The 111,568-nt window shown below is 65.4% G+C and carries 113 protein-coding genes and 2 tRNA genes (1 of these 115 cut by a window edge); 47 read left to right on the top strand and 68 right to left on the bottom strand.

Annotated features, from left to right (window positions below; all coding sequences use genetic code 11):
* Positions 1-387, top strand: the end of a protein-coding gene (locus Q0897_RS06370; protein ID WP_299308337.1) for an efflux transporter outer membrane subunit. 1,050 nt of this gene lie to the left of the window's left edge; only the last 387 of its 1,437 coding nucleotides appear in the window; its start codon lies beyond the left edge, outside the window; it ends in the stop codon at positions 385-387.
* 48 nt (positions 388-435) lie between these two features.
* On the opposite strand, the gene Q0897_RS06365 is transcribed toward Q0897_RS06370, so the two are convergent.
* The 3 genes from Q0897_RS06365 to Q0897_RS06355 all read right to left on the bottom strand — a co-directional run bounded on the left by Q0897_RS06365 (position 436) and on the right by Q0897_RS06355 (position 3,245).
* On the bottom strand, positions 436-1,161 hold the full coding sequence (locus Q0897_RS06365) for a SapC family protein (protein ID WP_299308335.1): 726 nt from the start codon (positions 1,159-1,161) through the stop codon (positions 436-438).
* 300 nt (positions 1,162-1,461) lie between these two features.
* Complete coding sequence (locus Q0897_RS06360) at positions 1,462-1,626, bottom strand: hypothetical protein (RefSeq protein ID WP_202083160.1); 165 nt, start codon at positions 1,624-1,626, stop codon at positions 1,462-1,464.
* 23 nt (positions 1,627-1,649) lie between these two features.
* Positions 1,650-3,245, bottom strand: a complete 1,596-nt coding sequence (locus Q0897_RS06355; protein ID WP_299308334.1) for an isocitrate lyase — start codon at positions 3,243-3,245, stop codon at positions 1,650-1,652.
* A gap of 184 nt (positions 3,246-3,429) precedes the next feature.
* Between Q0897_RS06355 and Q0897_RS06350 the strand changes: the two genes are divergently transcribed.
* On the top strand, positions 3,430-4,809 hold the full coding sequence (locus Q0897_RS06350; protein ID WP_299308633.1) for a helix-turn-helix transcriptional regulator: 1,380 nt from the start codon (positions 3,430-3,432) through the stop codon (positions 4,807-4,809).
* 7 nt (positions 4,810-4,816) lie between these two features.
* Here Q0897_RS06350 and Q0897_RS06345 read toward each other — a convergent pair whose 3' ends face one another.
* Complete coding sequence (locus Q0897_RS06345; protein WP_299308333.1) at positions 4,817-6,055, bottom strand: multidrug effflux MFS transporter; 1,239 nt, start codon at positions 6,053-6,055, stop codon at positions 4,817-4,819.
* A 101-nt stretch (positions 6,056-6,156) separates the two neighbouring features.
* Here Q0897_RS06345 and dinB point away from each other — a divergent pair, with 101 nt between their 5' ends.
* Positions 6,157-7,296, top strand: coding sequence for a DNA polymerase IV (dinB, locus tag Q0897_RS06340; RefSeq protein ID WP_299308332.1), 1,140 nt, complete (start codon positions 6,157-6,159; stop codon positions 7,294-7,296).
* A gap of 9 nt (positions 7,297-7,305) precedes the next feature.
* Here dinB and Q0897_RS06335 read toward each other — a convergent pair whose 3' ends face one another.
* Together Q0897_RS06335 and Q0897_RS06330 are read right to left on the bottom strand one after the other, a co-directional pair.
* Entirely contained in the window at positions 7,306-7,776 is a 471-nt protein-coding gene (locus tag Q0897_RS06335; protein ID WP_299308331.1) for an NUDIX hydrolase, read from the bottom strand.
* Between the two features lies 1 nt (position 7,777).
* Positions 7,778-8,401 carry a 6-phosphogluconolactonase gene (locus tag Q0897_RS06330; RefSeq protein ID WP_299308330.1) on the bottom strand — a complete coding sequence of 208 codons (624 nt, stop codon included), beginning with the start codon at positions 8,399-8,401 and terminating at the stop codon, positions 7,778-7,780.
* A 105-nt stretch (positions 8,402-8,506) separates the two neighbouring features.
* On the opposite strand from Q0897_RS06330, the gene Q0897_RS06325 reads away from it, so the two are divergent.
* Positions 8,507-9,262: a hypothetical protein gene (locus Q0897_RS06325; protein ID WP_299308328.1), complete on the top strand. Its 756-nt coding sequence runs from the start codon at positions 8,507-8,509 to the stop codon at positions 9,260-9,262.
* Here the strand turns inward: Q0897_RS06325 and putP are convergent.
* Entirely contained in the window at positions 9,259-10,749 is a 1,491-nt protein-coding gene (putP, locus tag Q0897_RS06320) for a sodium/proline symporter PutP (RefSeq protein ID WP_299308327.1), read from the bottom strand. The genes Q0897_RS06325 and putP overlap by 4 nt on opposite strands.
* Positions 10,750-10,892: 143 nt before the next feature.
* Positions 10,893-12,719, bottom strand: a complete 1,827-nt coding sequence (gene typA / locus Q0897_RS06315) for a translational GTPase TypA (RefSeq protein ID WP_299308325.1) — start codon at positions 12,717-12,719, stop codon at positions 10,893-10,895.
* 296 nt (positions 12,720-13,015) lie between these two features.
* Here typA and Q0897_RS06310 point away from each other — a divergent pair, with 296 nt between their 5' ends.
* Complete coding sequence (locus Q0897_RS06310) at positions 13,016-15,706, top strand: TonB-dependent receptor (protein WP_299308324.1); 2,691 nt, start codon at positions 13,016-13,018, stop codon at positions 15,704-15,706.
* A gap of 143 nt (positions 15,707-15,849) precedes the next feature.
* Complete coding sequence (locus Q0897_RS06305; RefSeq protein WP_299308322.1) at positions 15,850-16,257, top strand: DUF805 domain-containing protein; 408 nt, start codon at positions 15,850-15,852, stop codon at positions 16,255-16,257.
* On the opposite strand, the gene Q0897_RS06300 is transcribed toward Q0897_RS06305, so the two are convergent.
* A complete protein-coding gene (locus Q0897_RS06300; protein ID WP_366519905.1) occupies positions 16,254-18,896 on the bottom strand; it encodes an FtsX-like permease family protein in 2,643 nt (880 codons plus the stop codon). The genes Q0897_RS06305 and Q0897_RS06300 overlap by 4 nt on opposite strands.
* Entirely contained in the window at positions 18,817-19,536 is a 720-nt protein-coding gene (locus Q0897_RS06295; protein WP_299308320.1) for an ATP-binding cassette domain-containing protein, read from the bottom strand. Before Q0897_RS06295 ends, Q0897_RS06300 begins: the two co-directional genes overlap by 80 nt.
* A gap of 131 nt (positions 19,537-19,667) precedes the next feature.
* On the opposite strand from Q0897_RS06295, the gene Q0897_RS06290 reads away from it, so the two are divergent.
* Together Q0897_RS06290 and Q0897_RS06285 are read left to right on the top strand one after the other, a co-directional pair.
* Complete coding sequence (locus tag Q0897_RS06290; RefSeq protein ID WP_299308318.1) at positions 19,668-20,324, top strand: arylesterase; 657 nt, start codon at positions 19,668-19,670, stop codon at positions 20,322-20,324.
* 370 nt (positions 20,325-20,694) lie between these two features.
* A complete protein-coding gene (locus tag Q0897_RS06285) occupies positions 20,695-20,970 on the top strand; it encodes a hypothetical protein (protein ID WP_299308317.1) in 276 nt (91 codons plus the stop codon).
* An 11-nt stretch (positions 20,971-20,981) separates the two neighbouring features.
* Here Q0897_RS06285 and recF read toward each other — a convergent pair whose 3' ends face one another.
* Positions 20,982-22,067, bottom strand: a complete 1,086-nt coding sequence (gene recF, locus Q0897_RS06280; protein ID WP_299308315.1) for a DNA replication/repair protein RecF — start codon at positions 22,065-22,067, stop codon at positions 20,982-20,984.
* Between the two features lie 224 nt (positions 22,068-22,291).
* On the opposite strand from recF, the gene Q0897_RS06275 reads away from it, so the two are divergent.
* The 4 genes from Q0897_RS06275 to Q0897_RS06260 all read left to right on the top strand — a co-directional run bounded on the left by Q0897_RS06275 (position 22,292) and on the right by Q0897_RS06260 (position 23,149).
* Positions 22,292-22,429 carry a hypothetical protein gene (locus tag Q0897_RS06275; protein ID WP_299308314.1) on the top strand — a complete coding sequence of 46 codons (138 nt, stop codon included), beginning with the start codon at positions 22,292-22,294 and terminating at the stop codon, positions 22,427-22,429.
* Positions 22,426-22,635, top strand: coding sequence for a PspC domain-containing protein (locus Q0897_RS06270; protein ID WP_299308312.1), 210 nt, complete (start codon positions 22,426-22,428; stop codon positions 22,633-22,635). The genes Q0897_RS06275 and Q0897_RS06270 overlap by 4 nt, the downstream gene beginning before the upstream one ends.
* 50 nt (positions 22,636-22,685) lie before the next feature.
* Positions 22,686-22,762 (top strand) — tRNA-Arg (locus Q0897_RS06265).
* Between the two features lie 30 nt (positions 22,763-22,792).
* The gene (locus Q0897_RS06260) at positions 22,793-23,149 is read left to right on the top strand and encodes a hypothetical protein (protein WP_299308311.1); all 357 of its coding nucleotides are present in this window, start codon (positions 22,793-22,795) and stop codon (positions 23,147-23,149) included.
* A gap of 7 nt (positions 23,150-23,156) precedes the next feature.
* On the opposite strand, the gene Q0897_RS06255 is transcribed toward Q0897_RS06260, so the two are convergent.
* Positions 23,157-23,822 (bottom strand): spermidine synthase, encoded by a 666-nt coding sequence (locus Q0897_RS06255; RefSeq protein ID WP_299308310.1) that lies wholly within the window; start codon positions 23,820-23,822, stop codon positions 23,157-23,159.
* A gap of 267 nt (positions 23,823-24,089) precedes the next feature.
* Here Q0897_RS06255 and Q0897_RS06250 point away from each other — a divergent pair, with 267 nt between their 5' ends.
* Complete coding sequence (locus Q0897_RS06250; protein WP_202083191.1) at positions 24,090-24,239, top strand: hypothetical protein; 150 nt, start codon at positions 24,090-24,092, stop codon at positions 24,237-24,239.
* An 80-nt stretch (positions 24,240-24,319) separates the two neighbouring features.
* On the opposite strand, the gene Q0897_RS06245 is transcribed toward Q0897_RS06250, so the two are convergent.
* The 10 genes from Q0897_RS06245 to leuC form a co-directional block, all read right to left on the bottom strand.
* Positions 24,320-25,348 (bottom strand): phytase, encoded by a 1,029-nt coding sequence (locus Q0897_RS06245; protein WP_299308308.1) that lies wholly within the window; start codon positions 25,346-25,348, stop codon positions 24,320-24,322.
* A complete protein-coding gene (locus Q0897_RS06240) occupies positions 25,348-28,185 on the bottom strand; it encodes a TonB-dependent receptor (RefSeq protein ID WP_299308305.1) in 2,838 nt (945 codons plus the stop codon). Before Q0897_RS06240 ends, Q0897_RS06245 begins: the two co-directional genes overlap by 1 nt.
* A gap of 168 nt (positions 28,186-28,353) precedes the next feature.
* A complete protein-coding gene (locus Q0897_RS06235) occupies positions 28,354-29,148 on the bottom strand; it encodes an NUDIX domain-containing protein (protein WP_299308304.1) in 795 nt (264 codons plus the stop codon).
* A gap of 67 nt (positions 29,149-29,215) precedes the next feature.
* Positions 29,216-29,545 carry a Grx4 family monothiol glutaredoxin gene (grxD, locus tag Q0897_RS06230; RefSeq protein ID WP_299308303.1) on the bottom strand — a complete coding sequence of 110 codons (330 nt, stop codon included), beginning with the start codon at positions 29,543-29,545 and terminating at the stop codon, positions 29,216-29,218.
* Between the two features lie 42 nt (positions 29,546-29,587).
* Positions 29,588-29,821, bottom strand: coding sequence for a BolA family protein (locus Q0897_RS06225; protein ID WP_202083197.1), 234 nt, complete (start codon positions 29,819-29,821; stop codon positions 29,588-29,590).
* Between the two features lie 24 nt (positions 29,822-29,845).
* Positions 29,846-30,169, bottom strand: coding sequence for a DUF1476 domain-containing protein (locus tag Q0897_RS06220; RefSeq protein WP_299308301.1), 324 nt, complete (start codon positions 30,167-30,169; stop codon positions 29,846-29,848).
* A gap of 29 nt (positions 30,170-30,198) precedes the next feature.
* Positions 30,199-30,795, bottom strand: coding sequence for a 3-isopropylmalate dehydratase small subunit (gene leuD, locus Q0897_RS06215; protein ID WP_299308300.1), 597 nt, complete (start codon positions 30,793-30,795; stop codon positions 30,199-30,201).
* Between the two features lie 49 nt (positions 30,796-30,844).
* Complete coding sequence (locus Q0897_RS06210; RefSeq protein WP_299308299.1) at positions 30,845-31,009, bottom strand: LPXTG cell wall anchor domain-containing protein; 165 nt, start codon at positions 31,007-31,009, stop codon at positions 30,845-30,847.
* The gene (locus Q0897_RS06205) at positions 31,006-31,605 is read right to left on the bottom strand and encodes a DNA-deoxyinosine glycosylase (protein WP_299308298.1); all 600 of its coding nucleotides are present in this window, start codon (positions 31,603-31,605) and stop codon (positions 31,006-31,008) included. The genes Q0897_RS06210 and Q0897_RS06205 overlap by 4 nt, the downstream gene beginning before the upstream one ends.
* Before the next feature lie 17 nt (positions 31,606-31,622).
* Positions 31,623-33,077 (bottom strand): 3-isopropylmalate dehydratase large subunit, encoded by a 1,455-nt coding sequence (leuC, locus tag Q0897_RS06200; protein ID WP_299308297.1) that lies wholly within the window; start codon positions 33,075-33,077, stop codon positions 31,623-31,625.
* A gap of 102 nt (positions 33,078-33,179) precedes the next feature.
* On the opposite strand from leuC, the gene Q0897_RS06195 reads away from it, so the two are divergent.
* Positions 33,180-33,785, top strand: a complete 606-nt coding sequence (locus Q0897_RS06195) for a sterol desaturase family protein (protein WP_299308296.1) — start codon at positions 33,180-33,182, stop codon at positions 33,783-33,785.
* Between the two features lie 9 nt (positions 33,786-33,794).
* On the opposite strand, the gene Q0897_RS06190 is transcribed toward Q0897_RS06195, so the two are convergent.
* The 9 genes from Q0897_RS06190 to Q0897_RS06150 are packed head-to-tail and all read right to left on the bottom strand — an operon-like array spanning position 33,795 to position 37,233.
* Complete coding sequence (locus tag Q0897_RS06190; RefSeq protein ID WP_202083206.1) at positions 33,795-34,208, bottom strand: SufE family protein; 414 nt, start codon at positions 34,206-34,208, stop codon at positions 33,795-33,797.
* A 48-nt stretch (positions 34,209-34,256) separates the two neighbouring features.
* The gene (locus Q0897_RS06185; RefSeq protein ID WP_202083207.1) at positions 34,257-34,484 is read right to left on the bottom strand and encodes a hypothetical protein; all 228 of its coding nucleotides are present in this window, start codon (positions 34,482-34,484) and stop codon (positions 34,257-34,259) included.
* 30 nt (positions 34,485-34,514) lie between these two features.
* Entirely contained in the window at positions 34,515-34,784 is a 270-nt protein-coding gene (locus Q0897_RS06180; RefSeq protein WP_299308294.1) for a hypothetical protein, read from the bottom strand.
* Positions 34,781-35,119 carry a hypothetical protein gene (locus tag Q0897_RS06175; RefSeq protein ID WP_299308292.1) on the bottom strand — a complete coding sequence of 113 codons (339 nt, stop codon included), beginning with the start codon at positions 35,117-35,119 and terminating at the stop codon, positions 34,781-34,783. Before Q0897_RS06175 ends, Q0897_RS06180 begins: the two co-directional genes overlap by 4 nt.
* A gap of 3 nt (positions 35,120-35,122) precedes the next feature.
* Complete coding sequence (locus tag Q0897_RS06170; protein WP_299308290.1) at positions 35,123-35,419, bottom strand: hypothetical protein; 297 nt, start codon at positions 35,417-35,419, stop codon at positions 35,123-35,125.
* 28 nt (positions 35,420-35,447) lie between these two features.
* Positions 35,448-35,822: an envelope stress response membrane protein PspC gene (pspC, locus tag Q0897_RS06165; protein ID WP_299308288.1), complete on the bottom strand. Its 375-nt coding sequence runs from the start codon at positions 35,820-35,822 to the stop codon at positions 35,448-35,450.
* Positions 35,819-36,115, bottom strand: coding sequence for an envelope stress response membrane protein PspB (gene pspB / locus Q0897_RS06160; RefSeq protein ID WP_366519912.1), 297 nt, complete (start codon positions 36,113-36,115; stop codon positions 35,819-35,821). Before pspB ends, pspC begins: the two co-directional genes overlap by 4 nt.
* A 12-nt stretch (positions 36,116-36,127) precedes the next feature.
* Complete coding sequence (gene pspA, locus Q0897_RS06155; protein ID WP_299308286.1) at positions 36,128-37,081, bottom strand: phage shock protein PspA; 954 nt, start codon at positions 37,079-37,081, stop codon at positions 36,128-36,130.
* The gene (locus tag Q0897_RS06150; RefSeq protein WP_202083214.1) at positions 37,078-37,233 is read right to left on the bottom strand and encodes a hypothetical protein; all 156 of its coding nucleotides are present in this window, start codon (positions 37,231-37,233) and stop codon (positions 37,078-37,080) included. Before Q0897_RS06150 ends, pspA begins: the two co-directional genes overlap by 4 nt.
* A gap of 157 nt (positions 37,234-37,390) precedes the next feature.
* Here Q0897_RS06150 and pspF point away from each other — a divergent pair, with 157 nt between their 5' ends.
* From pspF to Q0897_RS06090, 12 genes are all read left to right on the top strand, one after another.
* Positions 37,391-38,434: a phage shock protein operon transcriptional activator gene (gene pspF, locus Q0897_RS06145; protein WP_299308280.1), complete on the top strand. Its 1,044-nt coding sequence runs from the start codon at positions 37,391-37,393 to the stop codon at positions 38,432-38,434.
* A 36-nt stretch (positions 38,435-38,470) separates the two neighbouring features.
* The gene (locus tag Q0897_RS06140; RefSeq protein ID WP_299308278.1) at positions 38,471-39,319 is read left to right on the top strand and encodes a hypothetical protein; all 849 of its coding nucleotides are present in this window, start codon (positions 38,471-38,473) and stop codon (positions 39,317-39,319) included.
* A 170-nt stretch (positions 39,320-39,489) separates the two neighbouring features.
* On the top strand, positions 39,490-40,059 hold the full coding sequence (gene rimP, locus Q0897_RS06135) for a ribosome maturation protein RimP (RefSeq protein WP_299308276.1): 570 nt from the start codon (positions 39,490-39,492) through the stop codon (positions 40,057-40,059).
* A gap of 2 nt (positions 40,060-40,061) precedes the next feature.
* On the top strand, positions 40,062-41,738 hold the full coding sequence (nusA, locus tag Q0897_RS06130; protein ID WP_299308274.1) for a transcription termination factor NusA: 1,677 nt from the start codon (positions 40,062-40,064) through the stop codon (positions 41,736-41,738).
* Positions 41,719-42,456 (top strand): DUF448 domain-containing protein, encoded by a 738-nt coding sequence (locus Q0897_RS06125; protein WP_202083225.1) that lies wholly within the window; start codon positions 41,719-41,721, stop codon positions 42,454-42,456. The genes nusA and Q0897_RS06125 overlap by 20 nt, the downstream gene beginning before the upstream one ends.
* 112 nt (positions 42,457-42,568) lie before the next feature.
* Entirely contained in the window at positions 42,569-45,199 is a 2,631-nt protein-coding gene (gene infB / locus Q0897_RS06120; protein WP_299308269.1) for a translation initiation factor IF-2, read from the top strand.
* Positions 45,200-45,211: 12 nt separating this feature from the next.
* Positions 45,212-45,751 carry a DUF1697 domain-containing protein gene (locus tag Q0897_RS06115; protein ID WP_299308267.1) on the top strand — a complete coding sequence of 180 codons (540 nt, stop codon included), beginning with the start codon at positions 45,212-45,214 and terminating at the stop codon, positions 45,749-45,751.
* Between the two features lie 61 nt (positions 45,752-45,812).
* The gene (rbfA, locus tag Q0897_RS06110; RefSeq protein WP_236672050.1) at positions 45,813-46,220 is read left to right on the top strand and encodes a 30S ribosome-binding factor RbfA; all 408 of its coding nucleotides are present in this window, start codon (positions 45,813-45,815) and stop codon (positions 46,218-46,220) included.
* A gap of 17 nt (positions 46,221-46,237) precedes the next feature.
* Complete coding sequence (locus tag Q0897_RS06105) at positions 46,238-46,849, top strand: thymidine kinase (protein ID WP_299308263.1); 612 nt, start codon at positions 46,238-46,240, stop codon at positions 46,847-46,849.
* 51 nt (positions 46,850-46,900) lie between these two features.
* Entirely contained in the window at positions 46,901-47,995 is a 1,095-nt protein-coding gene (gene obgE / locus Q0897_RS06100; protein WP_299308261.1) for a GTPase ObgE, read from the top strand.
* 36 nt (positions 47,996-48,031) lie between these two features.
* Positions 48,032-49,180 (top strand): glutamate 5-kinase, encoded by a 1,149-nt coding sequence (gene proB, locus Q0897_RS06095; protein WP_299308260.1) that lies wholly within the window; start codon positions 48,032-48,034, stop codon positions 49,178-49,180.
* Positions 49,181-49,204: 24 nt separating this feature from the next.
* On the top strand, positions 49,205-50,110 hold the full coding sequence (locus tag Q0897_RS06090) for an NAD-dependent epimerase/dehydratase family protein (RefSeq protein ID WP_299308259.1): 906 nt from the start codon (positions 49,205-49,207) through the stop codon (positions 50,108-50,110).
* 33 nt (positions 50,111-50,143) lie between these two features.
* Here the strand turns inward: Q0897_RS06090 and Q0897_RS06085 are convergent, their stop codons facing one another.
* From Q0897_RS06085 to sseA, 8 genes are all read right to left on the bottom strand, one after another.
* On the bottom strand, positions 50,144-50,935 hold the full coding sequence (locus tag Q0897_RS06085) for a phosphoadenylyl-sulfate reductase (protein ID WP_299308257.1): 792 nt from the start codon (positions 50,933-50,935) through the stop codon (positions 50,144-50,146).
* Positions 50,928-51,404 carry a DUF934 domain-containing protein gene (locus Q0897_RS06080; RefSeq protein WP_299308630.1) on the bottom strand — a complete coding sequence of 159 codons (477 nt, stop codon included), beginning with the start codon at positions 51,402-51,404 and terminating at the stop codon, positions 50,928-50,930. Before Q0897_RS06080 ends, Q0897_RS06085 begins: the two co-directional genes overlap by 8 nt.
* A gap of 10 nt (positions 51,405-51,414) precedes the next feature.
* Complete coding sequence (locus Q0897_RS06075) at positions 51,415-53,049, bottom strand: nitrite/sulfite reductase (RefSeq protein WP_299308256.1); 1,635 nt, start codon at positions 53,047-53,049, stop codon at positions 51,415-51,417.
* 1 nt (position 53,050) lies between these two features.
* Positions 53,051-53,347, bottom strand: coding sequence for a DUF2849 domain-containing protein (locus tag Q0897_RS06070; RefSeq protein WP_299308255.1), 297 nt, complete (start codon positions 53,345-53,347; stop codon positions 53,051-53,053).
* The gene (cobA, locus tag Q0897_RS06065; protein WP_299308254.1) at positions 53,344-54,114 is read right to left on the bottom strand and encodes a uroporphyrinogen-III C-methyltransferase; all 771 of its coding nucleotides are present in this window, start codon (positions 54,112-54,114) and stop codon (positions 53,344-53,346) included. Before cobA ends, Q0897_RS06070 begins: the two co-directional genes overlap by 4 nt.
* A 69-nt stretch (positions 54,115-54,183) precedes the next feature.
* Positions 54,184-55,212, bottom strand: a complete 1,029-nt coding sequence (locus Q0897_RS06060) for a mechanosensitive ion channel domain-containing protein (RefSeq protein ID WP_299308629.1) — start codon at positions 55,210-55,212, stop codon at positions 54,184-54,186.
* 161 nt (positions 55,213-55,373) lie between these two features.
* Positions 55,374-56,597: a cystathionine beta-lyase gene (gene metC, locus Q0897_RS06055; RefSeq protein ID WP_299308253.1), complete on the bottom strand. Its 1,224-nt coding sequence runs from the start codon at positions 56,595-56,597 to the stop codon at positions 55,374-55,376.
* A gap of 2 nt (positions 56,598-56,599) precedes the next feature.
* Positions 56,600-57,445 (bottom strand): 3-mercaptopyruvate sulfurtransferase, encoded by an 846-nt coding sequence (sseA, locus tag Q0897_RS06050; protein ID WP_299308251.1) that lies wholly within the window; start codon positions 57,443-57,445, stop codon positions 56,600-56,602.
* Positions 57,446-57,595: 150 nt separating this feature from the next.
* On the opposite strand from sseA, the gene queF reads away from it, so the two are divergent.
* Positions 57,596-58,072, top strand: coding sequence for a preQ(1) synthase (gene queF, locus Q0897_RS06045; RefSeq protein ID WP_299308250.1), 477 nt, complete (start codon positions 57,596-57,598; stop codon positions 58,070-58,072).
* 38 nt (positions 58,073-58,110) lie between these two features.
* On the opposite strand, the gene Q0897_RS06040 is transcribed toward queF, so the two are convergent.
* Genes Q0897_RS06040 through Q0897_RS06025 form a run of 4 tightly spaced genes read right to left on the bottom strand, consistent with a single transcriptional unit; the run spans position 58,111 to position 63,244 of the window.
* Positions 58,111-58,560 carry a MaoC family dehydratase gene (locus tag Q0897_RS06040; protein WP_299308249.1) on the bottom strand — a complete coding sequence of 150 codons (450 nt, stop codon included), beginning with the start codon at positions 58,558-58,560 and terminating at the stop codon, positions 58,111-58,113.
* Positions 58,560-60,485: an acetyl/propionyl/methylcrotonyl-CoA carboxylase subunit alpha gene (locus Q0897_RS06035; protein WP_299308247.1), complete on the bottom strand. Its 1,926-nt coding sequence runs from the start codon at positions 60,483-60,485 to the stop codon at positions 58,560-58,562. The genes Q0897_RS06040 and Q0897_RS06035 overlap by 1 nt, the downstream gene beginning before the upstream one ends.
* A gap of 6 nt (positions 60,486-60,491) precedes the next feature.
* Entirely contained in the window at positions 60,492-62,093 is a 1,602-nt protein-coding gene (locus Q0897_RS06030; protein ID WP_299308246.1) for a carboxyl transferase domain-containing protein, read from the bottom strand.
* Complete coding sequence (locus Q0897_RS06025; RefSeq protein WP_299308244.1) at positions 62,090-63,244, bottom strand: isovaleryl-CoA dehydrogenase; 1,155 nt, start codon at positions 63,242-63,244, stop codon at positions 62,090-62,092. The genes Q0897_RS06030 and Q0897_RS06025 overlap by 4 nt, the downstream gene beginning before the upstream one ends.
* Before the next feature lie 95 nt (positions 63,245-63,339).
* On the opposite strand from Q0897_RS06025, the gene Q0897_RS06020 reads away from it, so the two are divergent.
* The 4 genes from Q0897_RS06020 (at position 63,340) to Q0897_RS06005 (ending at position 67,344) form a co-directional block, all read left to right on the top strand.
* The gene (locus Q0897_RS06020) at positions 63,340-64,287 is read left to right on the top strand and encodes a LysR family transcriptional regulator (protein ID WP_299308243.1); all 948 of its coding nucleotides are present in this window, start codon (positions 63,340-63,342) and stop codon (positions 64,285-64,287) included.
* An 11-nt stretch (positions 64,288-64,298) separates the two neighbouring features.
* Positions 64,299-65,291, top strand: coding sequence for a rhodanese-related sulfurtransferase (locus tag Q0897_RS06015; RefSeq protein ID WP_299308242.1), 993 nt, complete (start codon positions 64,299-64,301; stop codon positions 65,289-65,291).
* Positions 65,288-65,938 (top strand): glutathione S-transferase, encoded by a 651-nt coding sequence (locus Q0897_RS06010; RefSeq protein WP_299308241.1) that lies wholly within the window; start codon positions 65,288-65,290, stop codon positions 65,936-65,938. Before Q0897_RS06015 ends, Q0897_RS06010 begins: the two co-directional genes overlap by 4 nt.
* Before the next feature lie 161 nt (positions 65,939-66,099).
* Positions 66,100-67,344, top strand: a complete 1,245-nt coding sequence (locus tag Q0897_RS06005; protein ID WP_299308239.1) for an MFS transporter — start codon at positions 66,100-66,102, stop codon at positions 67,342-67,344.
* On the opposite strand, the gene Q0897_RS06000 is transcribed toward Q0897_RS06005, so the two are convergent.
* Both Q0897_RS06000 and Q0897_RS05995 read right to left on the bottom strand, forming a co-directional pair.
* Entirely contained in the window at positions 67,331-69,289 is a 1,959-nt protein-coding gene (locus tag Q0897_RS06000) for a tetratricopeptide repeat-containing sulfotransferase family protein (protein ID WP_299308238.1), read from the bottom strand. The two genes, Q0897_RS06005 and Q0897_RS06000, sit on opposite strands and share 14 nt — an antisense overlap.
* A 99-nt stretch (positions 69,290-69,388) precedes the next feature.
* A complete protein-coding gene (locus Q0897_RS05995; RefSeq protein ID WP_299308237.1) occupies positions 69,389-72,073 on the bottom strand; it encodes a TonB-dependent receptor in 2,685 nt (894 codons plus the stop codon).
* A 348-nt stretch (positions 72,074-72,421) separates the two neighbouring features.
* Here Q0897_RS05995 and Q0897_RS05990 point away from each other — a divergent pair, with 348 nt between their 5' ends.
* A complete protein-coding gene (locus Q0897_RS05990) occupies positions 72,422-73,993 on the top strand; it encodes a BCCT family transporter (protein WP_299308235.1) in 1,572 nt (523 codons plus the stop codon).
* Positions 73,994-74,079: 86 nt separating this feature from the next.
* Here the strand turns inward: Q0897_RS05990 and Q0897_RS05985 are convergent, their stop codons facing one another.
* The 5 genes from Q0897_RS05985 to Q0897_RS05965 form a co-directional block, all read right to left on the bottom strand.
* Positions 74,080-75,138, bottom strand: a complete 1,059-nt coding sequence (locus Q0897_RS05985; protein WP_299308233.1) for a glutathione synthase — start codon at positions 75,136-75,138, stop codon at positions 74,080-74,082.
* The gene (locus tag Q0897_RS05980; RefSeq protein WP_299308232.1) at positions 75,135-76,340 is read right to left on the bottom strand and encodes a tyrosine/phenylalanine carboxypeptidase domain-containing protein; all 1,206 of its coding nucleotides are present in this window, start codon (positions 76,338-76,340) and stop codon (positions 75,135-75,137) included. The genes Q0897_RS05985 and Q0897_RS05980 overlap by 4 nt, the downstream gene beginning before the upstream one ends.
* Positions 76,337-77,179, bottom strand: a complete 843-nt coding sequence (locus Q0897_RS05975) for an N-formylglutamate amidohydrolase (RefSeq protein WP_299308230.1) — start codon at positions 77,177-77,179, stop codon at positions 76,337-76,339. The genes Q0897_RS05980 and Q0897_RS05975 overlap by 4 nt, the downstream gene beginning before the upstream one ends.
* A 99-nt stretch (positions 77,180-77,278) precedes the next feature.
* Entirely contained in the window at positions 77,279-78,661 is a 1,383-nt protein-coding gene (locus Q0897_RS05970; protein ID WP_299308229.1) for an amidohydrolase family protein, read from the bottom strand.
* Positions 78,658-80,028 (bottom strand): amidohydrolase, encoded by a 1,371-nt coding sequence (locus tag Q0897_RS05965; protein WP_299308227.1) that lies wholly within the window; start codon positions 80,026-80,028, stop codon positions 78,658-78,660. Before Q0897_RS05965 ends, Q0897_RS05970 begins: the two co-directional genes overlap by 4 nt.
* Before the next feature lie 218 nt (positions 80,029-80,246).
* Here Q0897_RS05965 and Q0897_RS05960 point away from each other — a divergent pair, with 218 nt between their 5' ends.
* Positions 80,247-82,646: an EAL domain-containing protein gene (locus Q0897_RS05960; protein WP_299308226.1), complete on the top strand. Its 2,400-nt coding sequence runs from the start codon at positions 80,247-80,249 to the stop codon at positions 82,644-82,646.
* A gap of 18 nt (positions 82,647-82,664) precedes the next feature.
* On the opposite strand, the gene purQ is transcribed toward Q0897_RS05960, so the two are convergent.
* The 7 genes from purQ to Q0897_RS05925 form a co-directional block, all read right to left on the bottom strand.
* Entirely contained in the window at positions 82,665-83,342 is a 678-nt protein-coding gene (gene purQ / locus Q0897_RS05955; protein WP_299308224.1) for a phosphoribosylformylglycinamidine synthase subunit PurQ, read from the bottom strand.
* Positions 83,342-83,572 carry a phosphoribosylformylglycinamidine synthase subunit PurS gene (purS, locus tag Q0897_RS05950; protein ID WP_202083285.1) on the bottom strand — a complete coding sequence of 77 codons (231 nt, stop codon included), beginning with the start codon at positions 83,570-83,572 and terminating at the stop codon, positions 83,342-83,344. Before purS ends, purQ begins: the two co-directional genes overlap by 1 nt.
* Positions 83,573-83,646: 74 nt before the next feature.
* The gene (gene purC / locus Q0897_RS05945) at positions 83,647-84,429 is read right to left on the bottom strand and encodes a phosphoribosylaminoimidazolesuccinocarboxamide synthase (protein ID WP_299308223.1); all 783 of its coding nucleotides are present in this window, start codon (positions 84,427-84,429) and stop codon (positions 83,647-83,649) included.
* A gap of 120 nt (positions 84,430-84,549) precedes the next feature.
* Positions 84,550-85,857, bottom strand: a complete 1,308-nt coding sequence (locus tag Q0897_RS05940) for a sodium:proton antiporter (protein WP_299308221.1) — start codon at positions 85,855-85,857, stop codon at positions 84,550-84,552.
* 69 nt (positions 85,858-85,926) lie between these two features.
* A complete protein-coding gene (gene nhaA, locus Q0897_RS05935) occupies positions 85,927-87,117 on the bottom strand; it encodes a Na+/H+ antiporter NhaA (protein ID WP_299308219.1) in 1,191 nt (396 codons plus the stop codon).
* A 66-nt stretch (positions 87,118-87,183) separates the two neighbouring features.
* Positions 87,184-89,388 (bottom strand): TonB-dependent receptor, encoded by a 2,205-nt coding sequence (locus tag Q0897_RS05930; protein ID WP_299308218.1) that lies wholly within the window; start codon positions 89,386-89,388, stop codon positions 87,184-87,186.
* A gap of 131 nt (positions 89,389-89,519) precedes the next feature.
* Positions 89,520-90,839 (bottom strand): alkaline phosphatase PhoX, encoded by a 1,320-nt coding sequence (locus tag Q0897_RS05925; protein WP_299308216.1) that lies wholly within the window; start codon positions 90,837-90,839, stop codon positions 89,520-89,522.
* Between the two features lie 144 nt (positions 90,840-90,983).
* Between Q0897_RS05925 and Q0897_RS05920 the strand changes: the two genes are divergently transcribed.
* The 3 genes from Q0897_RS05920 to Q0897_RS05910 are packed head-to-tail and all read left to right on the top strand — an operon-like array spanning position 90,984 to position 94,728.
* Positions 90,984-91,547, top strand: coding sequence for a 2Fe-2S iron-sulfur cluster-binding protein (locus Q0897_RS05920; protein WP_299308214.1), 564 nt, complete (start codon positions 90,984-90,986; stop codon positions 91,545-91,547).
* Positions 91,544-92,542: a xanthine dehydrogenase family protein subunit M gene (locus Q0897_RS05915; protein WP_299308213.1), complete on the top strand. Its 999-nt coding sequence runs from the start codon at positions 91,544-91,546 to the stop codon at positions 92,540-92,542. The genes Q0897_RS05920 and Q0897_RS05915 overlap by 4 nt, the downstream gene beginning before the upstream one ends.
* Positions 92,539-94,728: a xanthine dehydrogenase family protein molybdopterin-binding subunit gene (locus tag Q0897_RS05910; protein WP_299308212.1), complete on the top strand. Its 2,190-nt coding sequence runs from the start codon at positions 92,539-92,541 to the stop codon at positions 94,726-94,728. The genes Q0897_RS05915 and Q0897_RS05910 overlap by 4 nt, the downstream gene beginning before the upstream one ends.
* Here the strand turns inward: Q0897_RS05910 and Q0897_RS05905 are convergent.
* Both Q0897_RS05905 and Q0897_RS05900 read right to left on the bottom strand, forming a co-directional pair.
* Positions 94,725-95,327 carry a nucleotidyltransferase family protein gene (locus tag Q0897_RS05905; RefSeq protein WP_299308211.1) on the bottom strand — a complete coding sequence of 201 codons (603 nt, stop codon included), beginning with the start codon at positions 95,325-95,327 and terminating at the stop codon, positions 94,725-94,727. The genes Q0897_RS05910 and Q0897_RS05905 overlap by 4 nt on opposite strands.
* A complete protein-coding gene (locus Q0897_RS05900) occupies positions 95,324-96,217 on the bottom strand; it encodes an XdhC family protein (protein ID WP_299308210.1) in 894 nt (297 codons plus the stop codon). The genes Q0897_RS05905 and Q0897_RS05900 overlap by 4 nt, the downstream gene beginning before the upstream one ends.
* A gap of 67 nt (positions 96,218-96,284) precedes the next feature.
* Here Q0897_RS05900 and yghU point away from each other — a divergent pair, with 67 nt between their 5' ends.
* Positions 96,285-97,127, top strand: a complete 843-nt coding sequence (gene yghU / locus Q0897_RS05895) for a glutathione-dependent disulfide-bond oxidoreductase (protein WP_299308209.1) — start codon at positions 96,285-96,287, stop codon at positions 97,125-97,127.
* A 274-nt stretch (positions 97,128-97,401) separates the two neighbouring features.
* Entirely contained in the window at positions 97,402-98,727 is a 1,326-nt protein-coding gene (locus tag Q0897_RS05890) for a GntP family permease (protein WP_299308208.1), read from the top strand.
* 21 nt (positions 98,728-98,748) lie between these two features.
* Here Q0897_RS05890 and dcd read toward each other — a convergent pair whose 3' ends face one another.
* From dcd to Q0897_RS05870, 4 genes are all read right to left on the bottom strand, one after another.
* The gene (gene dcd / locus Q0897_RS05885) at positions 98,749-99,303 is read right to left on the bottom strand and encodes a dCTP deaminase (RefSeq protein ID WP_299308206.1); all 555 of its coding nucleotides are present in this window, start codon (positions 99,301-99,303) and stop codon (positions 98,749-98,751) included.
* A gap of 79 nt (positions 99,304-99,382) precedes the next feature.
* Positions 99,383-100,078: a glycoside hydrolase family 25 protein gene (locus Q0897_RS05880; RefSeq protein WP_299308205.1), complete on the bottom strand. Its 696-nt coding sequence runs from the start codon at positions 100,076-100,078 to the stop codon at positions 99,383-99,385.
* 7 nt (positions 100,079-100,085) lie between these two features.
* Positions 100,086-100,568 carry a UPF0262 family protein gene (locus Q0897_RS05875; RefSeq protein ID WP_299308204.1) on the bottom strand — a complete coding sequence of 161 codons (483 nt, stop codon included), beginning with the start codon at positions 100,566-100,568 and terminating at the stop codon, positions 100,086-100,088.
* A gap of 50 nt (positions 100,569-100,618) precedes the next feature.
* The gene (locus Q0897_RS05870; protein ID WP_299308203.1) at positions 100,619-101,155 is read right to left on the bottom strand and encodes a molybdenum cofactor guanylyltransferase; all 537 of its coding nucleotides are present in this window, start codon (positions 101,153-101,155) and stop codon (positions 100,619-100,621) included.
* A 152-nt stretch (positions 101,156-101,307) separates the two neighbouring features.
* Here Q0897_RS05870 and Q0897_RS05865 point away from each other — a divergent pair, with 152 nt between their 5' ends.
* Positions 101,308-101,979, top strand: a complete 672-nt coding sequence (locus Q0897_RS05865) for a glutathione S-transferase family protein (protein ID WP_202083318.1) — start codon at positions 101,308-101,310, stop codon at positions 101,977-101,979.
* Between the two features lie 26 nt (positions 101,980-102,005).
* On the opposite strand, the gene Q0897_RS05860 is transcribed toward Q0897_RS05865, so the two are convergent.
* On the bottom strand, positions 102,006-102,998 hold the full coding sequence (locus Q0897_RS05860; protein WP_299308202.1) for a complex I NDUFA9 subunit family protein: 993 nt from the start codon (positions 102,996-102,998) through the stop codon (positions 102,006-102,008).
* A 236-nt stretch (positions 102,999-103,234) separates the two neighbouring features.
* Between Q0897_RS05860 and Q0897_RS05855 the strand changes: the two genes are divergently transcribed.
* Positions 103,235-103,321 (top strand) — tRNA-Leu (locus tag Q0897_RS05855).
* Between the two features lie 165 nt (positions 103,322-103,486).
* Positions 103,487-104,710: an integrase arm-type DNA-binding domain-containing protein gene (locus Q0897_RS05850; RefSeq protein ID WP_299308201.1), complete on the top strand. Its 1,224-nt coding sequence runs from the start codon at positions 103,487-103,489 to the stop codon at positions 104,708-104,710.
* A gap of 136 nt (positions 104,711-104,846) precedes the next feature.
* On the opposite strand, the gene Q0897_RS05845 is transcribed toward Q0897_RS05850, so the two are convergent.
* The 3 genes from Q0897_RS05845 to Q0897_RS05835 form a co-directional block, all read right to left on the bottom strand.
* A complete protein-coding gene (locus Q0897_RS05845) occupies positions 104,847-105,041 on the bottom strand; it encodes a hypothetical protein (RefSeq protein ID WP_299308199.1) in 195 nt (64 codons plus the stop codon).
* Positions 105,032-105,541, bottom strand: a complete 510-nt coding sequence (locus Q0897_RS05840; RefSeq protein WP_299308197.1) for a thermonuclease family protein — start codon at positions 105,539-105,541, stop codon at positions 105,032-105,034. The genes Q0897_RS05845 and Q0897_RS05840 overlap by 10 nt, the downstream gene beginning before the upstream one ends.
* Positions 105,542-105,646: 105 nt before the next feature.
* Entirely contained in the window at positions 105,647-106,231 is a 585-nt protein-coding gene (locus Q0897_RS05835; protein WP_299308627.1) for a lytic transglycosylase domain-containing protein, read from the bottom strand.
* Positions 106,232-106,577: 346 nt separating this feature from the next.
* Here Q0897_RS05835 and Q0897_RS05830 point away from each other — a divergent pair, with 346 nt between their 5' ends.
* The 3 genes from Q0897_RS05830 (at position 106,578) to Q0897_RS05820 (ending at position 107,707) form a co-directional block, all read left to right on the top strand.
* Entirely contained in the window at positions 106,578-107,069 is a 492-nt protein-coding gene (locus Q0897_RS05830; protein WP_299308195.1) for a hypothetical protein, read from the top strand.
* Positions 107,062-107,277 (top strand): AlpA family transcriptional regulator, encoded by a 216-nt coding sequence (locus tag Q0897_RS05825; protein WP_299308193.1) that lies wholly within the window; start codon positions 107,062-107,064, stop codon positions 107,275-107,277. The genes Q0897_RS05830 and Q0897_RS05825 overlap by 8 nt, the downstream gene beginning before the upstream one ends.
* A 106-nt stretch (positions 107,278-107,383) precedes the next feature.
* Entirely contained in the window at positions 107,384-107,707 is a 324-nt protein-coding gene (locus Q0897_RS05820) for a YnfA family protein (RefSeq protein WP_299308192.1), read from the top strand.
* Here Q0897_RS05820 and Q0897_RS05815 read toward each other — a convergent pair.
* A complete protein-coding gene (locus Q0897_RS05815; protein WP_299308190.1) occupies positions 107,679-108,104 on the bottom strand; it encodes a helix-turn-helix domain-containing protein in 426 nt (141 codons plus the stop codon). The two genes, Q0897_RS05820 and Q0897_RS05815, sit on opposite strands and share 29 nt — an antisense overlap.
* Before the next feature lie 80 nt (positions 108,105-108,184).
* Between Q0897_RS05815 and Q0897_RS05810 the strand changes: the two genes are divergently transcribed.
* Genes Q0897_RS05810 through Q0897_RS05800 form a run of 3 tightly spaced genes read left to right on the top strand, consistent with a single transcriptional unit; the run spans position 108,185 to position 111,179 of the window.
* The gene (locus Q0897_RS05810; protein ID WP_299308188.1) at positions 108,185-108,805 is read left to right on the top strand and encodes a cation transporter; all 621 of its coding nucleotides are present in this window, start codon (positions 108,185-108,187) and stop codon (positions 108,803-108,805) included.
* Positions 108,798-109,157 (top strand): DUF3703 domain-containing protein, encoded by a 360-nt coding sequence (locus Q0897_RS05805; protein WP_299308187.1) that lies wholly within the window; start codon positions 108,798-108,800, stop codon positions 109,155-109,157. Before Q0897_RS05810 ends, Q0897_RS05805 begins: the two co-directional genes overlap by 8 nt.
* A gap of 45 nt (positions 109,158-109,202) precedes the next feature.
* Positions 109,203-111,179, top strand: coding sequence for a TonB-dependent receptor (locus Q0897_RS05800; protein ID WP_299308186.1), 1,977 nt, complete (start codon positions 109,203-109,205; stop codon positions 111,177-111,179).
* Positions 111,180-111,568 lie beyond the last annotated feature (389 nt).

Genomic DNA, 111,568 nt, shown 5'->3' with positions numbered 1-111,568 from the left:
AGCCTGCCGATCTTCGACAACGGACAGCGCGATGCCAATCTCGCGCTTGCCCGCGCAACGGAGGCGGAACTGCTCGCCACCTACGACCGCACGGTGCAGACCGCGTTCCGCGAGGTGTCGGACGGACTTGCCGGGCGCCGCTATCTCGCCGAGCAGGTCGAGACGTTGCAGCGCGGCGTCGCAGCGCAGCAGCGGATCGCGCGCATCGCCCGGCTGCGCTATCGCGAAGGGGTGGCCGATTATCTCGAAGTGCTGGACGCGGAACGCAGCCTGTTTTCGGCGCAGCAGCAATTGCTGTCCACCCGGCGCGCGCTTTACCAGAACGACGTGAACCTGTTCGTCGCGCTGGGTGGCGGGTTCGGCGCGGTCGAAACGCCCGCGCCGTAACGGGGTAAACGGGGCGCGCGATTTCCGCGTGCCCCGCCCGCCACGGCCTCAGCCAGCCGCGATCCGCGCATTGCGCCGGTCGATCAGCGCCCCGATCCGCGACAGCGACGCCAGCGCCATGAACAGCGGTTCGAGATGGCCGTCGATGTGAAGCCCGCCAAGCCCCGCCCCGTCGAGCAGGCGCAGCCGTTCCTCGTTAATGGCGTGATAGCCGTCGAGCTGCTGCACGCTGCCGTCGGCGAAGGTGATGTCGAGCGTGAACGGTTCGAGCAGGTCGTGTCGACGCAGCGCATCGAAGAACCCCGACGAATCGCGATAGCCCGCGTCGAGCGCGGCAAGCTTTTCACGCACCGATTCCAGGAACGGGGTTGCCGCGCCGTCGTCCTCGAACACGCGCACGCCCTGCGCCTCCTCCGCGCCGGCGATGCGCGGATGGGCGGGGTCGACCTGCAATTCGTCGCGATCCTCGCCATCGCCCGACCGCCCGATCAGGAACGGCTGCACATCCATGGCGAGCGGTTTGTACGATGCGTCCCATTCGCCGTTTACGACGAACAGGTTCTCGCCCGCCTCGAACCCGAACAAGGCGATCGCATCGAAGCTGTCGCGTTCCACGTCGAGGCGGAACAGGATGGGGAAGCAATCCTGCACCCGGCGAAACTCGCTCGGCACGGCGAGGCACGCCATGATGCCATCGCCAAGATCGTCCGATGCGCCGGTGCGCACGCGCAGATCGCGATGGGTCGCGGGGTCGAGGGGGGAGGGGCTGGTCATGTCGGGCTCTTTCGAATCTGGGCGCCGCGATGCCGGTGTGCGGCGGGCGCGGGAAACGGGCGGTCGAACAGCGAACGGGCGCGGTGGCCATTCGTGCCCGAACCGGGTGCGCCCCTGCGTAAAGCATATCCGGCCCGCCTTCGTCAGCGATGAATTCATGCCGGGGCGAAATTTTCCGCCGCACGCCGGTCGACGGCCCCAATGAAACAGCGCGCGAACCGGGTGGTTCGCGCGCTGTCGTGCAACGGTGGGGCATCCTCTCCCCAAGGATCCAGCCTGTGCGGTGGGGGTTTTCCCCTCTTATCCCGCGCGGCCGAGCCGGTGCAGCAGGTTGGCGTATTTCTGCGATTCCGCCGGATCCTCGCAATTGCGCGCATAGGCCGCAACCGCTGTCTTCAGCAAGGGAAAATCGGAGTTCGAGAAAATCGCGCGGGGGCGTTCGGCGGTTTTGGTGTCTTCGGTCATGATATTTTCTCCTTCGCTGTGCCTTATGCGGCGAATTGATTCATGGTGTTGTTGGCACCGCCGGCCTTCAGCGCGGCTTCGCCTGCGAAATAGTCCTTGTGATCGTCGCCGATGTCGCTGCCCGACATGTTCTGATGCTTCACGCAGGCGATACCCTCGCGGATTTCCTTGCGCTGCACGCCCTTGACGTAACCCAGCATGCCCGCCTCTCCGAAATATTTCTTCGCCAGATTGTCGGTCGACAGCGCAGCGGTGTGATAGGTCGGCAGGGTGATGAGATGGTGGAAAATCCCGGCCCGTGCCGCCGCGTCGCGTTGGAACGTGCGGATCTTCTCGTCCGCTTCGGCGGCAAGCTCGGTCGCGTCGTAATCGGCGCTCATCAACCGGGCGCGGTCGTATGGCGTCACATCACGGCCGTCGGCTTCCCATGCATCGAACACCTGCTGACGGAAGTTCAGCGTCCAGTTGAAGCTGGGCGAATTGTTGTAGACCAGCTTTGCATCGGGCACGACCTCGCGGATGCGGTCGACCATGCCGGCGATCTGTTCGACATGCGGCTTCTCCGTTTCGATCCAGAGCAGGTCGGCGCCGTTCTGAAGGCTGGTGATGCAGTCGAGCACGACCCGGTCCTCGCCCGATCCGGCGCGGAACTGATACAGGTTCGACGGCAGGCGGCGCGGGCGCAGCAGCTTGCCCTCGCGGCTGAGGAAGACATCGCCGTTACGGATGCTGGCGGGGTCGACCTCCTCGCAATCGAGGAAGCTGTTGTACTGATCGCCGAGGTCGCCTTCCTCCTGCGTATAGGCGATCTGCTTCGTCAGCCCGGCACCCAGCGAATCGGTGCGCGCGACGATGATGCCGTCATCCACGCCCATTTCGAGGAAGGCGTAACGGATCGCGCGGATCTTCTGCAGGAAATCCTCGTGCGGAACGGTGACCTTGCCATCCTGGTGGCCGCATTGCTTCTCGTCCGAAACCTGGTTCTCGATCTGCAGCGCGCAGGCGCCCGCCTCGATCATCTGCTTGGCGAGCAGATAGGTCGCCTCCGCATTGCCGAAGCCTGCGTCGATGTCGGCGATGATCGGCACGACATGGCTCTCGTAATTGTCGATGGCATGTTCGAGCCGCTTCGCCTCGACCGTGTCACCGGCCTCGCGCGCGGTGTCGAGATCGCGGAACATCATGCCGAGCTCGCGCGCATCGGCCTGCTTCAGGAAGGTGTAGATCTCCTCGATCAGCGCGGGAACGCTGGTCTTTTCATGCATCGACTGATCCGGGAGCGGGCCGAATTCGCTGCGCAAGGCGGCGACCATCCAGCCTGAGAGGTAGAGGTAGCGCCCCTTCATGCTGCCGAAATGCTTCTTGATGCTGATCATCTTCTGCTGCGCGATGAACCCGTGCCAGCAGCCAAGCGACTGCGTATATTGCGCCGGGTCGGCATCGTAGGCGGCCATGTCGCGGCGCATGATCGCGGCGGTATGCTTTGCAATGTCGAGCCCGGTACGGAACCGGTTCTGCAGGCGCATGCGGGCCGCGCTCTGCGCATCGATGGCGGCCCATGGCGCGCCATTGCCCGCGATGGTGTCCTGCATTCCGGCGATTGTGTTCTGGTAACCCATGATCGATCCCTCGGTGAATTTGGTGTCTGTCCACAGTGATGCCGACATGGGGCGGACGGCGACATTGCGCGCGGTGTCACCATGTCAAACTTTACAAACGGCGCGTGTATTGTTGTAAGGTTGTGGACAGGGCGAACCGCCATCGCCGCCAGGGAGAACCGTCGTGACACGCAAGGCATTGTTCATGGGCCCGCGCCTGAAACGGGTGCGGCGCGACCTTGGGCTGACGCAGGCGAACATGGCCGCCGACCTCGAGATCAGCGCATCCTATGTCGCGTTGATGGAACGCAATCAGCGTCCGGTGACGGCCGAACTGCTGCTCCGCCTTGCCGCAACCTACAAGATCGACATCGCCAGCCTCGCCGACGACGGGAGCGAGGAGCTGGGCAAGCGGCTCAAGGGTATCCTTCGCGAGCCGATGTTCACCGACATCGACCTGCCCGCACTCGACATCGCGGATATCGCGACGAGCTATCCCGGCTTTGCCGAGGCGTTCCTGCGGCTCCACACCGCGTTCAGCGAGGAGCAGATGACCCTTGCGCAGCGGCAGGCCCACGGGATCGATGAAACCCTGCCCGACCCCGTGGGCGAGGCGCGCGCGTTCCTCGCCGCACGGCGCAATTGCTTCCCCCTGCTGGACGAGGCGGCGGAGGCGGCGGCGCGCGAGATGGGCAAGGGCGCGCCCGATCTTGCCGCGCTGGTGGACAGGCTCGGCAGCAAGCACGGGCGCAAGGTGCGTTTCGTCGATCCGGCGGTGATGCTGGGCGCGCTGCGCTGGCACGACCGGCACCGGGAACAGGTGCTGATTTCCGACAGGCTCGACGTGTCGGGGCGGCGCTATCAACTCGCGCTGCAACTCGCCCTGCTGGAGGCGCGGCAGGCGATTTCCGCGCAATTGTCCGAGGGGCGCTTTACCGGCGAAAATGCGCAGCGCATGGCCCGGCGCGCGCTCGCCAATTACTGGGCCGCGGCGGTGCTGATGCCGTATCGCGCGTTCCTGCGGGCGTCGCGCGAACATCTGCACGATATCGAGATTCTCTCGCGCCTGTTCGGATGCAGTTTCGAACAGATCGCCCATCGGCTGACCACCATGGGCCGCAGCGGGGAGGAAGGCGTGCCGTTCTTCTTCCTCCGCGTGGACGAGGCGGGCAATGTGTCCAAACGGCTCGACGGGGCGGGGTTTCCGTTTGCGCGGGCGGGGGGATCGTGCCCGCTATGGAACGTGCATTCGGCCTTTCGCACGCCGGGGCAGGTGGTGACGCAATCGCTCGAACTGCCGGATGGGCAGCGGTTCTTTTCCATCGCGCGGACCGTGGCGGCGGGCGGCGGGGCGCATGATGCGCCGCGTGCGCTGCGGGCCGTGGCGCTGACCTGCGCGGCGGAACATGCCGAGCGGCTCGTCTATGCGCGAGGGCTGGACATGGCGCCGACGCCCATTGGCGTTGCCTGTCACCTGTGTCACCGGCCGCATTGCATCGCCCGCGCCGCGCCGCCGATCGGCCGCGAAATGCGCCCCGACGAAAATCGCGAGACCGGCGTGCCCTTCGCCTTCGCCACCGATTGAAGCGGGGTCAGACCAACTCGATCTTCGCGCTGCGCCGGCGGAAAAGACGGAAATTCTCGCTGATCAGCACGAGCAGGAGGCCCGATGCGCTGAGGAGGAAGAGCGCCGCGCCCAGCGGCTGCGCCGTGCCATTATAGGCCGCGCCGATGATTCCGCCCAGAAGCGCGCCGCCGCCCACCCGGATCGACGTCTGTAGCGAGGAGGCCGAGCCCGCGATCCGGGCGAAAGGCTGCAGCGCGATCGAGCTGAAATTCGCGCCGAGAAAACCGATCAGCGCCATGTTCACCATCATGAACGGCAGGAACAGCGCCAGCGAATCGGGATAGAACGTCGCTGCCGCCCATTGCCCGCCGCCCGACGCCACGAAGATCAGCAGCGCGACATGGCTGACCGGGCGGGCGCCGAACCGTTCGACGATGCGCGAGTTGATGAAATTGGTCGCCGCCATCGACACCGCCAGCAGCCCGAAGATCAGCGGGAAACGCCGCCCCTGCCCGAAATGCCCGCCGATCAGCTGTTCGCTCATGTTGATGAAGCCATAGAGCCCGCCGAACACCAGCATCGCGCCAAAGACATAGCCAAGCGCATCCCGGTTGGTGAGTACGAGGCGGAAATTATGCGCGATACGGCGGGGCTGCAATTGCTGCCTGTCTTCGGGCGCCAGCGTTTCCGACAGGCGCAGCCCGGTCCACACGAACATCAGCCCCGACAATCCCGCCAGAAGACCGAAGATCCAGCGCCAGTCGGCGATGAGCAGGATCCCCTGCCCAACCGTGGGGGCCAGGATAGGGACGATCATGAACACCATCGCGATGAGCGACACGGTGCGCGCCATGCGGTCGCCTTCGAACCGGTCGCGCACGACCGCATTGGCCACCACGCCGCCCGCCGACGAAACCACCCCGTGAAAGAAACGCAGGACCAGCATCACGCCGAAATCCTCCGCCAGCACACAGGCGAAGCTGAGCGCGCAATAGCACGCGATCCCGGCCAGCAGCACGGGTTTGCGCCCGAACCGATCGGCGAGAAAGCCGAACGCCAGCGCCCCGATACCCATGCCCAGAAGATAGGTCGAAACGACAAGCTGCCGGTCATTGGGGTCGCGCGTGCCCAGGTCCGATGCAATCTGGCCGAGCGCGGGCAGCATCGTGTCGATGCCCAGCGCCTGCAACGCCATCATCATCGCGAGCATCGCGACGAATTCGACATCGCCCAACACGATCGGTTTCTTCTTGAAAAGGGTCACACCCTGCCTTTGCGCCCGTTTGATCCTTTCGCACAAGCCCCATTATCGCATAGTCGCCGGTCGGTTTTTGCAAGCGCGAGCCGCTATGATTAAAACGCGACATGACCGCGGACCGCGACGATATTCCCGATTCGCCGGATGCGGAGGACGAAAGCGAAGCCGCAGGGCTGCACAAGATCATCCATATTGACATGGACGCATTCTTTGCCAGCGTGGAACAGCGCGACCATCCCGAATTGCGCGGACGCCCCGTCGCCGTCGGCGGGTCGAGCGGGCGCGGCGTGGTCGCGGCGGCGAGTTACGAAGCGCGCAGGTTCGGCGTGCGGTCCGCCATGCCGTCGGTTACGGCGCAGCGGCTGTGCCCCGATCTCATCTTCTGCAAATCGCGGTTCGACGTCTATCGCGAGGTGTCGCGGCAAATCCGCGCGGTGTTCCACGACTATACCCCGCTGGTGGAACCGCTCTCCCTCGACGAGGCGTATCTCGACGTGACGGAGGATCGCCATGCGCTGGGCAGTGCGACCCGCATCGCGCTGGCGATCCGCCGCCGCATCGCCGAGGATACGCAGCTCACCGCGAGCGCCGGCGTGTCCTATAACAAGTTCCTGGCAAAGCTCGCCTCGGATCAGAACAAGCCCGACGGCATCTGCGTCATCCGGCCGGGGGAGGGGGCGGCCTTCGTCGCGCAATTGCCGGTGACGCGCTTTCACGGGATCGGCCCGGTGGGCGCGAAGAAGATGGCGGGGCTCGGCATCGTGACCGGGGCCGACCTGGCGGCAAAGGATCTTCCGTTCCTGCGCGCGCATTTCGGCAGTTTCGCCGATTATCTCTATCGTGCGGCGCGCGGCATCGACCTCAGGCAGGTGCGCGCCCATCGCACGCGCAAATCGGTCGGCGGCGAACGCACCTTTCACGAGGATTTGTTCGCCCCGCGCGAATTGACAGAGGCGGTGGACCGGATCGTCGATATCGTGTGGGACCGGATCACCCATAACAAGGCGCGCGGGCGGACCGTGACGATCAAGCTGAAATACAATGATTTCACGCTTCAGAGCCGGGCTCGCTCGCTCTCCCGCCCGGTGGCGGACAAGGCGGAGTTCGCGAAAATCGGCCACGCGCTGCTTGCCGAGCTGCTGCCCTTGCCGCGGCCGATCCGGCTGATGGGGCTGACGCTGTCGAAGCTCGAAGGGGTCGCGCCGAAGAAGAAGGGCGACGCGCTGGCGCAGCTCGACCTGCTTTGACGGCCTTCTTCAACCGGCCGCCTGTTCGATATAGCCGCGCGCCCATTGCGGCACGGATGGCGGAAGCGCGGCCGGGTCGACCCAGCGGATTTCGCGGATTTCGCGACCATCGGCCTGCGCCTCTCCCTGCGCCCGGATGGCGAGGATGGTCACGTTGTTGGTCGCGCCATGGAGGTTGAAACAATCGGTGCCGACCTCGCGCACATCGCGAGCGCGAAGGCCGGTTTCCTCGGCCAGTTCGCGCAAGGCCGCCTCCATCGGTTCCTCGCCGCGCCGGCATCCACCCGTCGGAAGATGCCATTCGTCGCGCATGCGATAGGAATGACGCACGAGCAGCACGCGCCCGCGATCGTCGAACGCCGCGATGGCGACGCCGCGCAGGGTCGGCTTGCGCAGCCGCCACCAGCGCCGCCGGACCTGTTCCGCCACGCGCAGCACCGCCCGGTGCACGCCCGCCGGCAACAGGCCGATCAGCGGCACATCAGGCAAAGCACGTCACCGAAGCGCGCGCATTCTGCAACAATCGCGCAATGGGAAGGTCGTTTTCGCCCTTGGCCGCAGCCTCGAAAACGCGGCGCTTCTCCTCGCCCCGAATGACGAAGACGAGATGTTCGGCGGTCAGCAGTTTCGGCAGCGTCAGCGTGACCCGGTCGAACGGCGCTTCGGGCGGAAGCGGGTCCGGGGTGAGCCGGCGGACGGTTTCGGAATCGTCGATGCGCGGGTCGGTATTGGGAAAGAGCGAGGCGATATGCCCGTCGTCGCCCATGCCGAGCCAGGCGAGCGCGAAATGCGGCGGCGCGCTGTCTTCGGCAAGCGGCACGACCTTCGCGTCGGTGCCCGACAGCGTTTCGCGGAGGCGGCCGAAATTGCTCGCCTCGTGATCGGGGTCTACCATCCGGTCGTCGCCGGGCCAGAACGCGAGCCGCGCCCAGTCGAGATCCTTCTTCGCCATGGCGGCGAGGATGGGAAACGGGGTCGAGCCGCCCGGCACGGTGACCGCCACCTCTCCCTCACGCTGTGTCAGGTCGGCGGAGAGCGTTTCCACCATCCAGTCCGCGATTTGGCTATCGCTCCAGTCGTGATGATAGGTGATTTCGGTCAGCATGGTTGATCCTTCCTTCGTTGCCCACGCGAAATGGTCATCGCAGGGCCGCTTCGCAAGCCGGGTGGCGGGCTTGTTTCCGGGGCCCGGACCGGGCAGTCAGGGCCGATGCACGGTCCCAATATCCTCGTGACCGCCGCGATGGTGGCGGTCTTTGCCCTCGTTCACCTGTTCATCGGGCGGTTGAAATTCCTGTCCGCCGCGCCGCGCAGCCGCTGGCTTTCCTTTTCCGGCGGGATCGCGGTGTCCTATGTGTTCTTGCACGTGCTGCCCGATCTGGGCGTGCACGAACGGGCCTTTGCCACGGCGCTGGCGATGGGGGATTCGCTCGCCGAAAGCCTGGTCTATTCGCTGGCGCTGGTCGGGCTGGCGGCGTTTTACGGGCTGGAACGCGCGGTGAAACGGTCGCGCGCCCGTTCGCGCAAGGCGGGCGATGGCGACCGGATCGAGGATCACCTCGAATGGGTGCACGTGGGAAGCTATGCGCTGCTCAACCTGCTCATCGGCTATCTGCTGATGCACCGGGAGGAATATGGCACGTGGTCGCTGCTGCTCTATTTCGTGGCGATGAGCCTGCATTTCATGACGAGCGATTTCGGCATGCGGGAGGATCACACCGCCGCCTATGATGCGCGGGGGCGGTGGGTCATATCCGCCGCAGTGGTCGCCGGCTGGCTCATCGGGCTGGCCGTGACCTTGCCGGCGGTGGTGGTGGGTTTTCTCTTCGCGTTCCTGGCGGGCGGGATCACTTTGAACGTGCTCAAGGAGGAACTCCCCGAGGATCGCGAAAGCCGGTTCGTGCCCTTCCTCACCGGGGCGGCGATCTATGCCGCGCTGATGCTGGGCGAGCGTGCGATGGTCTAGGCGATCTCGGCGCGATAGGGGTTCGCAGGGCCAACGGATGTCGCCTTGCTCACGCCCCAGATCGCCAGCCATGCCGCGATGAAGCCGGGGATGATTTCGTACACCCCTTCGCCGCCCAGGAAACTCGCGTTCCAGCCCAGCGCGATCCACGCGATGACCACCGCCGCGCCGGTGACGAGGCCCGCCACCGCGCCCGCGCCCGTCATGCGCTTCCACGTGAGCGAGAGGACGATCAACGGGCCGAACGCCGCGCCGAACCCGGCCCATGCGTTGGAGACGAGGCCGAGCACCTCGCTGTCGGGGTCGCGCGCGATCAGGATCGCGGCCAGCGCCACGAGCAGGACACACACGCGGCCGACATTCACCGTCTCGCGCTCGCTCGCGTTCTTGCGGAGGAAAAGACGGTAGAAATCCTCGGTCAACGAACTTGAAGAAACCAGCAATTGCGAGCTGATCGTCGACATGATCGCGGCGAGCAGCGCAGCCAGCAGGAACCCGGTGATGAGCGGGTGGAACAAGGTGTCGGCCAGCATGATGAAGATCGTTTCGGGATCTTCGAGCGGAATGCCGTTGCGCTGCGCATAGGCGCGCCCCGCCAGCCCGACGCCGAGCGCCCCGATGAGCGACACGAACATCCAGCTCATCCCGATATTGCGCGCGGTGGCCACCGCCGCCACGCTGCGCACCGCCATGAAGCGCACGATGATATGCGGCTGCCCGAAATAGCCGAGACCCCAGGTAATCGCCGACAGGAAACCGATGATGGACAGCCCGTTCGTCAGGCTCAGGAATTCAGGGTCGATCCCGCGCAGCGTTTCGGCGACCGCGGACGGCCCGCCATCGCCCGTCATCACGACGATCGGCATCAGGATCAGCGCCACGACCATGATGCAGCCCTGCACGAAATCGGTCAGCGACACGGCAAGGAACCCGCCGACCATCGTATAGGCCAGCACGACCCCGGCGGTCAGCCAGATGCCGAACATGTAATCGCTCATCCCCACATCGCCGAACAGGCCGGCAAAGCTGGTCACGAACAGCTTGCCCCCGCCGACGAGGCCGGCGGCGGTGTAGACGGTGAAGAACAATACGATGATGATCGCCGAAATCACGCGCAGGGCGATCGCCTTGTCCGGGAAGCGATTGGCGAGAAATTCGGGAATGGTGAGCGCATTGCCATATTCCACCGTCTGCGCGCGCAAACGCGGCGCCACGATGATCCAGTTGGCAAAGGCACCGATGAACAGACCGATGCCGATCCACGCCTCCACCAGCCCGGCGGCATAAAGAGCCCCCGGCAGGCCGAGCAGGAGCCAGCCGGACATGTCCGACGCCCCCGCCGAAAGGGCGGCCACCGCCGGATGCAGGTCGCGCCCGCCCAGCAGATAGCCTTCCGAACTGTCCGTCGATTTGCGCCAGGCATAAAGGCCGATGGCGATCATCAGGATGAAATACAGTGCGAGTGAGATCAGGGTTCCGGTCTGCATGAGGGTTGTTCATACAAATTCGGAACCAAATGTCACGTTTTGTAAACGCGGGCGCCCGGCAGCATGAAACCGGGCCGCACGAAAAAGGGCGGCCCCGTGTTCGGGACCGCCCTTCGCTCGTTTATGCGCTGTCGGTAAAGGCGTCAGGCCTCGACCTTGCGGCTCGCCTTCTTGCGCTCGTTCGGGTCGAGGATCGCCTTGCGCAGGCGGATGGTTTCGGGGGTGACCTCCACCATCTCGTCATTGTCGATATAGGCGATCGCCTGCTCCAGCGTCATCGCGCGCGGCGGGGTCAGGCGGATGGCGTCGTCCTTGCCGGTCGAACGGAAGTTCGTCAGCTGCTTCGACTTCATCGGGTTGACCTCGAGATCCTGCGGCTTCGCATTCTCGCCGATGATCATGCCTTCGTAGATCTTCTGCTGCGGCACGATGAACAGTTCGCCACGCTCTTCCAGCGCGTTGAGCGCGTATCCGACCGCCTCACCCGTGCCGTTGGAGATCAGCACGCCATTGGCGCGCCCCTCGATCGGACCCTTGTACGGGCCGTATTTCTCGAACAGGCGGTTCATGATGCCGGTGCCGCGCGTGTCGGACAGAAATTCGCCGTGATAGCCGATGAGGCCGCGCGACGGGGCGGAGAAGGTGATGCGGGTCTTGCCGCCGCCGCTGGGGCGCATGTCGGTCATCTCGCCCTTGCGTGCCGCCATCTTCTCCACGACGGTGCCCGAATGTTCCTCGTCCACGTCGATGACGACGGTTTCATACGGTTCGGTGCGGTTGCCGTCCTCGTCCTTGTCGAAGAGCACGCGCGGGCGGCTGATGCCGAGTTCGAAGCCTTCGCGGCGCATCGTCTCGATCAGGACGCCCAATTGCAATTCGCCGCGGCCCGCCACTTCGAAGCTGTCCTTGTCGGCGGATTCGGTGACGCGGATGGCGACGTTGGATTCCGCCTCGCGGTTGAGCCGGTCGCGAATCATGCGGCTCGTGACCTTGCTGCCCTCGCGGCCCGCCATCGGCGAATCGTTCACGGCAAAGCGCATGGAGAGCGTCGGCGGGTCGATCGGCTGCGCCTGAAGCGGTTCGGTGACCGACGGGTCGCAGATGGTGTTGGCAACCGTCGCCTCGGTCAGGCCGGCCAGCGAAATGATGTCGCCGGCGCGCGCTTCCTCGACCGGCACGCGTTCGAGCCCGTGAAACGCCATCAGCTTCGATGCGCGGCCCGTTTCGATGACCTTGCCATCGGCGTCGAGCGCGTGGATCGGCGCGTTGAGCTTCACCGTGCCGCTGAACACCAGGCCGGTCAGGATACGGCCAAGGAAATTGTCGCGGTCGAGCAGGGTCACGAGGAACTTGAACGGGCCGTCGGGATCGGCCGACGGGGCGGGCACGTGGTCGACGATCTTCTGGAACAGCGGGGTCAGGTCGCCCTCGCGCGCGTCGATGTCGTCGCTGGCATAGCCGTTGCGGCCCGATGCGTAGAGCACGGGGAAGTCGAGCTGCTCGTCATTGGCATCGAGGGACACGAACAGGTCGAACACCTCGTCGAGCACCTCGTCCGGGCGGCCGTCGGGACGGTCGATCTTGTTCACCACGACGATCGGTTTCAGCCCGAGGGCAAGCGCCTTGCCGGTGACGAATTTCGTCTGCGGCATCGCGCCTTCGGAACTGTCGACGAGCAGGATCACGCCATCGACCATCGACAGGATCCGCTCCACCTCGCCGCCGAAATCGGCGTGGCCGGGGGTATCGACGATGTTGATGCGGGTGCCGTTCCACTCGACGCTGGTGCATTTCGCGAGAATCGTGATCCCGCGTTCCTTTTCCAGGTCGTTGGAATCCATCGCGCGTTCGTCGACGCGCTGATTCTCGCGGAAGGTGCCGGACTGGCGGAACAGCTGGTCGACCAGCGTGGTCTTGCCGTGGTCGACGTGTGCGATGATCGCGATATTACGCTGCTTTTGAGCGGACATACAGAAAGGGCCTTCGATCGGGCGAACAGGAAATGCGGGGACGCTTCGCGGGTTGTCGCATAGTCGTGACCCGACGCGCGTGGCGCCCCTACATGTTGTGGTGCGATGCAGCAAGGGGGGAATACGTATCGGGTGCTGTGATGAATATGCAACAAACAGGGATAGCCCCGCATTTTGCCATGGCATTTCGGTTGCTTGCGCATGGTTGTGCCTGTAGTTGACCTATAGGAGAACCAGGCCGGCCCGCGCGATGCCGTCGGACAGAATGACTGGCCCTGTTGAGAGGATTAGATCGCATGAAATCGATTCGTACCGAGCGTTTGCGCTGCCGTGATGCCCTGATGATCGGGACCGGCATGGCCGCCGCCCTTGGTGTTGCCGCCCCCGCCGCCGCTCAGGACGCCGCCGACGGCGAGGTGCAATACGCACAGCCCGCCGAAGCCTATGACGAAACCGAAGCGACGCGGGGCAACGCCATCATCGTCACCGCGACAAAGCGGGAGCAGACGTTGCAGGACGTGCCCGTCGCCGTGACCGTCACCGACGAAAACACCATCGAGCGTGCCGAGATTCGCGACCTGCGCGACCTCACCAGCGTGCAGCCCTCGCTCCGCGTGACGCAATTGCAGTCGAGCGCGAACACCAATTTCATCATTCGCGGCTTTGGCAATGGCGCGAACAATGCCGGGATCGAACCGTCGGTCGGCGTGTTCGTCGACGGCGTCTATCGCTCCCGCTCCGCCGCGCAGATCGGCGATCTCCCCGATCTTCAGCGGATCGAGGTGCTGCACGGCCCGCAATCGACGCTCTTCGGTAAAAATGCGAGCGCGGGCGTCATCTCCATCGTCACCGCCGAACCGCAGTTCACCTTCGGCGGGCAGGTCGAGGCATCGTACGGCAATTTCGACAGCAAGGTCGCCAAGGCGCTGCTGACTGCGCCGCTCACCGATAATATCGCGGCGTCTATCGCCGGCGGCATCAACAAGCGCGACGGCTATATCGACGACCTGGGCACCGGCGGGCGCACCAACGGGCGGGATCGCTGGTTCACGCGCGGGCAATTGCTGTTCGAACCGAGCAGCCTGTTCAAGGTCCGCATCATCGGCGATTACAGCAATATCGACGAGGATTGCTGCGGCGTGGTCACGCTTCGCCGCGGGCCGACGGCGGGGATCGTCGATGCGCTGGGCGGCAATACCACCGATCCCAGCGATCCGTTCGCCGATGTCGTCTACAACAATTTCGCATCGTCGAACGACATCGACAATTACGGCGTGTCCGGCCATGTCGAATTCGGCTTCGGCCCGTTCGAGCTGACCTCGATCACCGCCTATCGCGGCACCAACGTGCTCACCAATCAGGATTCCGATTTCACGAGCGCGGACCTGCTCGGCCGCAATTCGCAGGACCTGAAGATCCGCACCTTCACGCAGGAGTTCCGCGCCACGGCGGAGCTGGCCGAATCGGTCGACCTGCTGCTCGGTGCGTTCTACTTCAACGAGGATATCGAGCAGGACGCGCAGCTTCTCTACGGCACGCAGTTCCGCCCCTATGCCAATGCCATCATCCAGTCGCAGACCGGCGGGGCGCTGAATGTCGGCGGGCTGGAGCAGACCATCGGCGCGCTGACCGGGCGGCCGGGTGCCTTCGACGGGCAGTTCTTCGCCAATGGGCAGGGCCTGATCGAGGCCTATGCGCTGCAGAACGATTCGATTTCGCTGTTCGGTCAGGTGGATGTCTACGTCACCGACCGGCTCACGCTGACGGGCGGTCTGAACTACACGAAGGACAAGAAGGACTTCCAGACCAACGTCACCTCCACCGACGTGTTCGCGGGCGTCGATCTGGTGCAGGTGGGCAGCACCGCGATCTATCAGCAGGCCTTGTCGACCACCATCGGCAATGCGCTGATGCTGGGCCGCCCCGCGTCGCAGGCCGAGATCCAGGCCTTTGCCGGCGGCAACCCCGCCGCGTTTCAGCAGATCAACGCCGGTTCGCAAGCCTTTGCGCAGGCGAACGCCGCCAATCCGCAGGTCAATCCGCTGCTCGCGCTGCAGGCGCTGCAATTCTCGCGCCCGTTCCTCAACGTGCCGAACGCGGTGGAGCCGGGCGAGACGGATGCCGACAACCTCACCTACACGTTGCGCGCTGCCTATGACGTGACGGACGATCTCAATGTCTACGTCTCCTACGCGACCGGGTTCAAGGCGCCGTCGGTCAACCTGTCGCGCGACAGCCGCCCGACGCCCGGCGACCGCGCCGCGTTGCAGCAGGCGGGGCTGTTGCAGGTGAACCAGACCTTCGGCAGCCGTTTCGCGGACGAGGAGGAATCCGAAGTCTACGAACTCGGCATCAAGGGCGATTTCGGCCCCGCCGCCTTCAGCTTCGCCGCGTTCAAGCAGACCATCACCGGGTTCCAGTCGAACATCTTCACCGGCACCGGCTTCTTCCTCGGCAATGCGGGCAAGCAGGAGGTCGTGGGCTTCGAATTCGACGGCACCGTCCGCCCGGTCGAGCCTTTGTCGCTGCGCATGGCGGTCACCTATCTCGATCCCGAGTACAAGGATTTCCAGCAATCGGCGTTCGGCGATATTTCGGGCACGACGCCGGCGGGCATTCCGTCGATCTCGGCCACCTGGGCGGCGGATTACGTGCATGAGCTGGCGAGCGGCGATGCCGTGATCCTGCACGGCGACTATAATTACCAGTCGCGCACGCAGATCGTGGAAGGCCTGCCCGGCTTCAATTCGCAGGGGATCGATGCCGCGCTGGCCGCCGCACGCCCGTTCACGCGGCAGGTGGACGAACTCGCCGCGTCGATCACCTATGCGATGCAGAGCGGGCTTGAGCTGACCGCATGGGGGCGCAACCTGCTCGACGACCGTTACCTGCAATCGATCTTCGATTCGCCGGTGCAGCAGTTCGGTATCTCTGGCTACCCGAATCAGCCGCGCACCTATGGCGTGACGGCACGCTACAAGTTCTGATCCGGGAGCCATCGTCACGAGGGGAGGGGGCCGTTCACCGGCCCCCTTTTCGTTTGCGCCGCCGCCGGGGCTGGCAAAGCGGGCGCCGGATGTTACAGTTTCAACCGGTTGGCCCGATCCGGGCCGGCAGGGGGGACTTGTCCATGTATTACATGCTGCTGCCGTATCGGCGCTATTTCGAATTCGACGGGCGTTCGCGGCGCCGGGAATACTGGATGTTCATGCTGTTTCAGCTCATCGTCAATGTCGCGCTGCTCGCCGTCATGCTGATCGGGGCGGCGACGTTCGAGGCGGGCATGGGCGCGACGCCCGGGCCGTTCGCATGGCTGGCGATCATCGGCTGGTTCGTGTTTGCCGCCATATCCTTCGTGCCCTCGATCGCGGTGCAGGTCCGCCGCTTTCACGATCAGGAGAAGACCGGCCTGCTGGTCCTGCTCAACCTGATCCCGTTCGGCAGTCTCGTCGTGCTGGTGATGATGCTGTTCGAAGGGACGCGCGGGCCCAATCATTACGGACCGGATCCGAAGGCAGGCTGGACAGGCCGGGATTAAAGGCTGCGCAGCGCCTGCGCCGGGCGGGCGCGCAGCACCGGGAGCGAGGCGAGCGTCGCCGCGATCACCACCGCCGCCGCCCCGCCGAGCAGCACCGCCGCCACGATGGCCCAGTCCGGGTCGAAGGTGAATTCGAACATCTCGACCATCACATACCACCCGGCACCCAGCCCAAGAGCCAGCGCCACCACCGACAGAAGCGCGGCCAGCACAACGTAGCGCAGGACGAGCGCGCCCAGCAATTGCCGGCGGCTCGCGCCCAGTACGCGTAACACGATCGTATCGTAGGTCTCCCGCGCGCGGGCCGCCGCAATCGCGCCCAGCAATACCGCCATCCCCGCCAGCACCGCCACCGCCGCCGCGCCGAGCACGGCCGCCGCCACGCTGCGCAGCAGGTCGCGCGCCTGCGCCAGCACCGGGCCGAGTTCGATCGCCGAACTCGCCGGATAGGCCGCGACCATCGCGCCGAGCAGGTCGCCGCGCCGCCCGCTATCCGCGCCCGGCGGCAGGATGATAGAGGCCGCGTAATTATGCGGCGCGTCGTCGATGGCGCCGGGTGAAAAGACCAGCGCGTGATTGAACCCAAAATCGTCCCATTCGATGGCGCGGAACGACGCGATGGTCGCCTCCCGCTCCACGCCGAGCAGCCCGATCGCCAGCCGGTCCCCGATGGAAAGGTCGAGCGCCTGCGCCAGTTCCTCATCTACGGAAACGAGCGCGGGACCGGCGTAATCGGCGGGCCACCATTCGCCCGCCGTCACCCGGTTGCCGACGGGCAGGCCCGCGGAATAGGTCAGGCCGCGCTCCCCGCGCAGCGCCCACGCGCCCTCGGGAATGTCCTCCATGTCCGCCACGCGCGTCATCGCGCCCGCCGGGCCGTAGGCTAGGATCGCCCCGCGCAGGGCCGGAACGGTGCGCACCTCGGCACCGGGGACCTGACGCGTGACCAGCCGCGTAAAGCCGGCGACATCGTCCCGCGGCACGTCGAGCACGAAATAATCGGGCGCGCGATCGGGCACGGTCCCGGCGATATAACGATCGAGCCCGGTTTGAATGAAGGCGATGGCGACAAAGGCGGACAGGCCAAAGCCGAGCGCCGTCACCAGCGCCACGGTCGGCGACCCCGGCCGGTCGAGCGCCCCGATCCCCAGCCGAAGCGACAGCGAAGCCCCGCGCCGCGCCGTGCCGCCCGCGATCCGCCCGGCGATCCGGCGGACCCCGATCCCGATCAGCGCCAGCAAACCCAGCACCGCCGCCGCCGCGCCAAGGAAACCGGCGGTCAGCCACGGCTCGTAACTCGTCCAGAGCGCAAGCGCCACGATGGCGGCAAGCCCGAACCCCACCGGAATGGCCGCATCCCGCCACATATGCGCGGGCGGGGCAACGCGCGCGCGCAATAACGCCATCGCCGTCACCCGGCGTGCAGCGATCAGCGGCGGCGAGGAGAACACCAGCGCCACCAGCAAGGCAAACGCCGCCGCCCGCACAAGCGCGGCGCCATCGAACACGAATCCCGATGAAACCGGCAACAGATCGCGCAACAAGGACGCGAGCGCCGGCACGCTCAACACGCCCACGAGCAGCCCCGCCGAAATGCCTGCCAGCGCCGCGGCCAGCACCTGCAACACGTGGATACGCAGCACATCGCCGCTATCGGCGCCGAGCACCTTCATCGTGGCGATGGTCCCGCGCCGGCTTTCCAGCCATGACGATACCGCGCCCGCAATGCCGATGCCCGCGATCACCAGCGCCGCCAGCCCGACAAGGCTGAGGAACTGCCCCATGTTGGCGAGCAGGCGATCGGCCCCGGGGGAGGCGCGCTCCCGCGTCCGGGTGGACCATCCGGCTTCGGGAAAGCGTGCCTCGAACGCCGCGACCGCATCGGCGGGATCGACATCGGCGGGGAGGGCGACGCGATATTTCGTGCGCACCGTGCTGCCATAGGCGGCAAGGCCGGTGCGTGCGAGCATCGCCTCGGAAATCAGCACCGGGGGTCCGAGCGCGAAACCTTCGGAAAGGCGGTCCGGCTCGTCCGCGATGACGCCGCCCACGCGCACGTCAATCTCGCCCAGCCGGATATCGTCGCCAACACCGATGCCCAGCCGGTCGAGCGCGCCCTGTCCCGCCCACGCGGTGCCGTCGGGCGGCGCACGCGCGGTACGCCCGTCGGCCAGCGTGAGCGTCCCGTAAAGCGGCCATGCCCCATCGACGGATTTGAGCTGGATCGGCACGGTGCGCGTTCCCGCCGCGGCCATCGCCTGCACCCGGCGTCCGGCCGACACCGCCCCCATGGCGCGCATCGCGCTCAGCTCTTCGGCATCGGCATCGCGGGCATACACGGCGAATTCGACATCGCCGCCGAGAATTTCCTGCCCGCGGTCGGACAGTTCGGACCGGATCGCCCCTTCGAGCGTGCCGATCGCCGCCAATGCCCCCGCGCCGAGGAACAGGCACACGATGAGCAGCCGCAAGCCCTTGAAGCGCCAGGAAAAATCACGCCGCGCCAGCCGCAGCGCCACGCCCCATCGCGATGATCGCCCGGTTCCCTGCGCCGCCATGTCAGCGCAGCGTATCGCGCGCGATGCGCCCGTCGGCGAGTTCCAGCACGCGCTCGCATCGCTGCGCGAGCGCGGGGTCATGCGTGATGAGGAAAAGCGTCGCGCCGGTTTCCCGCGTCCGGTCGAAGAGAAGGCGGATCACGCTTTCCCCGGTCGCGCTGTCGAGATTGCCCGTCGGTTCGTCGGCGAAGATCAGCGGCGGCCGCGGGGCGAGCGCGCGGGCGATGGCGACGCGTTGCTGCTCCCCGCCCGAAAGCTGCGCGGGATAATGCGACAGCCTGTGGCCAAGGCCGACCGCCTCGAGTTCCGCATCCGCGACGGGCCACGGATCGTCATGCCCGGCAAGTTCGAGCGGCGTCGCGACGTTTTCGCGCGCCGTCATCGTCGGCAAAAGGTGGAACGCCTGCAATACGATGCCGATCCGGCCCCGGCGCGCCCGGGCGAGCGCATCCTCGTCCATGACGCCGCCGTCGCTGCTCGCGAAATATTCGCCCGCAACCCGCAACGTTCCGCCGCTCGCGCGTTCGAGGCCCGAAAGCACCGCCATCAGCGAACTCTTCCCCGAACCCGACGGGCCGAGCAGTGCCACCGTCTGCCCCGCCGGCACGGTGAGGTCGATGCCGTTCAATATGTTGACCGCGCCGTCGCCCCGGCCCAGCGTGAGCATGAGCCGCTCTGCGCGGATCGCGGCATCAGGTTCGGGCTTGCTGGTTTCGTTCATCTTTTCCACATAGTCCCATGGCATAAGCAGGTCGCAAATGAAACGACGGGATTGAACGAATGCGCAAATGGTTGATTTTGGCGGCTTTATCCGGGCTTGCGGCGTGCAGCGACGGGGAGACTGCGCCAGATATGACCGCGCAGGAGGCTGCGATGCCGGCGGCCGGGCAACGCGAAACGCCCGAGAGCGCGCTCCCCGCCGTTCCGCGCGGGCGGGACATACAGGTGCTCGCATTCGGCGACAGCCTGCTGGCGGGTTATAATCTGCCGCGCAGCGAAGCCTATCCGGCGCAGCTGGAGGCCGCGTTGCGCGCGCGCGGGATCGATGCGACGGTGATCAATGCGGGCGTTTCGGGGGACACCACCGCCGCGGGCCTGCAGCGGCTGGATTTCGTGCTCGACGGGCTGGAGCGGAATCCTGCGCTCGCGATTGTCGAATTCGGCGGCAATGACCTGCTGCGCGGCTTGTCGCCCAGCCTGGCCCGCGACAATCTCGATGCGATGCTGGCCCGGTTCGCGCAGGAGGACATCCCCGTCGTCATCATGGGGATCGAGGCACCGCCGAGCGCCGGCTCCGAATATCGCCGGCAATTCAACGCGATCTATCCCGATCTGGCCGAGAAATACGATGCTGCGCTCGTCCCGATGTTCATCGCGCCGTTGATAGAGGACCGCACGCTGGTGCAGGCGGATCAGATTCACCCGACCCGCAATGGCGTCGCGGCAATGGTTTCCTCGACGATCGATACGATCGCGCCCGCGGCACAGAAGGCTGCCGCCGACGAGTAAGGCTGGGCTTGAACCGTCCGGTCGCCTCGGCACCGCGCTGCGTTCGGGCGCGGTGCGCGATCAATCCGATTGTGGACTTTCTATAGCTTCCGGTTTCGGACTGATACTGATTATTAAGAGAGCATATATGGTGAATTGACAGACCTGCTTTTCGATTTTTCGGCGGGGTTGTCGCTCTGGCACATTTGCGGGCCATGGGGTTTGGATGCTTTATCGGCAGAAAGACGCGGGTTCGCGCAACGATGAGCATGTAGGCTCGAACGACGGAGGTGTCCGGTTGGACGATACCGAACTTATTGCTCCGGCGCTTTATGTGATCAAGTCGAGGACGGCGCGGCGGCATCATTTCCCGGATGGATTTTTCCGGCCGATGACGTTCGACCTGATTCTCGATCTTTTTATCCATCGCGCGCGGGGCGAAACCGTGTTCGTGAAACAGATCATCGCGACGAGCGGCCTGCCGCAGACGAGCGCGCTGCGCCAGATCGACCGGCTCGAGGCGTTCGAACTAGTCAGCCGTGCGCCGTATGAGGACGATCATCGCATGATCGTGCTCGACCTGACGGAAACGGGTTGGGCGACGATGCGCAAATTTCTGCAATCCATCACCATCGATGCGGAAATCGCGGATGATGTCGTGATCTGATCGTCGGTTTTTCAACCGGGCGTGAGCAGGGCGCCCTTTTCCACTTCCCACACCGCCGCCACGCGCCGGATCGCGGCAAAGGGGTCGCGCTCCGTCCCCGTCATCCAGACCTGCGCTCCGCTTCGCTCCAGCCGCTCGAACAGCGCTTCCCTGCGAAGCGGATCGAGATGGGCCGCCACCTCGTCGAGCAATAGCACGAGAGGCCGCGAACCGGCGGCAAGTTCCGCGTGGGCTAGGATGATCGCGATCAACAGCGCCTTCTGCTCCCCCGTCGAACATTCCGATGCCGCACGTCCCGTCGCCGCCATGGTCACGCGCAGATCGTCACGATGCGGCCCCGCAAGCGTGCGGCCCGCCGCCCGGTCCGCGCCGCGCCCCTCGCGCCACAGGCGGGCAAGCGCCGTCGGGTCCGCCGGCGATTGCGGCGTGATGGCGAGGCCGGGGCGGGCGAAGGGCGCATCGGGCAATTGCGCCAGCATGTCGGACAGCATCCCGACCAGCTCCGTCCGCCCGGCACAGACCGCGGCGCCCGCATCGGCCATCTCGCGTTCGAGTGCGTCGAGCCAGGCGGGGTCGGGGCGATCCTCTCGCGAAAGCAGGCGATTGCGTTCGCGCAAGGCCCGGTCGTAACGGGAGGATTCGGCGGCATGTTCGGGATGAACCGCCAGCGCCATCCGGTCGAGAAAGCGGCGCCTCGGTCCCGCGCTATCGGTAAAGAGGCGGTCCATCGCCGGGGTGAGCCACGATACGCTCAACCATTCGGAGAGCCGCGCGGCGGGGAGTGGCGCGCCGCTTGCCTGCACCAGCCGTCGCCCCGGACGGTCGGGCCGCACCGCCGTGCCGAGCCGGACCGGAGTCTGCCCACTCACCAGATCGGCGCCGATGGCAAACCCTTGCGTCGCATTGTCGTCCCGCGCCATTTCGGAAAGCTGCGCGCGCCGCAATCCGCGGCCCGGCGCGAACAGCGACAAGGCTTCGAGCAGGTTGGTCTTGCCCGCGCCGTTCGCCCCGATCAGCAGGTTGAATGCCCGCGCGCCGTCGAGCCGGCTGGCTTCGTGATTGCGGAAATTCGCAAGTTGTATCCGGTCGAGCGCCATGCCGCCGGATTAGGGAGCAAGCGCGCCGCTGGCCACGACAAAATGCCGCCCCATTATGTGGCGTCAAATCCCAAATGTCGGCATCCACCCCACCCGAACGCCAAAAGCCATTTTCATAAACCGTTCAGAAACCGCGATTTTTCAAACTGGCACGCTCCCTGCAATACAGTTGGCATGGCCGTCATCGGGATGGCCGAAACAACCAGAAGAAGGGAATTACCACCATGAACATCGACACCATCCGCTCGCGTCTCGCCGCCGGTGCCGCCGCTTTCGCGCTCTCGCTCGCTCTCATCGGCGTGACCGTCGCGCCGCAGTCGAACACCGGGATCACGGTTGCAACCTCGGGGATGCTGGCATGAGCCGGCTCCCCCATTCCGACGACCGCACGCCGCGCCGTTTCCACCTCGACAAGCCGAATGGCAAGCTCATGGGTGTGTCGGCGGGCATGGCCGATTATTTCAACGTCGATGTCACGATGATCCGGATCGGCTGGGTGCTGGGTACCTTGCTGGGGCTGGGCTCGCTGATCCTCATCTATATCATGATCGGCCTGATCGCCGATTGACGCGCGGGCATTTGCCAGACGGGAAAACCGCGCTATTGGCGAATGCCGACGCGCCCTTAGCTCAGCTGGATAGAGCACGAGACTTCTAATCTTGAGGCCGGTGGTTCGAATCCACCAGGGCGCGCCATATTTTCCTTTTTTGTAACGGGCCTGCGTCATGTCCTTTTCCGATATCGGCGATACCATCGCTGGCTGGGGCATGGAATTTTCCCGGCACAAGGCGTGGATCGAGGCGGCCCTGCCTTTTCACGACGATGCGCTGCATGTCGCGGTGGGTGTCGTTCTGCAATTGATCGGCGCATTCATCCTGCGGTCGAGCGTCGCCCGCTGGCGGCCGTGGCTCTTCGCCTTCGTGCTGGAACTGCTGAACGAGGCGAACGATCTCATGTTCAACGGATGGGACAGAGAAGGGGCGGTGGGCACCAGCGCGATGGACATTGCGCTGACCATGGCGTTGCCGACGTTGCTGCTGCTCGTGGCGCGACGGGCGCCCAGGCTGCTGACCGGGCGCTGAGCCTGCCTTATTGCGCGAACCAGATGACGTGGCGCGGCCCCTTGCCATTGCTGCGCGCGCGCACGATCGTTTCCTCCACCTCGAAACCGGTCGCGCGCAACCGCCGGGCAAAGGCTGTATCGGGGGCCGCCGACCAGATGGCGAGCACGCCGCCGGGGCGAAGCGCGGCGCGGGCGGCCTGCAACCCGGCGCGGGTGTAAAGCCGGTCGTTCCCCTCGCGCACCAGCCCGTCCGGTCCATTATCGACATCGAGGAGGATCGCGTCATAGGTCGCACGCCCCCGCGCGATGACCGCCCCCACGTCATCCTGCACCACGGTCACGCGGCCATCGTCCAATCCGCCCGCGGTGAGCGCCGCCATCGGCCCGCGCGCCCATGCGATGATTTCGGGGACCAGCTCGGCCACGGTGACCTGCGCCTTTTCGCCCAGCTCCGCCAGCGCGGCGCGCAGGGTGAAGCCCATGCCATAGCCGCCGATGAGGAGATGCGGCGTCGCCCGATTGGCGATGCGCGCGATGCTCATCACCGCGAGCGCCTCTTCCGACCCGCTCATCCGGCTGTTCATGAGTTCGTTTCGGTCGAGCTGGATCATGAAATCGTCGCCGCGGCGATACAGGCGCAATTCCTCGCCCCCCGGCACTTGCGCACGGCCCAGCGGTTCGAGCGGTTTCATGGCATGGCTCCTGTTTCGCGTTTGATCCCGGTCCACGCCCGCGCGCACCGGATTTTGCCGCGCCATGCACCCGAAAGGCGAAGTGCCGCAAATTTATTTTTTCCAAATTTTTAACCTGCTCCGAATCGCGAAAAACGCCCGATTTGCGGCGAATTGAGCATATCAAGCGACCAACCGTCGAAGCCGCCGCGGCGGACGCACGGGAACCGCCATGCATATTGGCGGATTGTCTTGGCAAATAGCGAATGAAAAACAAGGAACCGTGCCATGTTCAAACCGAGTTTTCGTAGCAGTGCTCCGGACAAATGGACACAGCCGCGCCCGTTCAGCGATCCGTCGCTCCGTTTTGCCAAGTTCGGCGCCATTCAGCCGATGGAAGAGCCAGGATTTTGGGAGCGTCTGTTCCGCACACATTGATCGGATAACGCTTTCACCAATGACAACGGCCGGCGCCCCGATGGGGAACCGGCCGTTTTTCATGAGAAACCGAGCGAGAATTACGGCACGAGCGCGCGCAGCTTTGCCCCGTCGATCAGCTTGAAGTTCTGCGTGCCGGCGCCGTTGTCGCCGTCCTGCGCCACGAAAAGACCGCCCGTGAACGCAGGCCCGAAATCGCCCGCGTGAAAGGCGATGCCATCGGTCTCGCTCGTGCCGTCGATCCCGCCGCCGTCGACCACACGAAACCGCGTGAGATAGGCCATGTCGGGAAGCCGGAACAGCGCATAGGCATTGTCGCCCTGGCTCGACGCGATAAGAAAGCCTGCGTCGGCGCCCTCTGCCGCGATGGTCAGCCCCTCGACGTCGGGCACCATCGCCATGCCGTCGGCCGCGGCGACCAGCGTGCCGGACGGTGCGTCCTGCGACAGGTCGAAACGCCAGATGCCGGCGGCTTCCTCCCCGACATAGAGCATGCCGGTGCGCCCATCGACGACGCAGCCTTCAGGCTGGCTCGGCACGCGCATTTCGCGCACACGTCCGAGCGTCGGTGCCGCCGTCGTTCCCAGGATCGCCGCCTCCACGATCAACCCGTCCTTGGTATTGAGATAGGCGCGCGCCAGCTCTCCACCGGCCCGGCCCGGCCCCATGCAGAACCCATACCCTTCGCCGACGCCCACCGGCAGCCGCGCCACCGCGCTCAACGCGCCCGAGCCGGTGTCGAGCGTGTAGAGCGCGACATGCGGTTGCAACGGGTCGGCGCGGTCGCTCGCCCCGACGAGCACGGCGCCGCCGACCTCGATCAGGTCGACATTGTTCACGCCCGCCTTCGCCGCGAAGCTTTTGACCGTCCCGTCGAGGCCATAGACATACAGCCCCGCCTTCTTGTCCGTGGCGACGATCAGGCTTTCCACAGGGTTTGCCGCATTGCGCCAGATCGCCGGGTCGTCGGCGGCATCCTCGCCCGTCGTGCCGACGGCATCGGTTTCGGTATCGGCGGTGATCTGCTGCGTCGGCCATGGCGACACGGCGGGCACGCTCGCGCAGCCGGAGATGAGGGCCGCGGCGGTCAGGATGAAAGGATACCGCATCAGAAATTGAACCTCGCGCCGAATTTCATGGTCCAGTCGTATTCCTCATATTGCAGGAGGCGCCGCGCACCGCCCAGATTCTGATAGGCGAAGAAATCGGCATCGTTCGCGTTCACCCATTCCCAGTAGAGCTGTATCTGCCGGGTGAGGCGATAACGCGCGCTCGCGTCGATCTGGAACAGATCGTCGACATAGCGGTCCTCCTCCGCCTCGCTGCCCAGCTCGTCGAGATATTTGTCGCGGAACGTGCCGGCGACGCGCAGGCTGACCGGCCCCTTCTCATAGCCGAGCACGGCGTTGAACGTATGCTTCGACGCGGTGGGAAGCGGAATCTCGCGCCCGTCGTCCAGCGTCCCTTGTGCATCGGTATAGGTGTAGTTCGCCTGCACCACCAATCCGTCGAGTGGGGCGGGCAGGAACGCGAGTGCGCTCGAAAATCCGAACTCCGCACCGAACACCGTCGCCGACCGGCCATTGACGGGGACGACCGCCTCGGTGAAATCGATCCCGGAATAGGGGCTGTCTTCCTCGTTGAGCTGCCGGTCGACGATGAAGTTCTTCACGTCCTTGTAAAAGACATTGGCCGTGATCGCGCCATTGCCGGTGAAATAATATTCCGCCGCCGCGTCGAGGTTCCACGCCTTGTACGGGCGCAATCCGGGATTGCCGAACTCGCCTTCGCGTTCGTTGTCGTCGTTCTCCTCCACGATGAAGCGCGGGGCGAGATCGGCGAGATTGGGCCGCACCAGGCTTTTGTAGCCCGCCGCGCGGAACACCAGGTTGCGCACCGGTTCATACCGCATGTTCACGCTGGGCAGCCAGTCGGTGTAATCGCGTTCGAACCGGTTGGGGGTGATGACCACGATATCGTCGTCGAGCACCGCGCCATCATATTCCGCGCCTTCCTCGATCAGCTCGGTCAGATTGGCGGAGATGTCGTTGCGCGTGTGTTCCATGCGCACACCGGCGATGATGCGCCATGTCTCGCTGTCCCAGCGGCCGAGCGCGTATCCGGCGTAGACATCCTCCTTGTTGACGTAATCCTCGACCGCGGAATCGAAGGTGCTGTCGATCTCCTGCAATTCGAAATCGCCGAAATTGTCGAAGAAATAGCGCGTCGGCGCGGTGAAATCGGCAACCGGGTCGATGCCCTGAAGGCGGTAGGTGCTGCGCCCCAATACATCGGCCAGCGTGTATTCGCCGGTCGCATCCTCGTAGAACTGTACGTTGAAATCGTAGCTTTTCTCGCGCCAGCGTGCCTTTGCGCCCGCCTGCACCGTGAAATCGCCGCTGGCCAGCGCGAAGGTGCGGCCGATGTCGGCCCAGAGCGCGAATTCCTCGTCCTGCGATGCGGACAGGCGCGTGACCTCCACATCGTTCAATGCATATTGCGCCGGGTCCGCGAACAGGTCCGCGCGGGCATCGACGGTAAAGGTCGGGATGCGCGGATTGGTGAGGTCGAACACGAGGCCGAAATTGTCGCCGTCGCCTTCGGTCGCAAAATCGCGGTCGAAGGTGGTGGGGTCGATGCTGTCGTTCTCGCGCTCGGTCGAGCGGGCGTAGCTGCCGGCATATTCGAAGCGCCAGTCGCCCGCATCGGTCTCGCCGCCCAGCACGATCGAGCGGATCTTCTGACTCTCGGCGCGGTCCTTGATGTCGCGCTCGACCTGAATCTCGGCATCGTCGCTCGCGGTAAAGCCCAGCGCATTGCCGCCGCCGAACGACACCGTGTCGAAATCGCCGAGGTCGAAGGTCAGCCGGCGGCGGAATTCATGGTCGTCGAACTGGCTATACAGGCCGCGCAGGTAAAGCTCGGTCGTATCGCTCGCGCGCCAGTCAAAGGACAGCGACGCGCTCAGCCGTTCGCGTTCCACGTCGTAATCGCGGTACTGGATCTCCTCGAAAAGCGCATTGCCGTCGTCGTCCAGTTTCCAGTCCTCGGCCTCGACATTGTCGGTCTCGAACTTGCGCTTGTAGTAGGACACGCCGCCCGCGATGCCGAAATCGTCCGACAGCTTCGTCGAAAAATCGAAGCCCAGTTTCGGCGTCAGCGTATCGGCGAGCCGGTTGTAGCTGCCCTCGACCCGCGCGGTATAAAGGTCGCGCTTGCGGTCGAACGCGCTCACCGTGTTGATCTCGATGCTGGCGCCGATGGTGTCCGCGTCCATGTCCGGGGTCAGCGATTTCTTCACCTCGATCGATTCGATCTGGTCGCTCGAAATCACGTCCAGCGCGACCGAGCGCGTATCGCTTTCAGGCGCAGGGATGCGCGCGCCATTGATGGAACTGCTGTTGAGATTGGGGCTAAGCCCGCGCACGGAGACAAAGCGGCCTTCGCCCTGATCGTTGAGGATATTGAGGCCCGGCAGGCGCCGCAGCGATTCGGCGACGTTCTGATCCGGGAATTGCCCGATGGCATCGCGGGTGAGGACGGAGCTGACCCCGTCGCCCTCCCGCTTGCGGGACAGGGCGCTGGCCTGATTGGCGAGCTGTCCGATGACGAGGATATTCTGCGCCGACCCGCCGAGTGTGAACATCGGGCGGACGGTGCCGGTTTCGGGCACGGTGACGGTCTGCGTCTCCGGCTCGGCGCCGACATAGCGCACCTCCACCGTATAGGTGCCGCCCGGCACGTCGACAAAGCGAAACGCGCCATCGCGCATCGTCGATGCGACCCGGTCGAGTTCGAGGATGCGAACCTGCGCCGATTGCAGCGCGCGCGTGCCGGTATCGTCGACGACGCTGCCCTCGATCGTGCCGGCCCATGCGGCGGGCGCGGCTAGGATCGCGGCGGCGGCAGTGCCGATGGCGAGTGTGTTGCGAATGGATGATAACATGAGCGGTCCCCCTGAATTGCGTTGGGGAGGCGCTTAGGCGTGCATTAATACAGCAATGCGTCGATGCCGTGATGAAACGGTGAAACATGCCGCCGCGCGGTCATCGTTCTGCAACATGGACGGCGCCGCGGGCCGGCACGGGCCGTGCGGGGCCGCGCCGTTCTGCGTTCAGATTTCGCGAAACGGAATCCGGTCGTCCGAATAGCCGAGGCCGGAGGGTATGGAGATGTAACGCGCCCCGTCCGTCTCGCTGATATGAGGGCGGACGATGCGCGGCGCGATTGTGCGCGCGTGCGCCTCGATTGCGGGGTAGTCGGTGAAGGCCGCGACCCGCTCCAGATTGCGGATCGTGGGATGGACAAGCGCGATTTCGCCGCGCGCATGCTGCGCCATGAGCACATCCGCCGGGGCCCAGAGGAGGCTGTCGCTCTCGGTGCCGTCGGCGCTCACGGCCACGGCGCCGGTGCCGATGTCGGCGATGAAGAAGCGGGTATCGAACACGCGGCTGGTCCCGGCCGGCGGGCACCAGCGGGCAAAGGGGGTGAGCGCGTCCGTGTCCAGGGTCCAGCCTTCGCCGCGCAGCACGCCGGAAAAATCGCCAGTTTCGAGCAGCCGCGCCCGTGCGCGCTCGGCATCGGCCCGCGTCACCTGTTGCGCCAGCCCGACGAGCAGGCCCGTCTCCTCCAGCGTTTCGCGGATGGCCGCAACATGCGCCGCGGCCCAGCCCGCCGGTATGCCGGGCAGCATTTCGCGCGCCAATGCGCCGTCGCCGGGGTCGACCCTGCCGCCCGGGAACACCATGGCCCCGCCGGCGAAGCGCAATTTGCGCGCCCGCTTTACCATCAATATTTCAAGAGCGTCATTCCGCCGGCGAAACACCATGAGCGTGGCGGCGGGGGTCGCGCCGTCCGGCGCCGGTTCGTCGGGCAAAGCGGCCGCCCATTCGCGGAGCGTGCCGCTCATCCTTCGCGAGAAGCCCGGTTGCCGGCGCGCGGCGATTTCGCAGCTGCGACGGTCGCCGCGGCCTGCATCAATCCGCCTTCGCGACCTGCTTTTCGGCCATCAGCGTGTTGAGCTCGCCGGCCTCGAACATTTCCATCATGATGTCGCTGCCGCCGACGAATTCGCCCTTCACGTAAAGCTGCGGGATGGTCGGCCAGTCGGAATAGGACTTGATCCCCTGCCGGATTTCCATGTCCTGCAACACGTCGACGCTGCCGTATTTCACGCCGAGATGGTCGAGAATGGCGACCGCCCGGCTGGAAAAACCGCACTGCGGAAACAGGGGCGTGCCCTTCATGAACAGGACGACGTCATCCGCCTTGACGATTTCTTCGATGCGGGTGTTCGTGTCAGACATTATCGATGCGTTCCGTTATTGCTATGAATCCGTTACCGGAACTCAATTGGGAACCGCGGTGGTCAGTTGCAAGGCGTGGAGAACGCCGCCCATCTTTCCATCGAGCGCGGAATACACCGCCTTGTGCTGCTGCACCCGGCTTTTGCCCGCAAAGCTGGGGCTGACCACATGGGCGGCGTAATGGTCGCCATCCCCGGCGAGATCGCGAATGGTGACCTCGGCATCGGGGATCGCCTCGCGGATCATGGTTTCGATTTCGTCGGCCTGCATCGGCATGGGCTTCGTCCTTTGTAAATGGGGTTACGCTTCGCCGATAAGCTGGCGGCGCGCCTCGACCGCCTTTTGTTCGAGCGCGACGCGCACGGCGGCCTCGTCAATGTCGCAGCCGGCCGATACGAGGTCGCCGAACACCTTGCGGATCACGTCCTCGTCGCCCGCTTCCTCGAAATCGGCCTGCACGACCGCCTTGGCGTAGGATTCGGTTTCGGCGTCCGACAATTCCATCTTCTCCGCCGCCCACACGCCGAGCAGGCGATTGCGCCGCGCGGTGACGCGGAACATGTTCATCTCGTCCTGCGCGCTCTTGGCTTCCTCGGCCCGGCGACGGTCATTGAAATCGGTCATGTGAGGCACCTTTTGGATGAAGACGGCGGTCAGGCCGCGCGCGGTCCGGAAAGAAAGGAAAGCTGCGATGCGGCGCGGGTTTCATAGGCCGAAATCGCATCGCCGCGTTCCATGGTCAGCCCGATTTCGTCGAGCCCGTTGAGCAGGCAATGCTTGCGAAACGGGTCGACGTCGAAATGGAACCGGTCCTGCATCTCGGTGCCGACGGTCTGGTTTTCGAGGTCGACGAACAATTCGCCCTCCACCGCCACCGCGAGCAGGCGGTCGATCTGTTCCTGCGGCAATGCGACGGCGAGGATGCCGTTCTTGAACGCATTGCTCGAAAATATGTCGGAAAAGCTGGGCGCGATCACGACGCGGACGTCCATGTCGAGCAGCGCCCAGGCAGCGTGTTCCCGGCTCGACCCGCATCCGAAATTGTCGCCCGCGATCAAGATCGGCGCGCCTTCGTAGCGGGGATCGTCGAACACATTGCCCGGCTTTGCCCGGACAGTTTCGAACGCCCCCTTGCCCAGCCCTTCGCGCGAAACGGTCTTGAGCCAGTGCGCGGGGATGATGACGTCGGTGTCGACGTTCTTCGCGCCATAGGGGATGGCGCGGCCGGCGATTTCGTTGATCGGTTCCATGGTGTTCAGCCTACCCGAGCCGCGCCCTGCGCCTCAACCGAAATCGGCATCAGTCGGTTTCCGGCGGGTTGGCGCCCGGCGCAGGCTTCGCGTTTCGCGCCTGCGCGCGTTCGCGGCGCCGCGAGGCGTAGAGCAGCGCGGCGGCCAATGCGGCCGATCCGATCGCGGCGCCGGCCATCGCCGCTTTTCCCGTCAGGCTGTTGTCGTCGCTCATTCCTCATCCTTTCCCGTATCCGGTGTGACGTGCCGGTATGCGGCCCTATCTGCGGCAATGCGCGCCGATTGCAAGCACTCCGGACGCAGATAATCGCGAATCGCATTCCATTCGCGCGCCTTTTCGTCGCGCGTCACCCGGCAATAGGCAGGGCTGCTCGACGGGAGGGTGAGGAGGGCGGGGGCATTGGCGGGCAGCATCCGCCGCCCGATCCGCGCCGCCGTCCCGCCGTTGAACCCGATGAGCCGCAGCGCGGGAAGCGAGGCGGCCAGCGCGGCCAGCGCATTGCCCTCCACATCGCGCATCGCGCTGTCGAGGCTGCCCGAACGGCGCGCGGTCCGCGCAACATCCCACAGACCGATGCCCGCCATGCCCAGCACCGACAGCCGCGCGGCGTAGGGCAGGGCATCGAGATCGACCCCGATGGCCCCGCCGACAAGGTGCCAGAACTGGTTGCGGGGATGCGCGTAATATCGCTGCGCACGAAGCGACGCCTCCCCCGGCAGGCTGCCGAGCAGGAGCACCCGGGTTTCCGGCGTCGTGACGGCGGCAAAGGAGGATTTGCGCGGCCCGTTCTCCTTTGTCCCCGCGGCCACCGGCAATGCCGATGCGATCAGGCCGGTTCGGTCGCGGCGACCGGCGCCAGGTCGCGCACATCGGTCAGCCGCCCGGTCACCGCCGCCGCCGCCGCCATCGCGGGCGAAAGCAGGTGGGTGCGCGCCCCCGGCCCCTGTCGTCCGACGAAATTGCGGTTGGAGGTGGAGGCGCAGCGTTCGCCCGCCGGCACCTTGTCCGGGTTCATGCCGAGGCACGCCGAACAGCCCGGCTCCCGCCATTCCAGCCCGGCCTCGGTGAATATGCGGTCGAGGCCTTCCTCCTCCGCCTGTTCCTTGACCAGGCCGGATCCGGGCACGACGATGGCCCATGTCACGCTATCCGCCTTGCGCCGCCCCTTGAGCACGGCGGCGGCGGCGCGCAGATCCTCGATCCGGCTGTTGGTGCACGACCCGATGAAAACGTTCTGCACCGTGACATCCGTCATCGGCGTACCCGCGGTCAGGCCCATGTAATCGAGGCTGGCCTGCGCGGCGGCGCGTTTGGATGGGTCGGCAAAGCTGGCCGGATCGGGCACCGCGCCGTCGATGGGGACGGTGTCCTCCGGGCTGGTGCCCCAGGTGACGGTGGGGGGAATGTCGGCCGCGTCGATATGGACGGAACGGTCGAAACGCGCACCCTCGTCGGTGGGCAGTGTCTTCCACCATGCGAGCGCACGGTCCCATTCCTCGCCCGCGGGCGCCATCGGTCGGTTTTTAAGATAGCGGAACGTGGTGTCGTCCGGCGCGATCAGCCCGGCGCGGGCGCCGCCCTCGATCGCCATGTTGCACACGGTGATGCGTGCCTCGACGCTCATCTCGCGAAACACGTTGCCGCGAAACTCGATGACATGGCCGGTTCCGCCCGCGGTGCCGATGGTGCCGATGATGTGCAGCACGACATCCTTCGCCGTCACGCCGGGGCCGAGCTGCCCTTCCACCACGACCTCCATCGTGCGCGACTGCTTGAGCAGCAAGGTCTGCGTCGCGAGCACGTGCTCGACCTCGCTCGTGCCGATGCCGAAGGCCAGCGCGCCCAGCCCGCCATGCGCCGCCGTATGCGAATCGCCGCACACGATCGTGGCGCCGGGAAGGGAAAAACCCTGCTCCGGCCCGACGACGTGGACGATGCCCTGTTCCCGGTCCGCATCGCCGATATAGCGTATGCCGAAAGCTGGCGCATTGGCCTCCAGCGCGGCAAGCTGCGTCGCGCTCGCCGGGTCGGCGATGGGAATGCGGCGGCCATCGGGGGTGCGGCGCGCCGTCGTGGGCAGGTTGTGATCCGGCACCGCGAGGGTGAGGTCGGGGCGGCGCACGCTGCGGCCCGTGCTGCGCAACGCTTCGAACGCCTGCGGGCTGGTGACCTCGTGGACGAGGTGCCGGTCGATATAGATCAGGCAGGTGCCATCGTCGCGGCGCTCCACGACATGAGCGTCCCAGATCTTTTCGTACATTGTGCGGGGTTTGCTTGCCATAATGTTGCAGCCATTGGCGCGTTGCTGCGCGAAATGCAAGGTGATGTGATTCTTGCAAAAGTCACTGGCGGTTCATCTGTGGGTGGCATAATGTGGGGCGTTATGACGTTTGCTCACAAAATCCTCATCGTGCTGGCCAGTGCCATTGCGATGGAATTCGTCGCGTGGTTCGCACACCGGTACATCATGCACGGGTTCGGATGGGGCTGGCACCGGGACCATCATCGCAAGCACGACGGTTTTTTCGAGAAGAACGATCTTTACGCGCTGTTCGGCGCGGCGCTGTCGCTCGGGCTGTTCATCATCGGCGACCAAGCGATGGCGGGGCCGTTCTACTGGGAGCCGGGCACCTACATGGGGCTGGGCGTGATGCTCTATGGGATCGTTTATACGCTGATTCACGACGGGCTCGTGCATCAACGCTGGTTCCGGTACGTGCCGCGCCGCGGTTACATGAAGCGGCTGGTACAGGCCCACCACCTGCACCACGTGACCCATTCGAAGGAGGGCGGCGTGAGCTTCGGTTTCGTGTTCGCCCGCGATCCGAACCGGCTGAAGCAGGATCTCATGCAGCAAAGACGCGACAGCGAGGTAAAACTGCGCCGCGCACAGCTCGCACAATCGGGAGGCGAAAGCGGCGCCTGTGCCGTCAGCCAGCCCCCCCGCGAACGGCGTTCGGGAAGCCGGCGCCGCCGCAGCGCACCCTAAATCAACAGATCAATCCTGCGCCGCGATGCGTGTCGCGGTTTCGCGGATGAGCGCGATCATGTTCGGCACGCCCTGCGTCCGGTTCGATGACAGCTGATTTTTGAGGTCGAAGGGTTCGAGCGCGCCTTCCACATCGGTATCGCGCACTTCGTCCGCCGGGCGGTCCTGCACCGCGGCGAGCACCAGCGCGATGATCCCCTTGGTAATCGCCGCGTTGGAATCGGCAAGGAAGTGGAGCCGCCCGTCCTCAGTCTGCGTGGGATAGACCCACACCGCGGCGGAGCATCCCTTGACCTGCGTGCTCTCGGTCTTGAGCGCGGGCGGCATCGGGTCCAGCTCCCGGCCCAGCTCGATGAGCAGGCGGTAGCGTTCATCCCCTTCGAGAAATTCATATTCCTCGCGAATGTCGTCGATCGTGCGCATGGCACCGGCTGCTAGCGCGATGCGCCGCGCATTACAATCGCGCTCCGCTCACAGGTCGACGCCCGCCGCGATCGCCTCCAGCCGGCGAATGCGTTCGCGCATCGCGGCAAGCTCGATCCGCGCCCCGGTGGGCGAGGCGTCCTGTTCGGCCTCGCCGCGCTCCATCTCCCGGCGCTTGAGGTCGAGCCAGCCTTCCCACCCTTTCAAAAGCGCGCCCAGCGTCAGGCAAAGCCCGATCAACGCACAAATCGCGACAGGCAGATATTCGGTTGCCATATCTATCGCTCCTCTTGATGGACCGGCGGGTCAGACCTCGCGCCGGTCGCGCAGCTTCTCGATCTCTTCGGCAAGGCCCACGCTCTGCCGGTCGTCGGTGGCGATCCGTTCGAGCACGTGGATACGCTCCTTCAACTCGGCGATCTCGGCGCGCATCCGGTCCTCGTCACCGCGATCCAGCCTTATGGGATTGCCATCCTCGTCGGTGGCATAGCCTGCGCTCGCATTCTGTTTCGCGCGCATGACCTGCGCGATGGATACGATCGCCACTATGAGGACGATTGCGGCCCAGAAGCTCATTGCATCTTCTCCTTTTCAGGCGCGCGCCCGTGGTCGACGGAGCGCAGGGCGTCGATCTCGTGGCTCAGCCCGTATCCCGTGTCGGTCACGATCCGTTCCACATTGGCGAGCCGGTCCTTCACCGATCCCAGTTCGGCGCGAAGGGCCGCGTTTTCCTGCGTGACGAGTTTCACCCGTTCCTCCGCCTGCGCGTCGTGCTTCGGGTAAACCGACTTGCCCCAGCTGTTTTCGAGCGGGTAGCCGTGCCGCACGCGGATGAAGGTGTTGACGACCCAGGCGGCTGCAAAGGACACGGCGGCAACGCCGGCGACCGCGGGTGTGAGAATATCCTCCATCGTTCAGACCTCGTGCCGCGGGTGAGTGATCTTCGGGTCTAGCCGTGCGGCGCTGTCCTCGTGACGGAGCGCCTCGATCTGGTCGGAGAGGCGATAGCCGCTGTCGGTGACGATGCGTTCGAGGACGCGGATCCTCTCCTCCAGCGCCTGCGTGTGCTGCGCATATTGCGCGGCCTTCTCGGCAGTGGCGCCGACCTGCATCTGCGCCATTTTCGCCTGGTGGCGGGTCCAGATGACCAGCGCGGCGATCAGGAACGGCGCCAGCGGTATCATGATGCCCAGAACTGCAACGATATCCATGATGTTTCCCCCTTCTTGCCCCGGTGCCTTACCGCAGGCGCTCGATTTCGGCCGACAGCGCGCGGTTCGAACTCACGTAATGTTCCTCCACGCGGGCGAGGCGGCGGTCGATGTCGCGGAACTTGCCCTTCACCTGCCGGGCGGAGGCGGAGGGCGATTTGCGCACGTCCTGCCAGAATTTCTCCTCCTGCCGGTCGTGATAGAGCTGCTCCGGCTTTTTCGGCGCGATGAACCCGGCGGCGAAATAAAGCAGCAGCGGCCAGCCCATGGTGAGCGTGAAGATGATGAAGCCGAGGCGGATCCAGAACGCGTCCATCCCGGCGTAATTGCCCATGCCGGAACACACGCCCATCAACTTGCCATTCGCCTTGTCGCGATAGAAACGGGTGCGGGGCGTGTTCATCGTGCATTCCTTTCCTTGATCAGCCGGTCCAGCTCGTCGAGCTTGGCATTGTCGGCGTTGCGCGCGGCATCGAGGCGCGGGGCATCGAAATGTTCGCGGCGATATTCGGGGCTTTCGCTGGCGACGAGCCGTTCGACGGTTTCCATCCGCTCATCCAGGCGGCGGGCGAGCTGGTAGAGTTCCTCCAGCATGTCCTCGTCATTGTCGGTCAGTTTCGGCGTGGTCTTCCACTTGGTGATATAGTGGAACAGCAGCCACGGCAGGCCGAGGAATATCAGCAATACGGCAAGCATGTCTTCCACGGATCAATCCCCCTTGTCTTCGTTGCCGCCCTTCATGGCGCGCTTCAATTCTTCGAGTTCGGCATCGACATTGTCGTCGCCGCCAAGAGCCTCGATCTGTTCGGCGAGGCTGGGCTCGCGATTGCCGCCCCGGTCGTATTTCAGCGCATCGGCGCGCCCTTCGGCATAATCGACGCGGCGTTCCAGCTGATCGAAGCGGGCCATCGCCTCGTCCACGCGCTCGGTCGAAAGCAGCGTGCGCAGCTTCACGCGGTTCTCCGCGCTTTCCAGGCGGGCGGCGATCTGCGTCTGGCGGCTGCGTGCCTCGCGCAGGCGGCCCTGCAATTTCAGGATGTCCTCCTCACAGGCGCGCAGGCTGTCGTCGAGCACGGCGATCTCCTCGCGCAGCTTGCCCGCGAGATCGGACGCCTTCTTCTTCTCCGTCAGCGCGGCGCGGGCGAGATCCTCGCGGTCCTTCGACAGCGCGAGCTGCGCCTTCTCGCTCCAGTCGTCCTGAAGCCGTTCGAGCCGGCCGCAATGCCGCTGCATCTCCTTCTGATCGGCGATGGTGCGGGCGGCGCTGGCGCGCACCTCGACGAGCGTTTCCTCCATCTCCATGATGATCATGCGGATCATCTTGTTGGGGTCGTCGGCCTTGTCGAGCAGATCGCTGAAATTGGCCGCGATGATGTCGCGGGTCCGGTTGAATATGCCCATCAAAGGTGCTCCATATTGCGAAATCTGGTCGTTGAAGCGGCGCGGAGTGTCGGCATTGCGCGGCTGACGGTCGGTGCCGTTCGCCGGTTCGCCGGAACGCTCTGCCTGCGGGCGACGCAGCCGGGCCACTTCGTTTTCGAAGCGCGAGGCCGCGGCATTGTCGCGCGATGCGCGCCGTTGTTCCGCCCGCTCGGCGTGGAGCCTGTCCGCCTCGCGGCGGCGCTCGTCTTTTTCGGGTTCGAGATCGAAAGGTTCGGTCATGCAAGATATCCGGCGGTGGCGGCGACGAAATGAATCCCTTGCGAACTGGCCTGCATCTGCTGGCTCAACGCAAAGACATTGAGCGCCAGCATCGCGACCAGGCTGGCGGCGGCGGACCATCCTACCGGCGTGCTGCGAAAACGTTCAAGCATCTTTCATTTCCTCACTGTGTTCGATGTGTGCCCCCATCATTGCAACCGCCGTGCCAGTTTCGATTTCGCATGAGAAAACAAGGGCTTGCGATTTTTTCGCGAGCACGCGCCATGGGGCGTATTGCCCACACTTGGTGAAATGTGCCAATGTTTGGGAATGGAGCGCGAAAGCCAGTTCGTCGGCCAGTCCTCGGCCATTCTCGACGCGGTCGAACGCGCCAGCCGCGCCGCCGCATTGTCGCGGCCCGTGCTGGTCGTGGGCGAACGCGGCACGGGCAAGGAGCTGATCGCGGAGCGCCTGCACCGCCTGTCCGACAGGTGGGGCGAACCGCTGGTGGTGATGAATTGCGCGGCGCTTCCCGAAACGCTGATCGAGGCGGAATTGTTCGGGCACGAGGCGGGCGCCTTCACCGGCGCCACCAAGGCACGCGAGGGCCGGTTCGAGGAGGCGCACGGCGGCACGTTGTTCCTCGACGAGCTGGGCACGCTGTCCATGGCGGCGCAGGAGCGCCTGCTGCGCGCGGTCGAATATGGCGAGGTTACGCGCATCGGGTCCTCCCGCCCGCGCCGGGTCGACGTGCGCATCGTCGCCGCCACGAACGAGAATCTTCCCGCCATGGCGCAGGCGCACCGGTTTCGTGCCGACCTGCTCGACCGGTTGAGTTTCGAGGTCATCACGCTTCCGCCCCTGCGCGCGCGGGAGGGCGATATCGTCGTGCTCGCCGATTTTTTCGGGCGGCGCATGGCGGCCGAATTGCACTGGGACGGGTGGCCGGGTTTCCGCGAGGAGGTGCTCGACGCGCTGGAGGCGTATGAGTGGCCGGGCAATGTGCGTGAATTGCGCAACGTGGTCGAGCGCGCGGTCTATCACTGGGACGACAGGCGCGACGCGGTGGGTGAGATGATCTTCGACCCCTTCGATTCGCCCTGGGCACCGAAGGGGGAGGGCAGCGCGCGGGGCGATGAGAGTGAGGCCGCGGTGCCCGCGAAGGTCGTGGCGGAAACGCCGGCCTTCGATTTTGCCGGGGTCGACGATCTGCGCGGGGCGGTCGATGCGCACGAACGCGCCATTGTGGAGGCGGTGCTGGAGCGCAATCGCTGGAACCAGAGGCGGGCGGCGGAATCGCTCGGCCTGACTTATGACCAGCTGCGCCATTGTCTCAAGAAACATTCGCTATCCCCGGCGCAGCAGGCGTCCTAAACCCGGCCCGCGATCATCAGCACAGCGAGGGGACAGATGAGGATTTCAGCATTCGTGGCCATCGCGATGGGAGCAGCGTTGCTGCCGCCCGTCGCCCATCCGGCCCTGGCGCAGGAGAGCCCGATGGCGCCGCGTGACGAGGAGGCACGGGTCGCCGATGCCCGGCTCGCCGCATCGCGTGCGGAGACGATGGATGCCCTCGATCGGGCCGCGATGGTCGCGCAGGATGCGTTTCGGTGCGGGGACGCGGGCGCGGATGTCCCCGTCATCGCCGTTCCGGACGGTGAGGATGCATTTCGCGCTATCGTCCTTTCGGATACGGCGGTTCCCCATGCGCTGGCGCGATACCGGGTCGGGGCGGGGCGGGTCCTGTCCGGCGGCATGATTGAGGATGCGGCGGAACGCACGCTCTCCCCCGAGGAGCGCCGGCTGGCCAATGCGCGCGCTACCGCCCTGCGTGAGCGGGAAAGCCGCGGGCTGCCGCTATGCTCCGAACGGTCGCCGCGCACCATCGTTCTGCCGCCTGAGGACGACGGCACTGTCCCTGTCTATGTGATGAGCGCACGCCGGGAAGCGGGCGTGCTGCCGACAGGCGGGCATTACCGTTTCGACATCGACGAAGCGGGCGCGGTGGCGCACTGGTGCGTGATGGCCGACGGGTGCCGGGACGCGCGATGGGACGTGGACGATCCCGAGCTGGACAAGCAGGTGTTCGTCCTTGCCCACACGCTCGACGATCATCCCAACGCGGTGCTGATGCTGCTCAGCCGCCGCCTGCCGTTCAGCATGGGGGTGGTCACGGGCGACGTGATCTGGCCGGTGATCGGCGGGGAGATCACGACCCCGGTGCCGATGATGGACGACCTTCTCCCAACCGAAGATTGATGCGCGCCCCTTGCCTTTTATCGGCGGGGGGCGTAAATGCGATTCATCCCGACATTGTCATGGCAAGGTCCGGGCCGAAGCCGAAAGGCTCCGGCGCGATGGCCGCTACGTGGCATTCGTTCGGGTTCTTGATGTTTTCCGGCCCCCTGGCCGACGAGAAGGAGCGACATTTGGCCGACCTGATCCGCGTAACCGAATTGTGCGAAGCCGAAGCGAAAGGCTGCGGCTTCGAACTGGTGCGCGTGAAGCTGTTCGGATCGGACGATGAGCGCACCTTGCAGGTGATGGCGGAGGATCCCGCCACCGGACAGCTGGTGATCGAGCAGTGCATGACGCTCTCCCGCCGGATTTCCGACGCCATCGATGCGCGGGAAGAGGCCGGTGACGAGCTGATCGACGGCGCCTACCGGCTCGAGGTGAGCAGCCCCGGCATCGACCGGCCGTTGACGCGAGAGCAGGATTATGCCGACTGGGCCGGGCACGAGGCGCGCATCACGCTGGACAAGAAGGCCGATGCGCCGGGCGGCAATCGCCGCACGTTCCACGGTGATCTCGCCGGGATCGAGGATGGCATGGTCACGATCGAGGATCGCAAGAACGGCCGGACCGTTCTGCCATTCGCGGACATTCACGCGGCGAAGCTGGTCCTGACCGACCGGCTGATCGCCGCGACCGGGCCGCTGGACGCCAGCGGGGCCGATGAAATCGACGACGAAGAATTCGAAGAACAGGAAGACTGACCATGGCCAGTGCAATTTCCGCCAATCGCGCAGAGCTTCTCGCCATCGCCACCTCGGTCGCGAACGAGAAGATGATCGACAAGTCCATCGTGATCGAGGCGATGGAAGAGGCGATCCAGAAGAGCGCGCGCAACCGTTACGGCGCCGAGAACGACATCCGCGCAAAGCTCGACCCGCAGACCGGCGACCTTCGCCTGTGGCGCGTGGTCGAGGTCGTCGAGGAGGTCGAGGACTATTTCAAGCAGGTGAATGTCGAGCAGGCGCAGAAGCTTGAGGATGGCGCGAAGGTCGGCGATTTCATCGTCGATCCGCTGCCGCCCGTCGACCTGGGTCGGATCGACGCGCAATCGGCCAAGCAGGTGATCTTTCAGAAGGTCCGCGATGCCGAGCGCGAGCGTCAGTATGACGAGTTCAAGGACCGCGCCGGCGAGATCATCACCGGCGTCATCAAGTCGGTCGAGTTCGGCCATGTCATCGTGAACCTCGGCCGGGCCGAGGGCATCATCCGCCGCGATCAGCAGATCCCGCGCGAAATGGCGCGCACCGGCGAGCGTATCCGCGCGCTGATTTCCAAGGTCGAACGCAACAATCGCGGGCCGCAGATCTTCCTCTCCCGCGCGCACCCCGATTTCATGCGCAAGCTGTTCGCGCAGGAAGTGCCCGAAATCTACGACGGCATCATCGAGATCAAGGCCGCCGCCCGCGACCCCGGCAGCCGCGCCAAGATCGGCGTGATCAGCCACGACAGCAGCATCGACCCCGTCGGCGCCTGCGTCGGCATGAAGGGCAGCCGCGTGCAGGCGGTCGTGCAGGAATTGCAGGGCGAGAAGATCGACATCATCCCGTGGAGCGAGGACACCGCGACCTTCATCGTGAATGCGTTGCAGCCCGCCACGGTGAGCCGCGTCGTCATCGACGAGGAAGAGGGCCGCATCGAGGTGGTCGTGCCCGACGATCAGCTTTCGCTGGCCATCGGTCGCCGCGGACAGAACGTGCGGCTGGCCAGCCAGCTCACCGACAGTCAGATCGACATCATGACCGAGCAGGAATCGGGCGAAAAGCGGCAGAAGGAATTCGCCGAACGATCGAAGGTGTTCGAGGAAGAGCTCGACGTCGACGAGACGCTTTCGCAGCTTCTGGTGGCCGAAGGCTTCACCGAGCTTGAGGAAGTCGCCTATGTCGAGCGCGACGAAATTGCCGCCATCGAAGGTTTCGACGAGGAGCTGGCCGAGGAATTGCAGTCCCGCGCGGTCGAGGCTCTCGAACGGCGCGAAGAGGTCTACCGGACGCAGCGCCGGGAGCTGGGCGTCGAGGACGATCTCGCCGAGTTGCCGCATCTGACCGAGGAAATGCTCGTCGTGCTGGGCCGTGCCGGGATCCTGACGCTGGACGATCTGGCCGATCTCGCCACGGATGAGCTCATCCAGAAGCGCCGTGCCGAACCGCGCCGCCGCGAAAACTCGCCCCCGCCGCGCCGCACCTCGCAGCGCAGCGAGGACAAGGGCGGCGTGCTCGGCGCCTATGGCCTTTCCGAAGAGCAGGGCAACGAGATCATCATGGCCGCGCGCGCGCACTGGTTCGACGACGAGGACGAAACGCCCGCACCGCAGGCTCCTGCCGAACAGGCCGCCGACACGGCCACGCCAGAGGAGGCCGCCGATGCGGAATCCTCCCAATGAGCCGCTAGGTTCCGACAGCTTCGACCTGCAGGCGGGGAAGGGCGGCAAGCCCTCTCCGGCTGAGGCCGCGCCTGAACGCCGCTGCATTCTGACGGGGCGGGTGGCCTTGCGCGAAACCATGCTGCGTCTGGCGATCGCGCCCGATGGGACGGTCATGCCCGATCCGCGCGCGCAGGCGCCGGGTCGCGGGGCGTGGATCGGCGTGTCGCGCCCCGCTCTTGAAGAGGCGATGGCTAAGGGCCACCTAAGGGGGGCGCTGGCCCGCGGGTTCAAGGGGGCGGCGTTGACCGTGCCCGACGATCTGCCCGAACGGGCCGAGGCGGCGCTGACCCGCAGCTTTACCGACCGGCTCGGCCTCGAATGGCGGACCGGCAATCTGATCGCGGGGTCGGACCGCATTGCGGAAAAGGCGCGCGGCGGCCGCGTGCACTGGCTCGCCCATGCAAGCGATGCGGGCGAGGACGGATCGCGCAAGCTGGACCAGGCATGGCGCGTGGGACAGGACGAGGAAGGGTCGGGCATGCGCGGCATACGCTTGCCACTGGACCGGGCGGGCCTCTCTGTGGCATTGGGCCGCGAGAATGTCGTTCATCTGGCGCTGACCGATCGCGCCGCGGCGGGGCGGGTGTCCGCTCTGCTGGCACGGCTGCTTCATTTCCTGGGTCGCGATCACGGGGTCGCACCACCTGGACCCGAACCTGCGGAGGCGGCGAGCTAGCGGCCTGCCGCGCACCCGCGACGCGGCGGGACATACGAGACACGAGCGTGCGCACGCTTTCCAAACCATGCGCGAGATGACGAGACGAATTATTCAAGGGCGTACTGACCAGATGAGCGAAGACGAAAAAACCACCCGCACCCGCAAGCCGCTTGGCCTCAAGCGGTCCGTGGAATCGGGCGAGGTCAAGCAGACCTTCAGCCACGGCCGCACCAACAAGGTCGCGGTCGAGGTGAAGCGCAAGCGCAAGATCCTGAAGCCCGGCGAAACGCCCGCCGAGGCTCCGAAGGCCGCGCCGACGCCCGACGCCGCACCCGCGGCAAAGGCGCCGACGCCGGCCCCCGCGCCGGCACCCCGCCCCGCACCCGCCGCGAAGAAGCCGCCGGTGAGCCGCGAGACGCGCCAGGAAACGCAGGCCCGCCTGCTGCGCGAAGCGGAAGAGGCACGCCTCGCCTCGCTCGAGGAAGCGAATCGCCGCGAGCAACAGGAAAAGCAGAAGGCGCTGGAGGAAGAAAAGCGCCGCGCCGAGGAAAACCGCAAGGCCGAGGAAGAGGCCGCGAAGAAAGCCGCCGAGGAGGCGAGCGCCCCCGAAGCCGCGCCGGAACCGGCCGAGGCGAAGGACGAAGCACCTGCCAAGGATGCGGCGACCAAGACCGACGCCGCCGAAACGGCGAGCGAGCCTGCGCCGCAAGAGAACGTGGCGCCCGAAGAGGACAAGGCCGACACCGCCACCAAGGCGCCGGCCCCGCGCAAGTTCACGCCCGTAAAGCGGCCCGAGATCAAGAAGCCGAAGGAAGAAAAGAAGCCCGCGCCCGCCCGCGAAACGCGCGGTGCCAATACCGGCGATCGCCGCAAGGGCGGCAAGCTGACCGTGAACAAGGCGCTGAACGAGGACGAGGGCGCCCGCGCCCGCAGCCTCGCCGCGCTGAAACGTGCGCGGGAAAAGGAACGCCGCTCGCAGAGCCGCGGCCCCTCGCAGCCGCGTGAGAAGCAGGTGCGCGACGTCGTCGTGCCCGAGGCGATCACGGTGCAGGAGCTCGGCGTCCGCATGGCCGAGAAGGGCGCGGACCTCGTCAAGGCGCTCTTCAACCTGGGCATGATGGTCACCGTCAACCAGACGATCGATCAGGACACGGCGGAGCTGCTGGTCGAGGAGTTCGGCCACAACATTACCCGCGTGTCGGAAAGCGACGTCGATATCGACACCGCCGAGGACGTCGATCCCGAGGATACGCTGAAGCCGCGTGCGCCGGTCGTCACCATCATGGGCCATGTCGACCACGGCAAGACCAGCCTGCTCGACGCGCTGCGCGGGACCGACGTGACCCGCGGCGAGGCGGGTGGCATCACGCAGCATATCGGCGCCTACCAGGTGAAGACGAAGAGCGGCGATGTCGTGACCTTCGTCGACACGCCGGGCCACGAAGCGTTCACCGAAATGCGGATGCGTGGGGCCAATGTCACCGACATCGTCATCCTCGTGGTGGCCGCCGATGACGGGCTGATGCCGCAGACGATCGAGGCGATCAATCACACGAAGGCGGCCGGCGTGCCGATGATCGTGGCCATCAACAAGATGGACAAGCCCGAGGCCAATCCGCAGAAGATCCGCGAGCGCCTGCTCGAGCACGAGATCATCGTCGAGGACATGAGCGGCGACGTGCAGGATGTCGAGGTGTCGGCCAAGGAAGGCACCAATCTCGACAAGCTGCTCGACGCGATCTCGCTGCAGGCCGAACTGCTGGAGCTGAAGGCGCGGCCCGACCGCGACGCGGAGGCCACGGTGGTCGAGGCGAAGCTGGACAAGGGCAAGGGGCCGCTGGCCACCGTGCTCGTCAGCCGCGGCACGTTGAAGCGCGGCGATACCTTCGTCGTCGGCACCGAGAGCGGCAAGGTCCGCGCGCTGCACGACGACAAGGGGCGCCAGGTGAAGGAAGCCGGCCCCTCCATGCCGGTCGAGGTCCTCGGCCTCAGTGGTGTGCCGCGTGCCGGCGATACGCTGACCGTGGTGGAAAACGAGCAGCGCGCCCGCGAGGTTTCGGAATATCGCCGCGAAAAGGCCGCAGAGAAGCGCACGGCGGCAACGCCTGCGACGCTCGACAACATGTTTTCCGCGCTCAACAACGATGTCGTGGAATTCCCGGTCGTCATCAAGGCGGACGTGCAGGGTTCGGTCGAGGCGATCGCAACCGCGCTCACCCGCCTGTCCAACGATCTCATCAAGGTCCGCATCCTGCACCAGGGCGTGGGCGCCATCACCGAGAGCGACGTGACGCTGGCCTCGTCCAGCAGCGCGCCGATCATCGGCTTCAATGTCCGCCCGAACGCCAAGGCGCGTCAGCAGATCGAGAAGAACAAGGTCGAGCTGAAGTACTACGACGTGATCTATCACCTGACCGAGGAGATCGCGAAGGAGATGGCGGGCGAGCTTGGTCCCGAGCGGATCGAGAATGTCGTCGGCCGCGCCGAGGTCAAGCAGGTGTTCCCTGCGGGCAAGCGCGACAAGGCGGCGGGCCTGCTCGTCACCGAAGGCACCATTCGCAAGGGGCTTTTCGCGCGTCTCACCCGCGACGACGTCATCGTTTCGGCCACCACGATTCAGTCGCTGCGCCGGTTCAAGGACGATGTCGCCGAAGTGCGCGCCGGGCTCGAATGCGGTGTCGTTCTGGAAGACACGAACGATATCAAGGCGGGCGACATGCTCGAGGTGTTCGAGGTCGAGGAACGCGAACGCACGCTTTAAGGGGAACGGCGCATGGCGCGCTATGTCGCATTTCTCGGCAGCGTGAATGTCGGCGGCAACCGGCTTTCCATGGCCGAGCTGCGGCACGCGCTGGAGCGTGAGGAGTTCGAAAATGTCGAGACCGTCGTGGCGAGCGGCAATGTGCTGCTCGACCACGACGATCGCCCGACCGACGGATTGGCGGAGAAGATCCGTTATATCCTGCTCGACCGGTTCGACATTGACGGGATGGTGGCGGTGCGTTCGCGGGACGAGCTTGCCGCCGCGATCGCCGAAAACCCGTTTGCCGCAGATGGCGAGGAAGCCAGGGTACACACCATGTTCCTCGCCGGGCAGCCGGAGCCGGAGGCGTTCGCCGATCTCGTCGCCGCCTATGACGGGCGCGGACCGGAGCGGATCGCACCCGGCACGCGCGCGGTGCACGTCGACTGGTGCGAGGGCGTGGGGAAAAGCCGCCTGACCGGGCCGTTCATCGAACGACGGCTGGGCATGGGCGGCACGGCGCGGAACCTGCGCTCCATGCGGCGGGTTCTCGCCAAGATGGACGCATAGGATTACGCAAGGGGCCGCACCTGTTACCATGGCGGGGCAAGGCCAGGAAAGACGCAGACAATTGGCACGCAACTCATCATCCGGCGCCGCTTCCGGCGAACAGCAATCGGTCCGCGTCCTCAAGGTGGGCGAACGGGTGCGGCACATATTGTCCGAACTGCTCGCCCGCGGGGAGGCGCATGACGACACGCTGTCGTCCACGTCGGTCAGCGTGACCGAGGTGCGCATGTCGCCCGATCTCCGCCAGGCAAAAGTCTATGTGAAACCGCTGCTCGGCGCCGAGGAAGACGCGGTGGTGAAGGCGTTGCAGGTCAACACGGCCTTTTTCCAGAAGGAAGTCGCCAAACGGCTTGGCCTGAAATTCGCGCCGAAATTGCAGTTCCGCGGCGACGAGACGTTCGACGAGGCCGGGCGCATCGACCGCCTGCTCAACGATCCGCGCGTTCGCCGCGATCTCGGCGACGAATAGACCGCCCGAAGCCGCGGATGGCGAAGCTCTATTTCTACTACGCCAGCATGAATGCCGGCAAGTCGACCACGCTGCTGCAGGCCGATTTCAACTATCGCGAGCGGGGCATGGCGACGATGCTGTGGACCGCGGCGGTGGACGACCGCGCCGCCGGCATGCCGATCGCCAGCCGCATAGGGCTGGAGGCGGATGCCCACCGGTTCGACGCCGACACTGACCTCCACGCCGATATACGTGAGCGCCATGGCCGCGCGACGCTCGCCTGCGTGCTGATCGACGAGGCGCAATTCCTGACGAAGGCGCAGGTCTGGCAATTGGCCGATGTCGCGGACGAGGCGAATATTCCCGTGCTTTGCTACGGCCTGCGCACCGATTTTCAGGGGGAATTGTTTCCCGGATCGGCGGCGCTTCTGGGGATTGCGGATGCGCTGATCGAATTGAAGGCGGTGTGTCATTGCGGGCGCAAGGCATCGATGAACCTGCGCGTCGATGCCGAAGGGCGCGCGGTACAGAGCGGCGCGCAGACCGAGATCGGCGGCAACGACCGCTATGTCGCGCTGTGCCGCCGGCATTTCAGCGCGGCCCTGCGCGGCGGCGCGGCGGTGCCCACCGCCGAAGACATGCGATAATCGCTGCATCTGCGCTGGCCCTTTGGCGAAGGGGTCGCTACATGCCGTTTCATGCATTTTCTCGATCAGGCCAAGATCTACCTGCGCTCCGGCGCCGGCGGACCCGGAGCGGTAAGTTTCCGGCGCGAAAAATATATCGAATATGGCGGGCCTGATGGCGGCAACGGCGGGCGCGGCGGCGACATCGTGTTCGTTGCGGTCGCCGGGCTGAACACGCTCATCGATTTCCGCTATACCCAGCATTTCAAGGCGCAGCGCGGCATTCCCGGCATGGGCAAGGACCGCACCGGCGCGGCGGGCGAGGATCTCGTGATCGAGGTTCCGGTCGGCACGCAGATCCTGTCGGAGGACCGCGAGGAGGTCATCGCCGATTTCACCAAGGTCGGCGAACGTCTCACCCTGCTCGAAGGCGGGATGGGCGGCCGCGGCAATGCAAGCTACAAGAGCAGCACCAACCGCGCCCCGCGGCAGCATCAGCCCGGCCTTCCGGGTGAGGAGATGTGGGTCTGGCTGCGTTTGAAACTGCTGGCCGATGTCGGGCTTGTCGGGCTTCCCAATGCGGGCAAGTCCACTTTCATCAACCAGCTTTCGAATACCAAGGCGAAGGTCGGCGCCTATGCCTTTACCACGCTGCGTCCGCAGCTTGGCGTGGTGCGGCACAAGGGACGCGAATTCGTCGTCGCCGACATTCCCGGCCTGATCGCCGGCGCGGCGCAGGGTGCGGGGATCGGCGACCGCTTCCTCGGCCATATCGAGCGGTGCCGCGTGCTCATCCATCTCATCGACATCAACGGCTTTGGCGAGGGGCAGGAACCCGGCGACGCGCTGCGCATCGTGCAGGACGAGCTCGAGGAATATGGCGAGGGGCTGGCGGACAAACCGCGCCTTGTCGTCCTCAACAAGATCGACCTTGCCGATGGCGAGCTGGTCGCCGGATTCGCCGAGGAGCTCATGGCGGCGGGGGCGGACGATGTGTTCGCCATTTCCGGCGCCACGGGCGAGGGCATTCCCGAATTGCTCGACGCCGTGCTGACCCATCTTCCCATCGAGACGCAGACCGAGACCGGCGGCGCCGCGATCGAGGACGAAGCCAATACATCCACCCCATCGGGCGCGACGGACCGTGACTGGTCGCCGCTCGATTGACTTTAAGTTAACACACCCATGCTCTAGGCACCCATTATGAACGTGACTCGCGATACCATCACCACGCTGGGCGATCTGGCCCGGTCCTCTTCATGCCCGCGCATCGTTTTCAAGGTGGGGTCCGCCCTGCTCGTCGATGCGGAGGGACAGCCGCGGCGCGAATGGCTCGCCGGGCTGGCCGACGAAATCGCCCACGCCCGTGCGCGCGGACAGGAAGTGATCGTCGTCAGCTCCGGCGCGACTGCGCTCGGCGCCGCGCGGCTGGGCTTTGACAAGGGCGGGCGCGGCAGCCTCCCCGATGCGCAGGCGTCCGCCGCCGTGGGGCAGATCGAGCTCGGCGGTATCTGGTCCGAAGTGTTGGGCCGGCATGATCTGATCGCGGCGCAATTGCTCGTCACGCTGGAGGATCTGGAGGATCGCCGCCGCTATCTGAATGCCGCCGCCGCGATCGCCCGCCTGCTGGAGGCCGGCGTCGTGCCCGTGGTGAACGAGAACGATTCGGTCGCGACGGCCAAGCTGCGTTTCGGCGACAATGACCGGCTCGCCGCGCGCGTGGCGCAGGCCGCCGATGCCGATGCGGTGGTGCTGCTCTCCGACGTGGACGGCCTGTTCGACCGCAATCCCAAGGATCCCAAGGCAAAGCGCGTGCCTGTCGTGCGCGGCGTCACCGACGAATTGCACGCCATGGCCGACGGCGGCAGCGCATCGGGCCTGGGCACCGGCGGCATGACGACGAAGCTGAAAGCCGCCGAAATCGCGGAGCGGGCCGGCATTGCGCTGGTCATTGCAAACGGGTTCCACGATCATCCCGTCCGCCGCGCATTGGAGGAGGGGATCGGGACGCTGTTCCTGCCCCGGCGCAGCGATGGCGCGCGCAAGGCCTATATCGGCGGGCGCATGCAGATGAAGGGCGAGCTTATCGTTGACGCGGGCGCGGCCATCGCGCTGCAGGCGGGCGGCAGTCTCCTCGCCAAGGGCATCACCGCGGTGTCCGGCGAGTTCGAGAAGGGCGACCCGGTCATGATCCGCGACGATCGCGACCGCGACATTGCCAAGGGGCTGACCGAATATGACGCGGAGGAATGCCGCCTCATCCTCGGCAGCCATTCGAGTGATCAGGCCAGCCTGCTCGGATATGAGCCGAAGTCGGCGGTCGTGCATCGCGACCAGATGGTCCTGCTGTGACCCACGCCGCCCGGTAGGACGGCGATGCGGATCGCCATCACCGGGGCGACGGGCTTTGTCGGCTCCACGCTGCTCGATCTCGCGTCGGGGGAGGGGCATGCCATCGCGGCGCTGACCCGGCGGGAACAGGCGCCGCGGAGCGGGGTGGACTGGGTGCGCGGCGATCTTGCAGACAGGGCGGCCTTGCGCGAATTATGCGCCGGGGCCGACGCGGTGATCCATGTCGCGGGCGTGGTCAATGCGCCCGATGCGGCGGGCTTTCACGCCGGTAATGTGGAGGGCACGCGCAATGTCCTCGACGCCGCGCGGGAGGAGGGCGTCGCGCGTTTCGTCCACGTCTCCTCCCTCGCCGCGCGTGAGCCGTCGCTTTCGCACTACGGCCAATCGAAGCATGGAGCCGAGAGCCTCGTCACCGCGGGTGAGCCTGGCTGGGTCATCGTGCGCCCGCCCGCCGTTTACGGGCCGCGCGACACCGAAATGTTCGAATTGTTCAAGGCGGCGAAGACGGGCATCGTTCCCCTGCCGCCACCGGGGCGCACCTCGATGATCCACGTCGGCGATCTGTCGCGCCTGCTGCTGATCCTCGCGGGGGATGCGACGCAGGATGGCGCCGTGCTGGAGCCCGACGACGGACGCGAAAACGGGTGGAGCCATGCGGAGATGGCGCGGGCGATCGGCGCCGCGATGGGGCGCCGGGTGCGACCCGTCCACGTGCCGGCGGCGTTGCTGCGCCTCGCCGCGCAGGGCGACCGGATGATGCGCGGAGCAGGCGCGAAGCTGACGCCGGACCGGGTGGGCTACATGTTGCATCCGAACTGGACCGCGCGGGCGGAATGCAGGCCGCCGCGTGCGCTGTGGCAGGCGGAGATCGACACGCGCGAGGGGCTGGCGGAAACCGCGCGCTGGTACCGGGCGCAAGGCTGGCTGTGACCGCGCGCGTAAGGCCGGTCTAGTTCGGGCGGTCTAGAAGGCCGGTTCGAACCCCGGCGGCAATTCGTCGCCGTCGGCGCCCGGCACCGCATGGATGCCGCATTCGGTCTTGTCCCAACCGCGCCACCGGCCCGAACGCGGATCCTCGCCCGGCGCGACCTTGCTGGTGCAGGGGGAGCAGCCGATGGAGGGGTAGCCCTGCTCGACCAGCGGGTGACGCGGCAGGTCGTGCTCGGTCATATAGGCCTCGATATCGTCCTTGGACCAGCCGATGATCGGGTTCACCTTCAAACGCCCAGCCGTGTCGGAGGTGTCCACCTCGAACACGGGCAGGTCGGCACGCGTTTCCGACTGAAACGCCTTGCGACCCGTGATCGACGCATCATACCCGGCCAGCGCGTCGGCCAGCGGCAACACCTTGCGAATTTCGCAGCAGCCATCGGGATCATAGGACCAACGCAGCCCGGTATCATCCTTCGCCGCGAGCGCAGCCTTATCGGGGTAGAGATTGACCAGCCCGGTCAGCCCAAGCGCATCGACCAGCGTATCGCGATAGGCGAGCGTTTCGGGAAAATGCTTCCCCGTTTCCAGGAACAGCACCGGCGCATCGGCATCCACCTGCGCCACGAGATGCAGGAGCGCTGCACTCTCCGCGCCAAAGCTCGACACCATGGCAACGCGCCCCGCCACGCCATCCTTCAACACGGCGCGCAGGATGTCCTGCGCCGAGGCACCCGAATATTGCGCATTCAGCGCGGCGGCATCCGCCTCCGTAAAGCGCGGGGCGGTGTCGATCCGGTCCGGGCGGCGGGCAGCATCAGCCATCAACGGCCCCGTCTTTCCGCCCATGGCGCAGCGCCCAGATCGGCGTGCGGCCATCGACTGTCTTCTGATACACATCGTTCCAGCGGTTGAGCGCTGCCTCGGCATCGCCGGGATTGAACGGCGCATCGGGTTCGAACGCGTCAAAACCGCAGCGGCGCATATAGGCGATCTGATCGACCAGCACGTCGCCGACCGCGCGCATTTCCCCGTCATAGCCCGCCTCGCGCAGGATTCGTGCCGCGGAATAGCCGCGCCCGTCGCCGAACGCGGGAAAATTCACCTCGACCCGTGCGATGCGGCCGATATGGGGGATCAACTCGCGCGCATCCTCGCCCGGTTCGATGCGGACGGCGCTGGCGTTGGTCTGCCCGGCGAACGCCTCGACCGTGACGGCGGGTTCGGCGGTGCCTTCATCCTCGCGAAGGCGCAGCACATTGCCGGCGTCCGGCCCGCGCCCTTCGCTTTCCATCTGCGTCTGCTCAACCATAAAGCGCTTCCTTGAACGGGGTCATGCCGATGCGGCGATAGGTGTCGAGGAAACGTTCGCCGTCCTCGCGCTGTGCCAGATAGACATCGGTCGTGGTCTCGATCGCGTCGACGATGCCGTCCTCGTCGAAACCGGGGCCGGTGATCTTGGCGAGCGAGGTATCCGCCGCCTCGCTCCCGCCGAGCAGGAGCTGGTAATTCTCCGTCCCTTTGCGATCGACGCCCAGGATGCCGATGTGCCCGGCATGGTGATGCCCGCAGGCATTGATGCAGCCCGAAATCTTGAGCTTCAGCTCGCCCAGCGTGTCGCCCTTGCCGTTTTCGGCAAAACGCGTGGCGATCTTCTGCGCCAGCGGGATCGAGCGCGCGTTGGCAAGGCTGCAGTAATCGAGGCCGGGACACGCGATGATGTCGCCGATCTGATCGAGGTTGGGCGTGGCGAGGCCAGCGGCGTCCAGCTCCTTGAACAGCTCGTAAAGCTGACCCTTCTCCACATGCGGCAGGACGATGTTCTGCGTATGCGTCACGCGGCATTCGTCGAAGCTGTAGCGCGTGGCGAGGTCGGCCATCACCTGCATCTGCGCGGTGCTGGCATCGCCCGGAATGCCGCCGACGGGCTTCAGGCTGATGACCGCGGCGACATAGCCCGGTGCCTTGTGCGCAACCGTGTTGCGGTCGGCCCACAGCGCGAAATCGGGATCGCTGCGGTCGATGTCGTCGGGCAGGTCGCTCTTGAACGCAGGATCGGCGAAATATTCGCGGATACGGTCGAGCTCGGCGAGGGGCGGTTCGATGCCTTCGCCTTTGAGATGCGCGAATTCTTCCTCGACCTGGCGGGCATATTCATCCTTGCCCATTTCATGGACGAGGATCTTGATACGCGCCTTGTACTTGTTGTCGCGGCGGCCGTGGCGGTTGTAGACGCGCAGCGCCGCCTCGCAATAGGTGACCATCTCGTCGAGCGGCACGAAATCGCGGATAAGCGGCGCGACCATCGGCGTGCGGCCCATGCCCCCGCCGATGTAGAACGCACAGCCCAGCTCGCCCGCGTCGTTCGTCACGATCTGAATGCCGATGTCGTGCAGGCGCATCGCCGCGCGGTCGGTATCCGACGCGATGACGGCAATCTTGAACTTGCGCGGGAGATAGCTGAATTCCGGGTGGAAGCTCGACCATTGGCGAAGCAGCTCGGCATAGGGGCGCGGGTCCGTCACCTCGTCCGCGGCGGCGCCGGCGAAATGGTCCGAACTGATGTTGCGGATGCAATTGCCGCTGGTCTGGATGGCGTGCATTTCCACCGTCGCCAGATCGGCGAGAATGTCGGGCGCATCCTCCAGCTTGATCCAGTTATACTGAATATTCTGGCGGGTGGTGAAATGGCCGTAGCCGCGGTCGTACTTGTCCGCGATTCTTGCCAGCATGCGCATCTGCTCACCATTCAGCGTGCCATAGGGCACCGCCACGCGCAGCATGTAGGCGTGCAATTGCAGGTAGAGCCCGTTCATGAGCCGGAGTGGCTTGAACTGGTCCTCGCTCAGTTCGCCGGACAGGCGGCGGCGCGTCTGATCGCGGAATTCCGCGACGCGCGTGTCGACCATCTGCTGATCGTAAGTGTCGTATTTGTACATTTCAAACCACCCAGTCTGCGGCATTGGCGTCATCGGGGCGCCGGGTCAGGTCCATGCGGACCGTGGGGCCGAGCGCGCGAACGCGATCCTTGATATGGGCGGGGCGGATACCGTCATCGGTCCGCTCCGCATCGATGGCATAGGGCACGTTGACGCGGCGTGCCGCCTCTTCGCGCGCGGCGATTTCATCGGCGCGGTCGCCGACATCGACGGATGCGTTCACGTCGCGGACCCAGTCCGCACCGTCCCACCACACGACGTCGCCGGTTTTCAAATCGTTGCCCGTCAAGATCTTCATGATGCCATTCCCGTTGCCAGCGCGGCCAGCGGCGCATCCGCCCGGCCCCGCGTTACCTCTCCGATCACGATCAGCGCGGGGCTGCGGACCTTTTCATCCTCGACCATCGCGGGCAGACCGGCGAGCGATCCGCGCAGGACGCGCATATCGGGGCGCGCCGCGTTTTCGATGACCGCCACCGGCATGGCGGGCGACAATCCGTCCGCCATCAGCTTTTCCGCGATCTGCGGCGCGGTCTTCACGCCCATGTAGATGACGAGCGTGCGGCCCACGCCCGCAAGCCCGGTCCAGTCCTGCTCACTCAATCCCTTGCACTGTCCCGCGACGAAGCTGACGATGCTGGCATGGTCGCGATGGGTGAGGGGGATCGCGGCGGCGGCGCCGGCTGCATTGGCGGCGCTGATCCCCGGCACGATTTCGACCGGAACGCCGGCGGCGCGGCAGGCCTCCGCCTCCTCGCCTCCGCGTCCGAAGACGAAGGGATCGCCGCCCTTCAACCGCACCACGTCATGGCCGGCGAGCGCCTCGCGCACGAGCAGAGCACAGATCTCGTCCTGCGGCACGGAATGGTAGGCGCGGCGCTTCGCCACCGAAATCAGCCGCGCATCGCGGTGTGCCATGGCGAGGATCGAAGGATCGACCAGCCCGTCATGCACGACGATGCGCGCCGCCATCAACAGGCGCGCCGCCCGCAGGGTCAGCAATTCGGGATCGCCCGGCCCGGCGCCGACGAGATACACCCGTCCAGGGTTTGCGTTTTCGCTCATGCTCGGCAAAATGGTCGCAGCAGGCGAGGAACGCCAGCCAGAACTGTTTGGCGGGGGGCTAGCTGCGCTTTATGCGGAGGGTTCGCCCGTATCCTTCGTGTCCTGTGCGCGCTGCTCCATGCGTTGCGACAGGGCGGCGATGATCTGTTCGAACTGTTCGTTATTGCGCAGGTTGATGTCGCGCTGCGGAAACGGAATTTCGACGCCGGCATCCTGAAACAGATACCACAGCTTTTTCAGCACCTCGGATTTCACATTGCCGACGCCTTCCTCCGGATCGCGGATCCAGCAATGGATGACGAAATCGACCGAGCTGTCGCCATAACCCGACAGCCACACCGATGGGGCGGGCATCTGCAGCACGCGCTTCGAACTTTTCGCGGCCTCCAGCATCAATTCCTCGGCCAGTGCGATATCGCAGCTGTAGGAGATGCCGACGGGAATCTGAAACCGCACGTTCCGGCTGGAATAGGACCAGTTCTCGACCTGGTTGATCATCAGGTTTTCGTTCGGGATCAGATATTCGCGTTCGTCGCGGGTGGTCACCGACACGGCGCGAATGCCGATCTTGCGAATCTGGCCAAAGCTTTCATTGCCGGTCTGGTCGGCGACGGCGATGACGTCGCCCGGCTTGATCGAACGGTCCATGAGCAGGATCATCCCCGCGATCAGATTGCCGAAGGTTTTCTGAAGCCCGAAACCGATGGCAAGACCGAACGCACCCGAAAACACGGCCAGCGCGGTGAGGTCGATGCCGAGAATATCGACCCCGATCAGGATCGCCATCGCCCACACGCCCAGCGTGATGAGCTTTTCGGCGAGCAGCGTCTGCGTCGGGCTCAACCGGTTGAGCTTGCCCACCGCGCTCGACCCCAGACGGCTGCCGAGCCGGGCCAGCACGAACACGCCGACGATCACGATCGCCACCAGCAGCACGGTCCACAGCGAGAACCGCGTATCGCCCACCGTGAAGCCGATCGCATCGAGCTGACCGATCATCTCGCCGATGGTGAGGTTCTGGCTCGCGACCGCCTCGCGGATTTCGTCGGCGCCGCTGACGGCGTCGGGCGCTTCGGCCGTGGGGGTGGGGGACGGCATGATGAGCGGCTCGCCGCCGACGGCCTGGCTCGCGGTGTCGGCGGCGCGGCTGACGGCGGTGGCCGTTTCCATGACCGTTTCATCGGCGGTCGCATCGGCGCCAGCGGGCATGTCCGTCGGCGTGGGAATGGGGGTGGGAACCGCGAGCGGATTGCCGGACATCAGGCGTTCTCCATCGCGGCAAAACCATTCGCAAGGTCGGCGATGAGGTCGCCTGTATCCTCCAGCCCGATCGACAGCCGGATCGCCAGCGTATCGTCCTCGCCCATCCCGGCCGGCGGCCACGGACGGACGGAGCGGTTCGCGCGCGGATCCACCGGGAGGGCAAGGCTTTCATACCCGCCCCAGCTATAGCCGATGCCGAACAGGGACAGCGCGTCGATGAAGCGGGCGCGCGCGGCGGCGTCCCGGCCCTTGAGGACAAAGCTGAACAGCCCGCAGCCCCCGGTAAAGTCGCGCGACCACAGATCGTGCCCCGGCGCGCCCTCCATCATCGGGCACAGCACGGCGGCGACCTCGTCCCGCGCGGCCAGCCATTGCGCGATGCGCAGGGCCGAGGCCGCCTGCTGCCGCAGCCTGAGGTCGAGCGTGCGAAGCCCGCGCAGCGCCAGCGCCGCATCGTCGGGCGACACCACGTGGCCCAGTGCCTGCGCCGTGCGGCGGATCCGGGGATAGAGGCGTTCGTTCGCCGTCACCGACCCCATCATGAGATCGGAATGCCCGCCCACATGTTTCGTGAGCGCAAGGATCGATCCGTCGCAACCATGCGGCAGGGCGGCGAATCCCGTCGGCCCGGCCCATGTGTTGTCGATCAGCACGACCGCATCATGGTCATGCGCGATGTGCGCGAGCGCGGGCACGTCGCACACCTCCATCGTCAGGCTGCCCGGATTTTCGAGCAGGACCGCCGCGACTCCTTCGCCGCACGCCTCGGCAAAGGCTGCATGGTCGAGCGGGTCGAAGAATTGCGTCGTCACGCCAAACGTCTTCAAAAGCCCCAGGCCCAGGTTCCGGCTCGGGTCATAGGCATTGTCGGTGATGAGCAGCCTGTCGCCCGGCCGCAGCACGGCAAGCAGCGCACCCGCGATCGCCGCCACGCCGGAGGGGTAGAGCATGGTCCCCGCCGCCCCCGGCTCCAGCGCGGTCAGCGCCTCCGCCAAAGCCCATTGCGTCGGCCCGCCGCGCCGGCCGTAGAAAAACCGGCCATCCTCGTTCGTCTTCGGCCCGGCGGCGAGCGCGGCGGTATCCTCGTAAAGATGCGTGCTCGCGCGCCAGACGGGCGGATTGACGACCCCCCCGGCAAGCCCCGGCACGCTGGTATAGGCGGATTTCCGGCCGGCCTCCACGAGCCGGGTCGCGGTCCTGTATTCGGTATCCTTTGCCAAGATCAGGCCAGCCCCTTCGCCTTGGGCGTGTCGGGACTGCTCCCCCATTCCGCCCAGCTTCCGTCGTAAAGCGATACGTCCTTCGTGCCGAGCAATTCCAGCGCAAAGGACAGCACCGCCGCCGTCACGCCCGAACCGCAGCTCGTTACGAACGGCTTTTCGAGATCGAGCCCGGCGGCCTGGAACACGCCCTGTATCTCGGTCATGTCCTTCATCCGCCCGTCCCCTTCGAACAGCATGCCGATGGGCACGTTCTTCGCACGCGGGATATGGCCGGATGCGACGTCCTCGCGCGGTTCGGGGTCCTGTCCTGTGAACCGGGCGGCGCTGCGGGCATCGACGATTTGCGCGGCACGGCTATCGAGATTGTCGAGCATGCTCTGCTTGTCGCGGAGCATCGTTTCGTCGAGCCGTGCCATGAAATCGCCGGACGGGCAGGCTTTCGCCGTGCCCCGCTCAATGCCACGCCCCTGCATGTTCCAGCGGTGCAGCCCCCCGTCGAGCACGGCGACACGGGCATGGCCGAACAACCGCATCAGAAACCAGCCGCGCATCGCGGAATGGAGCGGCGAATTGTCGTAAAGCACGACGTGCGTGTCCGCCGATATGCCCAGCGCGCGCATCCCGCGTTCGAAATGTTGTGCCGGGGGTATCGTGTTGTCGAATTCGGCATCGCGGTCGGACAGCGCGGCAAGGTCCATGAACCCGGCGCCCGGAATGTGGAGCGCGTCGAACTCCGTCGCCGGGTCGCGCCCGGTGCCGCCCATGTGATAGCTCGCGTCGAGCACGCGAAGATCGTCCTCACCCAGCCGTTCGGCCAGCCATTCGGTCGTGATCAGCATGTCCATGCGTTCTGCTCCTCTGGATGCCGCCGGATGCGGCCCTGCGGCACAGGCTACAAGGCGGGACCCCCTGCTGTCCATCGGCATGGCGGCGCATGGACCGTTCGGCGTGCGGGAGGGCTTGAGCATCGGCGCGGCCCGGTGCAAAGGGCGGACATGGCCGACACATCGAACGATCATCCGCAAAACGCCCCGCTGCACCTGGGGCAGAGCAGCGCGCTTCCCGCCTCGCCGGAGGAGGCGGTGCTCGACTACGTGCCCAATCCGCGGACGGGCGCGCTTTACATGGTGCGCTTTGCCGCGCCGGAATTCACCTCGCTGTGCCCCGTCACGTCACAGCCCGATTTCGCGCATCTCGTCATCGATTACGCGCCGGGCGAGACCATCGTGGAATCGAAATCGCTCAAGCTTTTTCTGGCATCGTTCCGCAACCACTGCGGCTTTCACGAGGATGTCACCGTCGGCATCGGACAGCGGCTTTTCGACGAGATGAAGCCTGCATGGCTGCGCATCGGCGGGTATTGGTATCCGCGCGGCGGCATTCCCATCGACGTGTTCTGGCAGAGCGGGCCGGTGCCGGACGGGCTGTGGGCGCCGGAACAGGGCGTCGCATCCTATCGCGGGCGGGGATAGGGCGGCGGCGGCGTTCGCTCCGCCATCCGCCCGCCCGCTCACGCTTTCTTGCGGAGCAGCGCCGAGCGCAGGCAACGGCAGACGATCTCGTCCCGTTGATTGATGAGTTCGTGGCGAAAGGTGACGATCCCTGAATCGGGCCGCGATTTCGATTCGCGCAAGTCATGGACCTCCGTCTCCGCCCGCACCGTATCGCCGATGAACACCGGTTTGGGATGCACCAACGCGTCATAGCCGAGATTCGCCACCAGCGTGCCCAGCGTCGTGTCGCCGACCGAAAGCCCCACCATCAACGCAAATGTAAACGTGCCATTGACGAGGATCCGGCCGAACTCGCTCTCCTTCGCGGCCTCGGCATCGAGGTGGAGCGGCTGCGGATTATGGGTCATGGTGGTGAAGAGCAGGTTGTCCGTCTCCGTCACCGTGCGGCGAATGTCATGGGCGATGCGGTCGCCGATGGCCCATTCGTCGAAAAAGCGGCCCGCCATCAATCGTCCCCCTTTTCAATCCGGGCCAGCACGGCCTCCACCTGCACCTGCGCGCCTTCGCTCGCGGACAATTCCGCGACCGTCCCGTCGAACGGCGCGGTGAGAGCATGCTCCATCTTCATCGCTTCGAGTACCATGAGCCGTTGGCCCGCGGTCACGCTATCGCCCTCGGCCACGTCGACGGACAGCACCTTGCCCGGCATCGGCGCGAGGATCGCCCCGTCGCCCGCCGCCGCCGCGCCGGTCCCGCGAATGGCGGTATCGAAGGCATAGGCGGTTCCGGCGTTGAAGAGCACGACGCGCCCCGCATCGCGATAGCCCGACACCACCGCTTCGGCCGCGACATCGTCGGCGAAGTCGAAATCGTCGTCGTCCTCGCCCACCCACACGGTTTCGTCATCCGCATGGGCGAGGTCGATGGTGCGCACGTCGCCCTTGAACGACAGCGTGACCGCGCGCCGGGTTCCCCGGTTGAGCCGGAAGCCCGACAGCATCGGTTCGCCATCGTCATCCTCCGCCGCAATGCGCGCCGCCACGAGCCAGTCGGCATCGTCCGGCTCGCCCGCGGGGATCAGCGCATCGCCCCGGTCCGCGATGAAGCCGGTGTCGAGATCGGCAGCCCGGAAATCCGCATCGTTCAATGCACGCACCAGGAACCCGGCATTGGTGCGCACCGGGAACACCTCCGTCTGCGACAGGGCGAGGGCGAGGGCGTCGATCGCCTCCTCCCGCGTGTCGCCATGGCACACGACCTTGGCCACCATCGGGTCGTAGAACGGCGACACCTCGCCCCCTTCCTCGACCCCGGTTTCGATCCGGTCCGCATCGCCGAACCACAGGTGTTCGAGCCGTCCCGTGCTGGGCAGGAAGCCAGTGGCGGGATCCTCGGCATAGAGGCGCGCCTCGATCGCGTGGCCGTCGATGGACAGGTCGTCCTGCGCCAAGGGGATCGGTTCGCCCGCCGCGACGCGCAATTGCCATTCGACGAGATCGACGCCCGTGATTTCCTCGGTCACCGGGTGTTCGACCTGAAGCCTGGTGTTCATCTCCATGAAGAAGATGCGATCGGCGCGCAGGCCGTCGCTGGTATCGGCGATGAATTCGATGGTGCCAGCACCCTCGTAATCGACGGCCTTGGCCGCGCGCACGGCAGCGGCGCAGATCTCGGCGCGGGTGGCCTCGTCCATGCCGGGGGCGGGCGCTTCCTCGATCACCTTTTGATGGCGGCGTTGAAGCGAGCAGTCACGCTCGAACAGATGGACGACATTGCCGTGCGAATCGCCGAACACCTGCACCTCGATATGGCGCGGCGCGGTCATCCATTTTTCGAGCAGGACCTCGTCATTGGAAAAGCTCGCGCTGGCCTCCCGCCGGCAGGATTGCAGCGCCGCGTCGAAATCGGCCGCATCGTCGACCTTGCGCATGCCCTTGCCGCCGCCGCCCGCGACCGCCTTGATCAGCATGGGATAGCCGATCTTGTCCGCTTCCTCCTTCAACCGCTGCGCCGACTGATCCGCGCCGTCGTAACCGGGCGTGACCGGCACGCCGGCCTCCCGCATCAGCTTCTTGGCCGCATCCTTCAGGCCCATGGCGTCGATGCTCGACGGTTTCGGCCCGACCCAGATCAGCCCCGCATCGATGACCGCCTGCGCAAAGCCTGCGTTTTCGGACAGGAAGCCATAGCCGGGATGGATCGCCTCGGCGCCCGTATCCTTCGCCGCGGCGATGATACGCTCGCCGACAAGGTAGCTTTCATTGGCCGGCGAGGGGCCGATATGCACGGCCTCGTCCGCCATGCGCACGTGGGGCGACCCGGCATCGGCATCGGAATGGACCGCGACCGTGCGGATGCCCATGGCGCGGGCGGTGCGGATGATCCGGCATGCGATTTCGCCGCGATTGGCGATGAGAAGGGATTTCATCATGTCAGATCACATCCTGAACACGCCGAAGGGCGCATGGTCGGGGATCGGCGCCTCGAGGCTGGCCGAAAGGGACAGAGCGATCACCTCGCGCGTTTGCGCAGGGTCGATGACGCCATCGTCCCACAATCGCGCCGTCGCGTAATAGGGATTGCCCTCGGTTTCGTATTTCTCGCGGATGGGGGCCTTGAACGCCTCGGCCTCCTCCTCGCTCCAGTTGTCGGCGTCGCGATGCACGGTGGCGAGCACGCTCGCCGCCTGTTCGCCGCCCATGACCGAGATGCGCGCATTGGGCCAGGTGAACATGAAGCGCGGTTGATACGCCCGGCCGCACATGCCGTAATTGCCCGCGCCAAAGCTGCCGCCGATGACGACGGTGATCTTCGGCACCTGCGCGCAGGCGACCGCGGTGACGAGTTTCGCGCCGTGTTTGGCGATGCCCTCCGCCTCGTATTTCCCGCCGACCATGAAGCCGGAGATGTTCTGCAGGAAGAGGAGCGGCACGCGCCTTTGACAGGCGAGTTCGATGAAATGCGCGCCCTTCTGTGCGCTTTCGCTGAACAATACGCCATTGTTGGCGAGGATCGCGACCGGCATGCCCATGACATGCGCAAACCCGCAGACCAGCGTATTGCCATAGAGCGGCTTGAACTCGTGGAATTCGCTTCCGTCGACAATCCGGGCGATCACCTCGTGCACGTCATAGGGGGCGCGCACGTCGTCGGGGATCAGGGCGTAGAGATCCTCGGCATCGAATTTGGGTTCGCGCGGTTCCTGAAACGCGAGCGGGGCGGGGTTGTTCACGCCCAGGTGGCTGACGATGTCGCGCACGAGGGTGAGCGCATGATCGTCGTTTTCGGCGAGGTGGTCGGCCACGCCCGATTTGCGCGCATGCAGGTCGCCGCCGCCCAGATCCTCCGCACTGATCTCCTCGCCCGTGGCGGCCTTGACCAATGGCGGCCCGGCGAGGAAGATCGTGCCCTGTTCGCGCACGATCACCGTTTCGTCGGACATGGCGGGGACATAGGCGCCGCCCGCCGTGCAGCTTCCCATGACGCAGGCGATCTGCGGGATGCCCATGCCGCTCATCTGCGCCTGGTTGTAGAAGATGCGCCCGAAATGGTCGCGGTCGGGAAAGACCTCCGCCTGATAGGGGAGGTTCGCGCCGCCGCTGTCGACGAGGTAGATGCACGGGAGACGATTTTCGCGGGCGATTTCCTGCGCGCGCAAATGCTTCTTCACCGTCATGGGATAGTAGCTGCCGCCCTTCACCGTGGGATCGTTGGCGGCAATCATGACCCAGCGTCCGGCAACCTGCCCGACGCCGGCGATCATGCCCGCACCCGCCACGTCACCTTCGTACATGTTATGCGCGGCGAGCTGCCCGATTTCGAGGAAGGGCGCACCGGGGTCGAGCAGCCGCTCCACTCGGTCGCGGGCGAGCAGCTTGCCGCGCGACACGTGGCGCTCGCGATGCTTTTCACTTCCGCCCAGCGCGGCGGCCGCGACGTGGCTGCACAGCTCTTCGGCGAGGCTTCGGTTGTGCGCGGCGCGTTGCCGGGCCTCCGGGCTCGCCATGTCGAGGGTCGAGGTAAGGACAGGGCCGCTCATGATTTCATCAGCTCCCGCCCGATCAGCATGCGCCGGATTTCATTGGTGCCCGCCCCGATGTCGAGCAGTTTCGCATCGCGCAGGAAACGCTCCACCGGCCAGTCCTTGGTATAGCCAGCGCCGCCCATCGCCTGCACCGCCTCGTTCGCGACGCGAAAGGCGTTCTCGCTCGACAGCAGGATCGCGCCTGCCGCGTCGAAGCGCGTCGTGCGCCCCGCGTCGCACGCCTTCGCCACGGCATAGACATAGGCCCGCGCCGATTGCAGCGCGACATACATGTCCGCGATCTTCGCCTGCATGAGCTGAAACTCGCCGATGGGCTTGCCGAACTGCTGACGCTCGCGAAGATAGGGGAGCACCACGTCGAGGCAGGCCTGCATGATGCCGAGCTGGATGCCCGACAATACGACGCGCTCGTAATCGAGCCCGCTCATCAGCACCTTCACCCCTTCGCCGATGCCGCCCATGACGTTGTCGTCGGGCACGAAGCAATCGTCGAACACGAGCTCGGCCGTGGGCGAGCCGCGCATCCCCATCTTGTCGATCTTCTGACCGATGGAGAACCCGTCGAAGTCCTTCTCGATCAGGAAGGCGGTGATCCCCTTCGCGCCCGCGTCCATGTCCGTCTTGGCATAGACGACGAGCGTGTCGGCATAAGGCGCGTTGGTGATCCAGAACTTGTTGCCGTTGAGGGTCCAGCCCCCGTCGGCCCTGTCCGCCTTCAGCTTCATCGACACCACGTCGGAGCCTGCGTTCGTCTCGCTCATCGCGAGCGAGCCGACATGCTCCCCGCTGACCAGTTTCGGCAGGAATTTCGCCTTTTGCGCATCATTGCCCCACCGCGCGATCTGATTGACGCAAAGGTTGGAATGCGCGCCATAGGACAGGCCGACCGACGCGGATGCCCGGCTCACCTCCTCGCACGCGATGACATGGTGCAGATAGCCGAGCCCCAGCCCGCCGAATTCCTCCGGCACGGTCATGCCGTGGAGGCCAAGTTCGCCCATCTGCGGCCATAGCGCGCGGGGGAAGCTGTCCTCCGCGTCGATCTTCGCGGCGAGCGGTTCGATCTGTTCGCGGGCGAACCGTTGCACCGTGTCGCGGATCATCCGCGCATTCTCGTCTATATCGAACTCGAACTGGGGGGTCATGGGTTTCCTCTCGGATCTCGTGTTGGATGCGTTCTAATCCCATGGGGCGGGCGGATGCAATTGATACGGCCTTATTGATACGATAGGTCTGGTCTATGATCGAACGCTATCTCGTGCGCTATTTCCTTGCCGTGGTCGAACAGGGGACGTTTTCGGCGGCAGCCGCCGCTGCGCAGGTGTCACAGCCTACGCTGTCCTCCGGCATTGCCAAGCTGGAACGGCTGCTCGGCACGGTCCTGTTCGAGCGGAACAATCGCCGGGTCGAGCTTACGACGGCGGGCACACGCTTCATGCACCATGCCCGGCTGATCGAGCGGGAATTCGCCGCGGCCGAACGCGGTGCGGCGGACGATGCGCCCTCCATGCTCATCCGCATCGGCATCGCCTCGACCCTGCCGGCGACGCTGAGCGGGCGGGCGGTTGGCGCCGCGCTGCGTGCCGAGGACGCCATCCGGATCGAGGTGGCGCATGGCCGCATGCGCGACCTGATGCAGAGCCTGCGGCGCGGGCGGCTTGATCTCGTCGCGGGGCCGGTGCCGGACGATGCGCTGTGCCTGCGCGACTTATTCGAGGAGCCGTATCTCCTCGCCATGGCGGAGGATCATCCGCTGGCGGACCGGGCGAAGGTCACGGCGGACGAGCTGGTGCGCGAACCGATGATCGTGCGCCGCTGGTGCGAGGTGCTGCCCGAAACGAGCCGTTTCTTCACGCAGGCCGGCATCCGCCCCTTCATGGCGTCGCGCACGACGAACGACGAAACCGCCGCCGCGCTGGTGCGGGCGGGGCTGGGCATGACGGTGATGCCGGCGTGCCACGCGGCGCCGGGTTTGCGGCTGGTCCCGCTCGACGGGTTCGCGATGCGGCGGCGCGTCGGCCTCGTGGCGGAGAGGGAGACGATGGGGCGGGTGGCGGGTTCGGCCGCGGTGCGGGCATTGGGCGATGTGCTGGCGGGGCCTGATGAGGAGCCGGATGCTGAGCCCGGATCGGCGCCCGATGCCGGAATTGGCGGATCGGATGCTGACGCGCGGCGCGATTGCGGCTAGGGACTGCGCGCATGACCGATGCTTGCCTGCCGACCGACCGTGCCGATCCCTCCGCGCCCGCTACGCCGCCCGTCCGCGTGGCCGCGCTCTACCGCTTTGCCCGGTTCGAGGATTGCGAAACGCTGCGTGCGCCGCTGCTCGACCTGTGCCGGGCAGAGGGCATTCACGGCACGCTCCTCCTCGCGCCGGAGGGGATCAACGGCACCATCGCCGGCACGGACGCGGGGATCGACGCGGTGCTGCGCCATATTCGCAGCCTGCCCGATTGCGCCGCGCTCGACGTGAAATATTCCGCCGCGCCCACCATGCCGTTCCACCGGATGAAGGTGCGGATCAAGCGCGAGATCGTCACCATGGGACAGGCAGACATCGACCCGCGCACGAGCGTCGGCACCTATGTCGAGCCGGAGGATTGGAACGCGCTCATCCGCGATCCCGACACGATCGTGATCGACACGCGCAACGATTACGAGGTCCGCATCGGCACGTTCGAGGGTGCGATCGACCCGAAAACGGCGAGTTTCCGTGATTTTCCCGACTGGTTCCGACAGGAGCGCGACCGCCTGCTGGGTGAGGGGAAGGCGCCGCGGGTCGCGATGTTCTGCACCGGCGGAATCCGCTGCGAAAAATCGACCGCGTTCTTGAAAAGCGAAGGGGTGGAGGACGTCCACCATCTCAAGGGCGGCATCCTGCGCTATCTCGAGACGGTCCCCGCGGCGCAGAGCCTGTGGCAAGGCGAGTGCTTCGTCTTCGACCAGCGCGTCGCGGTCGGCCACGGGCTGTCGGTGGGCACCCATGCGCTGTGTCATGCGTGCCGGGAGCCGGTCGCGGCGGCGGATCTGCACTCGCCCCTGTTCGAGGAAGGGGTGTCCTGCCCCGCCTGCCACGCCGCGCGGACCGAGGCGCAGAAAGCCTCGGCGCGCGAACGCCACCGCCAGGAAACGCTCGCCGCGGCGCAGGGGCGCGCTCACGTCGGGGCAAGCATGGGGGAGGCTGAACGATGAATGCGCATGGCGGCGAAACCGGTCTGCCGGTGCTCTACAGCTTTCGGCGGTGCCCCTATGCGATGCGGGCGCGCCTCGCGCTGATGGTGACGGGAACGCGCTGCGAATTGCGGGAGGTGAAGCTGAGTGCGAAGCCCGATGCGCTGCTCGCCGCGTCGGCAAAGGGAACCGTGCCGGTGCTGGTCATGGCCGACGGGACGGTCGTCGACGAAAGCATCGACATCATGCGCGCCGCACTGGCCAGAAACGATCCCGAAGGATGGCTCGACCGCGACGATCCCGCGCTGATCGCGGCGAATGACGGCGGTTTCAAGCATGATCTCGACCGTTATAAATATCCCGAACGGCACGGGTCCGATCCGCTCGCCCATCGCGCGGCGGGGATGCGGTTCCTGCGCGATCTCGACGCCCGCCTGTCGCAAGCCGCGCAGCTTTGCGGCCATGCGCGCGGGATCGTGGACGCCGCGATCTTTCCCTTCGTCCGGCAATTTGCCGCGGTGGACCGCGCATGGTTCGCCGATGCCCCGGTGCCGCATCTGCGCGAATGGTTGAACGGCCATCTGGAATCGGACCTGTTCGCCGGGATCATGACAAAGCGCAAGCCATGGGCGCCGGGCGACGCGCCGGTGGTGTTCGCGCCCGCCTGAACCGCGGCTTCGGCCCCGCCGGTCGGTGCCTGTCCCGCTTTTGCTATACGTGGCGGTCACTTGCGACTAGGGCGCCCTGCGCGCGGACGAGGTGATTCGCATGCGCGTATCGCATGGCCGCCGCGGCCAGGTGCCGGGTTCGACCGCAAAGGAGCAGATCGATGCGACAATTCGAACCGGTGAAGGCCGTCGGAAGCCTGCTGATCGCGGTGGCGCTGCTGATGCTGGGCAATGGTTTTGTCGGCACGCTGCTGTCCATCCGGCTGGAGGCGGCGGGCGTGTCCGCGCCGTTCATCGCCTTGCTCACGACGGCCTATTTCGCGGGGCTGACGGCGGGCTCGTTCCGCATGGGCGGGCTGGTCGCGCGGGTCGGGCATATTCGCGCCTTCGGGGCGGTGGTGTCGCTGCTCTCAGCGAGCACGCTGACCTATGCGATTTTTCCGAACCTGGTGCTGTGGATCGTGCTGCGCTTTGTCGACGGGCTTTGCATCGCGGGCGTGTATCTGTGCATCGAAAGCTGGCTCAACCGGCGCGCGACGGTGGAAACGCGGGGTACGATCCTCGCCGCCTACATGATCGCGCTCTATTCCGGGCAGGCGGCGGGGCAGTTCTTCGTCAATCTCGAAGGGTCGCCGATGCTGCCCTTCGTGGTGTCGTCGGTGCTGGTATCGCTCGCCGTGATCCCGGTCGCACTGACCCGCATCGCGAGCCCGGATATCGAGGCGCAGAGCCACATCGCGCTGCCCGCCTTGTTCCGCGCGTCGCCGCTCGGGCTGGTGGGCGTGGGGGCGACGGGGCTGGCGCTTGGGGCGTTCTATGGCTTGGCCGCGGTTGCGGGGCGGCAATCGGGGCTCGCCATCGGCAACATCACCTTTTTCATCAGCGCGGTGATCGCGGGCGGGGTCGCGCTGCAATATCCGATGGGTCATCTCTCCGACCGGTTCGATCGCCGGCTCGTGATCCTGGTCGCGACGGTGGGCGGGGCGCTGGCGGCGGTCGCCTTGGCGGTGGCGGGCGCGGTCGTGTGGGCGATGGCGCTGGCGGGTGCGCTGCTGGGCGGGATGGTGTTCGCGCTCTACCCGCTATGCGTGGCGCATACCAATGACCGCCTCACCGAGGAGGAGCAGTTGAGCGCGAGCGGCGGTCTGATCCTCGTCTATTCGGCGGGGGCGGCGGCGGGGCCGATCGCGGGGTCGCTCGCCATGCAGATGATCGGGCCGGCGGGGCTGTACCTCTTCATCGCCGGGGTCATCGGCGCCGCGATGGTGTTCGCGATCTGGCGCATCTTCCGCAGCGAGGCCGTCCCCAACGATCAGCAGCAGCCGTATCAGATCCTGCCGCGTACCTCGCCCATGTCCGCCGCGCTGGAGCCGTTTTCGGAGGAAAGCGAGTTTATCGAGGAGTAAGCGCGGCCCTGAGTTCGCCGAGCCAGGGTTCGAAGGGTTTCCACGCATCGACCCCCGAACGATTGATCGGGCGGCGCACCTGTTCCGAACTCGCCGTGCGGACGGCCCGGTCGGTGCGATGGAAATCGAGGCAGGCCTCTTCGAAGGGCAGGCCGCAATGGTCGAGCATGCGGCGCACCTGCCCCTCCAGATCGTCCAGAACATCCTCGTGCTGCACGCGCAGGACCCGGCCCGGCAGCACCTCGTCCCAATGCGCCATGAGATCGACGTAATCGCGGTAATAGCGCCCGATTTCGGTCAGGCCGTAGGTGAATTCCTGCCCTTCGGCGAAGAGCTGCTTGAACCCCGAAAAGCAGCAATCCATCGGCGCCCGGCGCGCATCGAGGATTTTTGCGTTCGGCAGGATGAGATGGATCAGCCCGACATGCCGGAAATTGTTCGGCATCTTGTCGATGAAGAACGGCGCCCCCTGACGATGGATGCGGGTGTTCTCGATATAGTCATGGCCGAATTTGGCGAATTGTTCATCGCGCAATTCATGCAGGATTTCGGGGTAGCGCGATTGCCCGGCCCGCCGCCCGCGCAACCGGTGGGCGAGCGCGAGGATATCGGGCAGCTCCATCGTCCCGTCCACCATCGAGTGCGAGGCGAGAATCTGTTCCAGCAAGGTCGAACCCGCACGCGGCAGGCCGACGATGAAAATGGGATCGGGCGCGGGATCGCCGCTCTTTTCATGGGCGGAGAACAGTTCGGGCGTGCACGCCGCTTTCTGCCGGTTCAGCTCCTCGCTCATCCGGTCCGGGTCATAGCGGGTCTGCCGGCGTTTGAGGTCGTTGCCGGCGGCATAATGGGCAAAGGCGGTGTCGTAGTCCCCTGCATCCTCCGCCGCCTTCGCCATCGCGAATTCGAGGTGGACCCGGTCCATGAACGCCAAGTCGCCGCGGCGCAGGAGCGCGGCCATCTCCGCCCGGTCGGCATCGTCGAACCGCCACGTCTTCAAATTGGCGAGCGCATACCACGCATCGCCATGTGCGGGCGCGGCGGCGATGGCCGCGCGATAGGATGCGACCGCATCCTCCTGTCGCCCCCGGGTTTTCAGCGCATGCCCGCGCGAAGTCAGCGTGGCGGGATCGCCCGGAAGCCGCGCCAGCACGGCATCGAACAGGTCGAACGCCTGCTCGTAATCGCCGGTCTGCATCGCCTCGATCGCGAGGTGCGACTGAAACAGCGGGTTGTCGGGGTCGGTGCGGTAAAGCGCCTCGGCCTCCTCCCGCGCGCGGGCGAATTTCTGCCGCTTGCGCAGGGAGGCGATATAATCGAGCCGCAATTGCACGTTGTCGGGCGCAAAGGCGACCGCGCTTTCAAGCAGGAATTCCGCGTCGTCGACAATGCCCAGCCGGCTGCCGATTTCGGCGAGCAGGCGCATCGCCTCCACGTCGCGGGGATGGCGGCGCAGATAATGGCGGCAGATCTCCTCGGCCCGGAGCAGGCGCCCTTCGTGCAGGTGATGCCCCACCGCGACCAGCTCGCGGGGCAGGGCGCGCAGCCGCTCCGCCTGCGCCATGGCCTGCGCCGCCTCGCCCGGTTTCCCGGCGGCGGTCAGCAATTCGGCCTGCGCTCTCCACGCGGCATCGAGATAGGGGTTGAACCGGCACGCCCGGCCATAGGCATCGCGCGCGCGCTCCGCTTGCCCCTGCGCGCGGGCGAGATGTCCCTGCTCCTGCCAGCCGCGCCCGTATTCGGGCGACGCGGTGTGCAGCCGGGCGAGATACTCCTCCGCGCTCGCATAGTCGCCGAGATAGCGCGCAGCGACCGCGGCGGCGTAGAGCGCATCGGCGTTCTCCCCCCCATCGAGCACCGCGCGCGCCAGCGCCAGCCCGTCGGCAAAGCGCCCCTCGCGCAGCGCGTCCTGCGCCTGTTTCATCGTGTTGTTATCGTCGGTCATCGCCTGCATCCCGTGCCACCGACTGCTCCCAAATGCAAAGCGGCGGGGCAGGCCCGAAGCCGCCCCGCCGCCCATGCGCCTGTCAAGGCCGCGTCATCCTCAGTAATCGAAGGACACGCGCAGGCCGACCGTCAACGGCCGGTTCGTCGTGATCCGGGCGCGATCGTAGTAGAAATTGCCCGCGATCTCGGCCCGCGTATCGGTCAGGTTCTCACCGAACAATTCCGCCGACCACGTCCCGTTGGTTACGCCCGCCGTCGCCCCGAACGTCGTATAGCTGTCGAGTTCCAGGCGGTTGATCAGGATGATGTCGGTGTATTTCGACGCCGAGTAGCGCATCTGCGGCATGACATGGGCGGTCAGCTCGCTGTTGAGATCCCATTCGTAACGCGCGCGCAGATTGCCCTGGAAACCGGGGGCGTAGGCCAGCGGTTCGCCTGTCTGCACGTCGTCGGTCGGGGTGAGCACCTCGGTAATCTCGGTATCGAGGAAGGAGAACGCTCCCGCCACGGTCAGCCCCGGCACCGCATAGGGCGCATAGGTCAGATCGCCCTCGACACCCCAGATTTCCGCGTTCGCCGCATTGTCGGAGAAGAACAGATTGGTGATGCTGGGGTCGAAGATCGTCGTCTGCAACCGGCTGATGTCGACGTAGAAGGCGCTGCCGTTGAAGCGCAGTTCGCGGTTCAGAAGCTCCATCTTCCAGCCGATCTCGTAATTCTGCACCTCGTCGGTGTCGAGTTCGAACGGCACGGTGAAGCCGTTCGGACCCTGCGCGCCGCCGGGCCGGTTGAGCAGGCCGGGACGGAACCCTTCGGAATAGGTGGCGTAGAACAGCAGGTCCTCGGTCGGCGTGTAGGTCAGCGTTCCCTTGAAGATCGTGCCCTTCGCGCGCGCTTCGTCCGGCGCGGAAAGGGCGTTGAACACCTGCTGCGCCTGCGTGGCCGAAAGCCCGGCGTTCATGATGTCCTCGACGCTGTCGCCGGCGTTGAACGTCTGCCGCAGGTCTTCGCTGCAGCTGCCGATGAAGGTATATTGCCCGTCGCCGTCGTAAAGGTCGGACAGGTTCGTGCCGAACGCGTTTTCATCCGTCCCGCTGCTGTTGCAGAAGGAGGAATTGGCCGTGCCCGCGAACCCGACCGACACGTCATAGTAGCGCGCGCCGCCGGTGATGGTGAGAACATCGGGAATGATGTCGAACGACGCCTCGCCGAACAGGCCGAACTGTTCGTCCGTGCGCTTCACATCGTTGCGGAAGATCACGCCATAGGGGAACGGGCCTGCGTCCGACTGATACGCGCCGGGGAAGGGGAAATTGTCCGGGAACGACCCGCCGAACAGGTCGATCATCTCGCTGCCCGGATAGGTGTAGTCGTTGCGTTCCTTGAGCGTGAGATCGGAGTAGAACACGCCCGCCGTGCCGCGCAGGCGGTTTTCCTGCGGCGTGCTGACGCGGAATTCCTGCGTGAAGGTCTTGGCCGAGGTGTCGGACGTGACATACAGGTTGGGGGCCTGGCACGTGCCCGACGGCGCGTTGGCACCGGGGTAGGATACCGAACCGTCGCAGATGTAGTAAGGCAGATATTGCCCCGCGAACAGGTAATCGGTGTAATCGATGCGCTGCGCGGTCTCGCGGTCGGTGTAGGCACCGGTGTAGACGATGTCGAGCATGGCGAGCCGCCCCTCGACCGTCCATGCGGTGTTGGAGAAATCGTCCTCCAGCCGGTCATCCTCGAACCGCTGAATCTCCAGATCGTCGAGATCGAGTTCGGGATCGGCGAAGAACACGCCGTCCGATTCCACGCTCTGCCGCGTATGCGCGACGGTCAGGCGCCAGTCGGGCGTGAATTCGTAAAGCGCGCTGGCCCGGAAACCGGCATATTGCGTGTCGTTGAAGTTTTCCTCGACCAGCCCGTCATTGTTGGCGTCGATGAAATTCACGCCCGACAGATCGGCACCGGCCTGGAAACCGCCGCGCTGCGGGCTGACGGGGACGCCATTGTCGCGCGGGGTGCCGGCGGCGCGGAAACGGGCGCTGTCGCGGGCCGAACGCGTGCCCGCGACATTGTCGATATAGCCGCCCTGATCGTCGAGATAGACGACGCCGCGCAATGCGAGCCGGTCGGTGACCGGCACGTTGAGCATGGCCTCGGCCTTGTAGCTGGTTTCGCCGCCCTTGGTGAAGGAGGTTTCCGCACTGAACCCTGCGTCGAAGCCGGACAGGCGCGGCTTGTTGGTGATGAGCCGGACGACGCCCGCCTGCGAGCTTGCGCCGAACAGGGTGCCCTGCGGCCCGGACAACACCTCGATCCGTTCGAGATCGGCGGCATAAACGTCGAGATTGCGGCCCGGCTGCGAGAGCGGCTGTTCATCGAGATACATCGCCACGTTGGGCGCGAGGCCCGCGACGCCCGCGGTGGTGAGGTTCGGCGTGGTGGAGGCGAGGCCGCGAATGTAGATCGTGCTCTGCCCCGGTCCGCTGCCGCCCGCGGTCACGTTGGGAAGCTGCGCCAGGTAATCGTCGAAGGTCGCGACGCCCAGGTTCTGAAGCTCTTCCTGACCGATGGCGTTCACCGATACGGCGACGTCCTGCAGGCTTTCGGTCTGCTTCGTCGCGGTCACGATGATCTCGGTCACGCCGCCCTGTCGCGCGGGCTTCGGCTTCGCCTTGGAGGCGGGTACGGGCGGATTGGGTGTCGGCGTGGTCACGTCCTGCGCGATGGCCGGCACCGCGAGCACAATCGCCATCGCACCAGCGGACACGCCGCTGCTCAGCTTGAACATATTTTCTTCCCCGTTTTTTGCGGTCTGCGGCGCGACTGGCCACAGCGTTCAGAATTGATCGCGAGGGACGAGGCGCAGCATTGCGCAGGTGGTCCGCACTCGCGATGGGGATCGGCTAGGGAAGGATCCGGGCGATGGCCACCCGTTGCAACATAACATTTGCCATGTTTTTGATCGTTGTTGCAAAATCGACACACACCGCCTATCCGCGGCGTCACACCGAGCATCCGCACACCTAAAAGCGCGTGAATTCACGCATTGCGGCTTACGAACCATCCCTTTTTCGATAGAGGGGCGGTTCGCATCGCGCGTCCGGATCCGGACCGAACAGTTGGAAAGACAGGTTTTATGGCAGGCACAGGCGCGGCGGATACGAAACCCGCCACTTTCAAACCAACGGTGTTCTTCGGTGCGATCGCGGCCATTTCCGCGCTGATCGCGGCGGCGGTGCTCGATCCCGACGATGCGGCGGACCGGTTCAACGCGGTGCAGGCATGGGCGACGAGCAATTTCGGCTGGCTGCTCGTGCTCACCGTGAACGTGATGCTGATCACCTGCGGCTATCTCGCGTTCACGCGGCGCGGCAATGTCCGGCTCGGCGGGGTGAAGGCAAAGCCGCAATATTCGCTGCCGAGCTGGTTCGCCATGCTGTTCAGCGCAGGCATGGGCATCGGCCTCCTGTTCTACGGCGTTGCCGAACCCGTGCTCCATTTTTCCGCCCCGCCGTTGAGCGCGTTTTCCGACCCCGATGCGGCGCTGGTGCGCGGGCTGGCCGGCAATGCGCAGCATGCGATGGGCCTGACCTTTCTGCACTGGGGCCTGCATGCGTGGGGCATTTATGCCATCATCGGCCTGTCGCTCGCCTATATCTGCTACAATCGCGAACTGACGCTCAGTATCGGCTCGTTCCTGAAGGAAGCGTTTCCGCGCATGCCGACCTTCCTCGTCGATCTGATCGACGTGCTGGCCATCACGGCGACGGTGTGCGGCGTTGCCGCCTCGCTCGGTTTCGGGGCGTCGCAGATCAACGCAGGGCTCGCCCTGCTCACCGGCCTTCCGGAAACGGGGCTGGTGAAGGCGATCCTGATCGCGGTCATCACCGCGCTTGCCACGATTTCGGTCGCGATGGGCCTCGACAAGGGGATCCGCATCCTGTCGGAGGTGAACATGGCGCTCGCGGTCGGGCTGGCGCTGTTCGTGCTGATCGCGGGGCCGACGGTCTTCCTGCTCGACGGGTTCGTGCAGAATATCGGCTATTACCTGCAACAATTCGTCTATCTCTCGACCTGGACCGAGACCTATACCGCCGGCGAATGGCAGGGCAGCTGGACGATCTTCTACTACGCCTGGTGGATCAGCTGGTCGCCGTTCGTCGGGATCTTCATCGCGCGCATTTCCTATGGCCGCACGATCCGCGAATTCATTCTCGGCGTGCTGCTGGTGCCGACGCTGTTCACCTTTGCGTGGATGACGATCTTCGGCGACAGCGCGCTTTACATCGAGCTGTTCGGTGCCGGGGGATTGTCGGAGGCGGTCGCGGCCAGCATGCCCGACGCATTGTTCGCCTTCCTCAGCCATTATCCGCTGTCCGAGCTCGCCTCGGGGCTCGCCATCGTGATCGTCGCGACGTTCTTCGTGACCTCGGCCGATTCGGGCGCGCTGGTGACGGCGATGATCGCATCGGGCGGGCATCAGGAGGCCGGCTTCACCCCGCGCGTGACATGGGCGGTGGCGATCGGCGTGCTGGCCGGTGCCCTGTTGTGGAGCGGCGGGATGGGCGCGTTGCAGACCGCCGCCATCGTGACCGGGCTGCCCTTCGCGCTGGTGCTGCTGGCGATGACCTATGGCCTGCTCAGGATGCTGGCCGAGCGGCGCGTGTTCGACACCGGACGCAGGCTCAGCGACGACGACGGCGATTGATCGCGCCGCATCTTTCGCGCCTATGAAAAAGGGCCCCCGCCACGGTGGCGGGGGCCCTTTTTGCATGAACGGCGCTCTTGCGGGGGTCAGAGCACGGCAAGCTCGCGATTGGACAGCGTGCCGCCATATTGCTTCTGCAGCCGGACCTTGCGCTCCAGGTCGTCGATGATCGCGCCGGAGAAATTCACCTCGCTCATATCCTCGATGAAGTTCAAACCGCCCGGAGTATCGACATTGATCTCCATCATCTTGTCGCCTGCGATGTCGAGGCCGGTCAGATACATGCCATCGTCGATGAGTTTGGGCCCGACGATCTCCGCGATGCGCAGCGCGGCATCGGGCGGGGTCACCATTTCCACCCCGCCGCCGGCCGAGATGTTGGAGCGGTGATCCTCCGTCTGGCTGAAGCGGTGAAGGCAGGCGTAGGTGTCGTCCACCTTCAGGGGCCGCCCGTTCAGCGTGATCATGCGCAGGTCGCCCTCGCTGGCGGCGGGGAGATATTCCTGCACGATGGCATAGCCGTCGCGGATCACCGCCTCGACGATCTGGTTGAGGTTCTGGCGGTTTTCCTCGTTGATGATGAAGACACCCTGGCCGCCCGAACCTTGCAGCGGCTTGATCACGCCCTTGTTGCCGTGCGCGTCGAGAAAGCGCTCGATTTCCGACGGTTCGCGGGTGATTGTGGTTTCGGGGCGGATTTCCTCGGGAAAATTCTGGAAATAGGTCTTGTTGACCGCGTCGGTCAAATGTTTCGGATCGTTGAGGACGATGGTGTTGTTGAGCGAGGCGAGCTGCGCGAACAGCAGGCTGGACGACGGTGCCCAGTCGCGCTTGCCCATTTCCACCGCCGGGTCGCCGCGCAGCATGAGAATGTCCCAGTCCTTGAGCACGATGCGCCGCCGGTCGGGTTCGCCGCCGTGCAGATAGGCGAGATATTCGCTGTCGGTGTCGAATTGCGCGTTCTTGCTCACATGCGCCATCGCGCAGATGCCATCGGCCCAGTCGTAGATGAAATTGCCCAGCCCGACGAAGGCGACCTGATGCCCGCGCGCGATCGCTTTGCGGGCGAGGCGGATGGTGGTGTAATTGTCCTGCTCGGTCATCAGGTCGTTGACGACAAAGGCGATGCGAATGGTCTCGCTCATGTTTCGGGTCTTTCCTGGTAGAGGGATTCCAGCGACAGGTTTCGCACCCGCGCCAGTCGTTCGATTGCGGGGGGATCGGTCACATAGGTCGGCAGGATCGCGGGACGGCGCACGATCCCTTCGTCCAGCAGATGTTCGAGCGTGGGCAATTGCTTCAACGCGAACTTGCCGAGGAACAGGATCTCGAAATCGCCGCCGTGGCGAAGATGGGCCAGCAATTCGGCCAGCCCTTTCAGATAAAGCGCATCTTTCGTCAGCCCGCCGCCGCGTTTCGCGCGGACCGCGGTGTCGAAGGCCATTTCATTGCCGATGCCGTGTTCGTCGGTCAGGCAGGCGTAGATGTTCGGGCCGCTTTCTTCCTTCACCGCCATATGGGCGGCGACCACCCGCGCGGCGAGCAGGCGCAGCCGCGCGGCGGGCAGATAGCCGGCGAGATATTCGGCGAGGACGGCGATCCCTTCCTGCAACTCGTCATAATCGGCGAGCCCGCCCGCCAGCGTGCGCAGCGGTTGCATCCGCCCGTTGTGCCGGGTCACGACATGGGTGCCGACCTCGTGTTGGATGAGCGGGGCGACACGCGCGCGATGGGTGCGATAATCGAAGGCGATGTGGAAATTGCCCATCGAGGTGTAGAGCGAGGTGCCCGGCGTTTCATCGACGATGACCCGGCATTCGAAGCTTTCGTCGGCGGCCTTGTACCGCGCGACTTCGGCCTCGGCGGCGTCGCGGACATAATCGGCATCGACGTCGGAGGTATCGCGTGGGATGACGGGCACGTCGGCGAGAATGCGCGTTGCCGTGTCGAGCAATTGTTCGTCGACATGGCCGAACAGGTCGATGCTGGCCATGATGAAGCCGTCGCAATCGCGCATCCGGACAAGCTCGATCTGCCGGTCGAGTTCGCGCTGCTTTTCAAGGAGAAGCGCCTGCACACGCGGGTTCGCGATTTCGCGCACGGGGAGGTCGAACAGCGCTTTACGAAATCCGGGCGCGTCATCGACGAGACCCTCGCCATAGGTGCTGTCGGGCATGGTGCGATAGCCGGACGACTGAAACTCCACCGCGATATCGTCGATGTTCACAGGCGTCAGCCGGGTCAGCCAGTCGATGCGCATGTCCATTTCGGCGAGCCGCTTGTCGACCTCGATCGCGGCATCGCACAATGCGGCGGCCCGTCGTTCTTTCGCCTCGCTATGCATCATTGTGCCGGGGTCATCTGGGACAGGTGATGGCGTGCGTTTTCCACCGCGGCGAGGAACCCTGCGCGCAGGTCCTGCATCGCGAGGATATCGGCGCTCTGCCCCCATTCGTCCATGAACACCTTCTTGAACTCCAGCGTCATGATGCAGGCCGCATCGCCATATTCGGCATGCATGGTCTCGGGGAAATTGCCGCCATCCTCCCACCGGACATTGACCGCGACATGCGGCTCCCGCCCGCGCAGGGGCGCGGCGCGGAGCGTTTTCACGAACCCGTCGAGGAGGCCGCCATACACATCCTTGTTCATCGTCGTCGCGCCGATGTCGATGTCGGGATTGTCAGCAGGGCTCGCCGGTTCGCCGTCCGGCCCGTCGCGCCGATGATTATAGCTGTGGAGGTCGAGGATGAGGATGCGCCCGTGCTCGGCGATCATCGCCTCGATCCGGGCGCGGATCGCCGCGTAGAATTCGGCGTGAAGGGCGAGCGAGGCGTCTTTTTCCGCCTGCGGCATGTCCGGGTTCCAGACCTTGAGACCCCAGGTGTCGTCGGGATCGGTCGTCACCGCCATGTCGGCGGAACGGTTGAGGTCGAACTCGAACCGCGAACGATTGGCACGAAACAGCGTGTCGCCCGCCGACAGGAAGAAATCGGTGAGCGGGTCCTCCTCGCGCAAGCGGTCGACCTCGCCCAGTTCGAGCCAGGGGCGCAGCGATTTGCGGATCGTGTGCCCGGCGTGGATCGCGGTGATCATGAGCGGGCCGGACTGCACGATCATGTCCCATGGCGCATTGTCCGGCGCGTTGTGGTCCGGCGCGGGGGTGTCGGCGGTTGTATTCTGCATGGTATCCCGAACGCGGGCAGCGCGCGTTCTGTTCCAAGACAGATCGGTGGCATCGGCCCCGGCCGCGCGAATCGCGACCGGGGCAGGCGCCGCATGGGCCTAGTGGACGTAAGCCTTGGGAAGCTGGCTTTCATCGAGATCGCGATAGCGTTCGCGCAGCCGCGTCTGATGATTGTCGAGCGGTTGTTCCACCCCGTCGATGAACACGCGCACCGGGGCGGAGGAGATTTCGAGCGGATCGCCATCCCACAGCACCGCATCGCCATGCGCGCCGGGCGCGAGCACGCCGGAGCGGCCCCCCTGTCCGGAAATCTGCGCAGGGATGGAGGTGATCGCCGCAAACGCCTCGCCCCAGCTCAGCCCGGTCGCCCCGTCGAGCCGGGACAGCCCGACCAGATTGCCCGCATATTGCGGGGCATAGCGCGGCTGCTCCATGTCCATGAACGGGCCGATCGCGACGGTCACGCCGGCATCGACCATGCGGCCGATATTGCTCTGTGTGGAGGCGAGCTGCTCGAACCGCTCGGGCAGGTCGAGCAATGCCGCCGCGATCACGGGCACGCCGGCGGCGGCGATGCGTTCGGCGACCATCCACCCCTCGGCCGCGCCGACGAGCACGAGGTCGAGCGCGGCGAACTCCTCTTTCAACGCGAGCGCGGCGAGAATGTCCGCGGCCCGGTCAACCTGCACGTAGAGCGGCTGCGAACCGTTCACCACGGGGACAAGCGCGGCGGCGTCGAACCGGCTCAGCTCCACGTCGGTGCCGCGATCGGTCGCATCGTCCGCGACCCTGGGATCGAGCGGGAGATCGTCGCCCGTGCGGACGTTGCCGGGGCGCAATTCGCCGCCGCGAATGCCCGAACGCGCGCCGAAATCGCGCGCCTCGCGCAGCGCGTTCCGCAGCAACGCATGCGCCGCCACCCGGCTTCCGCCCGCGAGCCTGCCGCCGGTTTCGCCGATGGCCACCATCTGAAACGCGCGGGGCCGGGTCACGACATCGCGATCGGCGCCAAGGTCGATGATCGCGCCTTGTCCGGCAAAGATCGATCCCGAAGGATAGCCGATGACCGAGGCCCGCGTGACGCCGCCGGCACGGCTGCTCAGGATATGCTGGTTCGCCGGATTGATCGCGACCGAGAAATCGAGCGCGGCGGAAAACGGCGAGCGCCCGGCGGAGCGGTCATTGCTCTCCTCGACCGCCGCCACGTCCCACAGGCCAAGATCGGTGAGCGGGGAAAACAGGCCCGGCGTCACCCACATGCCGGTGCCGTCGATCACGCGAATATCGGCGGGGACGGGCACGTTCGGCCCGGCGGCGACGACCTGCCCTCCGCGCACGACGACGTTGGCATTGGGGATGGGTTCGCGCACTTCGCCGGTGGCGAGCGTCGCATTGGTGATGGCGAAATCCTGCGCGAAAGCCGGGGCGGCCATCGCGGCGGAGGCGGCAAGCGCCAGAAGCGCGGTCTTGATCCGGCTCATTTGAAATCTCCCTCGCCGGGCTGTCCCAGCTCGAAATCGCTCACCGGGCGGCGGGCGGGGTCACGCGCATCGTACATCAGCGCGCCGTCGATCCACACCTTCTCGGGCCGGGAATAGACGGAGAGCGGGTCGCCGTTCCACAAGACGACATCGGCCATCTTGCCGCTTTGCAGGCTGCCGGTCATGGCGTCGATGCCCATCGCCTTTGCGGGGTTGAGCGTGAGCCAGCGGATCACCTCTGCATCCGAAATGTCGATGCCCATGCGGCGGCCGTCGGCCTGCGCCTTGGCGGCTTCCTGATTCAGGCGCTGAATGCCGTTCTGATCGTCGGAATGGATGACGACGCAGGCGCCCGCGTTCTGAAGCAGGGCGGCGTTTTCGGGGATGCCGTCATACGCCTCCATCTTGAAGCCCCACCAATCGGCCCAGATTGCGCTGCACACATCGTTTTCGCGCAGCAGATCGCCGATCTTGTAGCTTTCGACCGCGTGGTGAAACGCCGAAACCCTGTAACCGAACTCCTTCGCCATATCCATGACCAGCGCCATTTCGTCGGCGCGATAGCAATGGTTGTGAATGAGGATGTCGCCGTCGAGCACGCCGGCCAGCGTTTCCTTACCCAGATCGCGGTCCTTCCGGTCCCCGGCGGCGTATTCCTGCGCCTCGATCCAGGTTTGCCGGTTTACCGCGAAATTGCCCATCCGGGTCGAGGGGATGCGGCCACGGCTGCCGTAGACCCGCTTCGGATTCTCGCCGCACGCCATTTTAAGGCCATAGGGTGCGCCGGGGAATTTCATCCCCTGCACCGTGCGCGACGGCACGTTTTTCAGCGTCACCGAACGCCCGCCCATCAGGTTCGCCGAACCGGGCAGAATCTGTAACGCCGTCACCCCGCCATTCGCCAGCGCGCGCGAGAATCCGGGATCCTGCGGCCAGACCGAATGCTCGGCCCAGACATTGGGCGTGGTCGGCGCGGTCGCCTCGTTCCCGTCGGAATGCGCATCGACCGAGGGGGAGGGATAGTCGCCGAGATGCGAATGGATGTCGATGATGCCCGGCGTCACGAATTTGCCGGTGCCGTCGATCCGGGTATAGCCCGCCGGCACGGCGAGGCCGGCATCGCCGACCGCGACGATCTCGCCATTTTCGAACAGGACCGTGCCGTTCTCGATCCGGCCGCCCGCGCCGTCGAACACGGTCGCCCCGACAAGTGCGGTCGGCGCGCCGGGATACGCGCGATAGGTGGAGGCGTAGGGCACGGCGTCATTCGCGCTCGCGCTGCGCGGTGTTTCGCTGCCTGTGGTGGCACAGGCCGACACGGCGCCCGCCATGGCGATCACGGCCAGCGACGCGCCAGCCCGTTTCATGGAATCGACAATCTTCATGACATGCAAGGCAATGCCCTTTCCCCCATTGTGGCGCAGCGACGCTGTTACGGCGCGCGGCGCGCAAGCAAGTCCTTTGCCGGACGGGTGCAGTGTCCCCCATGCGCCGCCACAGTCAAGCGGCGGCGGCGGGTTCTGAACAGCATGCTGCGCGCGCGGCGTTTACCAATTATAAACCTTCTTTGCCCACACTTGCACCGATGCGCGCAAAGGTTCGACCCTCGCTCCTGCCACGGGAAAGCGCGGCGCAAAGCCGGGGTGCGAACGACCGTGTGAGCCATGCGCTTGTACGTCCGTTTCGCTTCGCGTCCGGGCGTGTCGGGCCTGCCGGTGTTCTCGCGCAACCCGATTATCGTGCCCTTGGCCGATGGGCGGGTGCGCGGGTCGCGGTGCTGCTCGCGGCGACGATCCCTGTCTTTACCGTGTTTTCCGATCGGGCCGGGCCGTGGACGATGGGGGCGTGGTACGCGATCGTCTGTGCGCTGGCGGCGGCGCTGATCCGGATGGAACGGGGCTTTGCGCAGCAGGAGCATGCTCTGCCTGCCGCGCCGGACCGTCACCACCATTGCGGCACGATCGGCCTTGCCGGGCTGGCCTTCGCGCTGCCCATCGCGCTGTTCCCCGGCGCCGCGATGGCGGGGCCGGGCCCGCATTTCGCGGCGATGCAGGTCCTGCTCGGCGTCTATGTCGTGGCATTGGCGATGGCGGTGCGCGCGGCACTGGCGTTCGCCGCGATTTTCGGGATCGGCGGGGCGGTCGGGCTGCTCATGGCCGGCGGGCTGGAATGGGGGGCGGGCGCGGCGGCGGCACAGCTTTGCATCGCAGGCCTTGCGGCGGCGGGGGCGGTTATCCTGGCACGGCTTTCCGCCAGTCTGAACACGGCGCGGGCCGGCGCGCGGGAGAAGGAGGAGACGCTGTCGCTCCTGCTCCGCGAGTTCGAGCATGACCGCGCGGAATGGCTCTGGCAGGTCGATGGCACGCGGCGGATGCGCCATGTATCGCCGCGCTTCGCCACGGCGCTCGGTATCGAGGCGCAGGCGGCCGAGGGGCTCCCGCTGATCGAGGCGATTGCGGGTGAGGGGTGGAAGACGGGCGCGCTGCCCGCATCACTGCGCGATCTTGCCGAACGCCTGAAGCGGCGGGAGGCGTTTTCGGGCACGATCGTCCGCGTGCAGGTTAATGGCACGGCGCGATGGTGGGAATTGTCGGGCACGCCGATCTGCGACGAAGGCGGCAGGTTCGCGGGGTTCCGCGGGGTCGGGTCCGACGTCACCGAACGCACCGAAAATGCGCAGAAGGTCGCCCGGCTTGCACGATACGATCAGCTGACCGGCCTGCCCAACCGCATGATGCTCAATGAAAACCTGCGCCGCGCGATGACCGACGCGGCATCGCCGCATGGGCATTGCGCGTTCCTCAGCATCGATATCGACCGGTTCAAGACGGTCAACGATACGCTGGGCCATGCGATTGGCGACGCATTGCTGGTGCAGGTGGCACAGCGCCTACGCGAAATGATGGGGGCGGGCGACATGTGCGGGCGGATGGACGGCGACGAATTCGGCATCGTCATGACCGGCGACGCCAGCGCGGCCGCGGTGCAGGCGATGGCCGCCGCCATTATCGAGCGGGTGTCGCGCCCCTATGATATCGACCGGCACGCGGTGCATATCGGCCTGCGCATCGGGTCGGCGACCTATGCGGGCAACGCGGAGACGGGCGAATCGCTGATGCGGCGGGCCGATCTCGCGCTCGAATGGGCGAAGGAGGCGGGCGGCGGGGTCCATCTCGCCTACGAGCCGGGCATGCAGGCCGAGGCGGACAAGCGCCGCGCACTGGAAAATGCCCTGCATCAGGCGGTCGAAAACGCGGAACTCGACCTGCAGTTTCAGCCGGTCGTCGATACGGAAAGCGAGAGCATCGTCGGGTTCGAGGCGCTGCTGCGCTGGAACAGTGCGGCGCATGGGCGGATCGCGCCCGACGTGTTCATCCCCATTGCGGAGCGCACCGGTGCGATCGTGCCGATCGGCGAATGGGTGCTCAACCGCGCCTGCGAAGAGGCGGCGAAATGGCCTGCGCATGTGCGGCTCGCGGTCAATGTCTCCCCCGAACAGCTGCTCCATGAAAATTTCACGCGAGCCTTGTCTCACGCTCTCGACAACAGCGGCCTTTCGCCTGCGCGGCTGGAGCTGGAGGTGACGGAAAGCGTGTTCCTGCGCGACGGGGCGGCGGTGCAGGCGACGTTTCGCCGGATCGAGGGGCTGGGCTGCACCATCGCGCTCGACGATTTCGGGACGGGCTATTCCTCGCTCGGCTATCTGCGCACGCATCGGTTCTCGACCATCAAGATCGATCGCAGCTTCGTACAGGGCGCGACGAAGAACAGCGCGGAAAGCGTGGCCATATTGCGCGCCGTGGTCGCACTGGCCGATGCGCTCGACATGACGACGACGGCCGAAGGCGTCGAAAACGACAGCGAGCTTGAAAATATTCGCCGGCTCGGCTGCACCCGGATTCAGGGGTATCTGTTCGGAAGCCCGATGGACGCGCGCGAGGCCCGCGCGTTGTTCGGGCATGGCGGCGAGGCGGGCGTCCGCTGACGCCTCGCGCCGCGGCGGTTACGCGACGCTCAACCCTTCCATCACCCCTTCGAACAGGGCGCGACCATCGGTGCCGCCATGCACCGGGTCCACGCTGCGTTCGGGATGCGGCATCATGCCCAGCACGTTACCGCCCGCATTCAGCACACCGGCGATGTCACGCGCCGAACCGTTGCAGTTTTCGGCATAGCGAAACGCGACGCGGCCATCCCCCTCGATCCGGTCGAGCGTGTCGTCGTCCGCGAAATAATTGCCGTCGTGATGCGCGACCGGGATGGTGATGCGCGCACCCGTTTCATAGCGCGCGGTGAACAGCGATGTGCCATTTTCGACGATGAGCGGCACCTCGCGGCAGATGAAAGAAATGCCCGCATTGCGCATCAACGCGCCCGGCAGCAACCCCGTTTCGGTCAGCACCTGAAACCCGTTGCACACGCCGAGCACCGGCACGCCGCGCCCCGCCGCATCCGCGACCGCGCGCATGATCGGGCTGCGCGCCGCCATGGCGCCCGAACGCAGGTAATCGCCATAGGAGAACCCGCCCGGCACCGCGATGAAATCCAGCCCGTCCGGCAAGGTCGCATCGCCGTGCCAGATTCGCGCCGGTGCGTGTCCGGTGATCGTTTCGATGGCCACCGCCATGTCCCGGTCGCAATTGGAACCGGGGAAGGTGATGACGCCTGCGGAAAAGCCCATTACGCCTTCTCTATCGTGTAGTTCTCGATGACCATGTTGGCGAGCAGCTTGCGGCACATCTCGTCCAGTTGCGCATCGCTGGTGTCGTCCGCGACGTCGAGCGCGATGAGGCGCCCGGCGCGCACGTCATTGACGCCGGCAAAGCCCAGCCCTTCGAGCGCGTGGTGGATGGCGCGGCCCTGCGGGTCGAGCACGCCCGGTTTCAGGCTGACGTGGACATTTACCTTCATGGCGGGCCTTTCGCGTATCGGCATGGTGATCCCGCCCGCCGGTAATGCGACTGGCGGGCGAGGGCAAGTGCGGCCTATTTCTTGCCGCGCAGCTTGCGGTGATGCGAAAGGTCGGCGACCTCGCTCGGCCCGTCTTCCTGCAACACGCCGAGCCGCCGGGCGACTTCCTGATAGGCGTCTTCCTCGCCGCCCATGTCGCGGCGGAACCGGTCCTTGTCGAGCTTTTCGCCGGTGGTCATGTCCCAGAGACGGCACCCGTCCGGGCTGATTTCATCGGCGAGGATCACGCGCGCATAATCCCCGTCCCAGAGCCGCCCGAACTCCAGCTTGAAATCGACGAGGCGGATGCCGACCGCGGCGAACATGCCGACGAGAAAATCGTTCACCCGGATCGCCATGCTGGAGATGTCCTGCATCTCCTCGTTCGAGGCCCAGCCGAAGCAGGCGATGTGCTCCTCCGCGATCAGCGGATCGCCCAGCGCATCGTCCTTGTAATAATATTCGAGCAGCGTGTGCGGGAGCGGTTCGCCTTCCTCCAGCCTCAGCCGCTTCGAGATCGAGCCGGCCGCCACATTGCGCACGACGACCTCGATCGGGATGATTTCGCACTGCCGAACGAGCTGTTCGCGCATGTTCAGCCGGCGGATGAAATGCGTCGGAATGCCGATATGCGTCAGGCGGGTGAACACGAACTCGCTGATGCGGTTGTTGATGACGCCCTTGCCGTTGATGGTGCCGCGTTTCTGCGCGTTGAAGGCGGTGGCATCGTCCTTGAAATACTGAATGATGGTGCCCGGTTCCGGGCCTTCATACAGGATCTTGGCCTTGCCTTCGTAAATCTGACGGCGTCGCGACATTGCAGTTCCTTGGTCAATCGTCGGTTTCGGCATGCAGGCCCACCGATTCGGCGGCGGCGCACCCTGCCGGGGCGAAGGCCTGCCCCTTATGGCAAATGCGGCGTTCGCGCAACGAAGCGCCTATCGCCCGTCGTCATGCGGCGCGGCGGCCTGCATCGCGTTCATCTCGTCCTTCGCCTTGTCGATGAGCGGGCCGAGCGTCGCGCGCTGCACCAGCACCGAAAACAGCACGGCGGCGAATGTCGCGGCGAGCAGCAGGTCCCGGATCGGCCCGGCCGGCAGGGTCAGCACGAGCGCGATGGAAATGCCCCCGCGCAATCCGCCCCAGATGAGCACGTTGCGGGCCGCAGGCTGATCCGTGCCGCGCCGCAACCGCACCGCCAGCAGCGAGACCCGCACCGCGATGGCACGGGCGAGGAGAGCGATGGGGATCGCCGCCATCCCGACCCAGAGCTGATTCCACGCCGGCACGATGGCGATCACCTCCAGCCCGATGAGCAGGAACAGCGCGGAATTGAGCAATTCGTCGATCACCTCCCAGAACTTGATGAGATAATCGCGCGTCGTGTCGCTCATCGCGTGGAGCGTCCCCTGATTGCCGATGAGCAGCCCCGCGACCGCCATCGCCAGCGGGCCGGAGATATGGAGACGGGTACACAGCGCATAGCCGCCCATGACCACCGCCAAGCTGATGAGCACCTCGATCGGGTAATCGTCCATCGACCGCATCGCGTAAAACGCCGCCGTTCCGGCAAGCAGCCCGACGAGAATGCCGCCCCCCGCCTCGATCGCGAAGAGGCGCGCACCCTCCGCGACCGAGAAATCGGCGCCCGAAACCGCCGCGCCGAGCAGGATGGTGAAGACGACGATGCCGACGCCATCGTTGAACAGGCTCTCGCCCGTGACGGTCGCCTGCAACAGGGGCGGCACCTTCATCTGCTTCATGATGCCGAGCACGGACACGGGATCGGTCGGTGCGATCAACGCGCCGAACACGAAGCACCAGATCATCGGCAACCCGATGCCGAGCAGCATGACGAAGCCATAAAGCGCCAGCCCGACCAGCACGGTCGACAGCACCACGCCAATGGTCGACAGCAGCAGCACCGGCAACCATTCGCGCCGCAACGCGCCGAGATCGACGTGAAGCGCGCCGGCAAAGAGCAGGAAGCTCAGCATCCCTTCGAGCAGCGTGTCGGAAAAATTCATCCGGACGAGCATGTCCGCGACCCAGTCGTCCATGGCGAGGCCGGGCGCGATCGCGTTGGAGATCAGCAGCAGCACCGATACCGCCGCCCCCATCACGGTCAGCCCGATCACATTGGGCAGCCGCAGGACGTGATAATTCACCCAGCCCAGAACGGCGGCGGCCACCGTGACGATGGCGGCGAGGTCGAAGGCGGAAAGCGGCGCTGCGGAATGGTTCATGCCTGCGTGTCTAGGATCAAAACCGCCCCGCGCAAAGCCGCCGTGTGGAGAGCGCCGCGCCGCGCGCCCTTATCCGGGCAAGGCGGCGGGCGGACCCACCGGCTTGGCAAGCCGCAGCACGAGCCAGCCGCCGATCGCCGCGATCACCGACCCGCCCAGCACGCCGAGCCGGACCATGTTCTGATCCGCGGGGTCGGCAAAGGCGAGGCCGCCGATGAACAGGCTCATGGTAAAGCCGATCCCGCACAGGAGCGACAGCCCGTAGACATGCAGCCACCCCGCATTTTCGGGAAGCGGCGCGAGCCCCGAGCGCACCGCGGCGAAGATCGCGCCGAAAATGCCGATCTGCTTCCCGACGACGAGGCCCAGCGCGATGCCCAGCGGCAGCGGCATCAGCACCGCGCCCGCCGACATGCCCCCCAGTGCCACGCCCGCATTGAAAAAGCCGAACAGCGGGATTATCCCGAACGCCACCCACGGATGGAGCCCGTGTTCGAGCCGGTGCAGCGGGGCGTGCCCCTCCGCATTGCCCGGTCCCGCGAGCGGCACGGTCAGCGCGACCGCCACCCCCGCGAGCGTGGCGTGAATGCCCGACAACAGCACCGCCGCCCACACGCCCAGCCCGACGATGGCATAGACCCACAGGTTGCGAACCCCCATCCGGTTGCACGCGATGAGCAGCGCCAGCCCCGCCAGGCCCGCCCCCAGCCACGGCAGCGACAGGTCCGCTGTATAGAACAGCGCGATGATCATCACCGCGACGAGATCGTCGATCACCGCGATCGCGGTCAACAGCACCTTGAGCGAGGTCGGCGCCCGCGAGCCCAGTAGCGCGAGAATGCCGAGTGCAAAGGCGATGTCGGTCGCCGCCGGAATGGCCCAGCCGCGCGCCAGCGCAGGATCGCCGCCCGCCACCAGCATGTAGATGATCGCCGGCACCGCGACCCCGGCGCCCGCGGCCAGCGCGGGCAGGATGCGGCTTGTGCCTGTGGACAGCTGGCCTTCGATAAACTCGCGCTTGATCTCCAGCCCGACGAGCAGGAAGAACAGTGCCATCAACCCGTCATTGATCCAGTAATCCACGGTCAACGGGCCGAGATAGGTCGCCTTGACCGCGAAATACCCATCACCCAGCGCGGTATTGGCGACCAGCATGGCGGCGGCGGCAGCCCCCATGAGGAGAATGCCGCCCGCCGCCTCGATCTGCATGAATTCGCGCAGGGTCTGGATGATGCTGCGTGGGTGGAGCCGCTTTTTCATGAATGTCCTGCCTGTCTGCCTTCCTGCCATGCATGGCAGGAAGGAGCGGCAGGGCCAAGGTGCAAGCTAGATCGAGAAACGAATTGCTACACGGATGTCGCGGCCCGGCATGGGCACGAAATCCTTGGTCAGGCTGGCATGACGGCGGGCGGTCACGTCGAAAAGGTTGTTCGCCGACACGATCAATTGCGTATCGTTGTCCGCCCCGAACGGCTGCCATCCGGCCGACAGGTTGACGAGCGTGTAATCCTCGGTCGGCGTTTCGAACCCGGCGACGTCATCCTGCGCAAAGGCGTGCTCGACCTCCGCGCGCATGGAAAACGGGCCGGCCTGCGCCTCGATCCCCGGCAGGATGCGCAGCGGCGGAATGCGCGGCAGCGGCGTGCCGTCCGCCAGCTGCGCGTCGATGTAATCGAACACGAGATCGCCGCTCAGCGTGAAACCGTCGCGCACCACGAAGGGCGCCGCGATCTGCCCTTCGAGGCCGAGCCACCGCGCGTCCCCCTGCGTATAGGCGAAGAGCGGCAGGCCATCGATCTCCCGCCCGGTGTCGCTCGCATAGATGAAATCGTCGAACCATTGGCCATAGGCCGCGAAATGGACGTGGGCCGGGCCGAGATCGCCATCGATCCACCCTTCGAGACCCCATGCGCTCTCCGTCCCGAAATCGGGATTGCCGAGTTCGTAGGATTGCGTCGCGATATGCGCACCATTGGAAAACAGCTCTTCGGAACTGGGCGCACGTTCGGCGCGCGATCCGGTGATCCCGGCGCGCAGGCCGGGCGACAGCCGGCGCGAAATCGTCGCCGCGCCCGACACCGCGTCGAAATTGCGGTCCACCGCCATCGTCGCGTCGCTTTCCAGCGCGGTCACCACCGGGTTCGAGGATACGCTGCTGCGTTCGTAGCGACCTGCGAGGTCCAGCTCCCAAGGGGCGAAATCGAATTCCTGGAGCGTGAAGATGCCGAACTGGTCGCTGCGGCTGGCGGGGACGAAAGCCTCGGCCCCGATCGCGTCGAAATCGCGGGTGTAGGCCTGCGCGCCGGTCACGCCGCTCCACCGTCCGCGCTGCGCCTGCACGAGGTCGAGCCGCCCTTCGAACGCCTGGGAGAAAAAGCGCGTGCCGACTTCGGCACCTTCGAATTCGGTATGCTCGTAATCGGCATAGCCGGCGCGGACACGAATACGGTCGAGCACGCCGCCGCCGGTGTCGACCTCGGCCCGGACGTCGCCGCGCCACTGCCGCAGGTCGATGCTCACCCCGTCCTCGCCATGGCCGTGCTCGTCGCCGTGATCTTCGTCATGCGCCTCGTCGTGGCCGTCCTCCTCCTCGCCATGGGCGTGTTCCGCGCCGGGGCGTTCGGGCACGCCATAGCGGCTGTCGAACAATCCGACCGAGAAGCCGAGCGAGCCTGTGTCGGTGATGACGGACAGCCCGCCGCCCAGCGTGTATTGCCGGCTCGCGCTGTCGGGCACGCGGCCCCGGCGATTGGCGAGTGCGAGCGCTTCCTCGGCCTCGTCCAGATGGCCTTCTGCGCGCTCCTCGGCCGCAATCGCGGACTGCTCCGCGCGGAGCCGGGAGCTGAGCACGTAACCGCCGGCCTCGAAATCGTCGGTCTCGCCATAGCTGCCATCGACGTGGAGCACGATGCGCTCCGACAGGGCCAGATCCGCCGCCGCACCGCCGCGCCGTTCGTCCGCATTGGAGCCGAGCGTGCCGGTCGCCTGAAGATCGAAGCCGCCGGTCGGCATGCGGCGCGGAATGCGGCGGTCGACCACATTGACCGCGCCGCCGATCGCCTGGCTGCCGTAGAGCAGCACGGCGGGACCGCGCAGAACCTCGATCCGTTCGGCGGTGAGCGGGTCGATCGCCACGCCGTGGTCGGCGGAGTTCGCCGACAGGTCGAGCGCGCCCAGCCCATCGGTCAGCACCGCGACGCGCGACCCGGTAAAGCCGCGCAGCACGGGGCGGGAGGCGCCCGGCGCGAAGGATGTCGCCGAAACGCCGGGCTGCCGCGCGAGCACGTCGCCGATCTGCCCGCTCATGTTCCGCAGGAGTTCGGCATCCTCCACCACCGATTGCGCCGACAGCACGTCGAGCGTGCGCAGCCCGTCGACCGACACGATGATCTCCATGTCGTAATCATCGGCGGCGGTGTTGGCGGACGGGGCGGGGGGCGGCATTTGCGCCGTTTCCTGCGCCAGAACCGGCGTGCACAGGGCAAGGAGCGAGGCAGCAGCAAGGAAGCGCGGGGTGCGCGAGATAGGCATGAGAATGGGGAATCCCTCTACGGAAATGTCGAAGCGTAAAATGTAATGTTGTATCATTACGATTTCACGCGAGCCTTCGCAAGCCCCGCAAACGGGTTCGAACGATTTCCGGTGGGATCAGGCTCGCACGCTCAGGCGACCCACGGCCCCTGTATCGCCAGCGTCATTGCCGGGCTGTAGGCATTGACGAACAGGGTGCGTCCATCGGGCGAAAAGCATGCGCCCGCAGGCTCGGTCTGAATCCGCAGCCGTCCCAGCGCATAGGGTCGCCCGTCCGGCGTGATCCCGCGCAGATGGTTGTCGACCACCTCGGTATAGGCATCCTCGCACACGATGAGATGGCCGTTCGGCGCCACGGTGAGATTGTCGCCATAGTTGAACTGTTCGATATCGCTCGATTCGAAGAACAGCTGCAGCCGGTCGCTGCGCGGATCGAGGCGGAAGATCTGCCCGAGCTGCTTCGCCCCGCCGGAGGTGCAGCAGAAGAACATCTCCCCATCGCCCATGTGGATGCCCTCGCCGCGCGCGAAAATCGTCGCGCCAAGCGCCGCGCCGCGGGTGCGCAGATCGTCCTCGGGCGCCTCCACATTGTCGAGATTGATCCACCGGACGCGCCATTCGCTGCCCGGCGGCATCAGAATTTCGGTCCAGTTGCGGCTGTCCTGCGGCCCGGACATCAGCGCCAGCGCCTGCAACCGTCCGCCATCGGCGAGCCGCCCCGGCGTGGCGGGGGTAAAGCGATAGAGCAGCGAATCGTCGCGATCCTCGGTGAGATAGACCATGCCCGTGGCCGGATCGACGATCGCCGCCTCGTGATTGAAACGGCCCATCGCGGTCAGCGGGACCGGATCGACCAGCCCTTCATGCGCGGCGGGCACCTCGAAGACATAGCCGTGATCGCGCGACAGCACCCGGCCGCCCGACCCTTCGCCGGCGCGTGAGGTGTTCTCCTCGCACGTCAGCCAGCTGCCCCAGGGCGTCGTGCCGCCCGCGCAATTGCGGATCGTGCCGGCGAGCGAGCGATATTGCCGCTCCACCGCGAGCGTTTCGGGGTCGAGCACCAGCGTCGTCGTCCCGCCGGGCAGCGCAGCGCCGCCGATATGGTCGTAACGGCTCGCAAAATCGCCTGCGGCATCGTTATGCGGCTGAAGCTCGTGATTGCGGACGAGGGCGATGCGCCCGTCGGCGAGCAGGAAGCTGCCCATGCCATCGGCGCGGTCGGGCACGCGGGCGCCGTCGTCCATCGCATCGCCCAGCCGGGAAATGACACGGTAGGAAAACCCCTCCGGCAGGTCCATCAACCCGGCCGGATCGGGGACGAGCGGGCCGTAAAGCTGTGCCGCCGGGGCGGGATTCAACCCCGTGCGCCCGGCCATGCATCCGGTGGCCAGCAATGCGCCGAACGCGCCGGAAGTGTTGCGCAGGAAACCGCGCCGATTGACCGAACCCATTTTGATAACCTCTGCAAAACCGTCGTTTGTCGCCGCCCCTAGTCGCTCCCGATGACAACGCCAAGACACCCCGTGACGCCATGCGCCGCGCGTCATGCACAGGGCGGCCGCCATATTAACCAATACGGAACACTATGACCGTTCATGCGCTTAACGGGCAGGAACCGGGAGCCATCGAACGTGAAAACCAAGCTTATCATCAACGGACAGGATCGCGCGCTCGACGCCGATCCGCGTGTCACACTGCTCGACGCGCTGCGCAATCATCTGGGGCTTCCCGGGGCGAAGAAAGGGTGCGACCACGGGCAATGCGGCGCGTGCACCGTCATCGTGAACGGGCGGCGCGTGAACAGCTGCCTGACGCTGGCCTGCATGCATGACGGCGATGCCGTCACCACGATCGAGGGGATCGGCATGGCCGACGATCTCGATCCCCTGCAACAGGCGTTCGTGCGGCACGACGGCTATCAATGCGGCTATTGCACGCCGGGTCAGATCTGTTCCGCGCGCGCCATGCTGGACGAGGCGGAGGCCGGCTGGCCCAGCTTCGTCAGCGAGGAGATGGATGGCGCCATCGACCTCTCCCAATTGTCGGACGAGGAGATTTCGGAGCGGATGAGCGGCAATATCTGTCGCTGCTCCGCCTATTCCAACATCGTCGATGCCATCCGCGAGATCGCGCACGAAAAACAGGGAGCATCGGCATGAGGCCGTTCGAATATCAACGCTGCGACACCGTCACCGACGCGCGGCAGGCCGGCGCGGGCGGATCGCGCTTCATCGCGGGGGGCACCAACCTGCTCGACCTCATGAAGCTGCAGATCGAGACGCCGCAGGATCTGGCCGACATCAACCGCATCGGGCTCGACACGATTGACGAGACAGACGAGGGCGGCCTGCGCATCGGCGCGCTGGTCCGCAACTCCGATTGTGCGGCGGATGCGCGCATCCTGCGCGATTATCCCGTGCTCGCCCGCGCGATCCTTGCCGGGGCGAGCGGCCAGTTGCGCAACCGCGCCACCACCGGCGGCAATTTGTGTCAGCGTACGCGGTGCAGCTATTTCTACGACACGGCGATGCCGTGCAACAAGCGCGAGCCGGGCACCGGTTGCGGCGCGCGTGGCGGGCAAAACCGCAACATGGCCGTTCTGGGCACGAGCGAGCATTGCATCGCGACCTATCCCGGCGACATGGCGGTGGCGATGTATGCATTGGACGCGACGGTGGAGATACAGGCCGCCGACGGGGGCACGCGCCTCCTGCCCGTGCGGCAGTTTCATCGCCTGCCAGGCGACACGCCCGAACGCGACAACGAACTGGACGAGGGCGAGCTCATTACTGCCGTCCTCCTGCCGAAACCGGTGGGCGGAAAGCACGGCTATCGCAAGGCGCGCGACCGGGCGTCCTACGCCTTTGCGCTGGTGTCGCTCGCCTCCGTGGTCGAGGTCTCGGACGGCAAGATCGCCCGTGCCGATCTCGCGTTCGGCTCGCTCGGCACCCGGCCATGGCACGATCCGCGCTTGGAGCAGCTGCTCGTCGGTGAGGAACCGTCAAAGGCGCTGTTCGAAAAAGCCGCCGACACGCTGCTCGCCGAGGCAAAGGGCTTTGGCGGCAATGATTTCAAGATACCGCTCGCCCGTCGCATGCTGATCGCGACGCTCGCCGATGCGACAGGGCTTAACGCCGCAGGAGAACCGGCATGACCGAGACCAGAACGATGGACCGGCCCGACCGGCGCAATATCCTCGACGAGGCGGCGCAGGGCGTCATCGGCACGCCGATGGACCGGCCCGAAGGCAAGTTGAAGGTCAGCGGCACCGCGACCTATGCCCATGAATACAACCTGCCCGGCACGGCGTTTGGCGTGCTGGTGCGCGCGACCGTGCCGTCGGGCCGGCTCGCCCATGTGAACGAAACGTCGGTGGCGGATATCGAAGGCATTCTGGGCGTGTATTCGGATGAGCGTTTCCTGCGCAATCCGGCACAGGGCGGCGCGAACGAGGCGCCGGTACAGGGCACCGACATCGACTATTTCGGGCAGGCGGTCGCGCTCGTCGTCGCAGAGACGTTCGAGGCGGCCCGTGATGGTGCGACCCGGATTCAGCTCCGGCTCGACGCGGATGACGACGGCGTTTTCGACCCCGCATCCTCCCCGCCCGAAGCCCAGCCGGACGAGGCGGTGGACCAGGGCGATCTGTCCGCCGCGATGGCGGATGCCGCGCACAGCATCGACGTGACCTATACCACGCCCGGCCACAACAGCGCGGCGATGGAGCCGCATTGCTCCGTCGCGGAATGGCAGGACGGGAACCTGATCCTGCGCGGCAGTTACCAGATGCTGAAATACAACCGGAACGAGATTGCCGACGCGATCGGCATCGATCCGGCCAAGGTGCGCATTCTGTCACCCTATGTCGGTGGCGGTTTCGGATCGAAGCTGGGCATCGCGCCGGAGGCGGTCGCCGCCGCCATCGCGGCCAAGGCGCTGAACCGTCCGGTTTGCGTCGCATTGACGCGGCAGCAGGTGTTCGAAAACGTCATGCGCCGTTCGGAATCGAAGCAGCGCGTGCGGCTCGCCGCCGACAAGGATGGCAAGCTGTCGGGCCTCGGTCATGAGGCGTGGGTGTCGAACCTGCCGGAGGAAAGCTTTGCCGAGCCGGTGCTGCAGGCGACGCATTTCCTGTATGGCGGCGACAGTCGCAAGCTCGATCTCTACCTCCACCGCGTCAATCGCATCTGCGCCGGCTCCGTCCGTGCGCCGGGTGAGGCGATCGGGATGCAGATACTCGAAAACGCGATGGACGAGCTTGCCCACGAGGCGGGCATCGATCCGGTCGAGCTGCGCATCCGCAACATCCCGGACATGCACCCGGAAAAGGACATCCCCTATACCTCGCGCAAGATGGAAGAGGCGCTGCGTACCGGGGCCGAGGCGTTCGGATGGGACAAGCGGCCCGCAAAACCCGCGACCCGGCGGGAGGGCGAATGGCTCGTCGGCATGGGCATGGCGACCGCGGCCCGCATCAACATGTTGCAGGCGTCAGAGGCGCGCGTCACGTTGAAGGCCGACGGGACCGCGATTGTCGAAACCGACATGACCGACATCGGCACCGGCACCTATTCCATCCTGACGCAGATTGCGGCGGAGATGCTGGGCCTGCCGAGCGAGCGGGTCACGACGATCCTCGGCGATACGGACCTTCCGCCCGCGGCCGGTTCGGGCGGATCGTGGGGCGCGGCGTCGTCCGGCTCCTCCGTCTTCGTCGCGTGCGAGGAAATCCGCGAAAGGATCGCCGAACGGCTGGATTGCAAGCCTGACGAACTCACGCTGAAGGACGGGCAGGCAATCTGCGGCAATCGTTCGACACCGCTCGCCGACCTGCTCGACAGCGACATCTGCGTCGAGGGGCGTATCGAAAGCGGGAAGCTGTCCCAAAAGGTGCAGAGTGCCACCTATGGCGCGCATTTCGCGGAGGTCGCGGTCAATGCCGTCACCGGCGAAACCCGCGTGCGCCGGATGCTAGGCGTGTTCGGTTGCGGGCGCATCCTCAATGAAAAGACCGCTCGCTCGCAATGCATCGGCGGCATGACCTGGGGCATGGGAATTGCGCTGCACGAAGATCTCATGTTCGACCTTCGCGATGGGCATCTGACCAATCGCGATCTGGCCGAATATCACGTGCCGGTGAACCTCGACGTGCCGCAGCAGGACGTGATCTTCATCGACGAACGCGACGGCGAATCGAGTCCCATCCAGGCGAAGGGTATTGGCGAGCTTGGCATTTGCGGCGCGGCGGCGGCGATCACCAATGCGATTTTCAATGCAACGGGCGTGCGCGTGCGCGACTATCCGGCCACGCTGGACAAGATTATCGCCGAAATGGCCTAATCCGGCGAGCGTTCGGGAGTAGCAGCGGCCAGATCCGCGGGGGTGTCGATGTCGATCGCCTCCGCGGGCGAAAGCGGCAGGGTCACGACGGCGTGGGCGGGATCGCGCAGCAGCGTGCGCGCGCCCGTATCGCCCTCCGCCCCGGCGAGCCGCGCGAACCAGTCGCACCCGAAAATCGCCGGCGGGCCGGGCGGCATTTCGTCCGGGCGCGCCGCGACCAGAGCATCGCCGCGATCGGGACCGGCGCGGAGCAGCGCGGCAATCGTTTCGGGCGATATGCGCGGCATGTCGCCCAGCGTGACGAGCAGGAAACGCGCATTGCTATCGGCGGCATATTGCGCTGCGAGGGCAAGCGAATGGCCCATCCCGCGTTCCGGCGCCGTATTGCGGATGACGGCCACATCGGCCCGATCCCACGTCTCCACCCGCGAGGGGTTCAGCACGACCGCGCGCCCGGCAAAGGCAAAGCCGTCAAGCGCGGCCATGCTCGCGTCCAGCACGCACGTCCCCATGATCTGCGCCGACAGCTTGTCCCCGCCGAACCGCCGCGACAATCCCGCGGCCAGCGTCACGGCGACCACGTGCCCGGATGCGATCACGCGGAACCTGCGCGTTTCTCGATTCGTTCGTATTCGGCGACGATCTCGGCGAGCACCGATAGCGCCAGCACCGCCGGGTCGCGTGCCTGCGCAATCAGGCCCACCGGCCCGTGCATCCGGCCCATGGCGCCGGGTTCCAGCCCGCAGCTTTCAAAGAAAAGCGCGCGTTCCTCCCGCGCGGCACGGCCACCCTGCGCCCCGACATAGAACGCCGACCCGCGCAGCGCCCATGGCAGGATCGCGCGCTCCCATTCATGGTCGTGGAACAGCACCACGACCGCCGTCCAGGGATCGAGCGGAACCTGCGGCGCCTGGCCGAGCGAGAGGCCCGCCCCGTCCTCCCCATGCGGGCGGAGCGAGACCGTCGCCGCGCCGAATGTCGCTGCCTGTCGCTCGAACGCGGAAAGCTCCGGCCCGGTGCCGACCGCCACGATCCGCAATTCGGGGATATAGTCGCGATCGCCTGCACCGCATGGCAGGGGGATCCGCGCCGTCCGCCTTTCGTCGAGCCGGGCGACGGCGCGGGACAGCATCGCGCGGTCGGGGGCCGGATCGACGCAGATGGCGATCCGCGATCCGCACGGCAGGCGCAGATCCATCGCATCGCCCGCCCCGCCGAAATACAGCACGCGCGGCGGCCCACCCTGCGCTGCGGCATCGATGAGCGCGGCCTCAAGGCAACCGTCCGCCATGCTGCCGACGACGCTGCCATCGGGCCTCACGCAAAGCTGCGCACCGAGGCGGCGGGAGAAGCTGCCGTCGATCGCGACAATGGTGCAGAGCGCCCCCCCGGTGGTGGCGGCGCGCAGGGCGGCGTTGTCGTTATGCGGAAATTCGGGAACGGAAATGGTGCAATCTCGCTCAAGCTGCAAGGCCGGGTACGGGCGCATGATGGGCCAACCGGCGCGGGGACGGATCGTTTCCCGAACTGCATAGCGACAGGAGCATAAAGACACCATGACCGACCAGTATACACCGCCCGAAGTGTGGACATGGGACAAGGAAAACGGCGGCACGTTCGGCGCGGTCAATCGCCCGACGGCGGGCGCGCGGACCGAACGCGAACTGCCCACGGGCGACCACCCGTTTCAGCTTTATTCCCAAGGCACCCCCAACGGGCAGAAGGTGACGATCATGTTCGAGGAACTGCTCGCCGCCGGGATGCAGTCCGAATATGACGCATGGCCGATCCGCATCATGGAAGGCGACCAGTTTTCGAGCGGTTTCGTCGCCATCAATCCCAATTCGAAGATTCCCGCGCTCGTCGACCGCAGCGGCGCCGAACCGATCCGCATTTTCGAATCGGGCGCGATCCTGATGCATCTGGCCGAGAAATTCGGGATGCTCCTGCCCAGCGAGACCAAAGCACGGGCGGAGACATTGTCCTGGCTGTTCTGGCAAATGGGCAGCGCGCCTTATCTGGGCGGCGGATTCGGCCATTTCTATGCCTATGCGCCGGTGAAGATCGAATATGCCATCGACCGTTTCGCGATGGAGGCGAAGCGGCAGCTCGACGTGTTGAACCGCAATCTCGCCACCCGCGAATATCTGGCGGGCAACGAATATTCGATCGCCGATATCGCGACCTGGCCATGGTATGGCGCGCTCGTCATGGGGAAGGCGTATGACGCGGGCACGTTCCTCCAGGTCGAGGAATACGAGCATGTCCGACGCTGGGCCAGGATGATCGGGGAGCGCAAGGCGGTGCGCCGCGGCCGGCTCGTCAACGATGTGAGCGACCGCGTCGGCGGCATCGCGGAGCGGCACGAGGCGGCCGATCTCGACGCACTCGATATCTAGGCGTCGATATGGGTGAGCGGGCAAAATGGCCTTGCACCGCTTACGCTCTACCAAACCTGATGACGGAGTGACCGGACCCTTATGGAGCCGGACACCCCTTCTACGCTTATGTCCGGATAAGAGCGATGGTCGGTGCGGTGACACTGGCCATCCATCCCGAAATTCGCCGGCGAATTGGGCGTGACATGCCCATCGCTGGCAAAACCCCCTCGACGCGAACGGCCCGATTGGCGACAAGGTGGCAAAGCACAAGAGGTGAGGGGGCTTTGAAGACATGCTGAGCTGGATCGGGCTGATCGGCGGGCTGGCGCTGCTGATCTGGATGACGGTGCGGGGTATCGACATTCTGATCGCGGGGCCGGTCGCCGCCTTTGTCGTGGCGGTGACGGCGGGGCTGCCGCTGTTGCCGCCGCTCGCCGGCTTGCTGCCAGGCGGTGAGGCGGCGCCCGATTTCGCCAGCAGCTACATGGCCGGATTTGCAAGCTTTCTCGCCGACTGGTTCTTCATGTTCCTGTTGGGCGCGATATTCGGCGAGGTGATGGCCGCGTCCGGGGCGGCCACATCGGTCGCGCGGGCGATCACACGCCGCCTCGGTAGCCGCTATGCGCTGGCGGCGACGGTGCTGGCCTGCGCCGTGCTGACCTATGGCGGGGTGAGCGTGTTCATCGTGGCCTTCGCGGTCTACGGCCTCGCCGTCGAACTCTTTCGGGAGGCGGACCTGCCGCGCCGTTTCATCCCCGGCGCGCTGGCGTTCGGGTCGGTGACCTTCACGATGACGAGCGCCGGATCGCCGGAAATCCAGAATCTCATTCCCATGCCCTTCCTCGGCACCAATGCCTATGCCGGGTGGCAGGTCAGCATCGTCGTCGCCGCGTTCATGGCGGTGCTCGGCTATGCGTGGATCGCGCGGATGGTGCGCCATGCCGTCGCCGGGGGCGAGCGTTTCGTCACCCGCGCGACCGATGCCGATTTTGCCGTGGATACGCGCCTGCCGTCGCCGTGGATGGCGATGCTGCCGCTCGTCGGCGTGCTGGGCGTGTTTCTGCTGACGCAGGACCTGGGCAAATGGGCGCTGGTCGCCGCGCTTCTGACCGGGGTGGCGCTCGCCTGCATGGTGGGATGGGCGCAGCGGGGGGAGTTTGCCGCCGTGTTCTCCCGCGGGGCGACCGGCGCGGTCGTGGCGATCACCAATACCTGTGCCGTCGTCGGGTTCGGGTCGGTCGCGAAACTGTCGCCCGCCTTTGCCGATGCGCTCGCCGCGGTGCAGGATATTCCGGGAAGCCCGCTCATCGGTGCCGCCGTTGCGGTGACGGTGATTGCCGGCCTCACGGGGAGCGCGTCGGGCGGGCAGACGATCGCCCTGCCGCTGATCGCGCCGCACTATCTCGCTGCGGGGGCGGACCCGGCGGAGTTGCACCGGACCGTGGCGATCGCGTCGGGCGCGCTCGATAGCCTGCCGCACAATGGTTATGTCGTGACGACGATCCGCGCGGTGTGCGGCGAAACCCATGCCAGCGCCTATGCCGCGGTGGGGGCGACGACGGTGGTCGTGCCGGTGCTCGGCACGATCCTGGCGCTCGTGCTGTTTACCCTGTTCTGACCCTCGTGATCCGCGGCCGCGTCACAGCCGGGGCAGCGTCACCCCGCGCTGCCCCATATATTTGCCCGCGCGGTCGGCATAGCTGACCTCGCACGGCTCGTTCCCCTTAAGGAAGAGGAACTGGCACGCGCCCTCGTTCGCGTAGATCTTGGCCGGAAGCGGCGTGGTGTTCGAAAATTCGAGCGTCACATGCCCCTCCCAGCCGGGTTCGAGCGGGGTCACGTTCACGATGATCCCGCACCGCGCATAGGTCGATTTGCCGAGGCAGATGACCAGCACATCCTCCGGCACGCGGAAATATTCGACCGTGCGCGCAAGGGCAAAGCTGTTGGGCGGGATGACGCACACGTCCGTCTTGCGATCGACGAAGCTGTTGGCGGCGAAATCCTTGGGGTCGACCACGGCGGAATCGACATTGGTGAAGATCTTGAATTCATCCGCCACCCGCGCGTCATAGCCATAGGACGACAGGCCGTAGGATATGCACCCGTCGCGGCGCTGCGCCTCGGTGAACGGTTCGATCATTGCGCGGGTCTGCGCCTGTTCGCGTATCCAGCGGTCGGATTGTATCGCCATCCGGTATCCCTCTTGCCTCCACCCGTGTCGTCGGGTCGCCCGCGATGCCGCATCATCGCGCGCGGTGCAATCCGTTTGGCTATCGCGCGACGATCCAGCGCAGCGGAACATCCACCGGCCCCGTTTCGCGCGCATCGTTCGCGGTCCAGTAATCCCACGCCCGGCCGCCATATTCCGGCATCATCCAGTTGCGCGCCAGCCACAAGGGTCGCTGCGACCGCGCGGCAAAGCCATATTGCGCCTCGAATGCCTCATCCGGGGCGAGGATCGCGCGCTTGCCCGCATGCATCTCGATCTGGTTGAGGAAGGTGACGAGTTCCGCCTCCAGCGCGGCATCGCGCACGCGCGGTTCGCACGCCTCGCCATTGCCGCGCAGCACGACCGCAGGGGGCAGCAGGACCGACGCGCGCGGCACCAGCGTCACGAAATTCGCCGATTGCGCGTCGGCGCTGCGGCACGGATCGAAGATGTGCACCGCGCCGACCGACAGCCCGGCGGCAAGCGCTCGCTCCATCTCGCCCGAGGCGGCGGGATTGCGGCCATCGGCGCCGATGCTCGCCGTGACATAGGCGAAACGCGCGCCCAGGGTCGGGAGCGCCTCCATGCGGATGTCGCGCTCCGCTTCGCCGAGCCAGACGCCTTGCGAGGGATATTCGGACAGCTCCGGCGCCCAGTGCGACGCGCGCCACCACGCTGCCGCCCCGCCGATCAGCGCCAGCACGAGGACGACAAGCGCGACCATGCGCCAGATGCGCCGGGATTTGTGCCGGGCCATGCGCGCCTCAACCGCGGATGTGCAGCACGCAGATCAGCGTGAAAAGCCGGCGCGCGGTCGCAAAATCCGTTTCCACCTTGCCCTCGAGACGTTCGACCAGCAATTCCGCCGCGCGGTTGTGAACGCCGCGCCGGGCCATGTCGATGGTTTCGATTTCCTGCGTGCTGGCCTTGCGAATCGCCTGGTAATAGCTGTCGCAAATGGCGAAATAATCGCGGATCGGACGCCGGAACCGGGCCAGCCCGATGAGCAGCGTTTCGAGCAATGTTTCCGATTCGTCCGAAATCTCGATCGAGAGGCGCCCGTCCACCACGGACAGTTTCAGCCGGTACGGGCCAACATGCCCGTTGCCGAAGGCGCGCAACGGTTTGAAGCTGTTTTCCTCGATCAGGTCGAAGATCGCGATCCGGCGCTCCTGCTCGATATCGGGATTGCGCCACAATATCGTCGCTTCGTCCAGGGTGACGTCGATGATGCGGGGGTTGGCCATTATGACACAGCCATTGCAAATGCAGCGATGCGGCACAAGCGCCCGTGTCGCTACTCCACCGTCTTTGCAAGATCGGCGAGGTCGGCGGGCGTGTTGATATTGGCCGGCGGGCAGGGGACATCGACCATGCGCGCGCCCGACAATTGGGCGAGATGGACGAAACTGTTCCGCCCCGGTCCGGTCAGCAAGCGTTCGAGCACCGGCAACATCGCAACGGGCCAGAGCCCCACCACCGGCTGCGACGAAAGGCACGATGGCCCGGGCGAGAGCAGCGCGGGCGTGTCGGCAGGCAATCCCACGCTGTCCACCCCGCAGGCCAGCACCGCGCCATAACCGCCGTCGCGCGCATGGCGCAGCGCCCCCGCCAGCCCGCCGAGCGGACCCATGTCCCCCGCCGGCCAGTCGGCGACGGTGGGGGCGGGCGCCTCGGCCCGGCCCGCCACCACGACATCGCCGCACCACGCCCGCAATTGCCGCACCGCCCGGTCGATCAACGTTTCACCATCGAGCAAGGCCAGCGCCTTGTCGCTGCCGAAGCGGCGCGATTGCCCGCCGGCCAGCACACAACCCAGAAGCCTGTCCGCCATGATTCGCCATTTCCCCTGCGCAATGCCCGATATGCGGCCGGGCGGACCAATGGTCCCGGTCTTCGTTGTTGACGGATGCCATGCCATCGGGTCAATCCCTCCCGCATTGCATCGATGCTTTCACCCGACGCGAAAGGCGCAAGGCTCCTTCCATGTGGCAGCTCTACCAATTCCCCCTGTGTCCCTTCAGCCGCAAGCTGCGCCTGTTGATGAGCGAGAAGAACATCGCCTTCACGCTGGAGCGGGAGAACCCGTGGGACACGCGCGAGGCGTTCTATCTCATGAACCCGACGGGCCGCACCCCCGTCGTGCGGCATAGCGAGAAGGGCATCGTGCTCGCCGACAGCAAGGCAATCGCCGAATATTTCGAGGAAACGGTCGACAAGAACCCGATGATCAACGGCACGGCGACCGGGCGTGCGGAAATCCGCCGGCTGGTCGCGCTGTTCGATGAAAATTTCTATGGCGATGTGGTCGCGCCGCTCACGATGGAGCGGATGACGAAGCGCATCGTGTTGAAGGAGGCGCCGGATTCGCGGATCCTGCGCGCCGCGATGCGTCTATGCGACGAACATCTCGATTACGTCGATTACCTCATCGACAACCGCCCCTGGCTCGCCGGGCCGACGATGAGCCTCGCCGATCTCGCCGCCGCGGCGCAGATTTCGGTGGCGGACTATCTCGGCGGGATCAACTGGTCCGGGCACGAACAGGCCCGCAGCTGGTATTCCGTGTTCAAGAGCAGGCCGAGTTTTCAGCCGCTGCTCTCCGACCGGATGGAGGGGGTCCACCCGCCGCGCCATTATTCCGACGTCAACGCCTGAACGCGACGGCGGCGGCGGCGCGGCGTTCAGGCGCGCGTTTCGGTAAAGCGCCCGTGCTTGCGAAACCGGGTCATCCAGCGGTCGAGATAGAGCGTCATCGGGCGCGGCGTGACGCCGAGCGCATCCAGCCCCGGCTTCGTCCCGCTCGCCACATTGCCCTGCGCGAGCATCGCATATTGGTCCGCATTGATCGGCCCGCCGGGCAGCGCGCCCATCACCTTTGCCATCGTGCGCCCCACCGCGTCGGGGAGCGGCAGGAAGGTGGGATCGCGGCCCTGCGCCTGCGCGATGCGGCGATTGATTTCCAGCATGCTCAACCGTTCGGGGCCGGCAATTTCGTAGATCTTTCCGCCATGCACATCGCTGTCCTGCAACGCGGCCAGCACGGCGGCGGCGGCATCGTCGACGTAGAGCGGCTGCAACTCCGCCTCCGGCGCGAAGACGGGGAGGGCGGCGAATTTCGAGATCAGCCCGCCGAACATGTTGAGGAACTCATCCTCGCCGCCGAACAGGATCGAGGGGCGCAGGATCGTCGCATCGGGAAAGGCTTCGAGGACGGTGCGTTCGCCCACGCCCTTGCTGTGCTGATACGGGATCTGCGAATTTTCATCCGCGCCGATCGCCGACACGTGCACGAACGCCATCACGCCGGCCTCCCGCGCGATGTGCGCGACGCGGCCCGCGCCTTCGCCCTGGATCGCGTTGAGATCGCCTTCGAATGCACCGACGAGATTGACCACCGCATCCGCGCCCGACACCGCGGCGCGCACGCTGTCGGCATGGGTAATGTTACAGCGCGCGAATTGAATCTGTCCCAGATTCGCCAGCGGCTTGAGCGAATGGCTGCGTTCCGGGTTGCGGCTCGCGATGCGAAGGCGCGCGCCTGCAGAAAGGAGGTCCTGCGCGACATGGGTTCCGAAAAAACCGCTCCCGCCAATCAGCGTGACGAGCTTGCCCGAAAGCCGTGCCGGGTCTTTCGTCCCGGCATATCGCGTATCCGCAAAATTGGAGGACGCCATGCCCCACCCTTTCTCTGTCGATCGTTTGCCGCCCGCCGCGATGCAGGGGCGCTCAATTGCGGCCTGCTTTGGCACAGCGCGCGCCGGTTGGGCAAGCAGGCTGTGCAGGCGGGGGGATACAGGGTGCGGAAAAATTTGAATGCCGGCGCCATGATTGCGTTGACACCGCGGCGAAGGGCGGATAGTGGCGCCCTCCTACCCGCAAGACAGCGCTTCGGCTGATGACTTGCACCCGTGCCCAGATGGCGGAATTGGTAGACGCACCAGCTTCAGGTGCTGGCGCTCGCAAGGGCGTGGAGGTTCGAGTCCTCTTCTGGGCACCATTTGTTCTTCTCACGTTCTCCCAAATAATCTATAAAACCCGCAGAAATCCTAGGGATTTGGCCCTTGGATCGTTCCGGATCGTCCCGCCTGTTCTCGGGGGTTCCAGACACTTTTGTGGGCCTTTTGAGGCCGTTTCGCAAAGGCCCAGATGAAAAGGCCCCCACATGCCTCTGACAGATACTCGCCTCCGCGCTCTCAAGCCCAAGGATAAGCCGTACAAGGTAACCGACGAGCGCGGCCTATATGTTGAGGTCACGCCGACCGGCGGCAAACTTTGGCGATTCCGATACCGGATCGGCGGCGCGCAAAAGAAGCTCTGCATCGGCAGCTATCCAGACATCAGTCTCAAGCAAGCGCGAGACGAAGCCTACGAGGCACGACGAGCTGTTGTTTCAGGGGGCGACCCGGCCTTTGAGAAGCGGAAGCGGAAAATCCGCGCCGAGTTCCTTTCTGCACAGACGTTCGAGGCCGTCGCACGTGAGTATATTGAACAGATGATGGTCAAGAATGGCCGTGCCGATGGCACGATCGTCAAGGCCAATTATTTCCTCGACAAGCTTGCGCCTGCCATCGGGAACCGACCCATCCACGAGATCGAGCCGTTCGAAGTCCTGGCTCCCCTCAAACGGCTGGAAGCCACCGGTAAGCACGAGACTGCGAAGAAATGCCGCTCGTTCGCAGGCCGCGTGTTTCGCTACGGTGTTGCTACCACCCGCTGCAAATCCGATCCGACCAGTATGCTGAAGGGCGCTCTCGTAACGCCGAGAGCCACGCATTATGCAGCAATCCTCGAGCCCACCGAGCTTGGCGGGCTGCTGCGCGCAATCGACGACTTCACTGGCTACATGGTGACGAAGTTAGCTTTGCAGATAGCGCCGCATGTGTTCGTACGCCCCGGCGAACTCCGGCACGCCGAATGGCATGAGATCGACCTCGTCGATGGGGTCTGGAAGATCCCTGCCGGTAAAATGAAAGCGCGCCGAGCGCATGCCGTCCCGCTGTCCAAGCAGGTTAGAGGCTATCTCACTGATCTGGCCGAGATGCTCGGCCGCGAAGGATATGTTTTCCCATCTGCGCGCAGCTCCAAGCGTCCCATGAGTGAAAACACGCTCAATGCCGCATTCCGTCGCATGGGATACTCGAAAGAAGAAGTCACCGCGCACGGACTCCGGGCGACAGCATCGACATTCCTGAACGAGTCGGGCCTTTGGAATCCCGATGCGATCGAGCGAGCCTTGGCACATGGCGACAGCAATGTTGTGCGTGGCATCTACCATCGCGGCAAGCATTGGGACGAACGCGTGCGGATGGCTCAATGGTGGAGCGACTACCTCGATGAGCTGCGGACAGGAGGAAAGGTCATCATGGGGAAGTTTGCGAAGGGTTGATCGGGAGATCGAATTTCTTCTCAGCCAATGCAGGATTGAAGGCTCAGGATCAGCCCTATCAGGGACACTGACGCCAACACGGCGATCTCAATTCTGATGCCCCAGATCCGCAGCCAATTCCGCATCGTGCCGAGCCTCAGTTCGTAGAGTTTTGGTAGCTAAGTTGATCGAAGCGCTCAGCAACAGTCTTCCACGTTGCTATGCCTGCCTCGTCCCCTTCGTTGGATAGCCGCTGGATTTGCTGCGCGATATACGCGGTTCCCTCTTCGCCATGGTTCTTTTCGACCCAGAGTGCGACGGCCCACAATTCCTGATCGCGGTTCAGCGCCATGGTTCACGTCTCCCGGTCCAGGTTCGCGCCAGGCCTTCGCTGACCAGCTGATCGCCAAGCGAGCGGCCGCCGCGCGTTACAACCCGCAATTTGCGACCGTACTGATCCTCGTCTCTGCTACCGATGGTCCTCAGTTCAAAGGGCCCGCCATTCAGCAATTCGACAAGGCGGTGCGTCGCGCGCATGCCGAGCTGGTATTCATAGTCGCAACGTGGCTCGCTGATCTCGGGAGTGTCGATGTCGGCAATCCGGATCTTCACGCCATCAAGCCAGAAAGTATCTCCATCCACGACGCATGTGCGCCGGATGGATCCGCAGATGTCGAATTGTGGGGAGCTTGCTTGCTGGAATAAAGCCTGAGGCTGATGATCGTCGTTAGCAAGGCTGGCATCATGGACTGGCCAGTTGAGTGCCAGCATCCCTCCAGCAAATACGATCGCGAATGCTCCCAAACCCAACGCGATCTCCTTTCTCAGCTTCCGGCGCTTCTGTGCCTTCAACGCCTTGCGAAAGTCGAACGGCTCACCGGGGTCTCATTCACTGGCGTTGTCCGTCTTCATTCCGGCACATGATTTCAGACAATAGCCGGAAATCAGGTAGTTTCGTCAATTGTACGTACCAATTGCTTGCCAACGTCCCAACACAGACCGGACATATTGCGGCGTTTCACCATTGTTGGGAATGCCGCGTGATCGGGAGACGGCACCTGGGCCAGCATTGTAAGCAGCCAAGGCCAGGTGGACCGCGTCGAACCGGTCCAACATATCGCGAAGGTACCTGGCGCCACCGTCGATCGATGCAAGAGGGTCATGACGGTTCCGGACGCCCAGTTCTCTCGCCGTGGCCGGCATAAGCTGAGCCAGCCCGGCAGCACCGGCTGGACTCACAGCCATCGGATTGAAGCGGGACTCAGCCCAGATAAGAGCACGAAGCAGGTTGGTCGGAAGCCCGTACCGGCGTTCAGCCTCGGCTATCGCCGCCATATACAGGCCTTCCCGGTAGGATACGTTTGCTGGCCCGGCCTGGTAGATTGCAGGAAGATATTCCCTTGCCGGCTGCTGGTCCGTCTTCGGCGGAACGATCGCGTGCTCGAACAAGGTGAAATCCTGGGCGCGAACTTGCTGTGAGGAAGTCGCGATCATCCCCAGACAGGCGACCGCTAGCGCGGTCAGACAATTTAGGCAGTTCATCTCGACTTGTGCTCCATTGATTCGAATCGAAAGGGAACATAAAAAGAACATGTGCCTGTAGGAAATCGGGAACTGGATTTTGGGGCTGCCGACCAAGCGAAAAGCGACATCGGGTGGTGCGATGGACGGGATTCGCGCAGGTTGATCGCGGATCAGCGCCGACTGTGCCGAGTTTAGCGCGAAGCGTGCCGCGATGCGCGTGAACGCGACCGGAATTTGCGCGAATCACTGAAGGAAGCTGATTCGTTCCTTCCTCTATGTTCTCTAAATGTTCTTTTCGTTTTCCTACAGGCTTCCTTCGCGGTTAGCCCGAGAGTCGATCACATATGGAGATAAGGATTCGTCGATGACCAACATGGCGCTCTTTGCCGAACAACAGGTTCGCGCCGACCTCGCCCGGCTGCTTTTGGCAGCCGTCGATGCCAGCGGCCGTGCCCGCTGCGATATCTCGCGCGACGCGCAGATCCATAAAGACGCTTTACGCCGTATCCTCGCCGGCGAACGCTCGGCCAGCCTCGGTGAAGCCCTGCGCATTCTTGCTGCAAGCGGGGTTGCTCCTCATGCACACCTGCTCCTATTCCTCGTCAGTAGCGGCGATCATGCGATCGCTTGGCTGCAGTCTGACCTCGCGCAATTCTTCGAGGACTTTTCCGGAGAACTGCCTTCCGCGCTCGAGCGTGTCTTGGGCAACCAGGTACATGACGTGAAGCCGCGTTGGGCCAAGGGCACCGCGCATCGTGTCGCCCGCCTGCTTGCCGATCACATCGATGAGCTCGAACGCAAGGATGCGCTGCTTGGCGATGTCTTTGCCGGTGTCGAAGGAGGCCATCGTGGGTGAGGAAATCGACAAAGGAGCGACAGAGTCTCGCCGGGTGACGCGGCTCATTCGCTTGCCCGAGGTTCAGCACCGTGTCGGGCTTGGCCGTTCGACGATCTATCGCTGGATGGCCGAGGGCAAGTTTCCGAAGCCGGTACAGCTGGGCGGCTACGCGGTAGCGTGGTCGGAAATCGAAGTAGAAGCGTGGATCGCCGATAAGGTGAAATGACAGCAAGTGGGTCGATTGCTGAATGTCGTCATACGGTAGTCTGCGAGTGAAAACCCAAGAAAAGTTCTTCGTAGCGTTGTAGCTCTGGACCGATCATGCAGTGCACATGACCTATCTCGTCTATCTCGCCGCCGCCGTTGCGGAAATCGTCGGCTGCTTCGCCTTCTGGGCGTGGCTACGGCTTGATCGCTCGCCCCTCTGGCTCATGCCGGGTATTATGTCGCTATGCGTTTTCGCATGGTTGTTGACACTGGTCGATGCCGAACATGCCGGACGGACCTATGCGGCCTACGGCGGAATCTACATCCTGTCAGCCTTGGGATGGTTGTGGATCGCCGAGGGCATCAAGCCAGATCGGTGGGATCTGATCGGCGTTACCATATGCCTTTTTGGAGCCTCGATCATCCTCTGGGGTCCGAGACCCGGCTGATGGCACAGTTCTTTCCGCCCAGACTTTCGACGATCCGGCAGTCTCCGATCCGTTCACCCTCGCAGGCTCGCACCATTTCCTTGAGTTTATTGCTCAGCGCAGTCAGGTCCTCGATCTTGCGATCCACTTCAATGAGCTGATCGCGCACTAGTTGGTCCACATCTTGGCAGGGCTTATCGGCGTGATCGGAAAGGGCAAGCAGCTCACGCACCTGCGCCATGCTGAAGCCCAGCTCGCGCGCGCGCCGCACGAAAGTGAGCGTCGTCAAGTGGTCCTCTGAATAGTCGCGGTAGTTGCTATCGGTCCGATCCGCGGCGGGGAGAATGCCCTCACGCTCGTAATATCGGATAGTCTCCGCCTTCGTGCCGGTTGCTCGTGCCAGTTCTCCGATACGCATCGCCTGTTCTCCGGGCTTGACCTTGTAGTCGCTACAAGGTTCATATGTCCCTGCGACTCGAACGTTGCAAGGAGAGCGGCATGGGTAAATCCTGCTGCCAGACACCCGAACCGGACCAGCCAGCGCACAACAATCCGCGCTGGCGCATGATCCTGTGGATAGCGCTGATCGCGAACGCAGCCATGTTCGTGGTTGAAATCGTTGCGGGCGTCGCCGCCGATTCCCGCGCGCTACAGGCCGATGCGCTCGATTTCTTCGGCGATGCGGCCAACTACGCGATCAGTCTGGGTGTTGCCGGCCTGGCGCTTTCCTGGCGCGCAAAGGCGGCGCTGTTTAAGGCTGCGACCATGCTCGCTTTTGTTCTCTGGGTGGTCGGATACGCCCTCTATGGACTGATTGTAGGTGCCAACCCCGAACCGCAAACCATGGGGGTGATTGGCACGCTGGCGCTGATCGTGAACGTTATCGTGGCGCTGTTGCTGTTCCGCTATCGCGAGGGCGATGCAAACATGCGCTCGGTTTGGATCTGCTCGCGCAACGATGCGATCGGCAACATCGCCGTGCTGGGTGCGGCGCTGGGCGTTTTCGGCACCGGACAGGCCTGGCCTGACTTGCTCGTCGCAACCATCATGGCGGCGCTCGCGATCTGGGGCAGTGTGGAGGTCTTCGGGCAAGCTCGCCGGGAGCTGGCCCATGCCTGAGATCGCCAAAGACATATCCGCGTTTCTGTCCGAAGAATATCGCGTTGCCGAGGCCGCAACCCACGCAGGACAGATAGATCAGGCGTGGCACCATCTGGAACGAGCGCATGTCATTGCCCAGACCCGGCTTGTCCCGCACCTGCAATCGCATTGGAAGATGCTGCTTCTGGCGGCGCGAACGCGCGATGGGCGCGAAGCCTTTGGCCAGTTAGTCCGCCTTGCCCTCGCACCTCTCGGCAACCTCACCGGGCGGCTACCGATCGGAAACACGGGCCGCTCGAACGTGAGTGCCTTTGCGCGAATGAACATTCTTCCTGAACTCTCGGCGATCCTCGATCCGAAAACGGATTGACGGTCGACCCTCCCTCCCAGCGCTTTCCAATCTGAAAGACCAACAGTGAAAACAACATTCCGCACGTCCCTTTGCCTCGGCGTCGCCCCCTTCTTCCTGTTCTCAACTCCAGCCCTCGCGCAGGACATCGACGAGCAAGAACCTGTATCTGCCGAAGAAGACGAGGAGGATGATGTCATCATCGTCCAGGGCACGCGCAGCAACCGCCGCGTTCAGGACGAGCCGATCAGGGTGGAAGTCATCGCGGGCGAGGAGATCGAGGAAAAGGCGATCATGCGTCCGGGCAACATTGCCATGCTGGTCAACGAAACCGCCGGAGTGCGCGTGCAGGTGACCTCTCCTGCTCTGGGTGCTGCCAACATCCGTATCCAGGGCTTGGAAGGCCGCTACACCCAGCTGCTGGCTGACAACCTTCCGCTCTACGGCGGCCAATCCGCTTCGCTGGGCTTGCTGCAAATCCCGCCGACCGATCTGGGGCAGGTCGAGGTCATCAAGGGGTCGGCTTCGGCGCTTTACGGTGCTTCCGCGCTAGGCGGCGTGATCAATCTGATCTCGAAGCGCCCCGGTGACGAGTTCGAGGCCGAAGTGCTCGCCAATGCCACCACGCGCAATGGACAGGACCTGACCGCCTATGCTGCCGGGCCGATCAGCCCCAATGCCGGTCTCTCGCTCACGGCTGGCGCGCATCGCCAGAGCGGTCAGGATCTTGACGGCGACGGATGGCTCGACATGGCCGACTATGATCGCCTCACCGCTCGCCCGCGCTTCCAGTGGAACGGAAGCGACGGATCATCGATCTATCTCACTCTGGGCGCGATGACCGAGGAGCGGGTGGGCGGCACCTTGCCGGGCCGCACGGTGCCGTATGGGACGCCGTTCGCGCAGACACAGGACACCGAGCGTTTCGATGCGGGGCTGGTCGCCGAAACTCCGGTTTCGGATCTGGCGACACTCAATCTACGCGCTTCGGTAATGCGCCAGAACCACTTCCACCGCTACGGAGCAGTCGTCGAGGATGACCGTCACACGAGCCTGTTTGGCGAGGCATCTATCGCTGGCGAGAATGGCGCTACCTCATGGGTGGGCGGGATCGCCTTCCAGCAGGACGGTTTCCGGTCGGGCACATTTCCTGCTTTCGATTACACCTACGATGTGCCCGGCCTCTTCGCCCAGATCGAGCAGGAAGCCATGCTTGACCTGACGCTGGCAGCAAGCGCGCGGGTCGATTTCCACAACGAGTTCGGCACCCAGTTCAGCCCGCGTCTTTCGGCGCTATGCCGGCCTGGCAACTGGACCATTCGCGGCTCGTTCGGCGTCGGCTTCTTCGCCCCCACGCCGTTCGTGGACGAGATAGAGGCTGCAGGTCTTTCGCGCCTTGAGCCGTTGGGCGAGCTTAAAGCCGAGACTGCGCGCACCGCCTCGCTCGATGTCGGATACGCCGACGGACCTTGGGAGGCGAATGTTACATTGTTCGGTGCAAATATCGAGAATGCGACACGGCTGCGCGAGATCGCGCCTGACCGCGTCGAGCTGGTCAATATCGATGGCAGGACGCAGGTGCGCGGGACCGAGCTGTTGCTGCGCTTCAAGCAGGACGGCTTCACTGTGACGGGCAGCTATGTCTTTGTCGATGCGAGCGAGCCCGATCCTTCAGGCATTGGGCGAAGGGAAGTGCCTTTGACCCCAAGGCACACCGCCGGGCTGGTCGGCATGTGGGAAGAGCATGGAAGGGGCCGGATAGGTGTCGAAGCGTATTACACCGGCGGACAGGCACTGGAGGACAATCCCTATCGCAAGCGCTCACGGCCATATCTGCATCTCGGTATTCTGGGCGAGATCACGCTCGGCAAGGTCAGCCTGTTCGTTAACGCGGAGAACCTGCTCGATGTGCGCCAGACGAAGTATGACCCGCTGCTGCTCCCGCAACGCACACCGAGTGGGCAGTGGACTGTCGATGCCTGGGCGCCGTTAGAGGGCTTCATTCTGAACGGGGGAATCCGGCTGCGGTTCGGAGGTCACTAAGGCCCTAGTGGGAGCTTGATCGATCTGATCGGACAGATCGTGCGGTGGGGAGTTAGGGGCGGTTATCGAGCATAGATGCCATTCGCTATCATACATTCTCAGGCAGACGTTGAATGACTACAATGACGGCGCAAAGCAGGCCTCGTTCTCACTCGACGTTCAAGACGGTCAAGTGAATTTCAAGTCCCAAAAAAGCTATCGTGATGTTCGCCCAACCAATTGACGTGTAACGAAAATTCTGAAGCGCTTGGTGTCGAGGCTCGCGTCCCGGCCCGCATTAGCTCCCAATGTACCTTTGTCGAGGTCTGGAACTGGGCCGGTTGCGGACCGTCCGGTTCTAGATGAGCAAGCGCACAAAGCGGCCATTCGGCTTCCATACTCATCGTGGT

Origin of the sequence: uncultured Croceicoccus sp., from assembly GCF_947496385.1 — a bacterium.
In the GTDB taxonomy this organism is placed as follows: domain Bacteria; phylum Pseudomonadota; class Alphaproteobacteria; order Sphingomonadales; family Sphingomonadaceae; genus Croceicoccus.
This window is presented reverse-complemented; position numbering and strand designations above follow the sequence as displayed.

Excerpts from the sequence above, each read along its gene's own strand:
- cobA (WP_299308254.1), bottom strand. The coding sequence starts at position 54,114 with ATGAGCGAAAACGCAAACCCTGGACGGGTGTATCTCGTCGGCGCCGGG.
- purC (WP_299308223.1), bottom strand. The coding sequence starts at position 84,429 with ATGTCGCGACGCCGTCAGATTTACGAAGGCAAGGCCAAGATCCTGTAT.
- Q0897_RS06285 (WP_299308317.1), top strand. The coding sequence starts at position 20,695 with ATGACGTTCGACCTGATTCTCGATCTTTTTATCCATCGCGCGCGGGGC.
- Q0897_RS06250 (WP_202083191.1), top strand. The coding sequence starts at position 24,090 with ATGTTCAAACCGAGTTTTCGTAGCAGTGCTCCGGACAAATGGACACAG.
- proB (WP_299308260.1), top strand. The coding sequence starts at position 48,032 with ATGAACGTGACTCGCGATACCATCACCACGCTGGGCGATCTGGCCCGG.
- Q0897_RS05820 (WP_299308192.1), top strand. The coding sequence starts at position 107,384 with ATGACCTATCTCGTCTATCTCGCCGCCGCCGTTGCGGAAATCGTCGGC.
- Q0897_RS06255 (WP_299308310.1), bottom strand. The coding sequence starts at position 23,822 with ATGAAACCGCTCGAACCGCTGGGCCGTGCGCAAGTGCCGGGGGGCGAG.
- Q0897_RS05970 (WP_299308229.1), bottom strand. The coding sequence starts at position 78,661 with ATGAGCCGGATCAAGACCGCGCTTCTGGCGCTTGCCGCCTCCGCCGCG.
- Q0897_RS06070 (WP_299308255.1), bottom strand. The coding sequence starts at position 53,347 with ATGAAGATCTTGACGGGCAACGATTTGAAAACCGGCGACGTCGTGTGG.
- Q0897_RS06260 (WP_299308311.1), top strand. The coding sequence starts at position 22,793 with ATGTCCTTTTCCGATATCGGCGATACCATCGCTGGCTGGGGCATGGAA.
- Q0897_RS06210 (WP_299308299.1), bottom strand. The coding sequence starts at position 31,009 with ATGAGCGACGACAACAGCCTGACGGGAAAAGCGGCGATGGCCGGCGCC.
- Q0897_RS06245 (WP_299308308.1), bottom strand. The coding sequence starts at position 25,348 with ATGCGGTATCCTTTCATCCTGACCGCCGCGGCCCTCATCTCCGGCTGC.
- Q0897_RS06195 (WP_299308296.1), top strand. The coding sequence starts at position 33,180 with ATGACGTTTGCTCACAAAATCCTCATCGTGCTGGCCAGTGCCATTGCG.
- Q0897_RS05880 (WP_299308205.1), bottom strand. The coding sequence starts at position 100,078 with ATGGCCCGGCACAAATCCCGGCGCATCTGGCGCATGGTCGCGCTTGTC.
- Q0897_RS06040 (WP_299308249.1), bottom strand. The coding sequence starts at position 58,560 with ATGGCGGGCCGCTTTTTCGACGAATGGGCCATCGGCGACCGCATCGCC.
- Q0897_RS06190 (WP_202083206.1), bottom strand. The coding sequence starts at position 34,208 with ATGCGCACGATCGACGACATTCGCGAGGAATATGAATTTCTCGAAGGG.
- Q0897_RS06140 (WP_299308278.1), top strand. The coding sequence starts at position 38,471 with ATGAGGATTTCAGCATTCGTGGCCATCGCGATGGGAGCAGCGTTGCTG.
- Q0897_RS05915 (WP_299308213.1), top strand. The coding sequence starts at position 91,544 with ATGAGGCCGTTCGAATATCAACGCTGCGACACCGTCACCGACGCGCGG.
- Q0897_RS06310 (WP_299308324.1), top strand. The coding sequence starts at position 13,016 with ATGAAATCGATTCGTACCGAGCGTTTGCGCTGCCGTGATGCCCTGATG.
- queF (WP_299308250.1), top strand. The coding sequence starts at position 57,596 with ATGGCCGACACATCGAACGATCATCCGCAAAACGCCCCGCTGCACCTG.
- Q0897_RS06000 (WP_299308238.1), bottom strand. The coding sequence starts at position 69,289 with ATGACCGACGATAACAACACGATGAAACAGGCGCAGGACGCGCTGCGC.
- Q0897_RS05920 (WP_299308214.1), top strand. The coding sequence starts at position 90,984 with ATGCGCTTAACGGGCAGGAACCGGGAGCCATCGAACGTGAAAACCAAG.
- Q0897_RS06080 (WP_299308630.1), bottom strand. The coding sequence starts at position 51,404 with ATGGAAAGCGAAGGGCGCGGGCCGGACGCCGGCAATGTGCTGCGCCTT.
- Q0897_RS05865 (WP_202083318.1), top strand. The coding sequence starts at position 101,308 with ATGTGGCAGCTCTACCAATTCCCCCTGTGTCCCTTCAGCCGCAAGCTG.
- Q0897_RS06350 (WP_299308633.1), top strand. The coding sequence starts at position 3,430 with ATGGGCCCGCGCCTGAAACGGGTGCGGCGCGACCTTGGGCTGACGCAG.
- Q0897_RS05875 (WP_299308204.1), bottom strand. The coding sequence starts at position 100,568 with ATGGCCAACCCCCGCATCATCGACGTCACCCTGGACGAAGCGACGATA.
- Q0897_RS05985 (WP_299308233.1), bottom strand. The coding sequence starts at position 75,138 with ATGAGCGAGACCATTCGCATCGCCTTTGTCGTCAACGACCTGATGACC.
- Q0897_RS06075 (WP_299308256.1), bottom strand. The coding sequence starts at position 53,049 with ATGTACAAATACGACACTTACGATCAGCAGATGGTCGACACGCGCGTC.
- Q0897_RS05850 (WP_299308201.1), top strand. The coding sequence starts at position 103,487 with ATGCCTCTGACAGATACTCGCCTCCGCGCTCTCAAGCCCAAGGATAAG.
- Q0897_RS06005 (WP_299308239.1), top strand. The coding sequence starts at position 66,100 with ATGCGACAATTCGAACCGGTGAAGGCCGTCGGAAGCCTGCTGATCGCG.
- Q0897_RS05845 (WP_299308199.1), bottom strand. The coding sequence starts at position 105,041 with ATGGCGCTGAACCGCGATCAGGAATTGTGGGCCGTCGCACTCTGGGTC.
- Q0897_RS06295 (WP_299308320.1), bottom strand. The coding sequence starts at position 19,536 with ATGAACGAAACCAGCAAGCCCGAACCTGATGCCGCGATCCGCGCAGAG.
- Q0897_RS05940 (WP_299308221.1), bottom strand. The coding sequence starts at position 85,857 with ATGAACCATTCCGCAGCGCCGCTTTCCGCCTTCGACCTCGCCGCCATC.
- Q0897_RS05995 (WP_299308237.1), bottom strand. The coding sequence starts at position 72,073 with ATGTTCAAGCTGAGCAGCGGCGTGTCCGCTGGTGCGATGGCGATTGTG.
- Q0897_RS06125 (WP_202083225.1), top strand. The coding sequence starts at position 41,719 with ATGCGGAATCCTCCCAATGAGCCGCTAGGTTCCGACAGCTTCGACCTG.
- yghU (WP_299308209.1), top strand. The coding sequence starts at position 96,285 with ATGACCGACCAGTATACACCGCCCGAAGTGTGGACATGGGACAAGGAA.
- Q0897_RS06175 (WP_299308292.1), bottom strand. The coding sequence starts at position 35,119 with ATGGAGGATATTCTCACACCCGCGGTCGCCGGCGTTGCCGCCGTGTCC.
- Q0897_RS06090 (WP_299308259.1), top strand. The coding sequence starts at position 49,205 with ATGCGGATCGCCATCACCGGGGCGACGGGCTTTGTCGGCTCCACGCTG.
- Q0897_RS06180 (WP_299308294.1), bottom strand. The coding sequence starts at position 34,784 with ATGAGCTTCTGGGCCGCAATCGTCCTCATAGTGGCGATCGTATCCATC.
- Q0897_RS06185 (WP_202083207.1), bottom strand. The coding sequence starts at position 34,484 with ATGGCAACCGAATATCTGCCTGTCGCGATTTGTGCGTTGATCGGGCTT.
- Q0897_RS06270 (WP_299308312.1), top strand. The coding sequence starts at position 22,426 with ATGAGCCGGCTCCCCCATTCCGACGACCGCACGCCGCGCCGTTTCCAC.
- Q0897_RS05930 (WP_299308218.1), bottom strand. The coding sequence starts at position 89,388 with ATGCCTATCTCGCGCACCCCGCGCTTCCTTGCTGCTGCCTCGCTCCTT.
- pspF (WP_299308280.1), top strand. The coding sequence starts at position 37,391 with ATGGAGCGCGAAAGCCAGTTCGTCGGCCAGTCCTCGGCCATTCTCGAC.
- Q0897_RS05890 (WP_299308208.1), top strand. The coding sequence starts at position 97,402 with ATGCTGAGCTGGATCGGGCTGATCGGCGGGCTGGCGCTGCTGATCTGG.
- Q0897_RS05960 (WP_299308226.1), top strand. The coding sequence starts at position 80,247 with ATGCGCGCAAAGGTTCGACCCTCGCTCCTGCCACGGGAAAGCGCGGCG.
- purQ (WP_299308224.1), bottom strand. The coding sequence starts at position 83,342 with ATGGGCTTTTCCGCAGGCGTCATCACCTTCCCCGGTTCCAATTGCGAC.
- putP (WP_299308327.1), bottom strand. The coding sequence starts at position 10,749 with ATGCAGACCGGAACCCTGATCTCACTCGCACTGTATTTCATCCTGATG.
- Q0897_RS06115 (WP_299308267.1), top strand. The coding sequence starts at position 45,212 with ATGGCGCGCTATGTCGCATTTCTCGGCAGCGTGAATGTCGGCGGCAAC.
- nhaA (WP_299308219.1), bottom strand. The coding sequence starts at position 87,117 with ATGAAAAAGCGGCTCCACCCACGCAGCATCATCCAGACCCTGCGCGAA.
- Q0897_RS05830 (WP_299308195.1), top strand. The coding sequence starts at position 106,578 with ATGACCAACATGGCGCTCTTTGCCGAACAACAGGTTCGCGCCGACCTC.
- pspA (WP_299308286.1), bottom strand. The coding sequence starts at position 37,081 with ATGACCGAACCTTTCGATCTCGAACCCGAAAAAGACGAGCGCCGCCGC.
- Q0897_RS06220 (WP_299308301.1), bottom strand. The coding sequence starts at position 30,169 with ATGACCGATTTCAATGACCGTCGCCGGGCCGAGGAAGCCAAGAGCGCG.
- dinB (WP_299308332.1), top strand. The coding sequence starts at position 6,157 with ATGACCGCGGACCGCGACGATATTCCCGATTCGCCGGATGCGGAGGAC.
- Q0897_RS06330 (WP_299308330.1), bottom strand. The coding sequence starts at position 8,401 with ATGCTGACCGAAATCACCTATCATCACGACTGGAGCGATAGCCAAATC.
- Q0897_RS06170 (WP_299308290.1), bottom strand. The coding sequence starts at position 35,419 with ATGGATATCGTTGCAGTTCTGGGCATCATGATACCGCTGGCGCCGTTC.
- Q0897_RS06290 (WP_299308318.1), top strand. The coding sequence starts at position 19,668 with ATGACCGCGCAGGAGGCTGCGATGCCGGCGGCCGGGCAACGCGAAACG.
- Q0897_RS06300 (WP_366519905.1), bottom strand. The coding sequence starts at position 18,896 with ATGACCCCGCGCTCGCGCAGCGATGCGAGCGCGTGCTGGAACTCGCCG.
- Q0897_RS05835 (WP_299308627.1), bottom strand. The coding sequence starts at position 106,231 with ATGAACTGCCTAAATTGTCTGACCGCGCTAGCGGTCGCCTGTCTGGGG.
- Q0897_RS06365 (WP_299308335.1), bottom strand. The coding sequence starts at position 1,161 with ATGACCAGCCCCTCCCCCCTCGACCCCGCGACCCATCGCGATCTGCGC.
- Q0897_RS05815 (WP_299308190.1), bottom strand. The coding sequence starts at position 108,104 with ATGCGTATCGGAGAACTGGCACGAGCAACCGGCACGAAGGCGGAGACT.
- Q0897_RS05975 (WP_299308230.1), bottom strand. The coding sequence starts at position 77,179 with ATGCAGAATACAACCGCCGACACCCCCGCGCCGGACCACAACGCGCCG.
- nusA (WP_299308274.1), top strand. The coding sequence starts at position 40,062 with ATGGCCAGTGCAATTTCCGCCAATCGCGCAGAGCTTCTCGCCATCGCC.
- Q0897_RS06305 (WP_299308322.1), top strand. The coding sequence starts at position 15,850 with ATGTATTACATGCTGCTGCCGTATCGGCGCTATTTCGAATTCGACGGG.
- typA (WP_299308325.1), bottom strand. The coding sequence starts at position 12,719 with ATGTCCGCTCAAAAGCAGCGTAATATCGCGATCATCGCACACGTCGAC.
- Q0897_RS05980 (WP_299308232.1), bottom strand. The coding sequence starts at position 76,340 with ATGATGCATAGCGAGGCGAAAGAACGACGGGCCGCCGCATTGTGCGAT.
- sseA (WP_299308251.1), bottom strand. The coding sequence starts at position 57,445 with ATGGACATGCTGATCACGACCGAATGGCTGGCCGAACGGCTGGGTGAG.
- Q0897_RS06150 (WP_202083214.1), bottom strand. The coding sequence starts at position 37,233 with ATGCTTGAACGTTTTCGCAGCACGCCGGTAGGATGGTCCGCCGCCGCC.
- Q0897_RS05990 (WP_299308235.1), top strand. The coding sequence starts at position 72,422 with ATGGCAGGCACAGGCGCGGCGGATACGAAACCCGCCACTTTCAAACCA.
- Q0897_RS06010 (WP_299308241.1), top strand. The coding sequence starts at position 65,288 with ATGAATGCGCATGGCGGCGAAACCGGTCTGCCGGTGCTCTACAGCTTT.
- Q0897_RS05965 (WP_299308227.1), bottom strand. The coding sequence starts at position 80,028 with ATGAAACGGGCTGGCGCGTCGCTGGCCGTGATCGCCATGGCGGGCGCC.
- pspC (WP_299308288.1), bottom strand. The coding sequence starts at position 35,822 with ATGAACACGCCCCGCACCCGTTTCTATCGCGACAAGGCGAATGGCAAG.
- dcd (WP_299308206.1), bottom strand. The coding sequence starts at position 99,303 with ATGGCGATACAATCCGACCGCTGGATACGCGAACAGGCGCAGACCCGC.
- Q0897_RS06015 (WP_299308242.1), top strand. The coding sequence starts at position 64,299 with ATGACCGATGCTTGCCTGCCGACCGACCGTGCCGATCCCTCCGCGCCC.
- Q0897_RS06025 (WP_299308244.1), bottom strand. The coding sequence starts at position 63,244 with ATGACCCCCCAGTTCGAGTTCGATATAGACGAGAATGCGCGGATGATC.
- infB (WP_299308269.1), top strand. The coding sequence starts at position 42,569 with ATGAGCGAAGACGAAAAAACCACCCGCACCCGCAAGCCGCTTGGCCTC.
- obgE (WP_299308261.1), top strand. The coding sequence starts at position 46,901 with ATGCATTTTCTCGATCAGGCCAAGATCTACCTGCGCTCCGGCGCCGGC.
- Q0897_RS06325 (WP_299308328.1), top strand. The coding sequence starts at position 8,507 with ATGCACGGTCCCAATATCCTCGTGACCGCCGCGATGGTGGCGGTCTTT.
- grxD (WP_299308303.1), bottom strand. The coding sequence starts at position 29,545 with ATGTCTGACACGAACACCCGCATCGAAGAAATCGTCAAGGCGGATGAC.
- purS (WP_202083285.1), bottom strand. The coding sequence starts at position 83,572 with ATGAAGGTAAATGTCCACGTCAGCCTGAAACCGGGCGTGCTCGACCCG.
- Q0897_RS06235 (WP_299308304.1), bottom strand. The coding sequence starts at position 29,148 with ATGAGCGGCACGCTCCGCGAATGGGCGGCCGCTTTGCCCGACGAACCG.
- Q0897_RS06275 (WP_299308314.1), top strand. The coding sequence starts at position 22,292 with ATGAACATCGACACCATCCGCTCGCGTCTCGCCGCCGGTGCCGCCGCT.
- Q0897_RS06020 (WP_299308243.1), top strand. The coding sequence starts at position 63,340 with ATGATCGAACGCTATCTCGTGCGCTATTTCCTTGCCGTGGTCGAACAG.
- leuD (WP_299308300.1), bottom strand. The coding sequence starts at position 30,795 with ATGGAACCGATCAACGAAATCGCCGGCCGCGCCATCCCCTATGGCGCG.
- Q0897_RS06360 (WP_202083160.1), bottom strand. The coding sequence starts at position 1,626 with ATGACCGAAGACACCAAAACCGCCGAACGCCCCCGCGCGATTTTCTCG.
- recF (WP_299308315.1), bottom strand. The coding sequence starts at position 22,067 with ATGGCGCTCGACCGGATACAACTTGCGAATTTCCGCAATCACGAAGCC.
- Q0897_RS06060 (WP_299308629.1), bottom strand. The coding sequence starts at position 55,212 with ATGCCGTCCCCCACCCCCACGGCCGAAGCGCCCGACGCCGTCAGCGGC.
- Q0897_RS05810 (WP_299308188.1), top strand. The coding sequence starts at position 108,185 with ATGGGTAAATCCTGCTGCCAGACACCCGAACCGGACCAGCCAGCGCAC.
- Q0897_RS05870 (WP_299308203.1), bottom strand. The coding sequence starts at position 101,155 with ATGGCGGACAGGCTTCTGGGTTGTGTGCTGGCCGGCGGGCAATCGCGC.
- Q0897_RS06030 (WP_299308246.1), bottom strand. The coding sequence starts at position 62,093 with ATGAGCGGCCCTGTCCTTACCTCGACCCTCGACATGGCGAGCCCGGAG.
- Q0897_RS06225 (WP_202083197.1), bottom strand. The coding sequence starts at position 29,821 with ATGCCGATGCAGGCCGACGAAATCGAAACCATGATCCGCGAGGCGATC.
- Q0897_RS05910 (WP_299308212.1), top strand. The coding sequence starts at position 92,539 with ATGACCGAGACCAGAACGATGGACCGGCCCGACCGGCGCAATATCCTC.
- Q0897_RS06105 (WP_299308263.1), top strand. The coding sequence starts at position 46,238 with ATGGCGAAGCTCTATTTCTACTACGCCAGCATGAATGCCGGCAAGTCG.
- leuC (WP_299308297.1), bottom strand. The coding sequence starts at position 33,077 with ATGGCAAGCAAACCCCGCACAATGTACGAAAAGATCTGGGACGCTCAT.
- pspB (WP_366519912.1), bottom strand. The coding sequence starts at position 36,115 with ATGCTTGCCGTATTGCTGATATTCCTCGGCCTGCCGTGGCTGCTGTTC.
- Q0897_RS05900 (WP_299308210.1), bottom strand. The coding sequence starts at position 96,217 with ATGCGCCCGTACCCGGCCTTGCAGCTTGAGCGAGATTGCACCATTTCC.
- Q0897_RS06085 (WP_299308257.1), bottom strand. The coding sequence starts at position 50,935 with ATGGCTGATGCTGCCCGCCGCCCGGACCGGATCGACACCGCCCCGCGC.
- Q0897_RS06035 (WP_299308247.1), bottom strand. The coding sequence starts at position 60,485 with ATGATGAAATCCCTTCTCATCGCCAATCGCGGCGAAATCGCATGCCGG.
- Q0897_RS06355 (WP_299308334.1), bottom strand. The coding sequence starts at position 3,245 with ATGGGTTACCAGAACACAATCGCCGGAATGCAGGACACCATCGCGGGC.
- Q0897_RS05925 (WP_299308216.1), bottom strand. The coding sequence starts at position 90,839 with ATGGGTTCGGTCAATCGGCGCGGTTTCCTGCGCAACACTTCCGGCGCG.
- Q0897_RS05805 (WP_299308187.1), top strand. The coding sequence starts at position 108,798 with ATGCCTGAGATCGCCAAAGACATATCCGCGTTTCTGTCCGAAGAATAT.
- Q0897_RS06240 (WP_299308305.1), bottom strand. The coding sequence starts at position 28,185 with ATGTTATCATCCATTCGCAACACACTCGCCATCGGCACTGCCGCCGCC.
- Q0897_RS05860 (WP_299308202.1), bottom strand. The coding sequence starts at position 102,998 with ATGGCGTCCTCCAATTTTGCGGATACGCGATATGCCGGGACGAAAGAC.